Consider the following 115,343-nt stretch of genomic DNA (forward strand, 5'->3'; position numbering starts at 1 on the left):
TGACGAATCGTCAGGCCTTCGAGCCAGCGCCAGTGCCGCCAGCGACGATCGCGTCGCTACAGGCGGCGGCCGAGTCGGAAGGCGCCCAACTCGCCCCGATAGCGAACGACGCAGAGCGCTTGCGACTGGCGGACCTGATCGATCAGGCGGATCGAATCCAACTGGGGGATCCGCGCTTTCGCCGCGAACTGGCGTTGTGGGTCAATGCCGCGCGGCGCGATGACGGCATGGCGAGCTACTCGGCAAGCGCAGCAAGCCTGCTCGACTTCGCTTCGCCGATCCTGACCACTGTTGTGCGCACATTTGACGTCGGCGGCGGATTGGCGGCGAGCCACCGCCGTCTTGTGGAGGGCTCGCCCTTGCTTGTGTGTCTCGCAACGCGCTCGGACAGCCCTGAAAACTGGTTGCTGGCCGGTCAGGCCATGCAGCGGGTGTTACTGACGCTCACGTCCCAGGGGTTTGATGCCTCGTTCCTCAACCAGCCGATCGAAGTCGAGGCATTGCGCTCGGCCATCGGTGCCATGACAGGCAGCGGGGACTATCCGCAGATCCTGCTGCGCGTGGGCCGAGGCCCCTCGCAGGCCCACGCGCCAAGGCGCGCCCTGGAATCGGTGGTTTCGTAAGGGTGACGTTGCCCGAAATCACGAGTACGCGCCAAGGGCGGGCGCGCGAGGCGTCTTGAGTCGCGAGGGCGGGAATGGGGCTGGAAACACAGGGTGCGCGGTCGTCGATTTGGCTTCAGGGGCTGCGCAAACGGCTGAGCGAGCATCCGCTCAGGCGCGTGGGCCCCGGTCTGATCACGGGCGTCGCGGACGACGATCCGAGCGGTGTCGTCACCTACACCCAGGCGGGCGCGCAGTATGGGCTCAACATGCTGTGGACCATGCCGCTCGCGTTCCCCTTGATGGCGGCCATGCAGTTGATCTGCGCGCGCATCGGTCGCGTCACGGGCAAAGGGCTTGCCGCCAATATCGAGACGTCATTTCCGCCGATCGTCCTGCGCGGCGTGATCGTCCTGCTCCTCTTTGCCAATACGCTCAATATTGCGGCCGATCTGGCCGCGATGGGCGAGGTGGCGGAACTGACCAGCGGCATCGATCGACACTGGATGACCATCGGCTTTGCACTCGGCTCGCTGCTCCTGCAGGTCTTCGTGCCTTACCACCGTTACGTTGTCTTCCTGAAATGGCTGACCGTGTCGCTGCTCGCCTACGCGGCCGTCCTGCTGACGGTGCATGTGCCATGGCGACTGGTGGCAATGCGTACGCTGTGGCCCGATCTCACCATCGATTCGGCCAGCGCGGCCGTCGTTGTCGGGGTGTTCGGAACGACCATCAGCCCCTATCTCTTCTTCTGGCAGACGTCGGAGGAGGTGGAGGAGATGGAAAGGAACCCTGCGGCGTTGCCGCTGAAGGACGACAACGTGGCCGCCGTTGCTGCCAGCGGCGAGCTTCGGCGAATCGGATGGGACACCTGGACGGGGATGTTCTACTCGGACATCACCGCCTATTTCGTGATCCTTGCAACGGCCGTCACGCTCCATGCGAGCGGTATCCGGGGCATCGACACCGCGGCGCAGGCGGCCAGTGCGTTGCGGCCGTTGGCCGGCGACCTGGCGTATGCATTGTTCAGCGTCGGGATCGTGAGCGTGGGTCTGATAGGGGTGCCAGTGCTGGCAGGGTCCGGCGCCTATGCGATGGCGGAGGCTATGCACTGGAAGGAGGGGCTCGAGCGCAAGCCCAGCGCCGCGCAGGGCTTCTACGGCATCATCGCGCTCAGCTTGCTCGCCGCCACCGGCATTCAGTATTCGCCGATCAGCCCGATGAAGGCGTTGTTCTGGAGTGCCGTCATCAACGGTGTCGTGGCGGTGCCGCTGATGGTCGTTGTGCTGTTGCTCGCCTCAAAGAAATCGGTGATGGGCAAATACACGGCGAGCTGGCCCATTCTCACCTTGGGATGGATTGCCACCGGGGTGATGGGCGCGGCGGCTCTGGCGATGCTGCTGATGTAGTAGTCGGCGGGAAACCACCGCAGCCGACAGCGCTGGCGCGCCGACGACTGCAGTGCAGGATCACGTCAGTGGGACAGCAGCACCGGCGTGGACATGTGCTTGAGCACCGTGCGTGTTGCGCCACCGAACACGAGTTCACGCGTCGGACCGTGTCCGTAGGCGCCCATGACCAGCAAGTCCGCTTCGTACTCCTCGGTAACGGCCAACAACTGAACACCATCGCTGGCTTCGGTATCCTGTCGGATCGACACCGGCTTCGCCCGCAATCCGTGTTTCTCCAGTAGATGCACGATATCGGTCAGTGACGGATCGTCGCCAGCCGGGGAGCGATTGATCCCGACGACGAAGATGTCCTGGGCGCGCCCGAGCAGTTGCCAGGCGTCGCCGATCGCACGTCTGGCTTCACGCGAGCCGTTCCAGGCAATCACGATGCGCCGAATTTCCTGTGGCAGCGTCACGTTGTGCGGAAGTCCGAGCACCGGTACGCCTGCCGAGACGACGATGTCGCCGATGCCATCGACACCGAGGGCGGCGACCCCACCCGGCGAGTCGGGTTGACCGACGATGCACAGGTCAGTGCTTTTGGCGAAGGTCGACAGGATGGTCGTCGGCGCGCCGAACGGCGCATGCCAGTCTCCGGCGATATCGTGTTCGGCACAAACCTCCTGGAACAAATGCTCGGCCGCGTGCAACGCCGTCTGAGCGCGCCCCTCCGTCCGGTAGTGGTCTCCGGACGATTCGCGTTGTCCTGAATGCACCGCGCCCGGGCGGTGGGGCACGTAGATTCCCGCGAGACTGGCGTCATGGTGACGGGCAAGCAGCCCGCTGAAGCGCAGCCGTGCCGCACTCGTCGCGGTGTCGTCTATGTGGACACAAATTCTACGTAAGCTCATTTCCTTCCTCCTCGCATGGGTCACCCGCGCATTCGCCTGCGTCAAGGCGGATTGCCGCGCAGGCATGCTTTGTTATAACGCGGCCAGCCCGCTCGGCGGCGAGATTCGCGCCATCGGGTTGATGCGAATCAAGCTCGCGCGGCTTGCGCGCGGCGCGTGACGTCCTGCATGAAATTGACGTCGGTCAAGCGCTGCCGAGAGAGGCCGGCAATGCGCCCACTGAGGCGCTAAGGTGAAAGAACCCGGCGCGATACCCGCAACTGTCAGCGACGTTTGCGATGGCGCCATCCCAATTCTGTGGCACGGAGTACCCCATGAAGACTGATGCTCAACTGCAGCGCGACGTGATGGACGAACTCGCGCGCGACACTAACGTTCATGCCAGCGAGATTGGCGTCGAGGTGCGCGACGGCATTGTCACGCTCTCGGGCGAGGTCGCGAGTTTCTTTGAGAAGTGCGAAGCCGAGCGCGTCGCGGCGCGGGTCGCGGGGGCGCGCGCGATTGTGATCGGACTGGAAGTCGTGCCGATGTCGAAGGATCGTCATACCGATGCCGATATCGCAAGAGCCGCGCTTGCCGTGCTGAAGTGGCACGCCGGCCTGCCGGACGATGGCATGCACGTCAAGGTCGAGAACGGCTGGGTCACGCTGGCGGGCGACGTCGAGACCTACACGCAGCGCGTGTTGGCCGAGAGTGCCGTTCGTACGTTGCGAGGCGTCAAGGGCGTCATCAACGACATCAAGGTGCTCAGTGGGCCCCATCGCACGGAGATTGTCGGACATATCGCCGCCGCGCTGGCGCGTCAGGCGCAGCGCGAGGCACGCCACCTCGACATCTCCGTCCTGGGCAATGGCGAGGTGCTGCTGACCGGCACGGTCCATTCGTTGGCGGAAAAGGAAGCCATCCGGGGCGCGGCCATGACCACGCATGGCGTATGCGCCGTCGTGGATCGGCTAACGGTCGAGTAAGCGCGTCAGGTGATGCCCATGGGGCGGCGCACGCAACGCGGACACGATAGACGCAGGAGAAGCCTGATGAACGCAGACCTGGAGGCCGTCATTCTGGACGTGCTGGACTCGTGCCGGGAGTTGTCGCTCGCGACGCTCATGGCGGACGGGAACACGCAGTCCGATGTCGTTTGTTTCGTCCATCACGGACTCGACATCTATTTCACCACCGCGCGCGATAGCCGCAAGATGGCGAATATCGAGCGCGTCGCACAGGTCTCGTTCTGTCTTTACAAGCCCTATGTCGGATGGCCGGACATCAAGGCCCTGTCGGGCCACGCCTTTGCCGAAATCTTGTCGGATGAATCGTCCGAGCGCGTACTGGCGATGCGACTGCTCGATGAGCGTTTTCCAGACGCGTGGACACGCGTTCCCGAACACGGTTCGAGCCGCTCCACCATTGTGAAGCTTGAATGTTGGGCGCTTCAGGTGCTCGACTACAGCCGCGGGTTTGGTCATGCCGATATCGTTACCGTTCCATCGAAACGTCGCTGCGCATAGCGCGAATAGCGCGAATGGCATTGGCGTCGGCGGTTGAGGGAATGCAAAACAAGGGGGAAGAAATCATGTACCGCAACATACTGGTGGCTTTCGATGCCAGTCCGCCCTCGGAAACCGCGTTGACCCACGCCGCAAGGCTCGCCAAGGCGCTCGGGGCGAGCCTTCGCGTCGCTTACGTCGAAGTCGACCCGGCACTTTATTTCCCCTTGATGGCGGCAGCGCTGCCGTCGGTGGCCGAGATGCAGAACGCGCTCAATGCCGAGACGCTGGCCGTTCGGGAAGCGGCGTTGGACATTCTGGCGCGCGAGGGCGTTGCGGCCGATTTCGCGACGTTACCGTTGATGGACAGCCATATGCACATCGCCGATCGGTTGCTGACGGAGGTTCGGCGCGTGGGCGCGGATCTCGTGGTCACGGGCTCGCACGGCCGCCGCGGCCTCGCGCGCGTCACGCTCGGTAGCGAGGCCAACCGCCTGCTGCAGCGTGCCGATCGGCCCGTGCTCATCATCAAGTCGCCCGCGCCATAGCGCGTGCGTGGCGTGCGGCGGTGTGGTCAACCCGGGGACGCGCGGGGGTCTCGCCCCGACGCGTCAGCCCGCCTGATTGACGACCAGCAACGGGCGATCGATCGCGCGGGCAACCCGCTCGTTCTCATGACCGTTGAACCATGAGAACAACCCATGACGATCCTGCGCGCCCACGACGACGAGATCCGCATCCCATTCTTGCGCCTCCCGGAGCAGGGCGGCGGCCACGTCTTCCGCCAGGCGCGTGTGCGACACACGGCGCTCGATGTTCCCCCTGGCGCCAAGTTCGGTCATGATCGCCGAGGCTTGCGCGAGCGCATTTGCAGCATGGGGAACGCTGGGCGCCGGCGTGAGAAGGGATTCCTCCAATTCGGACACGTCGACCCCGCGGTCCTCGACATAAATAGCCAGCAGGCTCGAATGCGGCGGCGCCACCTGCATCCCCACGCGCACCGCGTTCAGCGATGCCTCGCTACCGTCGACCGCAAACAGGATCCGGCGCGCGTGGTGCAGTGACGATTCAGTCGCTCTCTTGGGAATCATGAGGATGGCGCGGTGGGTGTGCTCGGCCAGTGCGGCGGAGACCTTGGTGCCCAACAGGGCGGCAATGCCAGCGGCCGGTTCGGCGCCGACGACCACCAGGTCGGCATTCCATTCTTCGGCCACTCGGGCAATACCCGCCGAGATTTCGCGATTGCCCAGCGCAGGCCCGAGCAGCCGCTTGTGCACCTGTGCGCCAGTACGTTGCAATACCGCCTGCGCGCCCTCCAGCGCCACGAGTTCGTCGCGGCGGAGTTCGTCGAACGCGGCGCTGACATCGGCCGGCGTACGGGAGTGGGGCGTCAGGTAGGCCTCGGGATCCTCGAAGAATCCCAAGACCAGCACCTGCGTGTCCGGCGAACAGAAATGGGCGGCATAGGGAATGGCGTTCAGCGACGCGCCACTGGGATCGACGGCAACGAGGATCCGCCGGAATGGCTTGGGAAAGCCATGGGGCGACAGCAGTTGGGAGACAGGTTCCATGGTCGAAGTCGCCGGGCACGGCGATCCTTATCGATGAATCGTTAATAGCATAGACGGTACACGGGCAGCGCCATTGCGTTCGATCAACATCGCACGCCACGACGCGGCGCCGACGCTCCCCGTCACTTATGCTATACCGTGCACTGAACGAAATAAACGGGCGCGCGATGACCGAAGCCATGCTCGACATTCTGCCGTATGCGACCGCACTGGCGATCGGCTTGCTCATCGGTGCCGAACGTGAACGGCGCAAGGGGGCGAGCCGGGAGCGGGCGGCGGCAGGCATCCGGACGTTTGCGCTGACAGCCGTTCTGGGGGCGGCGGCCTTGGCATTGGGGGGCGTTTGGCTGCTGGCCGCGGTGGTGCTGGCGCTCAGCGCCGTGTTGATCGCCGCCTACCTGCGTCCCCACGACGATCCGGGGATCACGACCGAGCTCTCGCTGATGCTGACGCTGCTGCTCGGTGCGATGGCGCAACGCCACCCCGCCTTGACGATCGCCATCGCCGTGGCCGTCGCGAGCGTGATGCAGGTGCGCTTTCACTTGCATCGGCTCGTGACGCGCGTCGTGACGGAAGCCGAGTTGCAGGATGTGCTTCTGCTCGCGGTGGCTGCCCTCGTGATCCTGCCGATCCTGCCGAATCGGCCTATCGATGCCTTCGACTCGGTCAATCCGTCCACGATATGGCGCTTCACCGTCGTCATGCTCTCCATTGCCGTGATCGGTCATTTTGCCCAACGCGCGCTTGGGCCGAACGCGGGATTGCCGGTCACGGGGTTCGCTTCCGGGTTCGCGTCCAGCATCGCCACCATCAGCGCGATGGGCCTGCAGGCCAGGCAAAACCCGGCCTTGTTGCTGCCCGCCGTCGCGGGAGCCGCGCTCTCCAGCGTCTCGACCATGGTTCAGTTGGCCATTGTGATCGGCACGGTCTTCCCGGCCGCGTTGCTCCATCTTGCGTTGCCGCTCGGCGCTGGCGCCGTTGCCGCGCTATCGTACGGCCTTTGGGCACTTTGGCGCGCGAACCGGTGCGCCACGCCGCAAATGGTCCACATCGGAACCGCCATTGATTTGAAGTCCGCGTTGGTGCTGACCGCGAGCGTGTCCGTCGCCATGTTCGCTTCGGGGGCGCTCTCGCATTGGTTCGGGAGATCGGGCCTGCTGGCGGTCGCCTTGGTGGGCGGCTTGGCGGACGCGCACTCCATCGCGGCCAGTGCCGCCGCGCTGGCCGAACAGGGCCGGCTCAGCGTCACCGACGTTGGCCTTCCGATACTGGCCGGAGCCTCGACAAATGCCATGGTCAAGGGGATTGCCGCGTTCGTATCCGGGGGGCCACGTTTCGCGAAGCTCGTCGTTCCCGGCATCGTGCTGGTGATCGCCGCCCTCTGGCTTGGTTATGCCGTAGTGCCGTCGATTTCATGATCGACGGCGGGGTTTCTCTTGATGTCAGTCAATTCGTCGGCGCGTTCGCGAACTAGATTAGACAACGTGCGACATGGATCGCAGCCCCCTGGGCGCACTGCGCCCCTTATCCCTCGGAGTCAGTCATGGCAAACCTCACCCGATTCGATCCACTGAGTTTCGACGAACCGTTCGAGAACCTCATTCGTAACGCGTTCTGGCGTCCGCTTGCGCTGGAGAGTTCGAAGCGTATGCAAATCAAGCTCGATGTCGAAGAGGACGACAAGCAATTTACCGTACGCGCCGATATCCCCGGTGTGAGCAAGGAAAACATCAAGGTCGCGCTCGACGGCAACCAGGTGTCCATCAGCGCGCACCTCAGCAACACCACGGAAAAGAAGGACAACGGCAACTTCGTGCATCGGGAACGGTATGAAGGCGATATGTACCGCAGCTTCTCGTTGTCACAGGCGGTGGACCGGGACAAGGCCGTTGCGAATTATCGCGACGGGGTATTGGAACTGGTGCTTCCAAAGCAGGCCGATGCCGGTCAGCGGGAGTTGACCATTCAGTAAGCCGTGCAGGTGGCATGCGAGGGTGCCGCTCGGGCACCCTCGCGACGCGGACTAGTGCAGCGTTTGCGGAAGCGGAATGAACGCGACGCCGCGCGGCATATCTTCAAATTCGGACGACCGCAGCCCGTCGATCACCTGACACGCATAATCGATCGCGCATCGGAGCGCGCGATAGGGGTCGGCGTCCAACCGCTCGTTCAATGTGATCTGTATCACAACGCCTTCGGTCGGCGTGTCATCCGACAGAGGGCCGTCGTGCTTTGCCGTTGCGCCGCGCACGATCGCCACAGGCAGATAGCGCCGGTCGTGGCTCGGTACGGCAAATCCGCCGCAACCGACAAGTTGCGCGCGAGCTTCGATAACGAATGCCTTGTAATGTTGTCGCAGCGTAGACATGAGAACCTCATAAGCACTTGGGATCGCTGGCGCGATCCAGAGGGATTGACGAGCGCGTCTGTATTCGCCATTTATAAGCCTGTGCGCTAGAGGCGCCATGACCCAAGTCAATTCGTCACGCTGCAGCGTCTTGGATACTTTGCGCTCGGCTTCGCGGCGATTCTCCCGCGTACCGGGACGAACTGCCTGAAGGGGGCACTTACCCGATGCGATAACAGCGGATCGTGCTTCCCATTTGTTGTTTGGAGGGGTTCCTCTCATCTTTTCGGCTGATACGCCTGGCGATTCTGGACGGTAATATCTCTTGAAAGCTGAGAGAAATGCGCTTTAGTTAACAGAAGAACGACTGCGGGTCCGAAGCGCACTCGCAAACCGTTGAAAAAGGCGAATCCCGAGCGGTGGTTTGCGCTCGGTGATTCCCGCCCTAAATTGGGGGCATGGGTCACTGAATAGCTCAAGATCGGACGGCTGCGGGTCATCCGCAACGTGCCACCGCCTCGCCGGTGTCGCTGGGTACGCGAATCGAAGGCTCTGCCGGGCAGGCCTCAGGGAAGCGGTTGCCACCAAATTCGGAGGCAAGGCATGACGCGTATCATGATCGCGGACGATCACGCCGTAGTGCGAGACGGACTCAAACATATCCTGGAGGGGGCGGGCATGTTTGACGTCGTCGGCGAAGCGGCGGACGGCGCTGCGATCCCGTTGATGGTCAACGATTGCTCTCCCAACGTATTGCTGCTCGATCTGTCGATGCCGGGAAGAAGCGGATTGGAGCTGATTCGGCTGTTGCGGGATGCCCATCCGGCGTTGCGCATACTGGTGCTGACCATGCACTCGGAGGAGCAGTACATCGTGCGTGCTTTTCAGGCGGGGGCAGCAGGATACCTGACAAAGGAAAGCGCGGCGGACGAACTCGTCACGGCCATCAATCATGTGGCCGTGGGCGGCACCTATGTCAGCCAGTCGATCGCGGGCAAGTTGGCGTCGAGCTTCCAGGGAAATGGCGACGACGTACCGCATCGGCGCCTGTCCAACCGCGAACTGGAAGTCTATCGTCGTCTGGTGCGTGGCGAACCACTCACCACCATCGCCAATGCGCTGTGTGTCAGCCCCAAGACCGTCAGCACCTACAAGATGCGTCTCATGGAGAAAATGCAGATGCCCAATGAGGTGCAACTGGTGCGCTACGCGCTTCGCCATCATATCTTCGACGAGGGCGATAACCTCTAACGTCCGCGCGACCTGGCTCGCATGGCGAGGCGTCGGCCGTTCGACGGCCCTCATGTCCGCACCGTCAGCATGCGCCAAGGGCTTCGCGGTCCAGCAGCGTAATCCGCTTTCCCGAAACGAGAATCAAGCCACCTCGCTGAAACCGCGATAACGACCGGCTGACCGTCTCGAGCTTCATGCCGAGATGGCTCCCGATGTCTTCCCGCGTCATGCGCAATGTGAACTCGCGCGGCGAGTATCCCCGCTGCTCGAAGCGGTTCGAAAGATTCAGAAGGAAGGTCGCGACCCGCTGATCGGCACTCATGCTGCCCAATAACACCATTTGCGCCGTCTCTCGGACGATCTCGGCGCTCATGAGCCGGTGAATATGCTGCTGGAGCGCAGTCAATTCGCGGCACAGCACCTCCAGGGGCTGGAATGGGATCACGCAGACGGCACTATCCTCCAGGGCGAAGGCATCGCAGGGGTGTGACTCGGCGACGATGCCGTCCAGGCCGAGCAGTTCGCCGGGAAGATGAAATCCCGACACATACTGGCGCCCCAGCGAATGCTGCGCCACGGTCTTGAACGAACCCGAGCGGACCGCGTAGAGACTCTGGAACGAATCGCCGGTCCGGTAAAGAGCATGTCCCTGCCGGACCATCCGCCAGGTACGCACGACAGATTTCAGGCGGGCCGTATCGTGGTCGTTCAGCTTCGACGCAACACACGGGTGTCGCAACTCGCACGTCCCGCATTCGGCGGGGGGATGCGAGATCAGCTCGCTCGACATGCCGTCACTGACCGTTGAAAACGCATCGACGGCACCGAAGCGACGTTCGGCGTCTGCCAAAAAATGTGATTCGTACATCGCCATCTCCCGGCCAGCCATTGGCCTGCATGCACCGATTGCGCGCGTTCATGCGCCCAATGTTCCGGTTGTCTTCCTGCATGTGCCTACCCGCGCTCGCGCACTGTCTGGCGCGGCCCTCAAGCGGCTTGTTTTGTCTTATCGGTAGGGGCTTGAAACCAAGTATCGCGACGGTGGCGTCGAAGGGGAAGCAGGCGCGGCTGAGATCTCTGTAGGCAGACGCACGCCCCGTGTCAGGCAATCCTTACACAGACCGTCTCGTGCGAACGCCTGACGGGAATGCTTGACCTTGGCTAAACCGGCGCGCCGCCCGACAACTAGGATGATCCTATGGGGGCTCTCGCCCGCAGCCCGAGGAGAACGTCAATGCCATTTATCGACAGGGCCGATGCCGCACGCCAGCTAGCCAAGGCGCTCAACGCATATTCGGGCAAGCATCCGTTGATCCTGGCCGTGCCACGCGGTGGGGTTCCGATTGGCGCGATCGTGGCCGATGCCCTCGGCGGCGAGCTGGACATTGTGCTGGTGAGGAAGTTGGGCGCCCCCGGCAATCCCGAACTGGCGGTCGGCGCCGTGGACGAGAGTGGCTGGACCTACCTGACGCCATACGCGAAGCTGGCGGGCGGCGAGAGTGCCTACGTCGAACACGAGCGAATGGTCCAACTCGACACCCTCCGGCGTCGCCGGGCCCGCTTTACGCCGGGAAGACCGCGAACGAGCGCCGACGGCCGGTTGGCGATTGTCGTGGACGACGGCATCGCCACGGGGGCATCGATCATCGCGGCCTTGCACTCGGTGCGACAGCTTGGGCCAGCACGATTGATATGCGCAGTGCCGGTGGCCCCGCCAGATGCCTTGCGCGACATCGCGCCCTATGCCGACGAAGTGATCTGTCTGGAGACACCGGCCGATTTCAGCGCGGTGGGCGCCTTCTACCGAAAATTTCCCCAAGTCAGCGATGACGAGGTCGTCGCCTGCCTGCGCTCGCGCTAACGGCCCACGCATCACCTGTGCAATAGCCGGTGTCCTGCGTGTCGCGCCCCATGTCTGCTGGAGTCAAGGCGTGAGAGAACCCTCCGAGAAGCCTGAAATTATCGCGAAGGAAGTTGCGGCCGCCGCGGTACCGCGCGCGGGGGTGACCAACGACCGGATCGTTGCGATCTTCAACGAAATCGCCGACCTCCTCGACGTCGAAAACGCGAATCCGTTCAGGGTTCGGGCCTACCGCAACGCGGCCAGGTCGATCGGTGCGCTGACCGAAGACGTGGGTGTCCTGCTGGCGCGCGGCATCGACCTCACTACACTGCCGGGCATCGGCGCCGATCTCGCGGGAAAGATGCGCGAGATCGCCGAAACCGGCGCAAGCGAACTACTGATGCGCCTGCGCCGCGAAACGCCTGGACAGATTCAATCGCTGCTCAGTCTGCCGGGCCTGGGGCCGCGTCGTGTACACAGGCTCGAGCACGACCTGGACGTGCATACGATGGAGGATCTGGCCGCCGCAGCCCGCGAACACCGCATTGGCACGCTGCCCGGATTCGGCCCGCGCACGGAGCAGCGGCTGCTTGACGCCGTGCAGGCGCGGCTCGACCGGCACCGCCGCTTCAGCCTCGATATCGCGATGCGCGCCGTCGACCCCCTCATGGCGTATCTCCGTGCAACCGGCGCGGCGCAGGAGATGGCGGTCGCGGGCAGCTACCGGCGTGGGCGGGATACGGTGGGGGACCTCGATATCGCAGTGGCTTCCGGCCGGCCGCGAGCCGTGATTCACGCGTTCCTCGCCTACGATCAGACGCGGTCGGTGATCTCCGCAGGAAGCACGCGGGCAAGTACGGTGCTGATGAACGACATGCAGGTCGACCTAAGGGTGGTGGCCGCATCGAGCTATGGCGCGGCGCTCGTTTATCTGACAGGTTCGAAGGCGCACAACGTGGCGCTTCGCAAGATGGCGCAGGCACGCGGGCTGAAACTGAACGAGTATGGTGTGTTCCGGCAAGGGCGAAAAGTCGCTGGCCGCGACGAGGCGTCGATCTACGAGGCGCTCGGCTTGCCATGGATTACGCCGGAATTGCGAGAGGACACCGGGGAGTTGGCGGCGGCGCGCGATGGCACACTGCCGCGCCTTGTCGAAGCCCGCGAGATCCGGGGCGATCTTCACGTTCACACGAACGAAAGCGACGGTGTCGACAGCCTCGAAGCCATGGCCATGGCGGCCGGCCGTCAAGGGCTTCAGTACCTGGCCATCACGGATCACTCGCCGCGTCTGGGCATCACGCATGGGCTGAGCGCCAGCCGTCTCGCCGCGCAGTCTGACGCCATTGACGCGCTGAATGCAAAGGGCGGATTGCCGGAGATTCTCAAGGGCGTAGAGGTCGATATCCTGGAAGACGGATCGCTCGATCTTCCCGACGCTGTGCTGGGGCGGCTCGACCTGGTCGTTGGCGCGGTTCACAGCCATTTCGATTTACCCGCCGACAAGCAGACCGCGCGGCTGTTGCGGGCGATCGACCATCCGCACTTCAGTATCCTCGCACATCCCTTTGCTCGTTTGATCGGCGAGCGCGACGCTTGCCGGTTCGACGCCGCACGCGTTTTCCAGGCGCTTGCCGAGCGGGGTGCTTTCGTGGAAGCCAACGCACAGCCGCGCCGACTGGACCTGTGGGACGCCGGCTGCCGACTGGCGAAGTCGAGCGGTGTGCGGGTGAGCATTGCCTCGGACGCGCACCGCACGGTCGACTTCAACCATCTGGCGTTGGGCCTCATGCAGGCCAGACGCGGCTGGCTCGAGGCCGCCGATGTCCTCAACACCCGCCCGCTGTCCCGGCTGCGCGCCATGCTCAAAAAGACGATGTAGCCGCGGCGGGCGGTCGTCTCCCCTGAACCCCATACACGAAGATCACGCCGATTTGCGCCACGTCATGGCACGCCGTGCGCAGATGTCTATAGTGAACCTGGCCCGCGCCGACCACGGCGGCGCATTGTCGAATTCGATGGGAGCGAGAGATGAACGACATTCGGACTGAATTCATGAATCACCGTCAGACCTTGGTCAACGACGCTGAGGCCCTCCTTGCCGATATCAAGGCGTTGCTGCGGGATATCGCCGACGAAGCCAATCCGGCATCCGACGAAGCGCGTCCCGCACTCACTGCCAGGCTCCAGCAACTGACCGCACAGCTCGATACGCTGCGCAAAACGAGCCAGCAGCGCGTGTCTGGATGGGCGCGAACCACTGACCATTACGTGCACGACCATCCCTGGCAGAGCGTAGCGGCCGCGGCATCCATCGCCGCGTTGGCGGCTGTCGCGGGCGCGGTGGTGGCCCCGATGATCGCTCGAGGCCGGCGTACGCCATCCGATGCCGATCTGCGCCTTTGATGGGAGACCAACGATGGAAAGCCTCAAAAACCCGGGACTTGGCGCGTTGGAGACGCAGATGGACACGGAGGAAAAGCGCATTCAAGCGGCGGTAGCCACCACCGAACCGCCACTCGGCGAGCTCGCGGCATCGGAGCCTCACGACGACGCCGACCTCGCGAACGAGGAAACCGCTGAACGCCTGCAAGATGCCATGCTCGACCACTATCGCCAACAACTCGCGGATATTGAGGCGGCGCGCGATCGCATTCGCCGTGGCGAGTACGGCATCTGCATCGATTGCCGCCAGAGTATTCCGTTTGCCCGGCTGAAGGCGTATCCGACGGCGAAGCGATGTGCCGCTTGTCAGCATCGCCACGAGCAACTTTTCGCGATCGATCACGCGAGGTGACAGGCGTGCGCAGGGGCGCTCGCCGACGCGCGCTTGCCCTCCTGGCCGGCGCTCTGATGGGCTTGACGTGTGCTGGCATCACGAATGCCGCCCCCGCGCGACATGACGTCCTGATTCTCGTCTATCACCGCTTCGCGGAGCGCGTCACCGATTCGACCACGGTGCGCACGGAGACCTTCGAGTCGCAACTGCGCTTTTTCGAGGAGAACGGCTATCGGGTGGTGCCGCTGGCCGACGTCATCGCCTGGCATGCCGGCAGGCAGGATAACCTGCCGCCGCGCGCACTCGTCCTGAGTGTGGACGATGGCCACCGGTCCGTCTACGAGGTGCTGTGGCCGATGCTAAAGGGGCGCTCGGTACCCGTCACACTATTCGTTTACCCGTCGGCGATCTCCAATGCGTCATATGCCATGACGTGGGATCAGTTGCGCGCGCTTGCGCAATCGGGGAGTTTCGACATCGAGTCTCACACCGAATGGCATCCCAATTTCAAGACGGAACGCGCGCGGCTGGCGCCTGCGGATTACCGGCGCTTCGTGCACGATCAGCTTCGCCGTTCCCGAGATCGGATCGAGGCCGAACTGCATCGGACTGTTCGTCTACTGGCGTGGCCGTTTGGCATTTACGATACTGAATTAGAGGCCATGGCACGCGACGAGGGCTACACGAATGGGTTCTCTCTCGATGCCAAACCCGTCACGCCGCAGTCGAATGCCATGGCGATGCCGCGATATCTCATGACGCAGCACTGCGACATGACGTGCCTGCGCGGCATGTTGCGCAACGCACAAACGCATCATGATTAGCCGATGGATCGTCTGGAGTCTTTCGCTCCTGTGCCTGCAACCCGTGCCGCCGGCCACGGCAGACACCGTCGCGGCGACCGTCGTCGACGTGGCGACCCGCGAGCCGATTGCGGGCGCGACGCTGGTGAGCGGGGGCCGCGCCTGGACAAGCGACCGCAGCGGCGAGATCGTGCTCCCCGATATTGCGCCGGGCGCGCCGATAGCCGTCTCGGTGCGCGCGCCGGGGTATGCGAGAGTGCAAGCCTCGCTGCGCGGGGGAGGTCGCGCGAGCGTTGCCATGACGCCTATCCACCCCAAAGCCGTCTATCTCTCCGTGTACGGCATCGCGAGCCGTGCATTGCTCAATGCCGTGCTGGCGTTGCCCGAACGTACCGCCATTAACGCGCTTGTCATCGATGTCAAAGGCGATCGCGGCATGACGCCTTATCGCAGTCCTGCGCGGGAAGGCATCGGTGCGCAGGCGCATGTGCCCGCGAACGCACCACGGGTAAAGGATCTGCCGGCACTGGTGAAATCGCTGCATGATCGCGGCCTGTACCTCATTGCCCGCATCGTGGTGTTCAAGGACGATCCTTTGGCGCGGGCCCATCCGGAGTGGGCGGTGCGCGATGCCGAGGGCAACGTGTGGCGTGACCGCGAACAGCTCCGATGGATCGATCCGACGATTTCCGCCGCATGGACGCACAATCTTGACGTCGCCGAGGAGGCGGCGCGCATGGGGTTCGACGAAATCCAATTCGACTACCTGCGATTCCCGGACGCGCCCGGGTTGCAATTTCACGAGACCAACACCGCCGAACACCGGGTCGGCGCCATCACCGGCTTCCTGAGCGCTGCGCGCGAGCGCTTGCTGCGCTACAACGTGTACCTGTCGATCGATATCTTCGGCTACGTGTGCTGGAACCTCAACGACACGGCGATTGGGCAGCAGCTCGAGACCCTCGGCGAACAGGTCGATTACGTGTCCCCCATGCTCTACCCGTCGGGATTCACCTGGGGTCTCCCGGGATCCGATCCGCCGACCGATCATCCGGGCGAGATCGTGTCGCGCTCTCTCGCGCAAGCGATGCGCCGCACCGGACTGCCCGGCGTGCGTTTCAGACCCTGGCTGCAAGCGTTTCGGGACTACGCTTTCGACCGTCGAAATTTCGGCGCCGTCGAGATTCGCGCACAAATCGATGCCGCCGACGCAGCGGGGACCGACGGGTGGATGTTGTGGAATCCGCGCAATCGATACGACCCGATGACCTTGCCGCGCTGAAGGCGCCGCGTGTGCCGCGTGCCGATGGTCCATGAGAGAGGGGCCTCTGCGCTCGCATCACGAAGCGTCGCGAGAGATGTCGCGCCATTTGATCCAGGCCAAGTTCTCGCGCGCGCAACCGCTTACTGTATCTATATCTGGCGGGCAAGCATGGCGAGTCGCGTTGATGTCGACCGCCTGGCATCTCTCGGTGGCGTCAGCGGCGGACGCACATTCGACACGAGCCTGCGCCAGCGTTTCAAGGAGTCACGCCATGAAAGTCAGAGCCAGGTCTGCCATGGTCCGGCCCGCAAGGTGGGATCGTTTTCCGGACGAGCATGTCCCCGACAGTTACAAGCAACCCTCAGCGTCCCCCGCACTTGCGGCCTGCCCGGTGTGTCACGCCGTCTACCTGCGCGGGCATTGGCAATGGCGCGCCGTGCCGCCCGACGCGGTCACCGTCACTTGCTCGGCCTGTCATCGCATCGCCGACGGCGTGCCCGCGGCCCGTCTGGTACTGGATGGCACCTTCGAGGCTGCGCATCGACAGGAAATTCTCGGTCTGGTGAATCATCGCGCGCAGCGGCTGCACCGGGAACATCCGATGGAGCGCGTGATGGCAATCACGTCGGGCGAGGACGGTACGGCGATTACGACCACCGGAATGCACATTGCGCGCGATATCGGCAATGCCATTCACCATGCCTATGGCGGGAAGCTGGATCTCGACTACGGGCACGCGGAATCGGAACTTCACGTGCGCTGGCATCGATCCTGACGCAGGAGCCATCCCCATGCCGGTCATTCACGATTCGGCGTCGACCGTCTGCGATGCGGTGCTGGCGGATCGCTATCTTGCGCCGGGGGAGGCGGCGCGCGACGACGTCTTCCGACGGGTAGCGCGCGCGCTGGCCGAGGCCGAGCCACCGGATCGACGTCGCGATGCGGCGCGACAGTTCTATGGCAACATGCTGCGCGGCGCGATCGGGGCGGGCCGGATCATGGCCAACGCGGGCACCGGCAAACACGCCACGATGGTGAACTGCTTCGTGCACCCGATCGTCGGTCCGGACGTGCAGGTGGCCCGTCAGACCGACATCGCGCGCGCGCTCGCGCAGGCCACGACCACCCTGCGCATGGGCGGTGGTGTCGGGTACGACTTCTCGTCAGTGGCGCCCGTCGACGCACTGGTGTCTGCGTCGGATCATGGCACGGGCGATGTTTGCGACGTTATCGAGCGGTTCGATCTGGCCTGCCAATCGTTGGCCTTGACCGATACGCGCGGCGGTGCGCAGATGGCGGTGTTGCGCTGCGATCACCCCGATCTGGACGAATTCATCAATGCCAAGCGCGGACGCCGGCGCTGGGCGACATTGAATGTGTCGGTGGCGGCGACCGCCGAGTTCATGCACGCCGTTGCTCGCGATACCGAGTGGCCGCTTCAGCATCGCGCGGCCCCCAATCGGCAACGACTGGCGGCGGGCGCGCATTTGCTCGATAACGGCAACTGGTGCTACGCCCGGGTGCCCGCACGGCAATTGTGGGCGCGGATCGTCGAAGCGGCCCACGGAAGCGCCGAGCCGGGCTTGCTGTTCATCGACACGATCCGCGAATCCAATGACCTTGACGGCATCGAATCGATTGCCGCGACGAATCCATGCGGTGAACAACCGCTCCCGGCGTGGGGAAGTTGCGTGCTCGGTCCGATCGATCTGTCGAGGCGAGTCAGGCATCCGTTCGGCGTGGGGGGAATGCCGGCGTTCGATTTTGCGGGTCTGGCGCGGCTCGTCCATGTCCAGGTCAGAATGCTCGATAACGCAATCGACGTCACGCGATGGCCGTTACCGGAGCATGGACACGAAGCGCGAAGCAAGCGAAGGATCGGTGTGGGCGTTACTGGGCTGGCCGATGCGCTGACGATGATGTGTCTGCGCTACGACACGCCGCAGGGCAGGGACCTTGCCAGCGCCATCGGACGATGCCTGCGCGACAACGCTTATGCGGCGTCTGCGGCATTGGCGCGCGAGCGCGGGGCGTATCCGCTGTTCAGCGGCGAGCGCAGCCTGTCGACGGCACGCTTTGCGTCGGCGTTGCCGGATGCCGTGCGCGCCGATATTGCGCGCTATGGGCTGCGCAATAGCCATCTGTTGTCGATAGCCCCCACAGGGAGCGTCAGTCTGGCGTTCGGCGGCAACTGCTCAAGCGGTATCGAGCCGGCCTTCGCCTTGGCGTATCAGCGTCAGTTGCGCTTGCGGCATCAGGCACCGCGCGCCTACCGTATCGAGAATCACGCCTACCGACGCTTCCGCGCGTTGTGTGGCGAGCAGGCGGCATTGCCGGACTACTTCGTCACGGCCAGCCAGGTCAGTGGAGACGACCACTTGCATATGGTGGCGGTGATGCAGCCGTTCATCGACGCAGGCATCTCGAAGACGGTGTTGGTGCCGAGTGGGGTGTCGCGCGAGCGGGTAGGGGAGTTGCTCTTTCGCGCCTGGCAGCTCCGGCTCAAAGGCGTGACGATTTTTCGGCCTGACCGGGCTGCCGACGCGGTGCTGAGCGTCTTGCCGGCGTCGGCCGGGCGCCCGGCATGCTTTTGCTGAGTGAGATGAACGAACCGAGCAAAACGCTGCCTGGAATCCGGCGTGCCTTTGTCCGTCGTTGACCCGTATCAAGGTCGAATGAGATCGGCTGTCTATGCTCCAAACAGCCGGGCAACATCGCCCGCCGTCGGTCTTTGGAGGATTCTTGCGATGAATGAGGCCAAGCTACCTGCGTACGCCATCGTGCACAATGCATCTCCTGTTCCGGTCGCCTGCGAGTCCATGCCGGTCATTGCGCTACCGCCGCCGAATCTGGATGACGGTGCCAACTTGATGATTTCACTGGCCCGTCGCAAGAGTGTGCGTGAATTTGCGCCAACACCGCTTTCCCTTCAGCAGCTCGGTGATCTTCTCTGGGCGGCCGACGGCGTCAATCGCGCCGACACAGGCGGGCGCACCGCGCCCTCTGCGCACGGTGTGAACGAAATCGACGTCTATGTCGCCCTGCCCGAGGGCGTGTACCAGTACGAACCGGCATCGCACAGACTGCGCCTCAAGCATGCCGTCGATGCGAGGAACCTCACCGGATATCAGGACTTCGTCGGTTCGGCGCCGCTCGATCTCGTGTACGTGGTCAATCACGTGCGCGCGGACCAATTTCCGCAGTCCCAGCGAGACTCGTTCGCCGGCATCGCCGTCGGCGCGATTGCACAGAACGTCTCCCTGTACTGTGCGTCGGCCGGGCTGGCGTGTGTCGTTCGTGGCTGGTTGAATCATCGGCTGCTGGCCAATGCGATGTCGCTCAACGAAGACGAAATTCCGGTGCTCGCCCAGACGGTAGGCCATCCGTTGGTGAAGGGGTGAACGGATGAGGCATGGGTGCGCTTTATAGGCGCGGGTTGGCTGACCTGCGACGGGCGTCTTCGTTTGACGTCGGTCAACACGGCAGATGCGCCAACGACCATGCTTGGCTCATGGCAATCGCCAATTTTCCCCGGGAACCTTCCCATGAGTTGCCATGCGCCTTCGCGGGAGCCGTCATGTCAAAGAACGTTGTCAAAGTCATCGAAATTCTCGCCGAGTCCCCCAAGAGTTGGGAGGACGCCGCGGCGAAAGCCGTCGCCGCGGCCCAAAAGTCCCTTCGCGATATCAAATCCATCTACATCGAGGATTTTTCGGCCGAGGTGGTCGACGGGAAGATCATCAACTATCGAATCACTGCCAAGCTGAGCTTCAAGCTTGAATAGCGGCCTGTCTCGGGTCAACCGATGCGGCATCGACGCTCCCGACGTTGTCGAGCCGCTACCGCAAACAGTGCGCGCCAAGACCGTCTGGAGCAAGTCCATGAAAATCATCGAGGTCGTTTTGTGTAGCCCGGTCCGCACGGCGATCGGCACGTATGGCGGGACGCTCAAGGATATGCCGGCGCCCGAGCTCGGCGCCGTGGTGATACGAGAGAGCCTGAAGCGTGCCAACCTGTCCGCGGACAAGGTTCAATCGCTGGTCATGGGGCATGTGATTCAGGCCGGTGCAAAGATGAACCCATCGCGCCAGGCGGGCATTGCTGGCGGCTTGCCGGTCGAGGTGCCTGCGCTCACCGTGAACCGGGTCTGTGGCTCGGGTGCGCAGGCGATCGCCAGCGCCGCGACCGAGGTCTGGTCCGGCATGATCGATTGCGCCGTCGCCGGTGGCATGGAGAACATGGATCGTGCGCCCTACCTGTTGCCGCAGGGACGCTGGGGGGCGCGCATGGGCGATGTGACGTTATTCGACAGCATGCTCATGGATGGACTCAACGATGCCTTCAGCGGCCAGCATTCCGGCTGGCATACCGAGGATCTCGTGACAAAGTGCGGCATCTCCCGGGAAGATCAGGACCGCTGGGCGCTGCGCTCGCAGCAACGCTTTTCTCAGGCACAGGCTGCCGGTCTGTTCGACGCCGAGATCGCACCGGTCGACGTTCCTGCTCGAAAGGGCGTGATCGTGTTTGCCCGGGACGAACACAATCGACCCGACACCACCGCGCAGTCGCTCGCTGCACTGAAACCGGCGTTTCGCAAGGACGGCACGATCACGGCAGGCAACGCGCCCGGCCTGAACAGCGGCGCCGCCACCATGATCGTTGCCGGACGTGACTGGGCCGAGCGCAACGGCCTGAGTCCAATGGCGCGCCTCGTCAGCTATGGAGTTGGCGCCGTGGCACCGGGCTTCTTCGGCCTCGGACCGATTCCTGCGGTGCGGCAGGCGATGGAGCGCGCCGGCTGGTCCACGCGCGACGTGGACCGGGTGGAGATCAACGAGGCGTTTGCGGCGATCGCTCTGGCGTGCCTGCGCGAATTGGGATTTGCGGAGGACGTTGTCAATACGGAAGGCGGTGCGATTGCCCACGGGCATCCGATTGGTGCAAGCGGCGCGGTTCTGACGACGCGTCTTTTGCACCAGATGGCACGCGGTGGAGGCCGGCGCGGGATCGTGACGCTGTGCATCGGAGGGGGGCAGGGCATTGCGCTGGCACTTGAGATGTTGTGATGGGCGGGCGCATGCTACTGGCTATCGGCCGGCGTGATCGAGGACGCGACGCAACTGACGATCCGGCGCCTGCCGGGAGGGCGGCCCCATGAGCACGTGGAACTGGCACACCGGGGCCGGTGGCTTGGTCGCGCCGGCCTTCCTTGTCGTGCTCAGCCTCGCCGGCGTCGCATGGACCTTCCCGACGCATTTGCCGCACTGGCGTGCCGTCTCGATCATGGCTGGCTGGGCCGGAACTGGATTGTTGGTGGGCAGTCTCGCCCTGATGGTGCGCGAGCCGCGTTGGTCCAGGATGCTGGGGGGCCTTGACACCATGTACCGCTGGCATCACCGCAGCGGTGTCATCGGCTATGTGCTCCTGCTCTGCCATCCCTTGGCACTGGGCGTGGCGGGGCTGACGACGTCGTTTCGCTCGGCATGGCGAGCCATCGCGCCCTGGTATGGCAGTTGGCCCGAGTGGCTGGGCTGGGTGGGTCTCCTTCTCCTCATGGCCGGACTCGCCAGTACCTTCAACCAACACCTGGGCTACCGACGCTGGAGGGCGCTTCATTACCTCGCCGCGCTGGGGATTGTCAGCGGGCTCTCGCATATTGTCGCGATGCGGGGCGAAGTGGGGGGCTTTCTCGCGTTCATTGGACTCGCAGCGATAGCGCTCGCGTGGCGCTTGCTGGCAATCGATCGCGGCCTGAGCGCCCATCTGTTTCGCGTCACACGCGTCGCATCGAAGGCGGCGGATACGATCGAGGCCACCTTGGCGCCGTGCGGCGGGGCTTTTCGGGTCGAGCCGGGACAATTCGTGCTGGCGGCCTTTGGCGACGGTCCCACCTATCGCGGCTGTGAGGAATTCCACCCCTTCTCTGTGAGCGGTATCGGTCCGGGCGGCGAGCTCTCGGTGGGCGTCAAGGCGCTCGGGCCGTGCACGAAGCGAATACAGACACTGACACCGGGCGCACTGGTGCGACTGCAAGGTCCCTTTGGACATCTCCTGGCGGATAACGCCGACAAGCCCCAACTCTGGATCGCCGGTGGCGTTGGCATTACGCCCTTCATGGCAGCGATCCGTCGCGGGAAGCTACCCCGGACAACGACACTGATCTACCTGTTCCGTCATGAACGCGATGCGGCGTTCCTCGACGAGTTGAAGGCGCTGGCACACGTTGAATCGGGTTTCGAACTGATCGCGCAAGCCAGCGGCGAATCGCTTCCCGATGTGCCAGCCGTGCTGTCGAAGGTGGCTTGCCTCGCACAAAGGCAGGTGCAAATCTGTGGGCCAGAAGGGCTGGTGCAAGCCGTCACGGTGCGACTCCACGAACTCGGTCTGCCCGCTCGATCCATCCACTACGAGCGCTTCGATTTCCGATGATGCGGCAACTTTTCAATGTCTCGACGATCCTCTTCTTCCTTGCCATCGGCGGATTCTGGATGGCCGGCGTTTTCGTGCCCGAGGCGCCCGATACTCGGGCGGAGGCAGTCCGAGAGGTCAGCTATACGCTGCAGGATGTCGCCCGGCACGCCACCGGGCGAGACTGCTGGATGGCAATCCGTGGACAGGTTTACGATTTCACACCCTATGTGCCCCAGCATCCCGCGGATCCGTCGCTCTTTCTCGCATGGTGCGGAAAAGAAGCCACACAGGCGTATTTGACCAAGACGAAGGGCCGCCCCCATTCACCCTATGCCGACCAGACGATGCTCAAGTACAGAATCGGCACGTTGCGCTCGGCCAACTGAGCGCCCGTGTGCCGGCGGGCGGTGGATCGCCAGACGTCGGTGGCACAAAAAGACGTCAGGGCGGACGCTTCGGACTCAACCGGAACCCACCGCCATTGGGGATGCGCGCGCTCAGGCCGCCAGTTTTTTGCTCCCGACCAGATACGGGCGCTCGGTGACTCGGACGGCTTCGGGCTCGGGCGCGATACGGAACTCCGTGACGGCCCCTTGCAGGCGCATCGCCTGCTCTTCCATTGACGAGGCGGCGGCGGCCGCCTCTTCGACGAGGGCGGCATTCTGTTGTGTGACCTCGTCCATCTGCGTCACGGCACGATTGACCTGCTCGATGCCATGACTTTGCTCGGTCGACGCGGCGGATATCTCGCCCATGATGTCGGTGACGCGTTTCACCGCCTGGACGATGTCTGTCATCGTTTGGCCGGCTTGCTCGACCAGCATCGATCCTTCTCGAACTTGCTGAGCCGAACTCTCGATCAGCGCCTTGATTTCCTTGGCGGCCGCCGCACTGCGCTGTGCCAGGGTTCGGACTTCGCCTGCAACCACGGCGAAGCCTCGGCCTTGCTCGCCGGCTCGCGCCGCTTCGACCGCGGCGTTAAGGGCAAGAATGTTCGTCTGGAAGGCAATGCCGTCGATCACGCTGATGATGTCGACGACCTTGCCGGAACTGTCCGAGATGCCGTGCATCGTGCCCACGACCTGCCCGACGACATTTCCGCCGCGCTCTGCGATTTCCGAGGCATTCACCGCCAGCGCGCTGGCCTGCCGCGCATTGTCGGCATTCTGCTTGACTGTGGCGGTGAGTTGCTCCATGGACGATGCCGTTTCCTCCAACGACGCCGCCTGTTCTTCGGTACGCGCCGACAGATCGGTGTTGCCGGCGGCGATCTGGCGTGCGGCCGAGGTGATCGATTCGGTACCGCCGCGAATACGGTCGACCGTGGACGAGAGGCTTTCCTGCATGGCGCGCATGGCGGCAAGCAGGCTGGTGGTGTCGCCCGGTTGCGTTTCGATCGTCATGGCAAGATCGCCCTGGGCAATGCGCCCGGCAATCTCGACGGCGTAGTGCGGCTCGCCGCCCAGGCTCTTCTTGATGTTGCGAATGATCAACAACATTGCCGCCGAAACAATGGTGCCGAGCACCACCAGCAGTCCGGCCCATTCGGCGAGAGAGCGGTAGAACGCATCGTTGATGTCGTCCGTGTAGACCCCGCCCGTAATGCACCAGTCCCACGGCGCGAAGTATCCGACACGGCTGATCTTGCCAACCGGCTTGTCGTGACCGGGCTTCGGCCATTGGTAGGTGAAGTACCCGCCTCCGGCCCGGCCGACGTTCGAGATTTCCCGAAACACGTATTGGCCCGTCGAATCCTTGAAGTCGGAGAGGTTCTTTCCGTCCAATTCCGGTTTGATGGGATGCATCACGACATTCGCGTGCGTGTCGGAAATGGAGAGATAGCCACTGTCGCCAAAACGCATGGCGCGCACTTCGGCAATCGCGTCGCGTTGCGCATCGGCTTTGGTGAGCGTGCCTTTGTCAGCGGCATCTGCATATCTCTTAATCACGCTGGTCGCGGAATCCACGACGTTCTTGAGGCCGAGCTCGCGCTCTGCAAACATGGTCTGACGCGTGTTGATCGAGCCCCAGGCGCAAATGACCAGGAGACTGATCCACATCAGGCCCAAGGCCAACAACAGTTTGGTGTTCAGGGTAAAACGGTGCACGACTACCTCCAGGACTGGCAGTGGGGGGCAAGAGGTTGACTTTGGGAGCGCGGCATCGCAATGGTGCGCCACGAATGGCGGACGCTTCGCAAGTCAGTTGGCCGACACTTTATCGACAGGTGACCCAAACGTCTGCCGGTGTTTTCGCTCATAGACTGAATTGCCCGGGGCGCGGACGCCCACGTCGATCAGAGCACGTTGCTATTCCGCCACGGCGTGCGTTTGGAGCGGGCGGAAGACGATCCACGCGGATGACGCCGATCTTCATCGCATCACGCGGCGTGCGTTCGTCACTGGCGCCGCATTACTTCGCGATCGCGCCGCTCAGCAGATGCGCCTCGGCATAAGGAAACACGATGTCCGGATTCGGACGAATCAGCTTCGTGTCCTTGCCGGCGTAGTGCAGGCGCGCGAGCAGGTCCTTGATGACATTGAGGCGCGCGACCCGCTTGTCGTCGGCGCTGACCACATTCCACGGCACGCCGTCGTTCGTACGGGAGAACATCTCGTTTCTCGCCTTGCTGTATTGCTTCCACAGCGCCACCGCTTGTTCGTCGATGGGGCTGACCTTCCACTGCTTGAGAGGGTCCCGACGACGCGACGCAATGCGCCGTTGCTGTTCGTCTTTGGTGATGTCGAGGTAATACTTGATAACGCGGATTCCCGAGCGCACCAGCATGCCTTCAAATGCCCCGACGCTCGACATGAATTCTTCATGCTCCGTCTTGGTGCAAAACCCCATGACGTGCTCGACGCCTGCGCGGTTGTACCAACTGCGATTGAACAGCGTGAATTCGCCGGGGGCGGGGAGTTCGGCAACGTACCGCTGGAAGTACCACGAACCACGTTCGCGGTCGGAGGGCTTTCCAAGCGCGACCACGCGCGTCTCCCGAGGGCTGAGATGTTCGACGATCCGCTTGATGGTGCCGTCCTTCCCGGAGGCGTCCCGGCCTTCAAAGATCACGAGGATTCTTTCGTTTGCATGGCTTAGGAAGTGCCGCTGCAGCTTGACCAGTTCAATTTGCAGCAAACGCAGTTCCCGCTCGTAGTCGTCCGCCGTGACGGAACTGACCTCCGCCTCGTCAGGATGATCGTGTGTCTTCGTCTTCATGCGGCTGCCCCGATTCACGCTGCACTGACACCACGGGCACCGACGGCCTCGTGGGCGATAGTTGGGTCACCTTCTCGGACAGCAGGAGTTCAAGCTCACTGCGTCCGACCACCTCCTGGACAAGGAGGCGTTTAGCCAAGGCGTCGAGCTTGGGGCGACAGGCCTGAAGCGTTTGTCGCACCCGCGCACTAGCCTCCGCCAGAATCTTCCGAACCTCCGAGTCGATCAGTCGCGCGGTTTCCTCGCTGCACGCCCTGCGCTCATGCGGCATCACGCCGATGCCGTTGAAGAGCGGATTCGGCATGTCCTCGTAAGTGGCCAGCCCAAGCGGCTCGCTCATACCGAACTGGGTAATCATCTGACGGGCAATATCCGTCGCGCGCTGCAGGTCGTTCTGTGCCCCGGTGGATACATCGCCAAAGACAAGCTGTTCGGCCATGCGCCCGCCGAGCAGCACGTCGAGCCGGTCGAGCAGCTCACTTTGCTTGAGCAGATAGCGATCCTCGGTAGGGGTCTGCTGGGTATAGCCGAGCGCCGACACGCCACGCGGAATGATGGACACCTTCGACACCCGGTCTGCGTGGGGGCGCATTTCCGCCACGATGGCGTGACCGGCTTCGTGGTAGGCGATGGTCTCCTTCTCCTGTGGATTCATCACACGATTCTTCTTTTCCAGGCCACCGACGATGCGGTCCAGCGCCTCGTCGAAGTCGACCATTTCCACGGCATCCTTGCCCTTGCGCGCGGCCAGCAGCGCGGCCTCGTTGACGAGGTTGGCGAGTTCGGCGCCAGCGAAGCCGGGGGTACGCGCCGCGAGCACGGTCAACTCGACGGTGGGCGCCAGGACGACGTGCCTGACGTGAACCTTGAGAATTTGCTCGCGGCCCTTGAGGTCGGGGCGGTCCAGCGCGACATGGCGGTCAAAGCGTCCCGGGCGCAACAACGCCGGGTCCAGAATCTCAGGCCGGTTGGTTGCCGCCATGATGATGACGCCCTTGTTGGTATCGAAGCCATCCATCTCGACCAACAATTGGTTCAGCGTCTGTTCGCGTTCGTCGTTGCCGGTAAAGGTGCCCAGGGCACGCGTCTTGCCGAGCGCGTCGAGTTCGTCGATGAAGATGATGCAGGGGGCCTTGGTCTCGGCCTGGTTGAAGAGGTCACGAACTCGCGCCGCCCCGACGCCGACGAACATCTCCACGAACTCCGAGCCACTGATGCTGAAGAACGGGACAGCCGCCTCGCCCGCGACCGCCTTGGCCAGAAGTGTCTTGCCGGTGCCGGGGGCGCCAAGCAGCAATACCCCCTTGGGAATCTTGCCGCCCAGTCGCCGGTAGCGGTCGGGATCTTTCAGGAAGTTCACGATTTCAGCGAGTTCTTCCTTCGCTTCGTCGATGCCGGCAACATCGGCGAAGGTCACACCGGTCTCCTTCTGCATGTAGACCTTGGCCTTGCTCTTTCCGATCTCCATGACTCCCCCCGCGGCCCCGCCAACGCGCTTGCTGAGGAAGCTCCAGAAGGCAAAGAACAGCGCTGCGGGGACAATCCATGACAGCACTGCGCCGATCCACTTGTTGTCGGCCTGCCCGACGAAGCGCACCTTTGCCGCTTCGAGTTCCTGGACCAAGGCGGGGTCATTGACGCGGATCGTCGAAAAGGCGTGCTCGCCCTTTCCCTGATGCTGCATCGCGTCAGCCTGGGGTTTGGGGAGCAAATTCTCGATGCCGTCGGTATTGAGCGTCCCCGTGATAGCGCCTTCGCCGAGCGTAATGTTCTTGAGCTTGCCCGCCTTCAATAGCACCTTGAAATCACTGTACGGCAGCGTCTCGACGTCCGAAGGGGAAATGAAGCTCTGAAGGATCAGCATCGCCGTGACGGCCGCGAGCAGGTACCAAAGGGAAAACTGTTGACGGGTTTCCATGGGATCCTTCCATCTTGCGGTCAGATTCATCATAGGCAGCGCGCCAAGCGCACCGCTTGACGGAGGTCAAGCCCCGATCTCGCCTGTCGCGGCGCATGTCGCACGCAGTGGCTCACCCGAGGCGCTCGCCGTCTCCGTCATGGCGATGCCGACCTTTGACACGCGTCAATGTGAGAGGGTGGGGAGCGGCGATAGTGAATAGGTTCGCCCCGGGAGGTCAACGTGAAATGGCATCTGGCCGTCAAAGGCTTGTTTCCGGCGCTCCTGCTTTGCCTGTGCCTTGGGGCAAGTGCCGAGGTTGCCATTCCCCCATTGACCGCCCGAGTCACCGACCTGACCGGCACATTGACCCGCGAACAGACGGCCGCCCTGGAGGAAAAGCTGCAAGCCTTCGAGGCCGCAAAGGGCAGTCAGATCGGGGTGTTGATGGTACCGACCACGCAATCCGAAGACATTGCGCAGTACTCCATCCGCGTCGTCGAACAATGGAAGCTCGGGCGCAAGGGTACGGATGACGGTGTACTGCTGATTGTCGCCAAGGATGACCGGCGAGTGCGCATCGAGGTCGGCTACGGTCTCGAGGGCGTGCTCACCGACGCCATCAGCAACCGGATCATCAATGAGGACATCGTTCCACGTTTCGAGCAAGCTGACTTCTATGGCGGCGTGAGTGCTGGCGTCGAACGCATCATGAGTGTTGTCAACGGCGAGCCGCTACCGCCGCCGAAGCGCGCCAGCGATGACGGGAGCGGCTCGGTGCGCGCCTTCCTGCCCGTCCTTCTGGTGCTCACGCTCGTCCTCGGCGGCGTGCTTCGATCGATCCTCGGTCGTGGCCCCGGCGCCGTCGCCACGGGCGGTGTTGTCGGCGTCATAGGCTGGATTCTATCGGGCACCATCGTCCTGGGTGTGCTCGCCGGGGCGATCGCACTTTTCTTTACGATGTTTGGCGGCTCCCATCTCGGTTTCAGGGGGATCGGTGGCATGGGCGGCTTCGGCGGGTCAGGGCGAGGCGGCTTCGGTGGCGGCGGCGGTGGATTCGGCGGCGGCGGCGCCTCGGGGAAATGGTGATGCCAAGCTTGCGGCGCATGGGGCGACACCTGCTGATGACGCACTGGAAAGTGGGGCAAGCCTTCCCGCGCAAAGCGCTGCAGGCGATCGAGCGGGCCATCTCGGCGGGCGAAGCCAGCCATATCGGTCAACTCTGCTTCGTCGTGGAGGGCGCGCTGAGCTGGGCCGGATTGCTCAAGGGGCTCACCGCCCGCGAACGTGCCATCGAAGTGTTCTCCCAGCAGCGCCTATGGGATACCGAACACAACACTGGCGTTCTGATTTACCTGCTACTGGCGGACCGCAGCGTAGAGATCGTGGCGGATCGCGGCATCCATCAAAAAGTCGGGGCGCGAGAATGGAGCGCCGTGTGCCGGCAGATGGAAGCCGCCTTTCAGAAAGGCGAATACGAAGCCGGTGTCATCGCCGGCGTCGAGTCCATTGGCCGGCATCTGCGGCAACACTTTCCGGCACAAGGCGTCGGCAAGAACGAACTGAGCGACAAGCCGGTGGTGTTGTAACGAGGCGCGGGGGGCGCTATTGGCCGACGGGTTGGCTCCGACAAGCCACGCATTGGCGCACGAACCGAACGGCAACGATTGCCCAACGGTTCGCGCCGATCACTTCACCGTGAATGAAAGCTTGCCGGTCACCGGATGCGTGTCGGAAGAAATGGCGCGCCAGTCGACGCGATAGGTGCCAGCCGGCAGGGGCTGCGACGGCGCGATGACCATGACCTTCGGATCGTCACTGCCGGACACCTTCGCGGCAACCCGCATCGGCGCATGGCTGGACATGCCCGGCATGCCTGTCATGACGAGCGCCGCGCCGGAAAACTGGGTCATCAGGTTCTCGGAAAAGTGCAGTTCGATCTTTTCGGGCGCCGCGCCTTCGGCATTTTCCTGCGGCGTTGAGGACAGCAGCTTGGGATGCGCGTAGGCGGCCGAGGCAAGGGTTGCCGTGGCGGCGATCACCGCGAAGCGAGCGGCGACGTGTCGAAGATTCATGGGTAACTCCGTGGGTAATGGGCGAGACAAAAATGGGAAAGCTCGGCGTGCGCCGGACTTTCGAGCGTCGACATCAGAACCAGGCGCGAACGCCCGCGACAAAGGACACTTCGCTGCGTCGCTGGCCCTCTTGTTCTGCGAAACGCGCCGTATTTCCGTAGCTTCGGTCCCAGTTGACGCCGATATATGGGGCGAACTGGCGATCGAGTTCGTATCGCAAGCGCAAGCCGAGCGAGGTCGATGACAAGCCCGCACCGATACCCCGGCTCGCATCGTTCTTGCCGTAGATATTGATTTCCGCCGTCGGTTGAAGCACCAGTCGGTTGGTAATGAGCAACTCGTATTTGCCTTCCAGCCTGGCGGCGGTCTGCCCGGCCTGACCGACATAGGCGGTTGCCTCCACGTCGAAGTTGTACAGCGCGAGCCCCTGCAGGCCTAACGCGGCCCACGTCTGGGACCGTCCCGGCTTGAAGTCGTGGCGAACGCCCCCGACCACGTCCCACCATGGACTGATCGCATGACCCCAAAGCGCCTGGACTTCCGCGTCCTCCAAACCATGTCCCGTCCGCTTGCCTTCCGAACGGATCCACAAGCGGTCGATATCGCCGCCCACCCAGGCTGTGCCTTCCCAGTTCAACGCATTGCCGCCGCCGGCGCGTTGCCATTCCAGTTTGTCGAACAGCACCAGGTAGTTGATCTGCGCGTCGCCCATATCGTGCATATGCCCGCCATGGAATACGGCATTGCGATCCGCGTCGGTGAGCGGCGGGACCGGAGACGCGGTCGGGGTCGATGCGGCGGGTTGCATGGGTTGAATCTCCACGTCCCCCGACGCGGCCTGAACGTGCGCGTGCGCCGGGGAAGCCGCCGACTGCGCAAGGACAGGAACGGCGTGACCGAAGGCGGCCGACACGCCGAAGGCCAGGGCGATTCGGTGGAGGTGTCGCGGGATCGTCGACGACATCGATTTATCCATTCGCATCATTCTTCCACGCGTACTTCGCGAAACATCCCCGTCTCCATATGGAAAAGCAGGTGGCAGTGATAGGCCCATCGCCCAAGGGCGTCGGCCGTGACGCGATAGCTTCGCTTCGACCCCGGGGCGATATCGATCGTATGCTTGCGCACCATGAACTTGCCTTCTTCGTCCTCCAGATCGCTCCACATGCCATGGAGATGAATCGGGTGCGTCATCATCGTGTCGTTGACCAGCACCAGCCTGACCCGCTCGCCGTACTTGAGGCGAATCGGCTTCGCGTCCGCAAACTTCACGCCATCGAACGACCAGGCGAACTTTTCCATGTGGCCGGTCAGGTGCAGTTCGATCGTGCGCGTCGGTTCACGTCCGTCGGGATCGGAAAATGCGCTCTTGAGGTCGGCATAGGTGAGCACGCGACGTCCGTTGTTGCGCAGTCCGATCCCTGGATCGGAGAGACGTGGCGTGGGGCTCATGGCTTGCGCATCGACCAGCGGATTTCCGCTTTCCGTTGCGGGATGCGATTGCATCGCACCCATGGCGCCCATGCCGGACATGGCTCCGTGATCCATGCCAGACATGCCCGCCGCAGCGCCGGTGGCCGATCCCGACATGCCGTCCATACCCGGCATCGCCCCCGGATCCGTGCCCGACGTGCCGTCCATGGTCTGCAGGTTTTCACCGCTCATGCTGGACATATCCATGCCCGGCATGGCGTTGGGATCCTTGGCAGGCGTGCCATCCATGGTCTGTATCGCGTCGTCGCTCGTGCTCGACATATCCATGCCGGGCATTGCGCTGTGATCCATGCCGCCCATGCCCATATCATCCATCGTGAGCAGCGGGCGCGGGTCGAGGGAGGGCACCTCGGCCGCCAAGCCTTCGCGCACGGCCAGCGTGCCGCGGGCAAAGCCGGTTCGATCCATCGACTGAGCAAAGATCGTATAAGCCGATCCATTTGCCGGTTCAACGATCACATCGTACGTTTCGGCGACCGCGATCCGGAACTCATCCACGCTGACCGGATTGACGTATTGCCCATCGGCCGCCACGACCGTCATCTTCAGGCCGGGGATTCGCACGTCGAAATAGGTCATGGCCGACCCATTGATAAAGCGCAGGCGGATGCGCTCGCCCGGGCGAAAGATGCCCGTCCAGTTGCCGTTGGGCGCCTGCCCGTTCATCAAATACGTGTACGTGTAGGCGCTGACGTCCGCCAGATCGGTCGGGCTCATGCGCATCTCTGCCCACATCTTTCGGTCGGCGATCGTCGCGCTCCACCCTTGGGTTCTGACGTCGTGAAAGAAGTCGGCGATCGTGCGCTGGTGAAAGTTGTAGTAATTGGACTGCTTCTTGAGCTTTGCCAGGATTCGCCGCGGGTCTTCATCCGTCCAATCGGAGAGCATGACCACGTAATCCCGGTCATACTTGAACGGCTCCGGATCCTTCGCGTCGATGACCAACGGGCCGTACACGCCCGTCTGCTCCTGCAAGGCCGAATGGCTGTGGTACCAATAGGTGCCGTGTTGCTTCACCCTGAAGCGATAGGTGAACGTTTCGCCGGGGTCGATACCGTTGAAGCTGAGCCCCGGAACCCCATCCATGTTGCTCGGCAGCAGGATGCCGTGCCAGTGAATGGAAGTCTGCGCCTGAAGCTTGTTCGCGACGCGCAGGGTAACGTCATCGCCTTCACGCCAGCGCAGGACCGGGCCGGGCAGGGTGCCGTTGATCAGTGTGGCCGTTCGTGTCTGGCCGGTAATGTTGATGGGGGTCTGACCAATATCGAGATCGAACTGGGTGCCCGTGAGCACATGGGGCTGGCCCGGGCTCGAGATCGCCCAGACTGGGGGACGCCACAGGCCAAGCCCGCCGGCAAGGCCGGCGGCCCCCAATCCCTTCACGAAGGTGCGTCTGCCGAAGTGCGTTTGCATGTATCCGTTTCCGATTGTCTCGACAACGCCGTATGGCTCGATGTCCGTCAGTCGGTACCGCGGTGTTCGCCCGGCCGGTACCTTGCGGCGTGGCACAAGATTATCCGGGCGCTGACATCGATAACATGACGGCAAAATGACGAATTTGTCATGATGAAGGGCTCCACGCGGAGAGGATGCGCGAATTCCGCCGCTCGCACGGGGAGCCTGAGCCCCGTGCGGCCAATGTCAGGGCTCCCGCCGGATCAGCCTTGCCGGGCCACCCAGATCTTTTTGCGGTTCAGCAGCAGCGGAACGATACCGATGAGAATGCCGCCCATGCCGACGACATTGGTGGCCCAGTCGAAGGTCGGGATGCTGTAAACCGCAATGAAGAAGAGGAAAAGCCCGCTTGCCACCGGCCAGATGACATGCGTCACGGCGGCCCACGGGCCCTGCGTCAACACCTTGCGGTAGTACCAACCGCAGGCGAGTCCGGTCAGCCCAAGGTAGAAGCAGATCTGGAAGCCGATCGCGGTAATCGAATCCTGCAGAATGACGTTGATGGTCGGCAGATAAGACGACATGAACAGCAGCGCCAGCCCGATGATCCAGATGAAGAAGATCGCAACGTGGGGCGTTTGCCAACGCGGATGCAGACGCGCATAGCGATGGTGGAGGGCGCCGTCGCGGCTCTTGGCGAAGAGCGTGCGGGTGAACTGCAACATCTGCGTCTCGACCGTTCCCACCGTGCTCAGTAACACCGCGATGATCGCGACGTAGCCCCAGGTCGGTCCGAACAGCTTCTCGGCAATGGCGAAGATGATGTTGGTGTTGAAGTGCTGGATCTCGGCGTCCGACAGCCCCAGCAAGGCGATGACGATGAAGACAAGGAAGAACACCATCAGGAACACCATCGACCAGAACGCCGCCCGGCCGGGAATACGGTTCGAGTCGCGCGTCTCCTCGCTGAGGTTCATGGTCACGTCCCAGCCGTAGAAGAAGAAGATCGCCACCAGGGCACCGCTGGCGAACTGCGCGGGCGTGAACGCGAGGGGTGAAAACCAGTGCCACGAGAACGCGTGCTGCTGTGCGTGAGGGAACACGAAAAAGCTCGCGACGATGATCACCAGCAGGATGATGCCCTCGATGATGGTCATCACGACCTGCACGTAGCTGGTCAGTTTGACGCCCTTGACGACGATTGCACTGACGACCGTGAGCCACGCGGCCGCGATCAGCGTCACGTAGTGCACGTTATTCATCATGGGGCGATCAAAGATGAGCAGTGTGGCATTGGCCGCCGGAATCATGGCCGACACCATGAACACGCAGCACAGCACCAGCAGCGCCCAGCCGGCAAAGAAGCCAAGCGTGCGCCCAAAGACCATGCTTACCCATGAATAGGAGGTGCCGGCACTGGCCAGGGCACGGTTCATGTTGATGAACGCGTACGCGATGCCGAACATGATCAGCCCGCACACCAGGATGCTCGCCGGGGAGAGCGTGCCGGCCGTCCCGATGATGGTCGACGTCGTGATCTCGACGCTGTAGGCCGGTGCGGTGCCGGCGATGCCCATGATCACCGATTCGACGATGCCCAGCGAATCGGCGTTGAGCTTGGCGGGTTGGTCCATAGATGTGCGGTTCTAGGCTAGGTTGACATGGATGGATCGACGTTTTACTCCATGCCGGATGTCCAGGCAAGAGGGGGATGTCATTCTTGCGTTCGCCGTTGATTTTCCAGTCCCGGCGGGTCGCAATTCGCTGTCGTGTCGGACTTGCCTGGCCTTCCTGGGGGCACCCGTGGTCCACTTTGGTGCAAGGTGCGCTGAACCAAGGGATGCATGGTCGCTGTCAGAGCGTCACCGACGCCACGGTGGTGGGTCGAAGGCACGCTTCGCCGTTTCGAGAAACACTCGCTGACGGCTCGAAAGTCCGTGACGCGTGGGTACCAGCGCCATGATGGGGGCGGGCGCCAAGCGCCATTCCGGCAGTAGGCGAACCAGTTTTCCAGCGGCAATCAGTCGCGCGGCATCCCACTCGGACCGCTCCATCATGCCAAGTCCGGCGACCGCCCAATCGCTGATGACCGTGCCGTCGTTTGACGACAATGCGCCGGTCATTCGAATGGTGGCGGCCTTGCTTGCACCCGTTCCGCGATCGTTGTTACGCATGAATCGCAAATGCGTGGCGTCTTCGTCGTTCTCGCGCAAGCATAGACATTCATACCGATCGAGCTCGGACGGATGCACGACGGCCGGCAGGCGGCGCGCAAACGCGGGAGACGCGCAGAGATATCGTTCATTGGGCGCCAGGTAATGCCCCACCCAGGAAGACGCTTTGACGTTGCCAATGGAAATGACGACATCCGCGCCTGACGCTGCGGTGAGCGGACTGTCGGCGAGCACCAGTGAAATCGAAAGGCCTTGGTGTGCCCGATGAAGCTCGCGAACCAAGGGCGCAATGTGCGCGCGACCAAAGCCAAGCGGCGCAACGATGCGCAGATTGCCGGTGAGGCTGCCGGGTTCGCCCGACACTCGGGACGGAATTGCGTCGATACGTTCAAGGAGTTCAGACGCCTCATGCAAAAAACGCTGACCTTCATCGGTCAGCGAGATACCTTTCGCGCCACGTACCGCAAGGCGAACGCCCAGCCGCTCCTCCACGCGCTGCAGACGGACGGTGACCGCGGGGGGCGTCAGGTTCAGCAAACGCGCGGCGGCGGCGAGCGATCGCGAAGCGCCCAAGGCACGGAACAGACGCAGATCGTCCAGATCGATCATTAATTCACCATTAATGTCATGTTCCCTAGATATTACACAGGACAAAATCCTGACGGCGCTTGCGATGCGAATCGGCGGCGGCCGACGGCGCGAGATCCTGGCTGGATGGTGCGTCCATTAATAAAGATTTAATGTCGAATTTACTGCGTGTTACACACCGCACCCGTTTGCTTCTTTATCTTGAGCCCATCTGAATCACTTTCCGCGTTTGAGAGGTCGGAATCATGACTCGCACAGCTACGACGATGGACAACGTTGCAATGGACAGCACGCGCACGCTGTACATCAATGGCGAGTGGTTGGCGCCGGCGAATCCCCGGACGGTGCCCGTCGTCAACCCGGCGACTGGCCACGCGATTCGCCAGCTGGCGGTCGGATCGCGGGAAGATGTCGACACGGCGGTCGCCGCGGCCCGAAGGGCGTTCGTCCCATGGTCCGATACGCCGGTGGCGGATCGCGTCGAGATCCTGAACCGAATGTATCGCCTCGTTCTCGAGCGAAAGGAACTGCTCGCACAGACGATCATGTCGGAAATGGGCGCAGCGATATCGTTCGCTCGTGCCTCGCACGTCCCGTTTGCCGCGGAGCATCTTCGTGTGGCAAGCGAAATCGCGGCTGGCTACGCTTTTCTCAAGGTTGACGGTCACACGGCCATTGCCCGTGAGCCCATCGGCGTCTGTGCGTTGATCACCCCCTGGAACTGGCCGCTGTACCAAATTACGGCAAAGGTGGGGCCCGCGCTTGCCGCAGGATGTACGGTGATCCTCAAGCCCAGCGAGTTATCGCCCCTGAACGCTGAGCTATTCGCGCAGATCGCTCACGATGCCGGGGTGCCGGCGGGGGTATTCAACCTTGTGCAAGGCAGTGGCCCGGAAGTGGGCGAAGCCCTCGCGGCGCATGAGCAAGTCGACATGATCTCGATCACCGGCTCCAACCGGGCCGGCGCGCTCGTGGCGAAGGCGGCGGCAGACTCGGTCAAGCGGGTCACACTGGAGCTGGGAGGAAAGTCACCGAACGTCCTGCTACCGGATGCCGATTTTGGGCGGGTAGTGGCCTTGGGCGTCATGGCCGCGTTTCGCAACGCAGGGCAGTCGTGCAGTGCGCCCACGCGAATGATTGTCCCTCGCGATCGGCTCGCCGACGTCGAACGCATGGCCTGCGCCACGGTGGAGTCGATGGTCGTGGGGGAACCTGGTTCGGCGCAGACAACGCTCGGGCCGATTGCAAACGAAGCACAATTTCACCGCGTACGGGCCATGATCGATGTGGGTATCGCGCAGGGTGCAAGGCTCATCTGCGGTGGTCCCGGATTCCCGCCAGGTTTGAGCCAAGGTTACTTTGTCCGGCCGACGATTTTCTCCGACGTGACGGCCGACATGCGCATCGCACAGGAGGAGATTTTCGGGCCGGTCCTGAGCCTCATGGCGTACGACACCGTCGATGAGGCGATTGCGATCGCGAACGATACGAAGTACGGCCTGGGTGCGCACGTCCAGAGCGAGGACCTGATGCAGGCGCGCGCGGTTGCCTCGCGTATCCGGTCGGGGCAAGTGCATATCAACCATCCGGCGTGGGACGCCCATGCCCCGTTTGGCGGTTACAAGCGCTCGGGAAACGGACGCGAATACGGCATCCATGGATTCGAGGAGTACCTTGAGACGAAAGCGATCCTGGGTTTCGCCTGATGGTGATCGCCGAGCGCATCGCATGCCATTGCGAATCGTGCAACGTAGGGAAGGGGATGCGGCACACGGGTCGCCCTGAGGCAAAGGGCGGCGGACAACGGAACTTCAAACAAGATATCCATGTTGCAAATCGACAGAGTCAGCGATAGTCCCGTGATGCCCACCGATGTGGACGTTGTGATCGTCGGCGGCGGCATCATTGGAACCACTGCCGCGTACGAGTTGGCGCGTCAGGGGGTGTCGGTCGCCCTGGTGGAAAAGGGATTCATCGGCGCCGAGCAGTCTGGACGCAACTGGGGATGGGTGCGTCAGCAAAATCGCAGGCATGACGAATTGGTCATGGCAATGCGCAGCTTGACGCGGTGGTCGGAGATCGGAAACGAGGTCGGTCGCGATCTCGGTTTCCGCCGTCAGGGCAGTCTGTATGGGACGACGGCGGAGGCAGACATTGCGAAATGGGAAAAGTGGGCGGTCGGCGCAAAGGCGATTGGCTATTCGTTCGATCTTCTCTCGGCAGCGGAGCTTAAATCCCGCATTCCGACGGGGACGGCGCGGTGGGTGGGCGGCCTCTGGTCGCCGTCGGACGGGTTGGCCGAACCGAGTAAGGCGGCGCCTGCCATCGCCGAGGGGGCAAAAGGACTGGGCGCCTACGTGTTGCAGACATGTGCCGCGCGAGGATTCGACATCAGCGCGGGTCGTATCGCCGGCGTGTGGACAGAGCGCGGTCTCATTCGCGCGACGACGGTCGTGTGTGCCGGAGGCGCGTGGAGTTCGCGCTTGTTGAAACGCCATGGCGTTGAGTTGCCGGTCGCCAATGTGGTGGGCACCGCGATGCGCACGTCGCAAGTCCCGGCGTTGCCTGGCGGCACATTCAATGGTCCAGGATTTGCGTTGCGTCGTCGTCTCGATGGGGGCTACACGCTTGCCGTACCCGGCTATGGTCGTGTCGAGCTGGCCCCGCAAGGGATTCGGTACGCCTTGAAGTTCTATCAGACCTATCGCTCCGAGTTGACGAAGAAGTTGAAGATTCGCATAGGGAAGAGTTTCTTTAATGGGCCCGAGGCGTCGGCAAGTTGGGCGCTCGACGAAATCTCGCCGTTCGAGCGTATCCGCGTGCTGGAGCCGGCCATTGACGAAGAATGGTTGGCGCAGGCAGTCAACAACCTGACGACCTGCTTTCCTCAAATGAAGGGCGTGCGGATATTGCAGGCGTGGGCGGGCCTCATCGATACGACGCCGGATCTCGTGCCGGTGATCTCGACCGTTGATGAAATCCCGGGCCTGATCGTCGCGTCGGGATTCAGCGGGCACGGGTTTGGTCTAGGTCCGGGGGCCGGGTTGCTCGTGTCTGAAATGGCGCAGAATAAAACGCCCTATGCCGATATCACCCCCTTCAGTCTGAATCGATTCAAGAAAGGAGGGCAGTTGCTTCGCCCGGAGATGATGTAGGACGGCTCGGGACGTCATTCAAGCCATTCTGCGGAACCGAATTCCATGACGCCGAGGTCGTGCCGTCAATTCGCCAACGGGCGGGCGAGGATTGTCACTGCCGACGGCGGCGTTGGGACTTGCCAATATCGTCGCCTTCGACGCATGCTAGCCAAAACTTCTCGGTCGATCGCGAAATGGAATTGAGACAACTCCGGTATTTTGTCAGTGTGGTGGAACACGGAAGCATGGGGCGGGCCGCCTTGGACCTCGGTGTGGTCACCTCCGCATTGAGCCAGCAGATCAGCCGTCTCGAAGGGGAACTCTCGACCCGCCTGTTGCAGCGCACGTCCGCCGGCGTGATGCCGACTGACGCCGGCATCGCCTTTTGGCGTCAGGCACAACTCGCGCTGCGCCATATCGACGATGCCGCGGTTGCCGCGCGCTCCGCCCGTCTGTCGGGACACGTGAGCGTTGGCATGGCACCAAGCACGGCGAGCGTGCTCGGCGTCGCGTTCGCGCAAGCCATGCGTGCGCGATATCCCGATGTTCGGCTGCGCATCGTCGAAAGCCTCTCCGGCTATCTCGCCCCCATGCTTAGCGCGCGTCAGATCGATCTCGCGGTGCTCTTTCGCGAGGAACCCGCGCAGCGGTGGAGCGTGATGCCACTGCTCGACGAGCAGCTGTTCCTGATCGGCGCCGAGGGTCTCGATGGCATGCCGACAGGCACATCCGTGCGACTAAAGCACCTCGGCAGGCTTGCGCTCATCCTTCCCAGCGGCACGCATGGGCTGCGCTCGCTGCTGTCGTCGGCGTTTCGACGCGCCGCTTACGAACCCAACGTGGTCGCCGAAGTGGACGGTCTTGCGCTGCTCATGGATCTGGTCCAAACGGGCATGGGTGCCACGATACAGCCCGGCGCCGCGCTCGCCAGATCCGCGAACGGTCTGCTGGTGAGCGTGCCCGTCGCAGAGCGCTACGCCACGCGGCCCAACATGATCGCCAGTGTCTCCGACGACGAACTGTCGCCCGCGGGTCTTGCCGCGCGCGTCGTCCTCGCCGATGTCGCGCGGCAACTCGTGCACGAAAGCCGCTGGCCCGGCGCACGTCTGCGCGTGCCGCAGTCTTCACAAACAGTGAAGACCCCTTGAGGGGACACGACTGGCAGAACAGACTTGGCATCCCTATGATGCGTCCGAAAGGAGCCAAGTCAAATGGTCGATGTATTGGTAATTGGAGGAGGCAATGCGGCGCTATGCGCTGCGTTGATGGCGCGTGAGGCCGGCGCGTCGGTCCTGCTTCTCGAATCGGCACCGCGCGAATGGCGCGGCGGCAACTCGCAACACACGCGAAATCTGCGTTGCATGCACGATGCGCCGCAAGACGTGCTCGTGGATGCCTATACGGAGGAAGAATTCTGGCAGGACCTGCTCAAGGTCACGGGCGGCATCACCAACGAGGCGCTTGCACGTCTGACGATCCGCGCATCGTCGTCGTGCCGGCCGTGGATGCAGCGACACGGCGTGCGCTTCCAGCCACCGCTCTCCGGCGCGCTACACGTGGCACGCACGAACGCGTTCTTCATGGGGGGCGGCAAAGCGCTTGTCAACGCGTATTACCGAAGCGCGGAAGCGCTCGGCGTGGACATCCGCTACGAAACCCCCGTCGATTCCCTGGAACTCGATGGCGCTCACTTCGTCGCCGCGCGCAGCGGTGACAAGCGGTTCGAGGCACGCGCTTGCGTTCTCGCCGCAGGTGGCTTCGAATCGAATCGCGCTTGGCTGCGCGAAGCGTGGGGACAGAACGAGCGCGGCGAGTGGCCGGCAGACAACTTCCTGATCCGCGGTACGCGCTTTAACACGGGGGTGCTGATCCAGCACATGACAGATGCCGGCGCGGATCTGATCGGCGACCCGTCGCAATCCCACTGCGTTGCCATCGATGCGCGTGCGCCGCTCTATGACGGCGGCATCTGCACCCGCATCGACTGTGTGTCGCTGGGTGTCGTGGTGAATCGCGACGGCGAGCGCTTTTACGACGAGGGCGAAGACTTCTGGCCCAAGCGCTATGCGATTTGGGGACGGCTCGTCGCGCATCAGCCGGGCCAGATCGGCTACTCCATCATCGACGCGAAGGCGATCGGCCGTTTCATGCCGCCGGTGTTCCCGGGTGAACGGGCCGATACGCTGCCGGAACTCGCGCGCAAGTTGGGGCTGCCGGAAGCGCGCTTCATGGAAACGGTCACCCGCTACAACGACGCCTGTCGCATCGGCACCTTCGACCACACCGCGCTCGACGACTGCCACACCGAAGGCCTCACGCCAGCCAAGACGCACTGGGCACGCCGGATCGATACGTCACCGTTCTATGGCTACGCGTTGCGCCCGGGCATCACGTTCACGTACCTCGGTCTGAAAACCAACGACCGGGCGCAGGTTCACTTCGGCGGCAAGGCGAGCGAGAACCTGTTCGTCGCAGGGGAAATGATGGCCGGAAACGTGCTTGGCCAGGGCTATACGGCCGGCGTTGGCATGTCGATCGGCACAGCGTTCGGACGCATTGCTGGCACGCAGGCCGCGCGCGCCGCACACAACACCACGGAGGCTCACAGTGCAACAGTCTGACGTGCTCACGCCCGAACGCACGCGGAGCGCGCCGCAGTTCGATACCAAGGAAACGCAACACAGCGCATCGGGCCGCGCGACGCGCGTGATTCCGATTGTGCCGTTGAGCAACAGCGAAGCCGAAGTGGCGAGGCAGATGCAGATTTGCAACGCGTGCCGCTATTGCGAGGGATTTTGCGCCGTATTTCCGGCAATGACGCGGCGTCTCGACTTCGGCAAGGCGGACGTCAACTATCTGGCGAACCTTTGCCACAACTGTGGCGCGTGCTATCACGCTTGCCAGTACGCGCCGCCGCACGAATTCGCGGTTAACGTGCCCAAATCGATGGCGCAGGTCCGCCTCGAAACGTATACCGAATATGCGTTTCCCAGGGCGTTTGGCGCGCTTTACAAGCGTAACGGCGTGACATTGTCGGTCGCGCTGGCGGCAGGTCTCGCGCTCTTTCTGATGCTCGGGATGGCATTGCGCGGTGGTCTTTCCGCAGGCGCCGCGGCGGCAAACTTCTACGCGATCTTCCCGCACAACCTGCTCGCGACAATGTTCGGCACGGTCTTTCTGTTCGCGATGCTGGCGTTGGGCGTGGGCGTTACGCGCTTCTGGCGCGACGTCTCGGCGGGCACCGCGAGCGCGAGCATGCCTGCCGCCGTCGAAGCCGCAAAGCACGCGCTGACGCTCAAGTATCTCGATGGTGGGCACGGCGACGGCTGCAACGAATCGGACGATGCATTCACGCTCGCGCGACGCCGCTTCCATCACCTCACGTTCTACGGGTTCCTGATGTGTTTCGCGGCAACCGCGGTTGCAACGCTGTATCACTATGCGTTCAGTCTGGAGGCGCCATATCCCTACCTGAGCATCCCGGTGTTGCTGGGCACCGCGGGCGGCATTGGACTGTTCGTCGGGCCGGCGGGGTTGTGGTGGCTGAACCTCAGGCGCAATCCCGAACGCACTGATGCCCGTCAACGTCCGATGGACCGCGGCTTCATCGCGCTTCTGATGTTGACGAGCGTATCCGGGCTCGCGTTGCTCGGGTTTCGTGCAACCCCCGCGATGCCGCCACTGCTCGCCATCCATCTGGGCATTGTCATGGCGCTGTTCGCGACACTGCCTTACGGAAAGTTCGCGCACGGCATTTTTCGCTCGGCGGCGTTACTCAAATCGTCGATTGAGAAGCGCCAAGGTAACGCGTCAAGCCTGGGCACAGATTAAATCCCGCAGGGTCCCGACGGTACCCATTACTTACACATACCCATAATCAGGAGACACCATGACCCCCACAGAATCCATCTCTGCCAGTGGTGGCGGCTCGCGAGCGAACCGGGCCGCCGCCGTGCTACGGGTAACAAGCGGCAACTTTATCGAACAGTTCGATTTCTTTCTGTTCGGTTTCTACGCGACATCGATCTCGAAGATTTTCTTTCCGTCGACGAGCGACTTCGCGTCGTTGATGCTCACCTTCGCGGTATTTGGCGCGGGCTTTCTGATGCGCCCGCTGGGCGCGATTTTTCTCGGCGCATACATCGACAGGGTGGGGCGGCGCACCGGACTGATCGTCACGCTGTCGATCATGGCGAGCGGCACCATCCTGATCGCGTGTGTGCCGGGGTATGCGACCATCGGGCTGCTCGCGCCTGCACTTGTGCTGCTGGGACGCCTGTTACAGGGTTTTTCGGCGGGCGCGGAACTGGGGGGCGTATCCGTCTATTTGGCGGAAATGGCCACGCCCGGCAACAAGGGCTTCTACACGAGTTGGCAGTCGGCCAGTCAGCAAGTCGCGATCGTGATGGCGGCGGCGATCGGCTATGGCCTGAATCATTGGCTTTCCGAGCATCAGATTGTCGCTTGGGGTTGGCGCGTGCCGTTCTTCATCGGCTGCGCAATCGTGCCGTTCCTCTTTGTGCTGCGCCGTTCTCTGCAGGAAACCGCGGCATTCGAAGCGCGGCGGCATCGTCCGCAGGTGCGTGAAATCTTTGCGATGCTGTGTGTCAACTGGCGTATTGTCATTGGCGGGATGCTGCTCACGGCGATGACGACCACCACGTTCTATCTCATCACGGTGTATACGCCCACGTTTGGCAAGTCTGTGCTCAAACTCTCGACGTCAGACAGTCTGATGGTGACATTGCTCGCGGCCACGTCGAATTTCATCTGGCTGCCGATCGGCGGCGCGATCTCGGACCGTGTGGGACGCAAGCCGGTTTTGCTTGCCATCTCCGTGTTGGCGATCTTCACGGCCTATCCTGCGCTCTCCTGGCTCGCCGACGCACCGAGCTTTGCACGCATGCTGACCGTTCTGCTGTGGTTCTCGTTCTTCTTCGGGATGTACAACGGCGCCATGGTCGCCGCACTGACGGAAGTGATGCCCGTGGAAGTGCGGGTGGCGGGCTTCTCGCTGGCGTTCAGTCTCGCGACCGCGGTGTTCGGCGGCTTTACCCCCGCGATCTCGACTTACCTGATCCAGATCACGCACGACAAGGCTTCACCCGGTTACTGGTTGAGTTTCGCCGCGTTGTGCGGGCTCGTTGCCACGCTCGGCCTGTACCGGCGAGGGCGAGGGCACGCGGCGGCGGCCGCTACGTCAGCCTGACCCAGCGCAATGATGTCGGCGACCGGTGCAAGACCGGTCGCCGCTTTGTTTGGGGCGGTTGTCGTCCGAAATATGCTGCCGGAATCTGTATGTCGTTTCTGGGACGCTGGACACAATGGGGCAGGGCGCCCGCCCGTCGGAAGCAGCCATTACGCGATCGGTCGGCGCGTGCACGGCACATGCCTTGATGTGCCAGCGCCAGCGTGCAATGAGCGCCCGGCACAGCCATCTCTGGGCGCATGACCTGGGCGCGCCGATCTTCCTCGTCACGCTGAGCCTCGCCGGCGTAGGGTGGGCCTTGTTCGGGACCAAGAACGCTTGCGAGCGGGTAAGATTGCCAGGGATACCGCCGGAGTGGCTGCACTGATTGCGTTCGCGTCGCTGATGGTTTCGGCAACCGCCTTGCCCAGGGGGTACCTGGATCGGAAGGTCTTTCCCATGAAAATCGTTCGTTCTCGCCGCTTGGCGCCCGCGCTTGCCGTTTGCCTCTTGATGGCACTCAGTGCGCCTGCGGTTTCGGGCAACCGGGAAAATCGCTGTGGTTGGTTGCAGAACCCGACGCCAGGCAACTGGTGGCTCGACGACAAAGACGGCAGTTGGACGCTTTCCGTGATGGGCGAGCCGCCGGCTCCAGGGTTCGACGAGATTCCCGACATGTCGACAAAGGGCTGGGTTGTCACCAACGCGGGAAGTCACGGTTACGGCTGCGCGTGCGTGGATATGGAAGTCGAAAGACGAACCGGCAAGGTCGTGCGGATCTTTGCAGCCAAGCCGCTTTCGCTGAAACGCTGCAAGACCGATCGCGCGCTGCCAGCCCCTTGATGGGTGCAGTTGGCGGACAAAAAGTAGGGCGCTCGCCACCGTCTGGAAAAATTAATAAAATCAATGTCTTAAAAATTTGATGAGGGCATCGACACCCTAATTTTTGTCCATCAATGTGGACACCATTTAAGTGCGTTTCTGTGGCGCGACAGAAAATAGGTGCAAAACGGTCGCGTACTCTGTGGTGGACAGAATTTGTGTTCAATCCTGCGAACCGAATCAGGTAATGATGCCTGGTGTGCATTCATGCCGATCCAGTCTCCTTGTATCAAAACTTTCGTGACTGGCTCCAAGCAGAGATTCCGTGGAGTGAATCGATTGCCATCGATCACGTCATTTGCGCAGATGATGCTGGATCGGACGCGACCGCTAGGTTGGCGACCGAGATCATTGAAAGTTCCAAGGGGGCACGGTCGAAAATCATCGGATATCGCGAGCTAGCCGCGGATTCACTGTCGACTGCGAAGCGGGTGCATGCGGTAACTGCCGTCGCCGGGAGCGGTGGGCTTTTGCGCGAGATCAGTCGGGATCTCCGAGAGTTTGTGTCGCCAACACTTCCCCGTAATTTTCTCCTCGGCATTGGGCTTCCGCAAACCAGGGAAGTATGGGAGAGATTTCTCTGCCATTTTCCCAGGATGGTAACCACCACGGGTGTTTACCATGGAAGGGAGCGCCCGGCGTTTCTCTCTCGAAACAGACTCAATTTCGAGCGCATTACGAGGACAGAGAAACCATGCACATCAAACGCGCCAGGACTATCAAACCCGCCCAAATCCGCCACCTGCTCCGCGTCACTGAGGCGACCAGTTGGCACCCCGAGCGCAACGCACTCATTCTGCTCCTGGGCCTTATCTGCGGTATGCGAATCTCCGAGATTGGCACCGCTTGGCGTTACTCGAATGTTGGTCTCATATTCGTCGCTAGGCTTATTGAGCGGGCTGCAGATATGCCGCTTGAAGCCGCTATCAAGCAGCGTGTTTCGACGCCGCTTGGCATCTCGACGCTTCGCTTCGCAACGGAACGTTCAGAACTCTGTGGCGAGTAGCCTGATATAGGACGAACCGTTCAAAGCGTGAAGCAACATTGGTCAGTTGACCTCCGAAAGTAGTAACTAGCGGTCGGCGACTGGCGCAGGCAGCAACTCTGGGCAGCTATCCGGGGCCCGAGAGGACGTGCTTGCCGGACAGCGGCAACCGTTACAGCGCCGACGAACCAGGACATGCTAGCCATAATATCTTCTCCTGCTCGCGATTCAGGACCGGGGCCTGAATCGGTGACGCCGATGCCTACCACCCCCACCTGAGCGTGCTTGCGGCGCGGCTATAGGATTTGCCGAATTGTGTCGGCTCAAGGTGTTTGCCCACACGTCGAATCAGGTCGCGAGCGAGCAGTGCGTCGGTAAGGGCGTCTGACAGGGGCTCGGGATCGTGTCCTGAAACGCGCTGCAGTGCGGCAAGGATGGCTTGCTTCGAGAGGGAGAGCATGGTGGCCTCCGTTTAAATAACTGTCATCTTCCGGCCGGGTGCCGCGAACAGGCGTGCTTGCGTTCGGTCGACCTGGCCAGGCCGCGCGTCAGGCCGGCTTGATGTTGGACGCCTGTGGCCCTTTCGGACTTTGCACAACATTAAAGGAGACGCGCTGATTTTCCTGCGGCGTTCGAAATTCTTCGCGATTATCTGCGCTAATTTTAAAAAAGTGAGCGAAGAGATCTGCGCCTCCATCATCCGGTGCGATGAAGCCAAAACCCCTGCTGTCATTGAACCATTTGACAATGCCGGAACTCATAATTCACCTCTCTAATACCCAAATCTTATATCCAACGCTTTACCATCTCTAATTACAATGTATGGCGGCGTTGATAAATGGACAACCAAGAGGGTCAGAGATCGGAAGTGTCTCGCAGCGATCGGAATATCGACGCGCCATCGAAAAGCGGCGGACTTGATGGTCGCTAAATATTTTATACGCGCGCATTGATAAACAAACAAGCGATTTATTTTTTATGAAATTTAAATTTCAATTTATTTGTCTCAATGTTTTTTTAAACAATTGCATCAGAATCATCGTCCAATTCAGTGGTGAAGAAAGGCGTCACACTGGCGGAAGAAGACTGACCTGCACTCGGTGAGTACGTCCGTCGTCGACCAGCGGTATGTCTGGATCGCTTCCTTCCAAAAGTTGCCCGTCGACGGTAACGGATGCGGGGCCTTGACTCTGGCCATGCGGATTGGCTATAGAGATGAGATAACGCGATTCGCCAAATTGGTAGATCAAGCGATACCCGCGCCACTCCCGCGGAATGCACGGTGTAATGCGCAGTGCGTTGCCGCGCTTGTCCAGCCCCAGAATGGACTCCACGGTACCGCGATGCATCCACCCCGCAGCGCCGGTGTACCAGGTCCAACCGCCTCTACGCACATGCGTGGGGGAGGCGTAAATGTCCCCAGCCATAACGTAAGGTTCGACCTTGTAGGCATGTACACCGGCGCGCGTGTCGGCATGATTGATGGGGTTGAGCATCTTGAGCATGTCGCCGGCACGGTTGCCGTCGCCCATTTTCGCGTATGCGATCATGCACCAGGTGGCGGCATGCGCGTATTGCCCGCCGTTTTCCCGAATGCCCGGCAGGTATCCCTTGATGTACCCGGGATCTCGCGCCATCTTGTCGAACGGTGGTGTCAACAACAGGATGAGGTCGTCGCCCGGGCGTACCAGATAGTGCTCGACAGATTCCATCGCCCGACGCTGCCGGTCTACATCTCCCGCCCCGGAAATCACACTCCAGCTCTGAGCAATCGAATCGATACGACACTCCGCATCGCCCGCGGTGCCGAGCGGTGTTCCGTCATCGAAGTAGGCTCGCAGGTACCACGCGCCATCCCAGGCGCCATTGTTCAGCGCGGCATGCAAACGCTCAGCGTGCGCCCGCCATCGCGCTGCGGCGTCGACCTCTCCGCGCGTCTGCGCCAAATCGGCGAAGGGCAACGCGGTGGCATGCAGGAACCAGCCAAGCCAGATGCTTTCGCCTTTGCCTTCCATCCCGACGCGATTCAGACCGTCGTTCCAGTCGCCCCCGCCGATGAGCGGCAGGCCATGAGTGCCCGTTGCGAGACTGCAATCGATGGCCCGCTGGCAATGCTCGAACAGGGTTCCGCTCTGCGCTGTGACTGTCGGCACGTAATACGCATTCTCTTCGGTGTCGGGGACAGCGCGTCCCTCCAGATAGGGCACCGGCTCGTCGAGGATCTTCGTGTCACCCGTCACTCTGACGTAATGAATGACCGAGTATGGTAGCCAAAGCCTGTCGTCCGAGATATGGGTGCGCACGCCACGACCTGAGGGCGGATGCCACCAATGCTGCACATCCCCCTCGACAAATTGCCTTGCGGCCGCCTTGAGCAAATGCGCCCGGGCAAGATCGGGGCGCGCATGGCACAGCGCCATGCAATCCTGCAGTTGATCGCGAAATCCGAACCCGCCGCTCGCCTGATAGAACGCGGCGCGCGCCCACATGCGGCAAGACAGCACCTGATAGAGCAGCCAGCCGTTAAGCATAAGATCGGTCGCCCGGTCCGGTGTCTCGACCTGAAGCTGCGTGAGAATCGCGCGCCATTCCGATTTGACTGATGTCAAGACCGTGGCGGACGACGTCCCACGGTAGCGTTGAATGTATCTCCTTGCCGCGTCACGGTCGTTCGCCTGCCCAAGAAGAAGGGTCAGTTCGACGCGTTCGCCGGGTGCCAATGTGATGTGCGTGAGTAGCACGCCGCAAGGGTCCATGCCCGCACCCGTCGCATTACTAAGCGCCGCATCGGATATCAGCCCCGCAGGATGGGCGAGATCGCCGTTGCGGCCGATGAATTCCGTGCGGTTGCCGGTCCAACTGGACTGCTTGCCAAGCCAGTCCAGAAAAGCAACGCGCTCACTGAACTCGGCGTTCCATGCGTTGGTGGCGAACATTGCGCCCGTGACGGAATCGATCTCGGAGACGACAAACGGTGCATTGCGGGCACGTCCGGCACCTAGCGCCCATTCGACGTATGCCGCAGCAGAGAGTCTGCGCGGGCGCTTCGAACGGTTTTCGATAGTGAGTACGGAGAGCTTGACGGGGTCGTGCCAACTCACGAATTGCACGAGTTCGGTCTTGATGCCATACACGGCATGTTCGAAACGACTGTATCCAAAACCGTGAGAGGCAATATAGCGAGTGTTCTCCAGACGGATTGGAGATGCGGTCGGGCTCCAGAGATGTCCGGTTTCGTCGTCGCGCAAAAAGAACGCCTCACTGCACGGATCGACGACCGGATCGTTCGACCATGGCGTCAGTTGATTGGCTTGGCTATTGGCCGACCAAGTGTAGCCGCCCCCTGACTCGGAGACCTGAAAACCAAATTCCGGATTGGCGATGACGTTCAGCCATGGCGCGGGTGTGCGCTGGCCCGGACCGAGTACCGTCACGTACTCGCGCCCCTGCTCGGCAAACCCACCCAGCCCGTTGAAATACTCAAGCGCAGGGGCGGGCAACGGCGTGTCGGCGATGTCGTCGCCACGCGTTGCCCGCGTTCGGCCGATACTCAATGGCATGTGGGTAATGCTACGACCCATGCGCACGACCTGTTCTTCGAGGCTGCCTTGTCTCGCCCCCGCAAGCACGACACGGGCGGCCGTTAGCAACAATGTCATTTCCGCCGCCTCCAGGCCGTCGGCGCGAATGACGGAAATGCTGCCACGGCCGTCGTTAGGCCCGGATGTGACCTGTGTGCCGCTGACCATCGTCTGAAGGGAGACTTGCAGATCCTCGATATAAGACACCTTGCGTTCATTAAGAATCACGAGGTCGACCGGAACGCCTTTGCCTTGCCAGTATTCGTGGGCACGCAGCAACTGTCTGACAATGTCGCGGTCGTCCTGATCGTCCACGCGGACCAGTACGATAGGTAAGTCTCCGGAAATGCCAAATCGCCATAGCGATGGTGCACTGAGCGTGTTGCGTTTGAGCACCTCGGCGGCAGCACGCATCGCGGTGTCAACATAGAGCACCCGGTTGGCGATGAACTGGAAGAGGTGTGCGTCATCGGCGGTGATACCCAAATAGTGCAGATTGACCTGTCCCTGTGTCCACGCCAATGTCGAAATGCGTTGGAAGCTTGCCGGGTCGTGATATTTGTCGGTGAGATCGAGCAATGCCTCACGGCTTGGCGCCACCATCGTAGAAAACACCAGATGCTCGGTCGCACCGGGGGCAACGATAATGCGCGTGCGCAGGCTGAAGATCGGGTCCAGTACCGGGCCTACCGTATTCGACAGCGGACGGCCGTCCATCACCGCCAACGGGTCGCGAATCGTTCGCCCCCGTGTGATGAAACGTGCCCGATCCGTCTCATAGCCCACATTGCCGCCATGCGGCGAGCGCGCCAACACATGCGCCGCCCACAAGGGCGTATCCGTGCCTCCGCGAGGGCGGCGCATGGCGAGCAGACCCTGCACTTCCGGCAGGTATTCGGTCTGGACGAACAGATTGGAAAACGCAGGGTGCGCCGTGTCGCTCGCCATCGGCGCCAGCACGACTTCGGCGTAGGAAGTGACCTCAATTTCGCGCGTCAGCGCGCCCTCGTTGGTGATGGACAGGCGACGGACTTCGGCGTTGTCTTCGGGCGACACCATGATTTCCAGTGTCGAGACAAGCGAGCCTTCCTGCCGGACGATGCTTGCACGATCCTCGGAGAACGCCACGTCGTAGGCGTCTGGCTCGGTGTCCACAGGCTGGAAGGTCGCGGACCAGACAGCGTCATTTGCCGTATCCCGCAGAAACAGATAGCTGCCCCAGCGGTCGCACGTAAGGTCCTCGCGCCAGCGGGTCACGGCAGCGTTGCCGCATAGGCTGTATCCAGACCCGGCGGCAGTGATCATGACGGAATATTCGCCGTTCGATAGCAAGTGCGTGGCGGGAGGGGTCTGTCCTGCGGAATAGAATCGGCGCATGACCGGCACAATCGCCTCGATACCCGTTGGCGTGTCCGCGATGTCGGGCGCGAGATCCACCGCGCTGATTTCGCGTGGGTTCGCCTCATGCAAGAGCAAGTCGGCGGCCCGCGCGACGGGCTGACGATGGAAGCGTTGCCGCATGACGTCGCCGAACAGCACGTTCGTCAGCGCGACCAGCGACATGCCCTGATGATGGGCCATGTAGGTGCGAACCGGAACGGCGTTACAGTTTTTCGGTAGCCGAGAAGGGGTGTAGTCAATGGCGTCGTAATAGCCGAAGACACCGCGAGCGCCAACACCGTCGAGCCGTTTCAGGTTGGTCACGGCGTGCGGCAAATCATACATTGCGGCGAGCACCGTAGCATAGGGCGCGATCACGAGAGACCGCGCAAGCCCACGCTTCAATGCCAACTCGGGCACGCCGAAATCGGCATATTGATAGGTCATCGCACGGTCCCGAATGTTACAGGCCGACTCGGAGATTCCCCACGGCACGCTACGCGTCCTGCCATAGGCAATCTGACTCGCGACGGCAAGCCCGCACGATGAATCCAGCAGGCTCCTGTGGGGATAGTCCATCACCAGTGACGGCATCAGGTATTCGAACATCGAGCCTGACCATGACATCAGCACCGCTGCCTTGCCGTAAGGCGCCATGATGCGCCCGAGCCGGAACCAGTGCGTTGCCGGCACGTCGCCCTTGGCGATGGCAATGAAGCTCGTCAATCGCGACTCGGACGCAAGCAGGTCATAGTACGAGTTGTCCAGCTCGGCGTCCGCCATTCGATAACCAATCGAGAACAAGCGCCGGTCGGAGGCGAACAGGAAGCGAAAATCCATCTCGTCGAATAGCCGGCGAGCCAATGCTGCAACGGCTTCAAATCGTTTGGCGATGTCCGGACCGGGTAAAGGTGACGCCGTGAAGTACCGGGGCGATTGGCCGGCAGGCGACACGTCCGGCGTGAGATCGAGCAGGTGGCTCTTGACATTGTTCCGAATCGCGCCGACCCAGTAGAGCACTTCGCTATGCGCAGCGTCACCACGTTCGTTCACGAATGTCTGGGCGAGATCGAGCAGCGTCGTCGCGAGATGGTCGATCTCGCACCAGCGCCGGCGCCACCCCTCGGATGCATCGGCGATGACGTCAATCGGTTCGGACGGCACCGGCTGGAGGAGCATGTGTTCCAGCGCATTGAGCTCTTCGTATAAGTGGTTCCGGTTCACCGTGAGGGTTCGCCGGTCGTCGCTCTCGTGAGCGATGGCGTCGCGCAAGAGCGCAACCGTGTCGAGAACTCCATCGAGCTGCGCGCGGCCGAACACCGGTTCGAGAGCAATTTCTTCGCACGCGCTCGTCACCACGAGCAGATGGCCTGCCAGATTGCCGCTGTCAACGCTCGACACATACTGCGGTGCCAGAGGGCTCAGATCCTGGGTGTCATACCAGTTGAAGAAATGCCCCTGGTAGCGCGCAAGGGTCGACATCGTGCCAAGCGTTCGCTCCAAACGTTCGAGCGTCTCCGTCACGCCAATCCAACCGAAGTCGCGGGCAGACAGTACCGACAGCAAATAGAGGCCAAAGTTGGTCGGCGAGCTTCGGTGTGCCACCACGGGGCGCGGGTCTTCCTGGAAGTTGTCGGGCGGGAGGTGATGATTGTCGTCGTCGACAAAGGTAGTGAAAAAACGCCAGATTCGCCGGCCGGCCATTCGCAGTGCCTCGTTATCTTCCGTCGAGACGAGGGACGAGCGCGCGGGGCGCGGCTGGCGGCTGATCCGTTGGGCGACGAACGGAGAGAGGCCCCAGACGATCAGAAACGGCGCTGCCCAGAGAAGGCTGGCAGGTCTGAGCCATGTCACGATGGCCGCGCACAATACCGTGAGTGTGATGGCACCGCGAAGCGACCAAATAAAATTGCCGAACGAGCGCCCCGCATGCAGTTTAAGCTGCGCCGCCGTTACCCATTCGAGCAGTCTGCGCCGTGAGACGGTCAGCCGGAATAACGTGCGTGCGATGGCGTCGGCGGCGAGCCACGCCTGGTTCGCCAACATCGACGCTACGATAAACGTACGCTCGACGCCGCTGCCAATGTCGCGGCCAACCGCGCGCAAGTGGCTCGACATCGAAATGCCAGTCTGTGACGGGATCAGGCCTGCCGCAATCATGAATATCGTGGAGGCGGAAATCGCCAGCAATACCAGTGCCGACCAGACCCCGACAGGCGCCTGTGCGACTACCCATGCGCACACCAGCGTAGCCAGCGCCGCTGGCGCAGTGAGCGAGCGACGCAAATTGTCGAGCATCTTCCATCGAGCCGCCGCCGGAATCGCCCCGCCGCGCTTGCCGACAATCCACGGCAGAAGTTGCCAGTCACCGCGGATCCACCGGTGCAGCCGGATGGCGGCGACCTGCGCATGCGAAGGGAAGTCTTCGAACAGTTCGACATCCGTGACCAATCCGCAACGGGCGAAGTTGCCTTCGAAAAGGTCGTGGCTAAGAATCGTGTTCTCCGGAATTCGGTCTGCAAGCGCGGATTCGAACGCATCGACGTCATACAGGCCTTTGCCGATGTAACTGCCCTCGCCAAGCAAATCCTGATACACATCGGACACGGCGCCGGCATAGGGATCGATGCCGTAGCGTCCCGAAAACAGGCGCGAATAGAGGGTTCCCTCGTGCATGGCGGGCAGTGTTGGCGTGATGCGCGGTTGCAGAATGCCGTAACCAGCGACCACGCGCCGCGAGCTCCGATCGAAGTGCGGGCGGTTCAGCGGGTGCGCGGCTGTGCCAACGAGCTGCCGCACGGCGTCGATAGGCAAACGCGTGTCGCTGTCGAGCGTGATGACGTACCGGACACCGGGAGGTGTCCACGGCGCACGTCCTTCGATGTCCATGAACGAGGTGTCGGTGGCACCTCGCAGCAGCCGGTTGAACTCGTGGAGTTTGCCCCGTTTGCGCTCCCATGCCAGCCATTTGCGCTGCGTTTCATTCCAACGGCGCCTGCGATGGAACAGGAAGAATCGTGGGGTATCGGCAGTGCTGTCTGCATAGCGGGAATTAAGCGTCGCAATGCGGGCGCTGGCGGCTGCCAGAAGCGGCATATCGCTGTCGATGTGCTCCGCATCGGCGTCGCGCCAGTCGGAGAGCAGGGCAAACCGGACGTCACCCTTGGCATTCGCAAGATAGTGCACTTCCAACTGTGCGACCTGTGCGGCGATGTCTGCCTCGTTCGTCAGCATCATCGGTACGACGACGAACGTTCTGAGTTCAGGCGAAATGCCGTCGGCCAGCTCAAGGCGCGGCAAGTGGCGGGGGGGGATCAGTCGGGCTAACGCGCGGTCGATGAGCAAAACGGCAAGCTCCGACGCAGGGAACAGACCACATACGGCCAATACAACCAGACCGGCGACGCCCACCCCCGCCGTGGCGCTGAGCAAGACGGGAATGGCCAGGATCAAGCCACTCAGCAGACAAACGCTCACGATGTAGGCCACCGCGCATTGCCGGGCATCATGCAACCGACAGCGACGGGCGATCGGCACACGATACGCGATCTCACGCTCAAAGGCGCGCCGGCCGGCCGACAGAAGATAGTAGCCCGGGTCCGCGCGACGCGCCATGTCTTCGGCGTCAGCCGCATCGCCCGTGCCAGAAGCTGCGGCGGCCGCCCGGGTGTTCAGCGCTTGCGTGACCTCAAGCTCCGACAAGCGCGATCTTGCCGCCAATTTCTCGATCTCGTGCCGGTAGCCATCGCGAGTCGCAAAGTCCATTTCCGCGTAACCTGCGTTGTGGCGCAGATGCGCGTCGACCAGGCTGACGTCCTCGAACAGTGGCTGCCAATCGAACGCCCGCATGTCGCGCAAACTGGTGATGACATTGCGCACGCTCATGTTCGCAGCCGCCTGACTGGCGTGTTCGGCCTGGACGATCTCCTCAGCCGATTGCCCTTGCTGCGCCAGTTGGTCGCTCAGCCATTGCAGGGACCTATCCTGATAGCGCAGGCGCTGAATCAACTGGACCGTGAAAGCCGGTTCGAACGGCTCGACGACGCGCGCGTTTGTCGGTGCGGCATCACCGGCATCAGGGGATGCAGACGCTTTGTGCGCGAGTAGGTCATCCGCATATCGGTCGGCGGCCTGACGGCTCACCTGGGCTCGTGTGACTTGCGCGCAGAGGCGCCGGAGATTCTCGATCATCACGGCGCGCAGTGTGAGTGGCATGGCCCAAAGCTCTGCCATGGTCAGCGGCTCGACCTTCTGATAGGCGAGCAGAAAGCACGTGAGCAGCGCAGGATCGAAACGGCTGTCGGTGTGAGCCACGAAGGCCCACATCACTCCATAGATGCGCGGGAGGCCACGCAACGGGCCGTCAAGCAGCCGCGGCAATGATCGAAAAGACTTCGTGTTCAGACCGTTCCGGACCTCTCTGAACTGGTCCGAGACGGTGCGGAAATTGTCTAGTAGCCATTCCGCAGCCGGGGTGATCGAGCGACGTTGCAACGTGGCGTGCGCAGTTGCGTCATAGCACCCGCGCAATATGCGCTCATTGTCGGCCGCGCGTGAGGTTAGCCCTCGGGTGCGCGGCGGATGAGCGGCGACTTGCTGGGCACGGGCCAGACTGAGTGCATGTTGCTCCAGTCGGTCGCGGCTGAACAATTCCGCGCGAATCGGGGCTTCCACAGGCCCGAAGTCGCTCGTCCCCCGTGGGGTTCCGACAAAGTAATCCATTCCTGGCGGTTTCCACATGCCGATGTCTCCGGCGTTGCACGGCTATCAGGAGAACACGGGATGCTTGTCATCCAGACCGACGACCTCGTCGTAAATGTGGTCTCGCGTGCGGGGGTCGAAGTGCTGCCAGATTCGAGCAAGCCAGTATTTCACCTTGCGCTGGGAAACGTCGCGCCCGCTCACCGGCACGGCCGGGCATTGGACATTCTCACCGACCAGTTTTCCCTGCAGGTACTCGTGGGCGTTGGCTCTGACATATTCTTTGGCTTTCATCAGATCTGTGGCGCTGGAGGAAAACGACAGATCCAGACACGTCAATGTCCAGACTGCGTCCTGACGTTCTCCGTAGACATGAAGCAGTATCCGTTCCTTTCTCATGATCGACTCCTCTTCGCACATGCGCGGCATATGCCTCAAATGATGGTCGCGGCTTTTCCCGAGCGCGTCGGTTCGATACCGAACGGACGCGCTGGAAACTTTGACGTAGGGTGAAGGCGACTTCGGCGTCCGATCGTCTCCATCGCGTGGTGTTTGTGTACATGCAACGGGCGGACGCCGTCATTGACAGGCGATTCACGGGAGGTTTGCCATGTTACGAACCCTGGACGAACTGGAGGCCTGCACCGTCCGCGCGACTGACGGTGATGTCGGTCTCGTGAAAGATCTGTACTTCGACGACAAGGCGTGGGTCGTCAGATACCTCGTCGTGGAAACCGGGACGTGGCTTGCGAACCGGCAGGTATTGATCTCGCCGATCTCGATTGGCCAGAGCGACTGGCTCGACGACATCATCCCGGTCACGATCACCAGGGACCAGGTCAAGCACAGTCCGAACATCGACATGCACAAGCCGGTTTCCCGCGAGCATGAAGCCGACTATCTGGCGTATTACGGGTATCCGGACTACTGGGGCGGCATGGGCGCATGGGGAGAAAGCGCGTTTCCGGGCGGCCTCGCAAGCGGCAGCCGTTCTGAGCTGGATGCATTTCGTGCGGCACGAGAAGCTGCGAATTCCAATGACGAGAGCGTGAATAGGCCGCGACACGATCGGCATCTGCGCAGTGCCGATGCGGTGACCAACTATCACATCCATGCGAGCGACGGGGACATCGGACACGTGGAAGGCTTGCTCGTGGATGTTCACACCTGGGCGCTGCGCTACCTCATCGTGAACACCAGCAACTGGTGGATGGGCCATCTGGTGGCCGTCCCCGTGAAGGTGATCGAGCAAATGAACTGGCTAGACGCGACTGTGTCGCTGGCGCTGACGCGCGAAGCAGTGAAAGCCGCGCCGCCCTACGATGCCAAGGCCCGACTCGATCGACGCCAGGAAATCAGCATCCATAACCACTTCGGCCGCGCGGGCTACTGGGACGATCCGCCGGCTCACAAACGAGACGATAGTTAGGGGCGTGGCGTCAAGGCCCCGCATCTTGGTCATCTCGATACGCCGGTGGACTGAAATCCGCTCGCACAGGAGCGCTCATCATGAATTCCATCACGTCATTCTTGGTACTGGTACTGCTTCTCGGGGGAGCGGTGGCTGGCGTCTACATCAGTCCGTATCTGGCACCATGCTTTCTTGTCGCTGCCGTATTGCTGGGTTCGACGCTGAAGATGGCTAACGCATGGCAGAAGTTCGTGATCCTGCGCGCCGGCAAACTGCAAAGCGTGAAGGGCCCGGGACTGTTCATGATTCTGCCGGTCATCGATAGCATCACGGCAGTGATCGACGAACGCATACAAACCACGGCATTCAACGCCGAGCAAGCGCTGACAAAGGACACCGTGCCAGTCAACGTCGACGCGATCATCTTCTGGCACGTCGACGATGCCCAGAAGGCCGCCTTGGCGATCACCGATTACCGGCAGGCGATCGACCGGGTGTCCCAGACATCCTTGCGCGAGATGATAGGCGCGTCGATGCTATCGACCCTGCTTTCCGATCGGAAGGCTTCGGACGAACAACTGCGCGCGGAAATCGGCGCCAAGACGGCCGCATGGGGCATCGCCGTGATGTCGGTGGAGGTGCGCGACGTCGCCATTCCGGTCGCCCTCCAGGACGCCATGTCGAGGCAGGCTCAGGCCGAGCGCGAAAAGCAGGCGCGCATGATTCTCGGATCCGCGGAAGCCATCGTCGCGGCGAAGTTTGTGGAGGCTGCGGCAATTTACGAAGGACATCCGCAGGCGTTGCAACTGCGCGCCATGAATATCATCTACGAGACGACCAAAGAACGCGGCGCCACCATTCTGATGCCGTCCTCGATGGTCGACAGCATGAATCCGGTAGCGATATCGTTTGCTGTAGCCAGCACCGACCTGGGTAATTCGATGCCGGGACTGAAGACAGCCGCGTAGTCTCCGATCTACCGCATGTGGCGGGGCTGCCGTCGATCTAGTCGCCCAGGAGTTCCGCCACAGGCTGGAAATGCTCCACGTGCTGCGATATGACCTTCACGATGACAATGATCGGGATGCTCAGCAGCATGCCGGCGATTCCCCAGAGCCAGCCCCAGAAAAGCAGCGAGACGAAGATGGCGACCGGATTCATCTTGGCGATCTTCCCGGTAATCCACGTGGAGACGAAGGTGCCGACGAGCGTCGCAATCGCAAGAGACGTCCCCGAGACCAGCAGCGCCATCGAGAACGATTGGAACTGCATGTACGCGGCCATACCAGTCGCCGCAGCGCTCACCCCAGGCCCGAGGTAGGGCACCACATGCAAAAGTCCCGTCGCCAGGGCCCAGGCCCCGGCGTTATCCAGACCCATTGCGCGAAACGCAACCCAACTGAGCCCGCCGACCAGCATATTGGTCACGAGCAGCATCAGCATGTATTGCTGTATGGAGTTGTTGATGTCGTCGAGAATGCGCACGGTAATTTTTTTCGACGATAGCGACGGCCCCGCCAACCGCACGAGCTTGCGCTTGAACGTGTCTCCGCTGACCAAAAGAAAAAATGCCAGCAGGATCACTGTCAGGGCTTGGGCAATGAATCCCAGCGCCCCCATTGAACCCACCCACAGAAAGGTGCTCAGCTTGAAAGCGGGCTGATCCAGCACGACATGCGTCACCGACTGCCTCGGCGGCGAGGACAGGTCGGAGGCCCGATTGGCCGCGTTCTCGATCGCCCCCGCAGCGGCTTTCATCTTTTGAAGATTGCCGAATGTGCCGCTGTGCAGGTTATCCAATAAGGTCGAGAACGTCCGTGTGACCGCAGGTAACTGCTCGACCACTCTGTCGATCTGATCGCGCAAGGGATAGCTGCCGGACACGAATATGCCGACGACGGCGAGCATCACGATAACGGCGCCAGCATAACGTCCGACTCTTAGCTTCCCCAACCCGACGACCAGTGGGTTCAGGGTGTAAGCAAGGAAAACGCCGAGCAGTACCGGGACGACAAATCGTTGCGCCCACTCAAGGGCGAATAGCATGGCGAGCGTCGCCAGAATGCCCAGTGCCAGGCCCCGCGCGTCCACTGGCATGCGCGGTGTCGGCTCGACCAGGGACGCTGCCGTGTCGACGCTTTCCGAGCCGTTCGCGGGTAGGGGCGGGCGGGCGTCGAGTCGTTGCGAGATTGGGCCGCCATAACTTCCTTTAGGTCCGAAAAGACGGGCCGCGCCCCGGTTGATCCATGCGAATGACCACACGGTGGACCTCCTGATTCGTAAGAATATGCGAGCGAGTCCATGGGCTCGATCGATTGACGGGCATGCGGCGTGATGCTCGTTTGCAAGCGGCACTCGCCGCTATGGGCCGCGCAAAATGAAACCCCTCGTGACAAACCGAAGCACCGCATAACGCACGACAATCACCTCGCTTCCTCGGTGAGACTCGCCGATCTCGTCATGCTGTTATCGAACCTGTGCAAACTATCGCGGGCCAACGGTCAATCCCGAGCTATCGACGCGCTTGACGCCCTTGACATGTTCCGCAATGCGCTTCGCACCGCTGACGGCGTCTTGACTGGCAAGCGTCCCAGTCAACACGACTACGCCGTGGGTGGTCTTCACGCTGACGTTCGTGCCGTCGCTGATGCTATTCGCGAGGAGCTCGGATTTCACTTTGGTAGTAATCCAACTGTCGGACATGACACGTTCCGAACGGTGCATGTCGCTCTTGGCCTCCGAGGTCATGCTGCTGTCCTCGGCCTTTGCGGGCACAAGCGCGAGGCCAAGCGCGATTGCCAAGCCGCCAGTGAGCGCCCCGCGCCAAGCGGGCCGATGGACGCGAACCATGCACTTGTTCTCCGTATCGAGTTTCAATGCCTGCCAGGGCACGGCGAACAGCTTTTTCCCCATGCCCAGAAAGCCACCAAATGACAGAACAGCGTAGCTGATCCTGCCGGCCCGAACGTCCAGCATGATTTCCTTGATGTCACCCAGGTCGTCACCATGCGAATCGATCACGCTGTTACCGACGAGCGTGTCTGCGCCCATCAGACTGGGACCGGGTCCCCGCACCGTACCGGGGCCGGGACGCACCGTCTCTCGCACCTTGTACATTCCGTACGTGTCACGATCTTCGTAGTTCATCTTGCTTTCTCCACTCAGAGCACCAGACCTTTTGGTGTGGCGATTTACTCGTCGGAAAGCTGCACCAGCGCTGCTGTCTCGCCCGCTGTAGCCACGTTGACAAGCTTGTTTCTCGCACCGCAGTCGGGGCAATCGAAATAAAAACCGAGGTCGTTGATTTCCGGCGTCACATCCGGAAAGTCGCTCAACTCGCCGCAGGTTCTGCATGTGAACATCTGCCTCTCCCTATCGTCTTGACGAAAGTGCTTTACCAGCCGCTCTGCGCCGACGACCCAGGCTGTTCAAGGGCCGTCAGTGCCGCTCGAACTCATATCGATGGCACGATGCAGAGGCTAAGGGCGGACGTTCCGTACGTCTGTCCGATAGCGAACAAAGCTTGATCCCGGGAGAACAGAGAGGAGGGTCCGCCAGCGAACAGACATAACCTCGGTGCGGAGAGATAAGGGATATGCTCCTCGCCCGCGATGGCAGCCAATCACGGGCTGACCGCACAAATTGTCGCCGACGTACTATTGAGAAATGCCATGAAAAACTCCCGCATTCCAAAGCAACTTCACGTCGCGCGCGTACTTGAAGTCCTGATCGTTGCCGGCCTCGCCGTCATCTGCTCGCCGTCGGGCGCAGCCCCTGCCACGGACCGTCACATGGGGGCCCATTACGCAAATATCGCATCGCGCACGCCCGTCGAAACCCGCATTAGCAATCTGCATACGCGACTGCAAATCACGTCGACGCAAGAGTCGCTGTGGCAACCCGTTGCGCAAATAATGCGAGACAACGCCAACAGGACGCAGTCGCTACTTAAAGCACGCGCCGATGACGCAAGCCATATGAGCGCCGTTGACGATTTGCGGTCCTACGGTCAAATTGCGGAGGCTCATGCCGACGGTATCAAGAAACTGACGCTCGCCTTCGAGACGCTTTACAACAGCATGTCCGACGTGCAGAAGCACAATGCCGACCTGATATTCCGCAACCAAGGACATCGCGTGGGCCACAAGCGCTGAGAAAGCAGGAGTCAATGATGAAATCCTTACTCACACCAAATCATTGCATGAATCCCATCAGGACGATCGGTCTTGCGTTGGTGATCTTCGGCGTGTTTGCGCCGTCGGTGCCTCAAGCGCAGCCAGGCTATCGCGATCAGGGGGCGCATCATGATATGCGACAGGGGGACAGGCGCGAGCGTCAACGGGCACCTTACGACCATCGGCACGACAGGGAACGTCATTACAACCCGTATGGAGACGGCGGGTATGTTTACGGCCCGCCGCCCGTCGTATACGCACCTCCGACATCTCCGGGCATCACGCTATTTTTGCCACTCGAGTTTCGATAGTGTGCGAGTGCCCTGACCAGCCAGGGTCGACTGATCCACGAGGGGCCTGCTTCAGGCAGGCTTTGGGGGGACGCCTGCTATGACGGCGGCGAGGTTACGTCGCCCAGCGCCTCATCGACGATGGCTTGCGCCTCGTTCAGCAGTTGCTGCAGGTGGCGCTCGCCCTGAAAGCTCTCGCCATAGATCTTATAGATCGCTTCCGTGCCAGACGGGCGCGCGGCAAACCAGCCATGATCGCCCATCACTTTCAAGCCACCGATTGGCGCGTCGTTTCCGGGTGCCAGGGTCAGAATTGCATTAATCGGCTCTCCGGCGAGCCGCTTCGATCGCACCTTGTCGGCTGACAAGGCCGCGAGCACAGCCTTCTGTGCGGGTGTCGCACTCGCTTCGCGTCGGGCCTCCACGGGGGAGCCCAATGCGTACGTCAGTGTCTTGTACAGCGCTCCGGGGTCCCGCCCGGTGCGCGCCAGCATCTCGCCTGCCAGCAGTGCAGGGATCAGACCGTCCTTGTCGGTTGTCCAGACGGCACCGTCGCGCCGCAAGAAGCTCGTGCCTGCGCTTTCCTCTCCGGCGACCGCCAGGGATCCATCGAGCAGCCCGGCAGCAAACCATTTGAACCCGACGGGAACCTCGTAAAGACGGCGCCCGAGCTTCGACGCCAGACGGTCGATCAACTGGCTGCCGACAACGGTCTTGCCAATCGCGGCGTCGGCCGGCCACTCAGGGCGGTGCTCAAACAAGTACTCGACGGTCACGGCCAAATAGTGGTTGGGCGCAAGCAAGCCCCCGCCTGGCGTCACGATGCCGTGCCGGTCATGATCGGTGTCGCAGGCGAAGGCGACGTCGAACGCATCTTTCTGGGCGATCAGGCCTTGCATCGCAAAGGCCGACGACGGATCCATTCGGATTCGGCCGTCCCAATCGGCGGTCATGAAGGCGAATGTCGGGTCCACGGTCGTGCGGGTGACCGTCAGATTGAGTCGATACCGATCGGCAATGGCCGGCCAATAGTGAACACCGGCGCCCCCCAGTGGGTCAACGCCCATATGAATGCCTGAAGCACGCAACACGTCCATGTCGATAACGTTGGGCAAGTCGTCAAGATAAGTGTTCAGGAAGTCATAGGGGTGCGTCGTGGATGCACGCATGGCCTGCTCGACGCTGATCCTTGGCATCGCTCGCAGTCCGCCGCGCAACAGCACGTTGGCTTGCGTCTCGATCCAGGTGGTCACCGCGGACTCCGCCGGCCCGCCGTGCGGCGGGTTGTACTTGAAGCCGCCGTTATCGGGAGGGTTGTGCGACGGCGTGATGACGACACCGTCAGCGAGCCCTGCCGTACGCCCGCGGTTGTATGTGACGATGGCATGGGACACCGCAGGCGTTGGCGTGTATTCGCCACCCGCCGAAATCATCACGTCGAGACCGTTGCCTGCGAACACCTGCATGGCAGTTGCAAACGCCGGTTCGGACAAAGCATGCGTGTCGATGCCAACGAATATCGGTCCATCGATGCCATGCCGTTGGCGGTAGCGGCAGATGGCCTGACTGATCACCAGGATATGCGCTTCGTTGAACGTCGTCAGGAACGACGAACCGCGATGGCCGGAGGTTCCAAACGCTACGCGCTGCGCCGGAATGTCCGGGTCGGGCGTGTTGCAATAGTAGGCCGTTACCAGACGCGAGACGTTGACCAGCTTGTCCGGCGAGAGCTGCTGTCCAGCGTATGGGCTGACCGACGCGATCCCCGATGCAAGCGTTCTGGATTCGCTCATGACGGTGTCCCGCGCGGCTTCGTACCGTGACGCATGAGTTGCGCCTTGGCGGCAGTCACGATATGCGCCACGTCGAAGCCAAAATTACGTGCCAGCGCCTCGCGCGGGCCGGACTTGCCGAACGTGTGCAACCCGAAAATGGCGCCTTCATGCCCGGCATAGCGCTCCCATCCAAAGGTGGAAGCCTCCTCCACGGCAACTCGCGCGATGACGGAGGGCGGCAGAATGTGGTCGCGATACGCCAGCGACTGACTCTCGAATATTTCCCACGACGGCATGCTGATCACCCGAGCGAAAATGCCATCCCGCTTCAGTTCGTCGTACGCCGCGGCGCACAACGCAACTTCGCTGCCAGTGGCCAGCAGCAGCACGTCCGGGGTACCGCCTTCAATGCCCATTTCCTTGCAGGCATCAACCAGGATATAAGCGCCTCGGGCAACGCCTGCGGCACTTGCGTAACGTTGCCGATCAAGAATTGGCACGGCCTGACGTGTGAGTACGAGGCAGACCGGCCCGCGCTTGCGTTCCATGATGACGCGCCATGCCTCGGTCACTTCCCCGGCGTCGGCCGGACGCAGTACGGTCATGCCCGGCATGGCCCTCAGCGAGGCAAGTTGTTCGACCGGCTGGTGCGTCGGCCCGTCTTCCCCCAGGCTGATGGAGTCATGCGTCCAAACCGTGATGAGCGGCAGTTCCATCATCGCACCCAGCCGGAGTGCCGCCCGGCAGTAATCGCTGAAGATGAGGAAGCTGGCGACAAACGGTCGTAGCGACGACAGACTCATGCCGTTGGCTATCGCACACATGGCATGCTCGCGCGCACCGAAGTGAAAGTTCCGGCCCCGATAGTTGCCGCCAGCCTGTGCACCGGGGTTCTGGAAATCGCCCACGACATCGAAGGTCTGGCGAGTGAGCGTCGATGGCGAGAGATCGGCAGCGCCCCCTAGTAACCAGGGTACACGCTCGGCAATGGCATTGAGCACTTGCCCCGATGCAGCGCGGGTCGAAAGACTGGCCGTCGTCGCGGTAAAAGCGGGCAGGGGGGCGTCCCACCCAGGGGGTAGCTCCCGCGCCTGCATTCGCTCCAGTGCATCGGTCAAGTCGGGGTACTGGGCCCGATAGTCCGCAAAAAGCTCGAGCCAACGCGTATGGGCGTCGCGGCCGCGGCGGCCGAGGCCTCCGTGCAAATGCGACGTTACGCCATCGGGCACATCGAACTGCTTGTCGGGATCGGTGCCGAAAAATTCCTTGGCTAGACGCACCTCCGCCGCGCCGAGCGGCGCTCCATGAGCTTCACGCGTGTCCTGGCGGTGTGGCGCGCCATAGCCGATATGGCTTTGCACGATGATGAGGGTTGGCGCGTCGCCGGTGTCGAGAAAGCCTTGGTAAGCGCGCGACAACTGCGTCAGGTCATTGGCGTCGCTTACGCACTCGACATGCCAGCCATACGATGCAAAGCGCGCACCGACGTCTTCGGTGAACGCCAGGCGGGTGGATCCTTCGACCGTGATGTGGTTGTCGTCGTATATCCAGCACAGATTGGCCAGCTTCAGATGACCGGCGAGCGAGGCGGCTTCCGCACCGAGCCCCTCCATCATGTCGCCGTCACCGCAAAGCGCGTAGATGTTGTAGCGGAATAGCGGAAACCCCGGACGGTCGTAGGTTGCACTTAGCCATTTCTGTGCGATCGCCATACCCACGCTCGTGGCAATGCCTTGCGCAAGCGGACCGGTCGTGGTCTCGACACCCGTCGTCCAACCGTACTCGGGGTGTCCGGTGCATCGGCTTCCCGGTTGTCGGAAGGACTTAAGGTCGTCGATCGTCACGGCCAATTCGTCGGCTGCATCATCGCTCTTGACACCACAAACGTGCAGCAAGCTGTACAGCAGCGCACAGGCATGCCCGTTCGACAAGACAAAGCGATCCCGGGCAGGCCAGAGCGGATGGTCCGGGTCGTAACGCAGGAAACGTTGCCACAAACAATAAACCGTCGGAGCAGCGTCCATCGGCGTGCCCGGGTGCCCGGACTGCGCCTTTTGCACCGCGTCGATCGACAAGGTGCGCAGGGTGTCGACGCACAACTGATCAAGATCATCGTGCTGCATCGCTGACATCTCCATCGAATGGTGAAACGGTTGACTGCTACGCCCTTTGACTCACGAAGGTAGTGCGATCTGGCAACATCGCTCACTCGAAACTAGGAGCGTTTGTTCCGTAGGTCTGTCCACTACCGAACAGAAATCTATTGCCGCCACACCTGATCGCGGCGCTGATCAGAGGCTTCCAATACCGAACGAGCCTCGTCCGCCGTCTTAGTACGGCACCGAACCGACGTGCCGTCGTTGTGCGACTACCCTTATTGTGAGGGCTTGGAAATCTCCCTCTAACCAAAGCGGGGAGTAAATCATGTCTTTAGGAATTGTGGCGCTGATTGTTCTGGCACTTCTGTTGGTAGGAGCATTCCCAGCCTGGTCGTACAACTCGGGTTGGGGATTTGCGCCGAGCGGCGCAGTGGGATTGCTGCTGGCCGTCGTGATTGTTCTGCTCTTGATGGGTCGACTATGAGGCGCGCAATCCAGATCTTGCTCGACACCGTCAATCGGCGTGTGATGCATGTCGCCACGAAAGCGCGCGACACCCGAGCCCCGGTCAAGGGGCTCAAGTTCTTATCCACCGAGAACGTAAATCATCATGAACAAAGACCAAGTGAAAGGCCGGGTCAAGGAAGCCGTCGGCAAAATCAAAGAGGTCACCGGTAAGGTGGTCGGCAACACGAAATTGGAGGTCGACGGCAAGATCGAGAAGCATGTCGGCAAAGTTCAGTCAGTCGTCGGCGACGCACGCCACGATCTGAAGAAGCACACGTAAAGGAATCGCCCGACCCCGTCACACGCGGCGCTTCGGCCATCAGTGCGCTCGGGGCGTACGCTGTGCCGCCGGGCTCGGGTGTCAGTCGAGTGTGCGTTTGTCGGCAATGACCTGCATGAGTTCAGTCCATGCCTGCCGAAACGACGCAACGCCTTCGCGCTGAAGGCGTGCGGCGAGTGCAGCAACGTCGATGCCGGCGTGCGCGAAGTCTGCGAGCACCGGATCGGCGTTACCACCATCCTCGCGCATGACACTGATCAATTCGCCGTGCGTCGCAAATGCCAGAAGGGTTGCCTCCGGCACCGTGTTTATCGTATCCGGTGCGGCAAGTGCTTCAACGTAGTAGCCCGGCGAGAGTTCCCGGCTCTTGACTCCCGTACTGGCCCACAACAGGCGCTGGGAGCTTGCACCAGCTTCGGACAACTCGTGCCACATCGGGTGCGACATGCGCTCACGGTAGGCGCCGTACGTTTGTTTGGCCACAGCCACGCCGAGACGGTTGCGCAATCCGAACGGCACCTCCCCTGTGATGGCGGTGTCCCAGCGGCTGACGAAAAGCGATGCCACGGATGCCACGTGCAGATCAAGCCCGGCATCACGCCTGCGCGCCAGGCCTCTCCAATAGGCGTTTGCCGCCTCTACGTATTGCTCTCGAGAGAAGAGGAGCGTGACATTGATCGGCACGCCGGCAAAGATTGCCTCCTCGATCGCGACGAGGCCGATCGGCGTGCCGGGGATCTTGATGAACAGATTGGGACAATCGGCGCTTGCATGCAGGCGCTTGGCGGCTGCTACTGTTCCGACGGCGTCTTCGGCGAGCCACGGCGACACTTCCAGCGAGACCCATCCATCGACACCGTCGGTCTTTTGGTGCACCGGAAGGAACAGCCCGGCCGCCTGGGTCAGGTCCTTGATCGCAAGGGAGAAGAACAACGCTTCGTCGGTGAGCGTCGGATCGGCCGGCTTCGCGATGTCCATGTCGTACGCTGCGGTATCGCGAATCGCCTTGAGGAATATGCTGGGATTCGACGTCAAACCTGTGACGTCGTATTCATCTCGGTACCAGGCCAGCGTCCCGTCAACCAGCAAGCATCGCGTGATGTTGTCGAGCCACAGACTCTGCCCGAGCGCCTGCAATTTCCGAGTGGCTTTCATGGAACCTCGCCGAAGGCGTTTCGCAAGACGTTATCGAGCTGCAGCTATTCCGGTATTGACCTCACGTTACACGGCAGACCGACACCGATACGGTACGTCAGCGTACCAATCCACCGACACGATCGGGGCAGGGGTGACGCATCGCGGCGCGAGATCGGCCGGTTCAGTGTTTGTCATATTCCGCAGCATTTCTTCATCGCCATGTGCGATACCGGACGGACACCCCATATCCCCCACGAGCAAAGTGGTTACGAGCCATGGGCATAGGCACGCACTTGAGTCTACGGAGAGGGTTATGACACCGAGTCAGGTCAGAGAGCGAATCAGAGCGTTGGAAGCGAAATTCTCACGCATCAAGGAAGATTTCTTCCAAGTCGTGCATAGTCAGGAAGACGTGCCTCGCAGAAATGACGAGGCGACGCCGTCAGGCGAGGCGGGTGAAATCAGGGAGGATCTCACCAGGGACCGTTAGGACTATCAGGCGGCCGACCATTTGTGTTGAGAGACGTACGGAGGGCATAGGTGCCGGTTACCCCGGTGAAAATGCCTTTCCCGGAGGAGGGTGCCATGAAAGCGGTTCGAAGTTTGCTATTGATGCTTGTCGTCGTCACGTTGGGCGGCTGCTGGTGGGGACCCGGCCCCGGTTACGATCACGGGGGCTATGGGCAAGGCGGTTACGACCACGGGGCAGATGGCCACGGCGGTTACGACCGCGGGGGCGGCCCGGGACGAGACAGATAAGTGGGGCCCCGTTCAGAGCCCGCGCAAGTGTCGCGCGGACAACGCGGGCAACCTGCACCGGAGCAAACGGGACAAGCGCCTCGTGAAAGGCGGCAAGGCGGTGGGGACTAGGGGCGAGACGCTGGACACTGTGAATCGCAGCGTTGACTCGGCCAACGGCAGACATTCCCGACTACAGCGGGTTGGGGCTAACGAAATGCCAGTGCGGCAAGACTCGATGGAACGCTCGTTGACACTCCCGCTGGCGGGGGGCGACGTCAAATGGCCTGGATCTCGGGAAGCAATCGATCGAACTCCCGTTTCACCACACCATAGCACTCGCAGACACGCTTTTCGAGTCCGGCCCGGTCCAGCACTTCGATATGCCCGTGGCTGTAACGGATAAGCCCGGCAGTCTGAAGCTTGAGCGCGGCTTCCGTGACACCGGATCTGCGAACGCCCAGCATGTTGGCGATCAACTCCTGTGTCATCCGCAACTCATTGGACGGCAGGCGATCGATGCTCAGTAACAGCCACCGGCACAGCTGCTGGTCGATCGAGTGGTGACGGTTACAGACGGCCGTTTGCGCCATTTGCGTAATCAATGCCTGGGTATAGCGCAATAGCAATCGCTGCATGGGCCCAGCGCGCCTGAACTCTTCCTTGAGCAACCGAGCGCTCAGCCGATAGGCGTACCCGGCGCTTTGCACGATCGCACGGCTCGGCGTAGTTTCGCCGCCCATGAACAGGGCAATGCCGACGACCCCCTCCTTGCCCACAATGGCAATCTCGGCGGACGAGCCGTCTTCCATCACATAAAGCAATGAGACGATTGCTGTGGTAGGGAAATACACATGATCCAGACGGTCTCCGGACTCGTAAATGACCCTTCCAAGCGGCATTTCGATCAACGTCAATTCTGGGGCGATTCGCGCCCACTCGTCGTCCGGCAAGACGGACAGCAGATCGTTGGCGCCTTTGTTCGGTTGCGCAAGCATGCCTTTCCTCCCCTCCATGCCCCGAGATTGGACACGTGCGCGTCTGAATCGCTGCGTAATGTGTGCGTCCGAGTGAATCGATGGCGCCACCATGATTGACCGAGGCTCCGCGTGGCCGGGCTCCCCGGCGGTTGCTTCGAGCTGTTGCCGCTCAACATCCCACTTCTGGATTTTTTTCCGCCGTAATGGAAATGTCAATCACTCATTGTCAGAGCGCCTTAAGCATTCCTTTCACGCATGGACGGAAAAATCCTGGGCGGGTAGCCATCGGGACGATCGTCCGCCTTCCTCTTCCCAAACAAGAACTGCCGCCTGATACAGGTTACGCTCCTGCTTGTTGAGAGAAAGCCGCGTCTCGCGGATCGCCAGTTGCAAGGCGATCATTCGCTTGCTTAATTGCTTATGGCCTCTCATGGTCGTTGTCCTCGCCCGCAACTTCCAGGCATTAGTTCGCGTGAACTCGCGTCTAGAGCATTCGTCGTGTTATTCACGATAGGCCCAACTGCAATGATGGTCCGTATGTAAGCGCACGAACCATATAGCGTGCTGGACGCTCCCTGCGTCTGATATCGAAAACGCGGGCGCCGTTGCCCAGCAATACACTTGTTGGAAAGGGCATAGCAATCGCGTCACGTGCTTCGGCATGCAAACAGCTCATTGCCCCCAAGTGGCGAACATGGTGAGAACTGCGCAAGCCATGGTGCCGGTGGCTAGCCAGCCCAGCGCTTTTAGCCGCAGACTGATCGCAAATTTACCCATCACGTCGCGCCTGCCCGCCATCAGCATCAAGATTGTCATGATCGGGACAGCAATTACGCCATTGATCACGGCGCTCCAGAAGAGCGCCTTGATGGGATCAATGGCGGTGAAATTCAACGCCAGACCTAGCACGGTGGCGAGCGTCAATATCATGTAGAACCCACGTGCCTGTAGGACTTCGCGCCCCAGACCAATGCGCCATTCGAAAGCCTCGGCGACTGCATAGGCCGACGAACCCGCCAGCACCGGCACCGCCAACAGCCCGCATCCGATAATGCCGGCAGAGAACAGCAGGAACGAGACTTCGCCGGCAAGCGGCCGTAGGGCTGCGGCTGCCTGCGCCGACGTCTGGATGTCTCTCACTCCGTGCTGATATAGCGTGACAGCGGAAGTCAGTATGATGAAGAAGGCGATCACGTTCGAGAACGCCATTCCGATATAGGTGTCGATTCTGATGCGGCGCAAGTTTCGCCGCGCCTGCGATGGGGCCTCGGTCAGCGGCTCCTGCCCCTTTGTTGCGCGCTGGACCTCCACCTCCTGAGACGCTTGCCAGAAGAACATGTAGGGACTGATGGTTGTGCCGAACACCGCGACAACCGCCACGATGTAGCCGCCGTTGAACGACAGATCGGGAAGTACGGTCCGATACAGCACGTCCCCCCAAGAAATCTTGACACTGAAGACCGTGGCCACATACGCGAGCAGCGCAAGCGTAAGCACCTTAAGAATGGGGGCATAACGCGGAAACGGGATGAAAACCTGCAACGTCAGCGACCCCATGCCGAAGGCGACCGCGTACCAGACAGCCGGACCACCGATCAGGAGCTTCAATGCCGCCCCCATCGCACCCACATCCGCCGCGATATTGATCGTGTTGGCCACAAGCAAAAGTCCAACCAGGACATACAGTATCCAGCCGGGGTAGTGCTTTCGAATATTCGCCGCGATGCCGTCCCCGGTGACGCGACCGATTTGCGCGCTCACAACCTGAATTCCGATCATGAGCGGATACGTCGCCAAAGCCGTCCACAGCAAGCCGTAGCCGAATGCGGCGCCCACCTGGGAATAGGTGGCGACGCCGCTCGGGTCATCGTCTGCCGCGCCGGCAATCAGGCCTGGTCCCAGCTTCTCCCAGAGCGATTGATTCTTATGGAGTGCAGTGCGGTCGAGCGACACGATATCCACCCCGTAAGAGGAGACTGACCGAATATCTCGGTCACTTCAGGCGAATTTGTCTGTCTGGTCGGTACGCTCGTCGACAGAGGAACCGACTGCCAGTGTTCCGCGGCGGTATTCTCAAGATTTCGAAAAGGACTCGACAAGGGAAGACGGCGAATGCTATTTGCCGATCACATTCCCAACGACGCCACCGACAACAGCGCCCCCGACGGTGCCCACCGCACTCCCGCCGGTCAGTACTGCGCCGGCCACCCCACCCACGCCTGCTCCTACCGCAGTATCTGTGCCGCGCCGCGACATCCCCGCGCAGCCGCTCAAACTGGCCACGATGACAAGAACGGAAATTCCCCAAGACAACGTACATTTGGCATTGTTCATTAAACTAGCCTCCCGGCACTATCGCCTAGATGACGAGTACGGCCGATCTCAATCGTTGCCCCCTCAGGGAGTTCTGACTGGAAATTTGTGAACTGTCGTAGTGTCGACGACGGCCTGAGGCGCGTCATCAGCACAGTGCGGTCGAGATGTGTGAAACAGATATGCCATCCCGCTGCCTGCGTGCGCTTCTGCGAAGGTTTGTGTGCCATGGCTATCGGCGCGCGGACGCGCGGCGGTTTCATGGCTTGCACACTCAAACGGCATCGTTGAGAGTTCCACAATGCGTCATTTGGCCGGGGCAATCGGTTCGGTAGCCGACGCTGGAGGACGGGAATATCGCGTTGTGGTGTCAGCGCATTCTGACGTTCGTTGTGACATGCCCGAGTCGCTGTTAGCGCCGACGTGCAAATGACCCGCCGGGGAGGGGATGGCGGCGTTTGCCGCCGATGCTGACGCCGCAGCAAGCCATGGATGGGTTTGAGGTGGACAGAGACAATGCGCGGGAAACTCCGCATGGCGGTTTATCCGGGAAATGTGCTCGACTAACATTGGCATGGCTCGTGCTGCCCGGAAGACCCCATCATGGATCGGCATCTGATTCAAGTACACTCGGTGCCCAGGCGGTTGTGTTCAAACTGGCCCGAATTAGCCGAGCGGATCACGTTAACCTAAACTGTGTCCGCTGACTCTACCGGACGGTCGCGTACCTGTTATTCCTATACCGATAGATTATTTAACATAATGTACATTATGCGACTTAATCGCGGCATGCCGATACCGCGCGCTCGCCAGTGTTTTCGGTAAACTGGCGGAATTTACGGGACGGACCACCGCCCGCTGCTTACTTAGCCTGCTCATGTCAAATACCCACGAAGTCCGTCCCGGCCAGTCTATCGAGCTGCTCAAGGAACTCCACATCCTCACGCGCGACGGCAAGATGAACCAGGACAGCCGGCGCAAGCTCAAGCAGGTCTATCACCTGTTCCAGTTCATCGAGCCGCTGCTCCAGGAAGTCAAGACCGAGCGCGGGCGCGTCACGCTCGTCGATCACGGTGCCGGCAAGTCGTACCTGGGTTTCATCCTTTACGACCTGTTCTTCAAGGCGCTCGCGGACGACTCACATATCTACGGCATCGAAACCCGCGAGGAACTGGTCAAAACCTCGCAAGCGCTCGCCGAGCGGTTGGGCTTTACCGGGATGTCGTTCCTGAACCTGTCCGTAGCAGAGTCGATCACCTCGCCGGCACTGCCGCCGACGGTCGACGTCGTCACCGCGCTGCACGCGTGTAATACCGCCACCGACGATGCGATCCGTTTCGCGCTGGCCAAGCAAGCGCGTCATATCGTGCTCGTGCCCTGTTGCCAGGCCGAGATCGCGGGCGTGCTGCGCAAAAACAAAGGCAAACAACTAGCGGGCAATCCACTCACGGAAATCTGGCGCCACCCGCTGCATACGCGTGAATTCGGCAGCCAGATCACCAACGTGCTGCGCTGCCTGCAACTGGAGGCCCACGGCTATCACGTCAGCGTGACCGAACTGGTGGGCTGGGAACACTCGATGAAAAACGAGCTGATCATCGCGCAATACAAGAACCTTCCGCGCCGCCGCCCCGCCGAACGCCTGGACGAGGTGCTCGCATCGCTCGGGCTGGAAGAAATGCGCGAACGTTTCTTTACCTCGCCAGCACCAGTGTCAGCGGAGTAAGCCCCACGATCTGAGGTGCGCGAAGCGCAAACAACAACGCGCCACGCGCCCTCCTCTCAACGCGCCGGCCGAACGAACCCGGAGTGCCGGTTGACTTCGTAGCGCTGTACGACGACATCTTTCTCCGCCGTCACCACATCGGCGGTGATGGTGTCGGCATCTCGCTCGACCACCTTGCCGAGTTTGAGGCGCGCGTTGCCCATGCGCTTGAGCCACCCGTCCATGTTGTTTCGGACCTGATCAACGCTCAACTTGAGATCTTCACGCTGGGCACCCGGCCCGCCCCCGCCCGCGGCGCCAGGCCCCCAGCACGGCCCGCAGCCGCCAGGGCCCTCCATCATGCCGCCCCGCCCCATCATGCCCGGCCCGTAGCCATAACCGCCGCCCATCATGCCCGGCCCATATCCCCGCCCGCACCCCCAGTCGTCATCCTTCGGTTGGGCAAGCGCCGGGATTGCAGTGATTATCAAAACCGCTGACGACGCGATCGATAACGCGCGCTTCATGGTTCTCTTTTCCATCTCATCAATCTCCTGAACCTAAATCCTGACAGCACCAACGCGCGTTCAAACCGCGCGAATGCCGGGCCAATCGTGCATGTTCAGGGTAGGCGACGCCCCAAGGCGTGCATTGAGGCAGGTCAAACCTTCGATCGCGTCGGCCGTGCGGCGCCAACGACGTCGGTGCGCATCAAGCGCTGCCGCCAACCGGCAGCGCGGCACGCCCGCGTGTCGATAGGCGCACGGCAAACGCCGCGCCAAATGCGATGACGTCGAGCGCGATGACATCGCAAGCGGCTCCTTGACATCGATCAACACGCAAACGACCGCCACCGGCCATTCTGGAAACGAGACCGATATGGGGAGAATTGTGATGTCGAGAAGCGCCCGCGTTTCGCTGTTTGTGCCACTTTTCGCGTGGCTATGCATGATTGGCGTCGCGCTGGCAGCATCGACACCACAACCCGAATCGGAAAGCGGCGTCTCGTACATCACGGGCGGTATTGGCGAGGACGAAGTCCAGGTGTTTCGCGCCGCTGCGCCGCAGTACAACCTGCGGATGACGTTCACATCGACGTCGGGAAGCTATCTCTCCGACGTCGATGTCACTATCACCGCAGGGGCCGGGCGACACGTCCTGGCGGTGCGAACGGAGGGACCGTTCCTCTTTGTCCGGTTGCCCGCAGGCGACTATCGGGTCTCGGTGCACACCCCCGCCAGATCGGAATCCAGGAATGTCCGTGTGCCCAAACGCGGCGCCGTTGACCTCCATTTCTCCTGGGACGATCCGGACGCGCCAGCCGTGCTGCATCTCTGCAAGCGTTGCCCAAGGCCAAACCGCCGGTGAGCGGCACTTCCACGCCGCGAGACGTCCCGGCGCCGACACGCATGCGGGCAACGCCGGCCATATCCGCTTCCAGTGGATCCGGTGACATCGCCAGCGCACCCGAGACCGACCCGATCCGGCCGCCCGACGCCGAACACGGCCTTTCGAGCGCCGAGGTGCTGGCCCAGCGCGCTCGGTTCGGCTGGAACGTCGTGGACTACGCGACGCGCCGCACCTGGTGGATCACGTTATGGGAAGTGCTGCGCGAGCCGATGTTCCTGCTCTTGCTTGCGGCAAGCGCCGTCTATCTCATTCTCGGCGATCGCGCCGAAGCGCTGACGCTGCTTGCCTTCGTCACGGCGATCGTCCTTCTCACCGTCTATCAGAGCCATCGCACCGCCCGGGTGCTCGACTCGCTTCGCGAACTGTCGGCACCGCGCGCCAAGGTGCTTCGCGACGGCAGCCGTCAACTGGTCTCGGCCTCGGAACTGGTCCCCGGCGACATCGTTTTCGTCGATGAAGGCAACCGCGTGCCCGCAGACGGCCTTGCCGTTGAAGTCCACGAACTCAGTGTGGACGAATCATTGCTGACGGGGGAATCCGTTGCCGTCAGCAAGGCCGTCCCCCCCCTCGACGCCCGCTCCCGCGAACTCGGCGAACAGGCCGAGCCCGTCGACAGCCAGCTATTTTTCGGGTCCATGGTGGTGCAAGGTCAGGCCCGCATGGTCGTGACCGCCACCGGACCGAATACGACGCTCGGTCGCATCGGCAAGTCACTGAGCGGCATCTCGGAAGCGCTCTCCCCGCTGCAAATCGAAACGAGAACCTTCGTCAACCGCTTTGCCGCCGTCGCCATCGCCATGGTCTTTCTGCTCACGCTCACTTACCGTTGGCGCGTTGGCGAATGGCTTCCCGGCATACTCGCCGGGATCACGCTGGCGATGGGCCTCCTGCCCGAAGAGATCCCGGTCATCCTCACGGTGTTCTTCGCCTTGGGCGCGCGCCGCATCGCCAAAGAGGGGGTGCTCACGCGCAGGATGAGCGCGATCGAGACACTCGGTCAAACGTCGGTGCTGTGCGTCGACAAGACGGGCACGCTGACCCAGAATCGCATGTCGGTGAGCGCGCTCGTCGCCCATGGCAGACGATTTGACGTGGATCCCTCGACCCCACGGATCGACGACGCCTTTCACGAGTTGATCGAGTATCTCGTGCTCGCCAGCGAAATCGAACCCATCGACCCGATGGAGCGGGCGTTCCACGAGACCGGACGCGTGGGCCTTGCAGGCACCGGACGTTTGCACACGGATTGGTCGTTGGTGCACGAGTACGCGCTGACGCCCGAGGTGCCCGCAATGTCCCACGCGTGGCGCACCCGAGAACCCACCCATCATTCGGTGGCCTGCAAGGGGGCACCGGAAGCCGTCTGTGCGCTCTGCCATCTGGACGAGACGGCAACCCAGGCGGTCCTGGATCAGGCGGCGGCCATGGCGTCGGGCGGATTGCGGGTGCTCGGGGTGGCGAAGGCCTCGCATTCGCACCCCGAGTGGCCGAAGGATCAGCACGACTTCGCGTTCGAGTTCCTGGGGCTGGTCGGTCTGTCCGACCCGGTCCGGCCGGAAGTCGCACAGGCGATCGCGCAATGTCATGCCGCAGGCATTCGCGTGGTGATGGTGACCGGCGACTATCCGTCGACGGCGCAAGCGATCGCGACCGAGGTCGGCATCGACTGCCGACGGATCGTGACCGGGCAGGCCCTGGCGGCCATGAACGACGCGCAGGTGCACGACGCGGTCAAGGACGTCGAGACCTTCGCCCGCATCCGCCCCGAGCAAAAGCTGCGCCTGGTGAATGCGCTGCGAGACAACGGCGAAGTCGTGGCGATGACGGGCGACGGGGTGAACGACGCACCGGCCCTGAAGGCGGCCCACATTGGCATTGCGATGGGATTGCGCGGCGCGGAAGTGGCTCGCGAAGTCTCCGCGCTGGTCCTGCTGCGCGACAACTTCGCCCCGATCGTGTCGGCCATCCGACTCGGGCGACGCATCTACGCCAATCTCGTTCTCGCAATCAGCTATACCATCGCGGTGCATGTTCCCATGGTCGCGGCAGCCGTGGTGCCCATTCTGGTCGGCTTGCCGCCCATGCTCGCGCCGGTCCACATCGTCTTCCTGCAACTCGTGATCGATCCAGTCTGCTCGATCGTATTCGAGAACGAACCGGAAGCTGCTCACCTGATGACGACCCCTCCCCGGCACGCCGGGGCACGACTCCTATCGTCCCGCGCCTTCCTGCAAGTCGCCTGCGTGGGTGCGCTGGCTGGCGTGCTGGTCCTCGGCGTCTATGCGGGACTGCTGCGCCATGTCAGCGCCGACGCCGACCCTCTCCCCTTGGCCCGCACATTGGCATTCGAACTGTTGGTCGTGGTCAATGTCGCGCTGATCTTCGTGGTCCAGCGGGTGCTGCGCACGAAACGTCCCGATCGCGGACAGCCCCGAAACCCCTATCTCTGGCGGGTGCTGGGCCTGACCGGGGGCGCGCTGATACTGCTGATGTCCGTACCGCCCCTGGCACGACTGTTTGGACTTGTCGCACTGCTCACTCCCTGAACGAGAGCCAAAGGCGAACCGAGAATACGCCGATGCCACGCATCCGGACGCGTGCCTGATCCGTATGACTCAACACGCTCATCGTCGGTCAGCACGCCATGCCGAATCCTCGCCTTCTCATGCCGGACACAACGCGCCATTTCGCGCCGAAGGTGCTATATTGCGCGGAACGTCAATGCTATGGCCCACACGAAGGCCACGTCCGCATGAACGACATGCCCAGCAGTGCCAATCGAGCACGTCCATCCCCCTCGCAGCGCCAGAACGACCCCAGTGCCGACATGGCACGGCGCGACGCATTGAACCGAGCACTATCGGCCGTGGGGCAGGAAGATCGCGAAGCTTTTGCCGCCGTCTATCAGATGACATCGGCACGTTTGTTCGGCGTGATCCTGCGAATGGTGCGCGACAAGGCGGAAGCCGAGGACCTGCTTCAGGAGGTGTTCGTCAGCGTCTGGCGACGCGCCGGCGGCTTCGATCCCGAGCGCGGCAACGCCATGACATGGCTGATCACGTTGGCCCGCAACCGAACCATCGACCGACTGCGCGAGCACCGTGAGGCCGCCCTCGACGACGCCGACGCCCTCGCCATCCCATCGGATGACCCGTCACCCGCCACGCTTGCCGAGGCGTCCCAGGAACGGCAACGCCTGGAGCAATGCCTTCAACGCCTCGAGCCGCAACAACGTGGCGTGGTGCGCGAGGCGTTCTTTACCGGCGCATCGTACAGCGAACTCGCGGCTCGCCTTAGCGTGCCGCTTGGCACGATGAAAAGCTGGATTCGCCGCAGCCTAATGCAACTGAAAGTGTGCCTCGAGCAATGAATACGCCCGCCAACCAAGACGACGAGCTGCGCTGCGCCGAATATGCCCTCGGCGTGCTGAGTGCCGCCGAACGGCGCGAACTCGAGCAGGCCGCCGACGCGAATCCGCTGATCCAGGCAACCCTGTACCAGTGGCAATCGCGCATCGCGCGACTGGCCGAAGACGTCGAGCCCATCGCCCCCCCGCCGCGCGTGTGGCAACGCATCCAGCGCGATCTTGGCGCCGTGCCGGATGCCCTGCGCACCACCCGCCCGCGACCGGCCGCCACCTGGTGGGACAACTTGCGCCTCTGGCGATGGGTGGGGCTCGGCGCAAGCCTCGCGGCGCTGGCGCTGCTTGCCGTGAACGTCGTCACGCTGATGCCCTCGCGCAGTCCGTCCGCCCTGACGGCCGATGCCTATATGGTGTCGACCATCGCACGCCAGGATGGCGTCGCTCACTGGACCGCAACGGTCGACAGGCGTCGCTCGAGCATGGTCGTGGTGCCGGTTCTCAAGCCCGTCATTGCCGCCGGCCGCGCCACCGAGCTGTGGTTGATCCCGCACAACGCCAAACCCATCCCGCTAGGCGTATTTGCGTCGGATCAACCCGCGTCGATGACCTTGTCGCCGCAAATCCTCGCGCAGATGGACAGCAACGCGGTACTCGCGGTGTCCGTCGAACCGCCGGGCGGCTCCCCCACTGGCCAACCGACCGGCCCCGTCGTCGCAACCGGCACCATCCGACCCGCCTGAGCGCCCTTCCGCGCCACCGCCATCATGTCGTTTGAAGGGGTTGTCCGTACGTTGGACAACCCCTTCCTCGCTTTCCGGCACGCCCTCTGCCCGCTTTGATTCCACAATGTCTCCGGCGCGTGCATCCGACAATGCGTGACGTTCGTATACAGCAGCATCGAGCCCCGAATCCCTATCTGGAGCCTGCATGCTGTTTGCTGTCGTCGTTTCGTTCGCTGGAATGTGTGCTGCGTTGACGCTCGCCTGGTGTTACCAATGGCGTTCGCACAACGCCGGCATGGTCGACCCGGTCTGGGCGGCCGCGCTCGGGTGCGTGGCGATCGTGGCGGCAGGGCTCGGCACCGGCCACGCGATCAACCGCGCCTTCGTCGGGGTGGCCGGCGCCGTATGGGGCCTGCGCCTCGCAATGCATCTCTGGCGTCGCAACTTCGGGCATCCGGAAGATGCGCGTTACCGGCAATTTCGCGAACAGTGGGGCGAGCATGCCGGACGCAACATGTTCTGGTTCTTCCAGTTGCAGGGCGTGATCGCCATGCTGCTCGCGGCGGCGTTCTTCGTGCCGGCATTCAATGCCCACGCGCCGGCGCCGTGGGCGCTGGCCGTCGCCGCACTCATCTGGCTGGCCGCCGTCGCGGGCGAGGCGTCGGCCGACCGTCAACTGCGACGCTTCACCGCCGTCACTAGCCATCGTGGCCAAGTCTGCCAGGTCGGCTGGTGGCGATACTCGCGGCATCCCAATTACTTCTTCGAGTGCCTGCACTGGTGTGCCTACCCGGTTCTCGCGTTCGGCGCGCCCTGGGCGTGGACGACGCTGCTCGCGCCGCTGCTCATGGCGTGGCTACTGCTCAAAGTGTCGGGCATTCCGCTGCTTGAAGCGCATCTGGTGCGCTCTCGCCCCGCCTACAAGACGTACATGCAAACCACCAGCGTGCTCATTCCCTGGCCACCCAGGAAGTCCGCGGAAACGCCGCTGCCATGAATCCGTGCATTGAAGTCAGGAGCCCATCGCCATGACCGCCTCCCTTACGCAACCGCCCGCCGCGCGAGCCGAAGCGCCCGACGAAACCGGATTGATCCGGCTCTGCGAGCGGGGCCTTGTGCCCGATATGGTGTTGCGCGCGGCCATGCGCATGCTGATGCGCCAGCGCCTGCGCGAGGCGCATGCGCACGATCCCGAGAAAAGCGTCGAATCGCTTGCCGCGTTCGTCAGCGAACTGCGCGCGAGTCCGATTGCCGTGGATACGCAGGCCGCCAACACGCAGCACTACGAGGTGCCAAGCGACTTCTTTGCCGAGCACCTGGGTCCCGCCGTCAAGTATTCGTGCTGCTATTACCCGAATGGCGACGAGACGCTGGCCCAGGCCGAGCAGGCGATGCTGGCCCTTTACGCGCAGCGCGCCGACATCGCCGACGGTCAACGGATTCTGGATCTTGGCTGCGGCTGGGGGTCGCTCTCGCTCTGGCTTGCCGCGCAATATCCCGGTGCGCAGGTCGTCGGGCTGTCGAATTCTCACGGTCAACGCCGGTTCATCGAGTCGGCGGCGGCGCGCCGCGGGCTTCGGAATCTGCAGATCGTGACCGGCAATGTGGCGGAATTTGAGTTCGATGACGGCGTTCGCGGAGGATTCGACCGCATCCTGTCCATCGAAATGTTCGAGCACATGAAGAACTACGGCGCATTGCTCGGCAAGATCGCCCGCTGGCTGAACAACGACGGCACGCTGTTCGTTCATCTCTTCGCGCATCGTCATGTTGCCTACCCCTTCCAGAACAAGGATGGCAGCGACTGGATGTCGCGACACTTCTTCACCGGCGGCACCATGCCCAGCGCGGATCTGTTGCTGCACTTCCAGGACGACCTGCGCATCGTGAACCGCTGGTGGGTCGATGGTCGACATTACGAGCGCACAGCCAACGACTGGCTGGCGGCCCTGGACGCGTCGCGTGCGACAACCCTGCCGATGCTCGAGGCCGGCTACGGCCCGCAGGCCGGCGTTCAGTTCCAGCGCTGGCGCATGTTCTACATGGCAGTCGCGGAACTGTTCGGCTACGGCCATGGCCGCGAGTGGGGCGTGGGCCACTATCTGTTCGAAAAGCGGCACCAACGGGGATGAGCCGCCGCCCCGCCGCCGCCATGACGTGGCGCGCCCTGCGTATCCGGCCGCGGCGTGCGCATTCGTGGGTGACTCACCGCTTTTTCAAACGCGCGTGCATCCGCGCGCGCTTGCGTTTCGTATAAGCAAAAAACTTCGACGAGACAAGCCAATGAATGCATCGACCGCCACCCTGCCGCCCGGACAACGTGTCGCCGTGGTGGGCGCGGGCATCGCCGGACTGGCCAGCGCCTATTTCCTCGCGCGCAAGCATCGCGTGACAGTGTTCGAGGCGGGCGACTATGCCGGAGGACATACGAACACGGTCGATGTCACGCTCGACGGGCATTGTGCCCCTGTCGACACGGGCTTCCTGGTCTTCAACGATCGCACCTATCCCAACCTGATCGCGTTGTTCGATGAACTAGGCGTGAGCGCCATCGCGAGCGATATGTCGTTCTCGGTGTCGGTCGACGGCGGTGCGCTCGAATGGGCGGGGACGAACCTGAACACCGTATTTGCCCAACGTCGCAACCTCTATTCCCCGCGCTTTCTGGGGATGCTCCGCGACGTGCTGCGCTTCAACGCGACGGCGGAGCAACACCTGCAAAGCGCCGTGCGCGAGCGCCAGTCCGTCGGCGACCTGCTGGTGGCGAACGGTTATGGACAACCGTTCCAGCACCACTATCTCTTGCCCATGGCCGCCGCGATCTGGTCAAGCCGGGCGGCCGACATTCTGCACTTTCCGGCTGCGACCTTCCTGCGCTTCTGCCTGAATCACGCGCTGCTGCAGATTCGGCATCGTCCGCAATGGAAAACCGTCGCCGGCGGCGGACGCGCCTACGTGCGCCGCATGTTGGCAACGCTTGACGATGTCCGGTTGCGAACGCCCGTACGGCGGGTGACGCGCGAGCGCGATGGCGTGACAATCGCCTTCGGCAACGGCGAATCGCAGCGTTTCGACGCGGTCGTGCTCGCCGGGCACGCCCCGGACAGCCTGCAGTTGCTGGGCGACGCCAACGCGTCCGAGCATCAGATACTCGGCGCGGTGCGTTATCAACCGAACGCCGCCGTCCTGCACACGGATCCGAAGCTGCTGCCGCGCCGCCGTCGCGTCTGGTCCGCGTGGAATTACGTCAGTCAGGCGAACGCGGCCGCCGACGCGCACCGTCCCGTGTGCGTGAGCTATCTGATCAACCAGCTCCAGGCCCTGCCCTTCACGTCCCCCGTGATCGTCACGCTCAACCCGAGCCACGAGCCAGCGCCGGACAAGGTGTTGGGACGCTATGCCTATGAACACCCCCTGCTCGATCTGGCGGCCGTGGACGCGCAATCGCGCTTGCCCGATATTCAAGGCCGCCAACGGACATGGTTCGCAGGCGCATGGACCGGCTATGGCTTTCACGAGGACGGCCTGAAATCCGCGCTGCGGGTGGCCGACGACTTCGGCGTGATGCCGACGTGGGCGCAACCATGAGCACGAAGGAGGCCACGGGCGACCCCTCGACACCACCTGCCTGGCTGCTGCGCGGCCGCGTGACCCATGAACGGCTGCATCCGGTCCGGCATGCGTTCACTTATTCGATGTTTCAGATCGCCTGCGACGTCGGGCGTCTCGACGCCCTGCGCAGCCGATGGTTCGCGCTGGACCGGCGACGCCCACTCGCCTTGAAATCGGGCGACTACGGTCCCCGCGACGGCAGTGCGCTCCTGCCCTGGATGCGCGCACGTCTGGCGGAGGCGGGAATTCCCGCCGACGGCGCCGTCTGGCTGCAAACGATTCCACGCATGGCCGGCTATGCATTCAATCCGGTGAGCTTCTGGTACTGCCACGATCGTCAGGGGAATTTGCGCGCCTTGTATGCGGATGTGCGCAACACCTTCGGTCAACACCACGGGTATCTGCTCAGTGCGGACGATCATGCGCCCATTCGTGGCGATATGCGGCTCGTCTGCCGCAAAGTCTTTCATGTCTCCCCGTTTTGCGACGTGCAGGGGCAATACGAGTTTCGCGTGCGCCGCAAGGGCGCGATATGGTCAGTCGCCATCGACTACCGCGTCGGCGATGCGCTGCTGCTGCGAACGGCGATCGCCATGCGGGCCGAACCGTTCACGGGGCGGCGCGTTCTGTCCGCCGTGCTTTCGCAGCCCCTCAATGCGCTGAACGTGGTCATCAGAATTCACTGGCAAGCGCTGAGGCTCTGGCTCAAGCGCGTGCCGTTCTTCGGCAAGACGCCGCCAACGCTACGTGCAACGGCGCCGGAGCGCGCCGCTTGCGCCGACCGGGAGATCCGTCCATGATTCCGCTCCGCCTGCTTTCCGTGCGTCCGATCGCACCGATTTCCGCGCGCCTGTTTATCGCATTGCTGCGCCGGATTCACGCCGGACACCTGACGCTGATCTGTCCCGACGGCACCCTGCATGTGTTCGGAGATCCCCACAGTTCGCCGGGCGCAACGCTTCACCTGCACGACTGGCGTGCCTGCCGCCGCATCATGCACGCCGGGGACATTGGCTTCGCAGACGCCTATCGGGCCGGCTGGGTCGACTCGCCCGATATGGTGGCGCTGCTCCGGCTCGCGATACGCAACCTCGCGTCGATCTCCAGCAGCGTCACGGGCTCGCGGATTGCACGGATCTGGTATCACCTTCGCCATCGCCTGCGCGGCAACACCCGCTCGGGCAGCCGTCGCAACATTCACGCGCATTACGATCTCGGCAATCGCTTCTACGAACTGTGGCTCGACGCCACATGGACCTATTCCAGCGCCTGGTTCGAGGGCGATCCCCGCCGTTCGCTTGCCGACGCCCAGCACGCCAAGTATCAGCGGATCATCGATACGCTGGCCCTGCGTCCGGGCGACCGGGTGCTGGAAGTGGGATGCGGATGGGGCGGATTTGCGCTGCACGCGGCCCGGCAAGGTATCGCAGTGCATGGCATCACACTCTCGCCAGCGCAACTGACGCTCGCCAAAGCCCGCATCGACGCCGAGGGACTGAGCCACCTGGTGGACGTCTCGCTCACGGATTACCGTGATGTGCAAGGCCAGTTCGCCGCCATCGTCTCGATCGAGATGTTCGAAGCCGTGGGCGAAGCGTTTTGGCCGGCGTACTTCACCATGCTCAAGTCGCGCCTGCTCCCCGGAGGCCGTGCGCTCATTCAATCGATCACCATCGACGACAGCGCCTTTGACGCCTATCGCTCGTCGAGCGACTTCATCCGCGAATTCATCTTTCCGGGCGGCATGCTGCCAAGCGCGGAGCGATTTGTCGGCGCCTCGGAGGCCTGCGGGATGACCGCCGTCGAGACACTGCGCTTCGGTCTCGATTACGCCAAAACGTTGCAGCACTGGCGTACCGCCTTCGAAGCGCAGATCGACGCGGTGCGTGCGCAAGGCTTCGACGACACGTTCATTCGGTCGTGGCGGCTGTATCTCCAATATTGCGAGGCGGCGTTCGCTGAACAACGCATCGATGTGCGGCACTTCGTTGTGGCGCACGGGCGTTGATGGGCCGTGCGCGTTCGGCGCGGTGGCCTGCGGACCCTGGCTTGACGCGATGCGACGCGCCCTACTCGATGGCCCGCCGACGGGCGCGGCGCGCGGCGTCGAGCTGGCGCTCTGCCTGACTCAAGAGTGCCGAGACATTGGCCGGCCCGCCGCTGGACACCGGCGGCGGCCCCGACGTCGCCGGATCTGCGATGGCGATGCCGACGCTCGCTGTCAGCGGCACGACTTCGCCGTTCGGTAACGTCAACGCGGTGGCTTCGATACGCCCGCGCATCAGCTCCGCGAATTGCTGCGCGCGAGATGGGGCGAGCACACGGGCCACGATCGCGAACGCGTCCGCGCCCAGCCGCGCCACCACATCCCCCGGCTGACACGTGTTGAGACACACCGCGCCGACACGGCGCAGCACATCGTCGCCGACCCCGTGTCCCCAGGTCGCGTTGATCTGCGTGAAGTTGTCGATATCCAGCTTGATCAACGCCACCCACCCCGGCGACGGCATCGCACACAGCGCCTGCGCCTGCCGCTCGAACGCTCGCCAGTTCATCAGTTGCGTGAGCGGGTCCGTGTCCCCGCTCATTTCCAGTTCCCCCAGCAACCGAGTGCGATCGCGCCGCAATTGCCCTAACTCAAGGCCGTTGAGCCTGAGTACGCGCAGCGCATCGAACACGGCCCGCACCTGCGGACGTTGCGTCGGCATGTCGTCGCCCGGCACCGCCTGGTCGAGATTGCCCTGCGCCAGCGTCTCGACGAAACGCGTTGCCGCCTCTAACGGTTGCACCACACTGAGGCGGAAGCGCCGCAACACAACGATCATCCCGAGCACCAGCATGAGGGCAGCGATCGCCGTGACAATCAGCCACTTGAGCGCGAGCGCGGCGCGGGCGTCGACCTTGCGCTGGGCCAGCGTCAGCATGTTGTCGCGGAAGTCGGTAATCGCACGCATCGTCGGCACGTATTCGCGCGCAAACTCGGCCGTCGTTGGCGCGACCGGTTGGGGCTGACTGGCCAGCGTGCGCACCGTCGCCACATAATGCAGCCCCGCGCCAAAGTACTGGGTGTTCAGGGTGTCAAGCGTCTCGGGGCTGAGTTCAGGAGGATCGATCATGCGCGCGGCGATCATGTCGTGCAATTGCTCGACGCGCCCGAGCGTGCGTTCAATCGCGCGCTGATCGACCTCGGCGAGCGGCTTCCCGGTGGTGAGTGCCGCGGTGAAGCGCGAGCCGAGTTGTCCGGCAAACTCGCGCAGATCCGCTGCCAGACGCGCGAGGACGACGTAGTGAAGCGCGTCGGGCGCGCCTCGCGAAATCACGTCGATGCGCGACGATGCCACAGAGGTGAACTCGGGGATGACACGGATCATGCGATCGACGGCATCGCGCACGGCCGCGTCGCCGCGCATGTCGCGTGGACGTTGCACCAACAGGTCGACGTTCGCGCTGGCCGCCGCAAGATCCAGGCGCGCGCGTTCGACTATCCGCAAGCTGCTGCCGCATGCGTCGCACCGATCGGCCGAGAGCGCAGACAGCAGTTCCTGAAGGCGCGCGTTGGTCGCCTCGCGCGCATTGCGCAGCGCAATGACCGATGCGTCGGGAAGCGGGAGATCAGCGCCCAGCACGGCATTGGCCGGCCCGCGCTCCGCCGACGCCTTCTCCATCGCGAGCAGCGTGGCACGCAAGGCCTCAAGCGCAAGGGACGCGTCGCTCGCGCGCTGGTACGTTCCCCAAGTCCAGGCGAGCAAACTACTGCAAAGCACGACGACAACGCAGACGACAGCGAGATTCAGCCACCGCAGGCGGCCGGTGAGCGAAACGGTAGAGAGAAACGTGCGCTTCATGGACGATGACACCGTCGGCCACACGGTTCAGGCTCCCACGCGGGCCGCGTCGGACACCGCCGTGACGGCGACAATCGACAGCGTGCCTCGGACACGTGACGCCCGGCACTTGGCGCCCACGCTTTGGCATTGCGACAACGCCGGCGGACGATCAACGAGCGGCCGAAATCGACGAGGCGACATTGTCGCACAACGATTCGGCGCCGCTCGCGCCCGCCCGGCACCGTCACAGGTCGATCGCCACCTCGGTGCCCTGCTGGATCGCGCGTTTGGCGTCGAGTTCGGCCGCCACATCGGCCCCACCAATGACATGCACGCGCGCACCCGCCGCCCGAAGGCCCTCGGCGAGCTCGCGCAAAGGCTCCTGTCCAGTGCACAGCACTACGTTATCGACGGGCAGAACGTGCGGCGTGTCGTCAATGGTGACGTGCAAGCCTTCGTCGTCGATCCGGCGATAGGTCACCCCGGGGATCATTTCCACGCCGCGATGCTTGAGCGCGGTGCGGTGAATCCAGCCCGTGGTTTTGCCCAGTCCGTCGCCCACCTTCGAAGTCTTGCGCTGCATCAGGTAGACCTTGCGAGGCGACGTCTGCGGCACGGGCGAGCGCAGGCCGCCGGCATGCGCGTAGGTCGGGTCGATGCCCCACTCCGCGTAGAACTTCGCCGGCACGAGCGTGGCACTCTCGCCGGCTTGCGTGAGGAACTCGGCCACGTCGAAGCCGATGCCACCTGCCCCGATCACGGCGACGGTCTTGCCGACCGACGCCCCGCCACGCAGCACATCGATATAACTGAGCACCTTGGGGTGATCCAGTCCCTCGATTGCAGGCCGACGTGGCACGACCCCGGTGGCCAGCACGATGTCGTCGTACCCGCCGTCGACCAGCGACGCCACCGTCGCACGCGTGCCCAGTTGCACCTTGACGCCCGTGGCATCGAGCTCGTGACGGAAGTAGCGCAGCGTCTCGAAAAACTCCTCCTTGCCGGGAATCCGCTTGGCCATGTTGAACTGCCCGCCGATCTCGGCATCGGCTTCGATGAGCGTGACGTCGTGTCCCCGCCGGGCCGCGACCGTGGCTGCCGCCAGACCTGCCGGGCCCGCACCGACGACGGCCACACGACGCGTGCGTCCGGCCGTCTCGATGCGCAGTTCCGTCTCATGGCACGCGCGCGGATTGACCAGGCACGAGGTGATCTTGCCGCTGAACGTGTGATCGAGACACGCCTGATTGCAGCCAATGCACGTGTTGATGGTCTCGGCGCGGCCGGCCGCCGCCTTGTTCACGAACTCGGGATCGGCCAGCAGCGGGCGCGCCATCGACACCATGTCCGCCTCCCCGTCGGCGAGAATGCGTTCGGCCACGTCCGGCATGTTGATGCGGTTGGTCGTGACGAGCGGAATGCCGACGTGCCCCTTGAGCTTGCCGGTGACCCATGCGAATGCGGCGCGCGGCACGCTCGTGGCGATCGTCGGGATACGGGCTTCGTGCCAGCCGATCCCCGTATTGATCAGCGTCGCCCCGGCCGCCTCGACCGCGCGGGCCAGTTGCGCCACTTCCTCGAAGGTGGACCCGCCTTCGACCAGGTCGAGCATCGAGAGGCGGTAGATGATGATGAACTCGCGCCCCACGCGCTCGCGCACGCGGCGCACGATCTCGACGGGGAAGCGGATCCGGTTCTCATAACTGCCGCCCCAGGTGTCGGTGCGATGGTTGGTGCGCGCCGCAATGAATTCGTTGATCAGGTACCCCTCGGACCCCATGATTTCGACCCCGTCGTATCCGGCCTGCTGCGCGAGCGCGGCGCAGTTGACGAAGTCGTCGATGGTCGCCTCGACCTCGTCGCTCGTCAGTTCGCGCGGCTTGGCGGGCGTGATGGGCGCCTGCAATGCGCTGGGCGCGACCAGATCGGGATGGTAGGCGTAGCGCCCGAAATGAAGGATCTGCAAGGCGATCTTGCCCCCGGCCGCATGCACGGCCTGCGTCACGACACGGTGCTTCTCGGCCTCCTCCTCGGTGCTGAGCTTGGCGCCGCCCGCATAGGGCCGACCGGCGTCGTTCGGCGCGATGCCACCCGTCACCATCAACGCCACGCCGCCACGCGCGCGTTCCGCGTAAAACTCGGCCATGCGGGCAAAGCCATTGCGCGCCTCTTCGAGCCCGACGTGCATCGAGCCCATCAGCACACGGTTGCGCAACGTCGTAAAGCCCAGATCCAGGGGCTGCATCAGGTGGGGATAGCCGCTCATCGTTGTCTCACTTGTCATTCGGCGCAGGCCGCAGGTTTTGGCAGGGACTACCCGGCAAGCACAGGACGCGTCGTTCGCGCGTCTTTGGTTTATGCAACCGGTTGCATAGTTCGAGGGCGATTTTAAGGGGCCGTCGCCCACTATGCAACTGGTTGCATAGTCTAAAGAGAGTCCCTACACTGCCGGACATGCCGCTTGCCCACGCCCTGATGACCTCGTTGATGGAGAAATCGTCCTCCGGATACGACCTTGCTCGCCGATTCGACAAGTCGATCGGCTTTTTCTGGCATGCCAGCCATCAACAAATCTACCGCGAACTGGCGCGTATGGAAGCGTCAGGCTGGATCGATTCGATGGCCGCGCCGGATGGCGGGCGCACGCGCAAGCGCGTCTACCGCGTGCTCGACGCCGGGCGCGACGAATTGCTCAACTGGGCGGCCACCCCCACGGCCCCCGCCGATCTGCGCGACGATCTGATGGTGCGACTGCGTGCCGATGCCGCCATCGGGCCGCTCGGCCTGCAGCCGGAATTGCAGCGACGCGCGGCACTCCACGCCCAAAAGCTCGCTGCCTACCGGGCCATCGAGGCACGCGACTTTCCCGCAGACGAGGCGCTAACGCGCGCCGCCACACTGCAACGGCACATTCTGTTACTTGGCGTGCGGTACGAGCAAGGCTGGCTGGACTGGACGCGCGAGGCACTTGCCCTGCTGGAAACATGGGATGGCGTGGCGCTGCCCGATACGCCTTGCGCGTGACAAGACGCGACTTGAGCCTGTGAGCCTGGGGATCGGATGCGTTTTGTCGGACTGCGGCATCCCGCCGCTTCGCGCCACGTTTCGCCCAGTGTCTCCCCCACGTCTTCCCCAAGTCTCCCCCAAGTCTCCCCCAAGTCTCCCCCAAGTCTCCCCACGTCGTCCGGCGTTATGCCGTTTTGCCGTGTTTCGTCCCGTCTCGTCCCATTTTTCTGTCAACGCGCCGGGCACGTGGCGCGTTTAACGAAGGAATCGACGCATGGCTTACCGGCCCTGCGTTACTGTCCTACGCCCCACCTCAGGCTCTCATGGCGTTCTCTTTCAAGTTTTCCCGGCTGACCGGCCGTGTCCACACCCTGGCGACGCTTTCGGCCGTGGTCGCCGCGATGCTCCCGCTCTCGCCCGCGCATGCCGGCACCGTCATCGTGCTCGATTCCGGCGCAGCCCAGCTTTCCCTCATCGATCAGGCGTCGCACAAAGTCGTCGGCACCATGCCGACGGGCAAGGAGCCGCATCACCTGATGATCACCCCGGACAAACGGTCGTTGATCGTCGCGAATTCGGTCTCGAACAGCCTGATGTTCCTCGATCCGAACACCGGCAAGCTGCAACGTCAGGTCGCGGACATCGAAGACCCCTATCAGCTCGGCTTCTCGCCCGACCGCAAATGGTTCGTCACGACGGCACTGCGCCTTGACCGTCTCGACATCTACCACTATGACGGCCAGAACTTCTCGATCGCCAAGCGCATTCCGCTGGCCAAGACACCCAGCCATATCACCTTCACATCGGACAGCAAGACCGTGTTCGTGACGGTGCAGGACACGGGCGAGCTGGCCGCCATCGACCTTGCGACGCAAACGGTGAAGTGGCGCATGCCGCTTGGCAAGACGCCTGCGGGGCTGTGGATGACGCCGGGCGACAAGTATCTGCTCGTCGGCATGACGGGGGAAGACGACGTGGCCGTGGTCGACTGGCGCACGCAGAAGATCGTCAAACGTATTCCGACGGGACGCGGCGCCCACAACTTCCGCTCGCTCGCCGATGGCCGTCACATTGCCGTGAGTAACCGTGTCGAGAGCACGATCAGCATTCTCGATTACGAGTCACTGACCAAGGTGGGCGATATTACCGGCCTGATGCCGGGGCCGGACGATATGGAATTGTCCGCCGACAAGCGTTATCTTTGGGTGACATTCCGGTTTGCGCGTCATGTGGGGGTGATCGACCTGACGACGCGCAAGCTCATCGACCGAATTGCCGTCAATCGGTCGCCGCATGGTATTTTCTTTGCTGATCGCGCGCCCGTACTTTCGCCGAATCCGGACTGACGAGACCTCAGATGATTCAGGAAGCCATCAACTTCGGAGACAGCGGCATCGCCGCTGTGCAGACGCTCGTCTACGTCGATGGGGTGCAGCCGCTGCTGTTCCACTTCAACTTGATGGGCTACGCCGACGACATCTATGACGCCTTGTACTGGGTGCTCGTCGGTGTCTTTCAGATCGGCGTGACGTACGCCCTGCTGCGTCCGCTCGAGGCGTTGCGTCCAGTCGAACAGTGGCAGGATCGCCGCCAGGTGCGCGCCGACGTGATCTACACGTGGATCGCCAAGCTCGGCATTCTCAATCTGCTTTTCTTCCTGGTGCTGCAACCCGTTTTCAGCGCATTGCAAAGCCAGATGGTGATCCACGGCCTGCCGAACGCCCAGTTGGACGGCCTGTACCCGGGCGTGACGGATCAACCGCTCGTGTCGTTCCTGCTGTACCTGATCGTGCTCGACTTTGCGGGTTACTGGTATCACCGCTGGCAGCATCGCTTCGGAGTCTGGTGGGAGTTGCACGCGGTGCACCACAGCCAGCAGCAGATGTCGATGTGGACAGACGACCGCAACCACTTCCTCGACAACATGCTGCAAGCCGCCTTCTTTGCGTCGATTGCGCTGTTCATCGGCGTGCAACCCGCGCAATACGTCGTGCTCGTGGCAGTGGGGAATTTCTTGCAGAGCGTGCAGCACGTGAATGCACGGCTACCATACGGCCCTGTCCTCGAACGTCTGATCGTAAGCCCGACGTTTCACCGTCGTCATCACGCCATCGGTTACGGGCACGAAGGCACGCGGTACGGCTGCAACTTCGGCGTGCTGGTCCCGTGGTGGGACGTGGTATTTCGTACGGCCTCCTGGGAGCGCGCCGTGGAGCCGACCGGCATTCGCGACCAACTCCCCGCCCCCGAAGGCCGTTCGCGCCGGTATGGAATGGGCGTGATCGCGCAACAACTGCGCGCCTTCGGACGTATCGCGGGACGCCTTACCTTGCGTCGCCCCGCCTTGCGCGCCGACGCTTCCTGACCGGACACGCCCGCCCCAACGCGGGCACGGTTCAGGGCACAGCGTTGATCTGGATGTGATAAATGCCCCACGGGCAAAGCGCGAACTGCTCCCTGAGGGGTTTGCCCGCCAGTATGGGGATCGCGGCCGGGTCGTAGACCGCCCACAGCGGCCCCAAGCCACCCAGCGCAAGCGGCTTGTCGTCCAGATGTGTGGCGAGCAGGAAGCGATACTCGCGCAATTGCGCCAGCGTGGTCGCGACAATGTACCCGTCGATAGCGCGCAACAAGACCTGCGTCGCCGGATTGGCGGGTACGCCCGCCTGCGCCAGGACGTCGGTCAGACGTGGGCCTCGCAGGGTGTGCGGCCGGGCATCGTATTCCAGCGTCGGACGAATGGTCTGCGCGGGCAGGCGCGTCAGCGTGCCGAAGTCGAACGCGTACGCGGCGTCGAATTTCACCAGTTGCTTGTGAAAGAGTTGATCCAGCGCCGGGTCGACAGCGCCACGGTTGTGATGCCGGATCGCGCCGCTGAGGGTGACGAGTGGCGTTGTGACCGGCGATCCCGGCGTTGCCGCTGTTTTGGCGAACACAGGCACCGACATACCGAGTGCGCCGGCACCGACCAGAAATTCTCTTTTCTTCATGGAAATTGACGAAAGTGATTTCGCACGGCGGCAGGTTAGCCGCAGCGTCGCGTGAGCGTATCACGCGCCAACCACGAAGTGCCGCCGCGTCCATTTCTTAATCGCCCGACCGCATAGCGGAAATACGGCCCGGGTCCGCCGCCCGGCCAGTTTTTCTTGGCCGTAGTCGCCGGTGGATCGGGCCTATTGATCGCACTCAATCACGGTGCGCGCGGCGATGTCCCGGTGCCTGGCACGAGAAACGTCGGCTCCTGGTCGGTCGGCATTTGCGCCAACTCCTCCGCGGTGAGTCGGGCATAGACTTCGATCAAATAGCCGCTGGGATCGCGCAGCCAGAGTTCGTGCAGCGGAGTGCCGCGCCAAGTCGTGCGCGGTGGCTTGACGATCGGCGCCCCAGCGTCCAGCGCCGCATGATAGGCCGTAATCACCTGCGACCTGTCCGCAACACCCAGCCCCAGGTGATAAAGGCTGTAGGTATCCAGCGGCTCCTGGCTGTCATTGACCAGCAGCACCAGATTCAGGCGTAGATGCGGCAGGATGAACGTGCTGTATCGCGCCGTGGTGTCCTTGGGCGCAACGGTGAAAAGTGCGGCGTAAAAGGCGGTGCTAGCGGCCAGATTGGCTACGCGCAGACTGAGATGGAACTCCTGCGCAAGCGGGAAATGCGTGGAATCGACCATCGGCTTATCTCCTTACTGAGTGATCCGCTCTGGCGGACCCAGGCCGGTGCCGCGCTCAAAGCACTTGAAAAGGGTATGCCGACCGTCAGAGGCGCACGTTGACGCGAGTCAATCGTGTTTGATGCAATGCGCAATGCCCTGGGCGATGCCCGCGACGGAAAACGCGGCCTGCAAACGGTGGAATGCCTGACACGTGTCACCTTCCCTCGAAAATTCTCACCCATCCTGACGGTCATATTTATGAATTAAATTAACGTCAATCAAAAATTTGACCATTTTCATTCATAGATCAAAGTCTCTATGATCATCGTCACGATTTCATTCATCTGGCGACAGGCGTCATTAGAGACCATGGCAAAGACACACAATCTGGGATTTCCGCGCATTGGCGCGAAGCGCGAACTGAAGTTCGGTCAGGAAACGTATTGGAAAGCGCAATCGTCACGCGACGACCTGACAGCGCTCGGCGCGTCGTTGCGCCTGCGCCACTGGCAGGATCAGGCCGCCCTGGATCTGTCGCCCGTCGGCGATTTCTCGTTCTACGACCACGTCCTCGACATGAGTTTCACGCTGGGCAATCTGCCTGAACGCGTGCAAGGCTTCCACGGCGATGCGCTGGACAACTACTTCCGCGTCGCCCGCGGCCGGTCGGCCCATGGCGCCGAAGCGCACGATGCCTGCTGCGGCGGGGTCGCCGCGGGGGAAATGACCAAGTGGTTCGACACGAACTATCACTACATCGTCCCCGAATTCTCCGCCGCCACGACATTCGCGCTCGACGCGTCACGCCTGGTCGAACAGCTCGCGCAAGCCCGTGCTGCCGGCGTGAAGGTCAAGCCCGTCATCATCGGCCCGGTCACCTACCTGTGGCTCGGCAAGGCCAAGGACGACAGCGACAAGCTCGCCCTGCTGCCGCGCCTGCTTCCGGTTTACCTGGAACTGCTCGAGACGCTCGGCGCGCTGGGCGTCGAATGGGTGCAGATCGACGAGCCGATCCTCGTGACCGAACTCGGCGCCGAATGGCAACGCGCCTTCGAGACAGCGTACGCGGCGCTCGCCGCCGCCCCGGTCAAGCGCCTGCTCGCCACGTACTTCGGCGAGCTGCAGGAGAACCTGCCGCTGGCCTGCGGATTGCCCGTCGACGGCCTGCATCTGGATGCCGTGAATGCCCGAAGCGAAGTCGCCAAGGTCATCGACGCCCTGCCCCCGGATGCAGTCGTGTCGCTTGGTGTGGTCAACGGCCGCAACATCTGGAAGTCCGACCTGGCCGCCGTGCTGGACTGGCTGGAGCCGGTCGCCCGGGCATTAGGCGATCGCCTTTGGGTCGCACCGTCGTGCTCGCTACTGCATGTGCCGGTGGATTTGGACAGCGAGCAGAACCTCGATGCCGAAATCCGATCATGGCTGGCCTTCGCCAAGCAGAAGCTCGCCGAAATCGCAATCGTGGCGCGCGCCATCAACGATGGCCGCGACGCCGTGCGCGCCGAGCTGGCCGCCAATGCCGCCGCCATCGCCCGCCGTCGCGCCTCGCCGCGCGTCCACAATCCGGCCGTCAAGGCCGCGGTGGCGAAGATCGACGCGTCGCTGGGCCGTCGTCAGCACCCGTACACCGTGCGCGCCGAGAAGCAAGCCGCCGCGCTGAACCTGCCGAGTTATCCGACCACGACGATCGGCTCGTTCCCGCAAACGGCCGAAATCCGTACGGCACGCCGCCAGTTCAAGGCCGGCGAACTCGATCAGTCCGGTTATGTCGCCGCGATGCAGGCCGAAATCGCGCGCAGCGTACGCGAGCAGGAGGCCCTCGGTCTCGACGTGCTCGTGCATGGGGAAGCGGAGCGCAACGACATGGTCGAGTATTTCGGCGAGCAGCTTGACGGCTACGCCTTCAGCCAGTTCGGCTGGGTGCAGTCGTACGGGTCGCGCTGCGTGAAGCCGCCCATCATGTTCGGGGATATCCGCCGCCCGAAGGCCATGACCGTCGAGTGGATCCGGTACGCGCAATCGCTGACCCGCAAACCAATGAAGGGCATGCTGACCGGTCCGGTCACGATCCTGAACTGGTCGTTCGTGCGCGACGATCAGCCCCGCTCGGTGTCGTGCCACCAACTGGCGCTGGCGATTCGTGAGGAAGTGCTGGATCTGGAGCGAGCAGGCGTGCGCGTGATCCAGATCGACGAGGCAGCCCTGCGCGAAGGCCTGCCGCTGCGCCGTGCGCAATGGCAAACGTATCTGGACTGGGCCGTCGAGTCGTTCCGCATCACCGCGAACGGCGTGCAGGACGGCACCCAGATCCACACGCATATGTGCTATTCGGAGTTCAACGACATCATCGCCGCCATCGCCGACATGGACGCCGATGTCATCACCATCGAGACATCGCGCTCCGACATGGAACTGCTGGATGCCTTCGATTCGTTCCAATACCCGAACGAAATCGGACCGGGCGTCTACGACATCCACTCGCCGAATATCCCGACGCAGTCGCACATCGTGTCGCTCATGCGCAAGGCGGCCGAGCGCATTCCGGCTTCGCGTCTGTGGGTCAACCCGGACTGCGGCCTGAAGACGCGCCAGTGGGCGGAAGTGATTCCGGCACTGCAAAACATGGTGGCGGCCGCAAAGACACTGCGCGCTCAGTAAGCGGCCGCCCGGCGAAAGGGTTCGAGAGGGTTCGAGAGGGTTCGAGAGGGTTCGAGAGGGTTCGAGAGGGTCCGATCTGCCGCCAGACAATCATTTCAAACGCATGGGCCGGCACTCGCCGGCCCGCTGGCGTTGGGTCGCCGAATGTGTCTCCCGATCCGCTGTGAAACGACGCCAACCGGCTTCAGCGATGCCTCACAACAAAGCCGATGCGGTCCCGCCATGGCGAGGTTACGTGAAAAAACCTTGCTAAGTCATTGATTGGCTATTGGTTTGCATGGCATAGTCGCGCGGACGTATGGCGTCGCGGACTAAGTTTCTCCTAATTCTCGCGCGCTATCGTGCGCCCGTGCCGTCCTGCGTGACGAGCGGGGTATCAGGCGTTCGTCTGCGTGGCGGCGTCGGGAAGCGTTCGGAAAACCATGCGGATATTGCTCGTAGAAGACGACACCATGATCGGTGAGGCCATGATGCAGGCGCTCAAGGACGCCTCTTATGCGGCCGACTGGTGTCGTGACGGCGACGCCGCCCTGGCGGCGCTGGCCGCGCACAGCTACGACCTCATGCTGCTCGACCTCGGCCTGCCCGGGCGAGACGGCTGGGAGGTGCTGCGGGCGCACCGCACGGCGGGCGGGCGCACGCCCATCATCGTGGTGACGGCCCGCGACGGTGCCGACGACATTATCCACGGGCTTGACCTGGGCGCCGACGACTTCGTTGTGAAGCCGTTCGAAGTGGGCGAGTTGCTTGCGCGCATGCGCGCCGTGATCCGCCGGCAGGCGGGCGTTGCCGCACCGGTGCTCACGAACGGCGCGCTGGTCCTCGATCCCGCCACCCACCAGGCCAGTTACGGCGAGAACCAGTGTGTGCTCTCTGCACGCGAATACGCCCTGCTGCACGCATTGATGCTGCGCCCGGGCACGATCCTCTCGCGCGACGCACTGGAGCACCGCCTCTACGGGTGGGGCGAAGAGATCGAAAGCAACATGATCGACTTCCTGATCCATTCCATTCGCAAGAAGCTCGGGGCGGACGTCATCCGCAACATCCGTGGTGCGGGCTGGCTGGTGCCCAAGCCATGATCATGATGCGTTCGCTGCAGTCGCGACTGGTGGTCACGCTCTCGGCCTGTGCGCTGGGACTGGCCATCGTCGCGGGCTTCGTCTCCTACGCGGCGGCCTTTCGCGAGGCCTACCGTTTCCAGGACGATCAACTGCTGCAACTCGCCGCGCTCGTCGACACCCGCAATCTCGCCGAGGCCGATAGCGCCATGCATGGCCTGCCGGTCGAGGATCACGACTACCGTCTCACGGTACAGCGGCTCGGCGGCAGCTTCCCGGTCACGCTGGCCGACGGCTTTCACACGGTCAATACGGGCGACCACACCTGGCGCGCCTTCGTGCGTACTATCGAGCCGGAGCTGCGTATCGTCGTCGCCCAGCCAACGGAAGGACGCAACGAGATTGCCCGCAACAGCGGCCTGCGCACCGCGCTGCCCTTCGTGGGGTTCGTGCCGCTGCTCATCGGCGCCATCGTCGTGACGGTGCGCCGCGCATGGCGGCCAGTGCAGCGGCTGGCCGACGATGTCGACATTCGGCGCGATACCGATTTGCGCGGCCTCGACGCGCAGGATGCGCCCACGGAGATCGAGCCGTTCATCGTGTCGATCAATCGTCTGCTGGCGCGACTCGCCAAGGCGCTCGACGAGCAGCGCCGGTTTGTGGCCGACGCCGCGCACGAATTGCGCTCGCCGGTGACCGCCCTGGTGATTCAGTCCGAGAACCTTGACCGGGCACTCGACCCGGTGCCCCTCGATACCGAGACGCGCCATCGCCTGACCAAGCTCAAGAGCGGGCTGCGCCGCACACGCGCGCTGCTCGAACAATTGCTGACCCTCGCTCGGGCGCAAAGCGCCCCGACGGTTGCCGCCACGCCGCTCACGCTGCTGCCCGCCGTGCACGAAGCGCTCGAAGACGTATTCGTGCTGGCGGACCGCAAGCAGATCGTGCTCGACCTGGTCGATACGTCTCAGGCGGCGCCCGGACGCCCCAATCTGCGCGTGACGGGAGCGAAACGCGATATTGTCACGCTGCTGAGCAATCTTGTCGGCAATGCCGTGCGCTATACGCCGGCGGGCGGCAGCGTCGGCGTGCGCCTGTCGGCCACGGCGGCCGAGGTGGTCATCGACGTGATCGACTCGGGGCCGGGGATCGACGCCGACAAGCGCGAGCGCGTGTTCGATGCGTTCTACCGCGCGAGCGACCAACGCGAAGCCCGCGATCACGGCGGCGAAGGCACGGGCCTGGGCCTCGCCATCGTGCGCGCGATCGTCGACCGCCTCGGCGGTCGGGTGACGCTGGCGGATGCCAGCCCGACACCGCCGCGCGGCTTGCATGTGCGCGTGACGCTGCCTAACCCCGATGCCGCCGGCAACACCGGCGCCTGAACGTCATGCGCCTTATTCACGACACTTACCTCATTCAACAAGACCGGAAACCTCCCATTCATGTCCATACGCCCTCAACGTGACGCCGGGCTGGAACCCTGGCCGATCTCTCCCGCCGCCCTGCTCTGGCTGCTGGCCACATTTGCGCTGGTCTGGTTCGGCGTATTGAACCTGCGCCATCTGGTGCCTAGCGACGAAGGCCGCTACGCCGAGATGGCGCGCGAAATGCTGGCGACCGGCGATTGGGTCACCCCGCGCTACAACGGCTACCTATACTTCGAGAAACCGCCGCTCCAGACCTGGATGAACGCGCTGACGTTCATGATTTTCGGCCTCGGCGACTGGCAGGCCCGTCTTTGGACGGCGTTGACCGGATTCGGCGGCGTGCTGCTCGTCGGCTACACCGGTCGTCGCGTATTCGGCGCGCGCGCGGGCTTCTTCGCCGCACTGGTGCTGGCGAGTGCCCCCCTGTGGAGCCTGCTCGGCCACTTCAACGTGCTCGATATGGGCGTGTCGTTCATGATGGCGCTGGCGCTGTGCGCACTGCTGCTGGCGCAACGCCCGGGGCTTACCGACACGCAGGTCCGCAACTGGATGTGGCTGTGCTGGGCGGCGATGGGGCTGTCGATCCTGAGCAAGGGGCTGATCGGCGTGGTGCTGCCGGGCGCGGTCCTCGTGATCTACACGTTGATTTCGCGCGACTGGGCGCTGTGGAAGCGCCTGCACCTCGCAAGCGGCCTGATCGTGATGCTCGCCGTCACCGTGCCGTGGTTCGCCGCGGTCATGGCGCGCAACCCGTCGTTCTTCGAATTCTTCTTCATCAACGAGCACTTCAACCGCTTCCTGAAGCCGGATCACCATCGTCCGGGCGCGCTGTGGTACTTCGTGCCGGTGCTGATCATCGGCTTCCTGCCATGGCTGTCGATGATTCCGCGCGTCGTCTCGGCGTCGCGCGCTGCACCGCGTCAGGCCAATGGGTTCCGCCCGGTACTGATGCTCACGGTCTGGGCCGTGTTCATCTTCTGCTTCTTCTCGATATCGCACTCGAAACTGCTGTCGTACGTGCTGCCGGTTGCGCCGGCCCTGGCACTGCTGATCGGGCTGGGGCTCGCGGGCATCTCGCGCGAGTCGCTGCGCAAGCACCTCGTCGTGTCCGCCGTGCTGTTCGTGGCGACGATCGTGACGTGCCTGGTCTTTCTCTCCCATCACTCGGATAGTCGCAACCCGGTCGAGGCCTACCGCACGTTCTCGTACTACCTTTACGCCGCCAGCGTTGCCGGACTGATCGGCCTCGCTATCGCGCGCTGGCTGAGCACGCGCAGCACGAAGCAGGCGCTCGTCGCCTTTGCAGGCGCGTGGCTGGCGTTTGCGATGATCGGCGGTTCCGGACATGAAGCCTTCGGGCGCAGCAGCTCCGGGATCGATTTGGTGCCGGCCGTGCGTGCGGAAATGGATCGCCTGGGACCGGACACGCCCTTCTACTCCGTCGGCACGCTCGACCACACGATGCCGTTCTACCTGCGTCACACCATGATCATGGTGGCGGTGCAGGACGAACTCGAATTCGGCATCTCGCAAGCGCCGGATAGCTGGATCCCGACGCTCAACAAGTTTGCCGAGGTCTGGATGGCGGCACCCAAGGCGCTTGCGCTGGTCGATCCGCAAAAGTTCACCGTTCTCGAGACGCTCGGTCTGCCGATGAAGGTTATCGCGCGCGACAACCGTCGCGTCATCATCGAGAAGCCGACGACCGACACACCGCCCGCCGCCAACTGAGCGCGGCCGCGCCGAGGCAGGAATGGCTGGGGGACGCATGAACTGCCCCCAGCCATTTTTTTTGGCGCGTCTCGTTGAAAGCGCAACACACCGTAATATCCCACGCCCATCGTCGTGACCGCGCACAGCGCCTTGTTGGACAAGGCTGTGCGGCCGGCGCCGAGATTTCTGTCAATTTCGCCACTTTCGCGCCATTTTGGCGTTGGGGGTGCGCCCCTACCATGGCGACATTCCTTCCGGGACCGGTGCCGCGCCATGGCGCACGCGCGCCGGACGGCCCTTGCCCCGTACGCCTGCGACTGCGCCCGAGCGCGTCTGAATCATGTGGATTGTCAACGTTGCGCTCAAGCGGCCCTACACGTTCATCGTGATGGCCATCCTGATCCTGCTCGCTACGCCGCTCGCGCTCATGCGCACACCGGTCGACGTGCTGCCGGAGATCAACATCCCCGTCATCAGCGTCATCTGGACCTATAACGGCCTGGCAGCACAGGATGTCGCCAACCGGATCATCTCCGGCAACGAACGCGGACTGACGACCACCGTCAACAATATCGAGCACATCGAGTCGCAATCGCTGCCCGGCATCGGCATCATCAAGATCTTCCTCCAGCCGAGCGCGAACCTCCAGACGGCCATCGCTCAGGTCGTGGCGATCGAGCAGGCGCAGGTCAAGCAGATGCCGCCGGGCGCCACGCCGCCGCTCATCATCAGCTACTCGGCCTCGTCGATCCCGGTAATGCAGCTCGGCTTGTCGAGCCCCAGCCTGTCGGAGCCCGCACTCAACGACACGGCGCTCAATTTCCTGCGGCCGCAGTTGGTGACGATCCCGGGGGCCGCCGTGCCCTATCCGTACGGGGGCAAGACGCGGCTGATCTCCGTGGACATCGACTCGCGCGCCTTGCTCGCGAAGGGATTGACGGCGCAGGACGTGGTGGCCGCCGTCAACGCCCAGAACCTGATCCTGCCGACCGGCACAACGAAGATCGGCCCGCGTGAGTACAGCGTCGACATGAACGGTTCGCCGGCCACCGTCGAGGGCCTGAACAACATCCCCGTGCGTACGGTAAATGGCGCCACGACCTATCTGCGCGAAGTCGCGCACGTGCGCACCGGCTTCTCGCCTCAGACGAACATCGTGCGCCAGAACGGCCAGCGCGGCGTGCTGATGTCGGTCATGAAGACGGGCGATGCTTCCACGCTGTCGGTGGTCGACTCGCTCAAGGCCCTGCTGCCCGAAGCCCGCGCCGCGCTGCCGCCGGACCTGCACATCTCCGCGCTGTTCGATCAGTCGGTGTTCGTGAAGGCGGCGGTGCAAGGGGTGATTCGCGAAGCGCTCATCGCCGCCGCGCTCACGGCCGCGATGATCCTGCTGTTCCTCGGCAACTGGCGCAGCACCTGCATCATTGCCATCTCGATCCCGCTCTCGATTCTGTCGTCGCTGCTCGCGCTGCATGCGCTCGGTCAAACGATCAACATCATGACGCTGGGCGGGTTGGCGCTGGCCGTGGGTATCCTGGTCGACGACGCGACGGTGACCATCGAGAACATCGAGCGCCATCTGCATATGGGCACGCCGCTGCACCAGGCCATTCTCGACGGTGCGGGCGAAATTGCCGTGCCTGCGCTGGTCTCGACGCTATGCATCTGTATCGTGTTCGTGCCGATGTTCTTCCTGACGGGGGTGGCGCGCTACCTGTTCGTGCCGCTCGCCGAGGCCGTCGTGTTTGCGATGCTGGCCTCATACCTGTTGTCGCGCACGCTGGTGCCCACGCTCGCGATGCTGCTCATGGGACACGCCCGCGCGGCCGATCCGACCGCGGCGCCCGGGGCGTTCCGGCGCGTCTATCTGCGCTTCGACGCCGCCTTCGAGCGCATGCGCGCCGCCTACATCGCCGTGCTCTCGACGCTGCTGGTACGCCGGCGCGTATTCGCCACGGGTTTCCTGGCGTTCTGCGTGTTGTCGATGGGGCTGGTATTTGCGTTGGGCGCGGATTTCTTCCCGAGCGTGGACGCCGGCAATATCCGATTGCACATGCGCGCGCCCACCGGCACGCGCATCGAGGAAACGGCGCGTCTGGCCGATGAAGTCGAGAAGGTCGTGCGCGAGATCGTGCCCGCCCGCGAACTCGAAACCATTCTCGACAACCTTGGCTTGCCCTACAGCGGCATCAACCTGTCGTACAGCAACGCGGGCACCATCGGCACGCTCGACGGCGAAATCCAGATCGCCCTCGCACCCGACCATCACCCGAGCACGGGCTATATCGACAAGCTTCGTGCGGTACTGCCGCAGCGCTTCCCCGGCGTCGAGTTCTTCTTCCAACCGGCCGACATCGTCACGCAGATTCTCAACTTCGGACTGCCGGCGGCCATCGACATCCAGATCAGCGGCGCTCGACAACTGGCGAATTTCGACGCCGCGACGAAGCTCCTCAAGCAGGTGCGACAGGTGCCCGGCACCGTCGACACGCATATCCAGCAACGGATCAACGCGCCGACGATCCATCTGGACATGGACCGCACGCGCTTGCAGCAACTCAATCTCAACGCCAACGCCGTCGCCCAGAACGTGCTGATTTCGCTCTCCGGCAGCTCGCAGACGTCGCCGGGCTTCTGGTTCAACCCGCAGAACGGCGTGGAGTACAGCCTGTCGGTGCAATCGCCGCAGTACCGTATCAATTCCATCGACGACTTGCTGCGTCTGCCGGTGGCCGGCACGACCAACAACGGCCAGCCGCAACTGCTCGCCAACTTCGTGAAGGTCGAGCCGACGCAGCGCTTCGCCGTGGTCAGCCACTACAACATCCGGCCGGTGATCGACATCTTCGTCAGTGTGGAAGGCCGGGACCTGGGGAGCGTCGCGCGCGATATCGACCGGCTCGTGGCGCAGGCACGCAAGGACTTGCCGCGCGGCAGCCAGATCACGGTGCGTGGCCAGGTCAGCACGATGCAAAGCTCCTACCTCGGGCTGGGGCTGGGCGTGGCAATGGCCATCGTGCTCGTCTATTTGCTGATCGTGGTGAATTTCCAGTCGTGGGTCGATCCGCTCATCATCGTGAGCGCCCTGCCCGCCGCCCTCGCGGGCATCGTCTGGATGCTGTTCCTGACCGGCACACGGCTCTCGGTTCCTGCGCTCACAGGGGCCATCATGACCATGGGCGTGGCCACGGCCAACAGCATTCTCGTGGTGGCGTTCGCGCGCCAGCGCATGGAAGCCGGCATGGCGCCCCTTAAGGCGGCGCTCGAAGCCGGCGCCAGCCGGATCCGGCCGGTGCTGATGACGGCGCTCGCCATGATGATCGGCATGGTGCCGATGGCCCTCGGTCTCGGCGAAGGTGCCGAGCAGAACGCGCCGTTGGGCCGCGCGGTGATCGGCGGCCTGCTGTTTGCCACGGTCTCGACGCTCTTCTTTGTGCCGCTGGTCTTCGCCGGCGTGCATACGCGACTCGCGCGACGCAAGGCGCGCCGTGCCGAACCCGATACCCCATCCTGACGGGGCGCCCCCATGACCGAAAAACATCACGCCGAACTGGCCATTCCCGAACACCATCCCGCCGACGGCCGGCAGTTGCCCCCGCGACAGGGCGAATTCCGGCGCGCGAGGCGCGTGTTGATCGTCGTGGCCGTGCTGCTCGCGGCCGGCGCGGCACGTACGACGATCTCCAATGCGCTGCAACGTCGCAACGTCGCCAAAGCCACCGCCGAGAACGCCATCCAGTATGTCAGCGTCGTCACGCCGCAAGCCACGCCGGCGAGCGAGACACTGTTGCCCGCCACGTTGCGTGGCGCGGTCGAGTCCCCGATCTACGCCCGAGCGACCGGCTATCTGCGGCGTCGCTACGTGGACATCGGCGCGCGCGTCAGGCAGGGCCAGTTGCTGGCCGAACTCGACACCCCTGAAATCGATCAGGAACTCGCCCAGGCCATCGCCCAGCGCAACCAGATCGATGCCAGCCTTGGACTTGCGAAATCGTCGCTCGCGCGCTGGCAGCAACTTCGTCAGCGCGACGCCGTCTCGCAGCAGGAACTCGACGAGCGCCAGAGCACGTACACGCAGGGTATCGCCAACCTGGCCGCGGCCGATGCCAATGTCAAACGGCTCCAGCAACTCGAGTCTTTCAAGCGAATCGTCGCGCCCTTTGACGGCGTGATCACCCAGCGCAACGTTGACATCGGCGACCTCATCGACGCGGGCAGCGGCAACAGCCGCGCACTGTTTTCGCTGGCGCAGACGGATCCGCTGCGCGTCACCGTGCTAGTGCCGCAGGCCTATGCGCAGGGCGTGAGCGTCGGTCAGCCCGTAGTCGTGACGCAAGCCGAACTGCCCGGCATGCACTTTCAAGGCAAGGTCACGCATGTGTCCGGCGCCATCGACGTGGCGACCCGTTCGCTGCAAATCGACGCCGCCCTCCCCAATCCCGACGGAAGGCTGCGCCCAGGCGCCTATGTGCAGCTTGCGCTGCCAAGCGCCGTGCAAGCCCATCTGAGCGTGCCGGCCAACGCCCTGCTGTTCCGCGCCGAGGGCCCGCGCGTGGCGGTCGTGGACGACCAGGGTGTCGTGCATCTACACAAGATTGCGATCGCGCGCGATCTGGGACAGTCGCTGGAATTGTCGGCCGGGGTCTCCCCGACCGACCGTGTCATCGTCAATCCGAGCGATTCGATCGACGACGGCGATCAGGTGCAGGCCAAAGCGCTGGCGGTCAAGACCGCCCCGGCGGCCAAACCCGACGGCAAGGCGCCAGGGGGTCAGTCGTGAACGCCCCAATGCGCGGCGCGCGCTCTGGCATCGCGCTGCTCGGCGTCGCCGCATTGCTCGGTGCGTGTGCGGTCGGCCCCGATTACCGTCGGCCTGACGTCGCGGTGCCGCCCGACTGGACCACGGACACCGGGTGGCAGCTCGCGCAGCCGTCGCACGCGGCGCTGCAGCCGGATTGGTGGAAGGCTTTCCGCGACCCGGTGCTGGAGGCGCTCGAAACGCAGGCGCTCGCGCAGAACCAGACCCTCGCCGCCGCCGTGGCGCATTACGACCAGGCCCAGGCGACGCTCTCCGGCACCTCGGCACAACGACTGCCGGAAATCGACGCGTCGGTCGGTCTGGCGCGCCAGCGCGTCTCGGCAAACCGGCCGGTCACGAGCTATACGTCCACCAGCATGTCGACCGTTCAGAACAATGTGCAGGCGGGTCTGGGTGTGAGCTACGACACCGATCTGTTCGGCCGCCTCCGTCGTCAGGTCGAAGGGGCGCGCGCCTCCGCCGAACAGGCGGGGGACGATCTGGCCAACGCGCGTCTGGTGCTCACGACACAGTTGGCCACCGCCTACGTCCAGCTGCGCGCCGCCGACGACGAAATCAAGGTGCTCGACGAATCCGTCGCGTTGCAACTCAAGGCGCTCGACTATGTGAGCGCGCAGCACGATCTTGGCGCCGTGTCGGGTCTGGATGTCCTTCAACAACAATCGGAACTCGACACGACGCGGGTACAAGCGCGTCTGCTGCACCAGCAACGCGACCAATACGAGCATGCGATTGCCGCGCTCGTCGGCGTGCCCGCCCCGGCCTTTTCCGTGCCTGCGGGAACACTGCCTGCCACGCTGCCGTCGATCCCGGTCGGCGTGCCGAGCGACATTCTGCAGCGTCGCCCGGACGTGGCATCGGCCGAGCGCGCCATGGCGGCGGCGAACGCCCAGATCGGCGTGGCAAAGGCGGCATTCTTTCCCAGCCTCACACTCAATCCCGGCATTGGCTGGCAGAGCACGGAATTCGCGAATCTGCTCTCGGCGCCCAGTCTGCTCTGGACACTGGGCACGCTCGCCACGCAGGCGGTCTTCGACGGCGGACGGCGTCAGGCGAATGTGGACTTTGCGAGTGCGGGATATCGCGCCGTCGAGGCGAATTACCGACAGACCGTGCTCACCGCGTTCCAGCAAGTGCAGGACGGCGTGACCGGCCTGTCGGTGCTCGACGCCGCCGCGCGCGAATCGCATGCGGCCGTCGTCGACGCGCAACGACTCCTGAGCCTGGCCACCGACCGCTACTCTGGTGGGCTCACGGCCTATCTGAGTGTGATCACGGCGCAGCAGGGGCGCCTGGCGAGCGAGCGCCAGGATGTTCAGATTCGCGCTCAGCAATGGGTCTTGTCGGTGGCGCTGGTCAAGGCGCTGGGCGGCGGCTGGCAACCCTCCGAGGTCAGCGCCGACTCGTATAATGCGCAAAGATGAGGTGGCGAGATGAAAGTATTGATCGTTGAAGACGAACACAAGGTTGTGGACTACCTGCGCGCCGGGCTGACCGAGCAAGGCTGGGTGGTCGATGTCGCGCTCGATGGCGAGGAAGGCATGCATCTGGCGCTGGAATTCGACTACGACGTGATCGTGCTCGACGTCATGCTGCCCAAGCGCGACGGCTTTGCCGTGCTCGGCGCGCTGCGCGAGCGCAAGTCCACGCCCGTCATCATGCTCACGGCCCGCGATCACGTGAACGACCGCGTGCGCGGCCTGCGCGAAGGTGCCGACGACTATCTGACCAAGCCCTTCTCGTTCATCGAGCTGGTGGAGCGCCTGCACGCCCTCGCCCGTCGCACGCGAGTGCAAGAATCGACGCTGATCTCGGTCGGCGAACTCTATGTCGACCTGATCGGTCGCCGGGCCACACGCGATGGCCAACGGCTTGATCTCACGGCCAAGGAATTCCAGTTGCTGTCGGTGCTCGCGCGCCGGCAAGGCGACATCCTGTCCAAGACGGCGATCACCGAACTCGTCTGGGACGTCAATTTCGACAGCCACACGAACGTGGTCGAGACAGCGATCAAGCGATTGCGCGCCAAGCTCGACGGGCCGTTCCAGTCCAAGCTGCTGCACACCGTGCGTGGCATGGGCTACGTGCTGGAGGTCCGCGAGGCCTGAGTGCCGCGCGTCGCTGCCATGTCCTTGTCATCGTGAGCCATTCGATCTCCCGCCGCCTGGCCGCCATGTTCGCGATCGTGGCGCTCTCAGTGTTCGCCATGGTGGGGGCCGGTCTCTTTCTGATGCTGCGCATCCAGTTGGAGCGGCATCTGCGGGAATCGCTCGACGACCGCGCCCAGATCGCCCACATCATCGTCTATCACGGCGCCACGCCGCAGAAGTGGCAGATCGTGCGCGAAAAGCTCACCGACATGACGCCCCGCGACGGCACCACGACCTACGCCGTGACAAGCGACGACCCGAATTACACGTTCGGCAAGCCCGTGAGCGGCATGTTCGTCAAACGCCTGGCCAACGGCTACGTTCGGCTGAGCCCCGATGGCGGGGGCCACGACATACTGAGCACGCGTGAAATTCTGCCGCCTTATGGCACGCGTCCGGCCGTTGCCCTGCAGGTGACCGCCAGCTACTCGCGCAACGAACGCACGCTACGCGCCTTCGGCCTGGGACTCGCGGTGCTCTCGGCGCTCGGCAGCCTGGGCGTGTTGGTGCTCAGCTATTCCGCGACACGACTGGGCTTGGCGCCGCTGACTCGACTGACGCGCGAAGCGTCCGAGATCCGTCCGGACAACCGTTCGCAACGGCTCGACACGCGTTCACTGCCCGTCGAACTCGACGATCTGGCTCATTCGTTCAACGGCGCACTCGCCCGGCTCGATAGCGCCTACGAACGCCTGGAGTCGTTCAATGCCGACGTCGCGCACGAGCTACGCACCCCGGTGACGATTCTGATCGGCCAGACGGAAGTGGCGCTCACGCGTGAGCGGCCGGTCGAGGATTTGCGGGCGCTGCTGCAATCGAATCTGGAAGAGTTGGGACGCATGCGCACGATCATCAACGACATGCTGTTTCTCTCGCGCGCCGATCAGGGCGAACGGGCCACGGGGCTGAGCGCGGTGTCGCTCGCGAGCGAGGCTGCGCACACCCTGGAGTTTCTGGAGATTCTGCTGGAAGAGGCGCAGGTCACCGCCCGCTTGCATGGGAGCGCCGTCGCTCATGTCAACAAGGCGCTGTTCGGTCGCGCATTGGCTAACTTGGTAACGAACGCCATCGAACATTGCGCGCCGGGGGCAAATATCGATGTCCACCTGCGTATTGACGCCGATGACGCCGATGACGCCCGCACCGTGTGCATCGATGTCGTGAATCCCGGCCCGTCGATTTCGCCCGATGTGCTGCGGCACCTGTTCGACCGCTTCTACCGGGCGGAGGCGTCGCGCACCAACAGCCGCGAGAATCATGGCCTGGGGCTGGCCATCGTCAAGGCGATTGCCGACATGCATGGCGGCACGGTCTGGGCCCATAGCGCCAACGGTCTCAATACGTTCGGCTTCTCGGTGCGCGCCGACGCAGCGGCCGGCGTGCACACAGCCGCGGAGGCATCGAACCGCGGCCTCTGCGGTCACCCCCCGCCCGTCGGTCAAGGCGCCGTTTGATCGACGCCCGCGAGGCGCCGTCCCACCCACGCCCGCCACGGCACGGCGCCATCGTTCGGCGCGCTTGTGAGCGAGACGGTGAGAACGTTATCCTTGCCTCATGAACCGTCGCATTCTCATTACTCCCGAAGACGTCGAACTCACTGCCATGCGCGCTCAGGGCGCCGGCGGCCAAAACGTCAATAAAGTCTCCAGCGCCATCCATCTGCGCTTTGATGTGATGCGCTCGTCCTTGCCTGACGATGTCAAATCGCGTTTGCTCTCCCGGCTGGACCAGCGCATTACTCAGGACGGCGTGATCGTCATCAAGGCACAGCAGCATCGCTCGCAGGAACTCAACCGGGCCGATGCCCTTGCGCGTCTGCAGGCGCTGGTCGATGCGGCCGCCGTGGCGCCGCGTCGGCGGGTTCCGACCCGGCCCACGCTCGGCAGTCAAGTCCGCCGACGAGACGCCAAACAAGGTCGCGCCCGCGTCAAGGCAACGCGTGGCAAGGTGCATGCGGGTCGCGAGGATTAATGATAGCAATCATGATCTTTTAACAACAAAAGATCATCATAATTAGCTTTAATGGAAATTCTCTCGAGAAAATGCTAAGATAAAGCATCTTTTCCATGCAAAAGCACATCATGATGAGCTTCGTTGCACCGCTGATCGCGGCACGCAAGGCCGCCGGCCTGACGCAGGCGGAACTCGCCGATCAGGCGGGGTTGTCACGCATGACCGTACAAAAAGTGGAGTCTGGCGCGTTCGATCCGCGCCTGTCGACCGTGCTCGAGGCCGCGCGCGCCCTCGGCCTCGAACCGATGCTGGTACCGGCGGGTCTGCGACAGGAGGTCGAGGCCTTTCTTCGCTCCGGGGGCAAATACCTCGCGCAACCCAGCGGCATCGCCGCCCCGCCCTCCATCGTCGAGACGCTTGCCGGCTAACCAGCCACGGGATCACGCCACTGCTCATGAACATCAAATACCTGCGCGCCTACCTGCACATGCCTGATGGAACGCGCCGCCCCATCGGCTATCTGTCGCAGTACGGTGACATCCTGCGCATGTCGTTCGATGAAGACTACATCGCCGACGCCCAGCGGCCGGCGCTCTCCCTGGCCTACCGCGGCGCCAACGAGACGGCCACGCGAGCGATTCTCGCGTCGCCCCACGATGCGCGTCTCGTGCGCACCGACGGTCGTTGGCCGATGTATTTCGAGAACCTGCTGCCCGAGGGCCATAACCGCGAACGGCTCGCCGCCGAGCGCCGCTGCAGCCCCGACGACGAGTTCGAACTGCTCGCAGCCGCCGGACACGACCTCATGGGCGCACTCGAGGTCGAGCCTGTGCCCTTGCGCGAGGGCGTGCCCGACATCGTGCATCGCTGGCACACGGCGCTTGGTCTGGAAATGGTGGAACCCGGATTCGTCGATACGCCGGTGGAAGACGCCGCATCGCTACCCGGCGTGGTGACCAAGTTCTCGGCCGTTCGCGATGGACGGCGCTACGTCGTCAAGCGTCAGGGGCGCGCGGGCTCGGTCATTCTGAAGTTGCCGACGACGCGCCACCCGGATCTCGTGGAGAACGAATTCTCCGGCTACCGACTGTGCGAGGCCCTGGGCCTCGATTGCGCGAAAGCCGAAATCATCTCGCGACGCGATGCCGACTTGCCCGAGCAGGTACCGTTCGAACATATCCTCGCCGTGCCGCGCTTCGACCGGCTACCCGACGGACGGCGCGTGCATATGGAGGAATTCGCGCAGGTACTGCAATATCCACCGCGCAGCAAGTACGGGCGCGGGCTCGATATCGACTACACGACGATGCTGCGGGTGCTGGATCAGTTATCCGCTCAACCGGTGCGCGACGTACGCGAGTTCTTGCGTCGTCTGATCGCCTTCATCCTGCTAGGCAATACCGATGCCCACCTGAAAAACTGGGCCGTCATCTATCCCGACGCCCACACGCCCCAGTTAGCGCCGGTGTACGACCCGGTGTGTGTCGCCGCCTTCTTCCGCGACGTGCCGGCCTCGCATTACGGCGTGAACCGCGCCATCGACAAGACCTTGTGCACGTTCGACTGGCCGGCGCTCGATGCGTTGCTCAAGGGGGCCGGGCTGCTGCGCGTGAGCCGCTTGAGCGCCATTGCGCGCGAGACCGTCCGCGACGCTCAGGCCCATTGGCCAGCGTTGCTCGCAGACGCCCCGGGCGCCGTGCGCGCCACCGTGCTCGAACGTCTGAACGGCGGCGTGGCCCTCACGGCCTGAACAGCGCCGCCGCGCGCATCCGCCGGCTCAGCTGGCTTGTCGCGTCTGTCGACGGGCGTCGTGGCGCGCCCAGAGGAACATCAGCATGCCGGCGCAGGACAGCAAGACACCGACCCAGCCGGTCGACGTCCAGCCATAACCCGCGGAAATCGCGACGCCGCCGAGCCACGCGCCGGCGGCGTTGGCCATGTTGAACGCCGAATGGTTGAGCGCCGCCGCAAGTGTCTGCGCCTCACCGGCCACATCCATCAGGCGAATTTGCAACGCCGGACCAATAATGATGATCGTGCCGATGGCAAGCACGTTGACACCGGCCATCCAAGGACTCGACGCCGTGAACGTGAAGGCCCCGAGCAGCAGCGCCGACCAGATCAGCGTGCCGCCGATGGCGCGCATGAGCGACGCGGCCGCGACCAGACGCGGCCCGACCACCGTACCCGCGACCATGCCGACACCGAACAGCGCAAGATAGAACGGCACCCACGCTTCGGGAACGCCCGCGACTTGCATGAGCGTCGGCTTGATGTAGCTGAACACCGCGAACATGCCCCCGAAGCCGATCGCGCCGATGCCCAACGTGAGCCATACCTGGGCGTTACGCAGCGCGCTCAGCTCGCGCATCGGACTCGCACCATGAGGGGCCGGCACGTTCGGTACCCAGCGCCAGACCATCACCGCTGTCAACGCGCCGATGAGGCCGACAAGGACGAACGCCGCGCGCCAGCCGAGCCACTGCCCGAGACCGGCGGCCAGGGGCACACCAAAGAGCGTGGCGAGCGTCAGCCCCAGCATGATCTGCCCCACCGCGTGCACACGACGATGTGGCGCAACGAGCGAGGCCCCTACCAACGCGGCGACACCGAAGTAAGTGCCGTGCGGCAGGCCGCTGAGAAAACGCAACACGATCAGCGCGAGGTAACTCGGCGCGAGAGCGCTGGCCAGATTGCCGATGGCGAACATCGCCATGAGCGCGATCAGGAACGCACGGCGCGGCAGGCGCACCCCCAGCACGGCGAGCAGCGGTGCGCCGATCACGACGCCCAATGCATACGTGCTGATCGCATGGCCGGCTTGTGGAATGGTGATGTTCAGGCCTTGGGCGACGTCGGGCAACAACCCCATGATGACGAATTCGCCGGTGCCGATGCCGAAGCCGCCCATGGCAAGCGCCACGAACGAGAGCCAGACGGGAATGGACGACGGAGGCAACGCTTCGGCCGCCTGGGCGGGCAGGATTTGGGGGGCACTCATTGGGAATCGGTCATGACAGCCAGTCCGGGACTGGCGAGATTGTCGGCAACGACAAGCGAACGATATCGGGCGCGGCAGGCGGTGGATGTCCAACCTGGCGCACGTCGCCGCCGACCCATAACGGAGGCCGATTCTACGCCAACGCGACAAATCCTGCAGACAGCACGCCGCGACGCCGCTGCCCTGAACGGGCGGTCACTGGTGACGCGCTTTCGCGCGCCACTGACCGGATCCTTCGTCCTTTTCGTAGGTCTTCTTCACTGCGGCCCAAGCCACTTTGTGTGCCGTTGCTTCACGCGATTCATGGCCGCGCCGCCCGCCGGGATCCCGGTATTCGTCCCAGGCGGCATTGAACGCCTTGAGGTAAATCTCCTTCGCATGCGCGGGCAAGTGATCCTTGACGCTTGCCGGCAGCTCCTCGGTCTGACGATAAGGCATGACTTTGCTCCGTTGGCGATCCGGCCCTGACGGACAGGAGTCGCTCCGTGTGCCGCCGCGGCCCGTCAAGTGGATTGCCCAAAGCGGACATATTTGCCCGGCGGCCGCAGCGGCGGCTCCTCAACCGGGGGCTCCAGCGGTCTGTCGGGTGGAGGCGTCGGCGACGGCGCGTCCTCGTCGGGCGGCGTTTTCGGCGGCGGTGTCCCGGGCGGCTTGCCTGGGTCGTACGGCTCTGGCAGATGTGCGTACCGACGTGGCGCTTTCGTCATCCAGCAAAGCTCGGATTGACTCGACATGAGCAAGCCCTCACCGAGCTTAATGCCAATAGGGGTCGACGGTGTAATACGTATGCACCTGTTCGGCCCACTGCATGTCAGCCATGCTTGGCCAACGATCCTTGTCGAAGCCTGGCGCCTTCTTGAGCGCGTCCTTGTCGATATCCAGAATGAAACGCTTGTTTCCGACGTCGAGCTGCAACGCATGCCAAGGAATGGCAAACAGCTTGTCGCCCATGCCGAGAAACCCGCCGAACGACAGCACCGCGTAGGCGACTGTGCCGCGTTGCACATCGAGCATGATGTGCTTGACCTTCCCGAGGCTTTCGCCCGCGCGGTTCACAACGTCTTCAGCATCGAGCGTATCGGCGGCCATCACCGACGGGCCTGGCCCTTCGGGCAACTTGTGCGAATCTCCTACAATGCGGGCGCCTGACTGGGGCGTTTCGCCCCGACCGGTTTGCATGGTCATGATTTTCTCCTTCTTCCAGTAATGTCGAGGCGCGCGGCACGCGCCGCCGACAGAGAGAGAATGTGCGGTTACGGTTGCGATTGCCGTTGCGGTTACTTGCCCATTACCTTGATGTCGTCCTTCACATCGACGACACCTTCAACGCCCTTGACCGTGTCGACGATGAGGGTCTTCTGAGCGGATTGCGGCACCGAACCGGTCAGATGCACCACGCCATGACGCGTCGTGACATGCACCTTGGTGGACGGCACGTCTTTCTTGGCAAGCAATTCGGCCTTGACCTTGGCGGTGAGTGCCGAATCGTCGATCTTGCGGCCGGTATCGCTCATCACACCGCTGGCGCCCGACTGATCGGCAATCTTGATGATGCCGCCCTGATCGAGGGCATGCGCGGCGATGCCGGTCGTAGCAAGTGCACCGGCCATGACGAGTTTGAGCAGATTGGCTTGTTTCATGGTTAACCTCCCGAAATTGAGTCGTCGCACCCATGGCATCGCTGCCTCGGGCGTCACCTCCGGCACGTTTGACGTGCCGCACCCCTGCGGCGACCGAGTCTTAGGTGAGACCTTCCCGGGCATTGAAATGCGGGGAGTCTTTCCCTGCCTTCTGCACCCGGCAATCTTTTGCGTGAAGGGTTTGCCCGAATGTCCGGTTGTTCTGTATAGCGATGCCGCCCGAGTCAGATCTTGTGACCCTCCTGACTTTCTCCGGGACGGCTCATCGGCTGCGTGCGCCGCTCGTGCAATCGGTTGTCGACGCCGCTCACGCCGGGCACTTTCGAGACGATCGCCTGTACCTCATGCTGCATCCAGCGCTCCGGTACATCGCCGGTAAGCAACGCCAGCCCCGAGGACACCGTGACCTCGATATGCGAAATATCGAGGTCGGTCACGACGGCTAGCCGCTGACGAATGTCGTCTCGTATTGCCGCATCGCCCGACTGCTGCGCCGCGGCCGACTGGCGTGGCTTCGGTGCTGCTTCCGCCCCTACCGTGCCGTCCGGCCAGTTGACCGCGTGAGATACCTGTGGCCGGGATTCGGGCGGCTGAGCGCCGCCCGTATTTCTACCGGTACCGGCGTAATCGTCATGCGGACCGTATGCACTTTGACGGCCGAACCGAGGATGTACGCCCGGCGCAGTCTCAGCCGGCCCATAGCCGCTCTCATCTCCATGGGCAATGTCCGGGGCATACCCGTGCCCTTCCGCCGCGGCCCCGCCGTCCTTGTCCACCGTTCCCTGCTTCTCGGCAGACGCCCCAAGCCAAACAGGATCGGACTGCTTGTGCGCATGGGCTGCCTGCGCATCACGAGCGACCGACTGCCTCGCCTCATGCGGTTGCGCGGGTGTCGGACGCTCGCCTGCGGGCGCCGAAGCGCCGGTTGTCTCCGCGTCACCGTCCTCGTGCATCAACGCGTGCTCCTCGTCCGCCGTCCTTGGGCGGGATGTCCCTCGCGGTACGGACGCGATCGGTGATCGGGGAATTCGCTTCGCCATGACAACCTCCTATACGGCCGTCCGTGCTTTGGTAAATGGCACCTGACCTGTTGAAACCGATTGTAGAGAGCCCGTCTCGTTTGGCGAATCGGCGAAGTCCGAAAGATGTGTAGGCGGACACCGTCAAACGATCCAGCGCCGAGGTCGCATTGAAATTAATTTTATTAATTTTAATTAAAATCAATCACTTGAAATGCAAATCTCATGTAATTTGGAGAAAAAAGTAGCAACATTCGGACAATGTCGCGTCCCAATTGCCTCACTCCATCGGACGATTCCTGCGAAGCAGTCCTCAACCGGACCCTACGTCGACCGGCGGCGTGCCGCGTTGCACGGCGCACCGATATCGAATGCGTGTCAACGCGAATTGGCATTGACCGGTATCAACGAGCGTTTCATTGGTCGACTTATGCTTCTTACGTGATTTTCCTGATCCGCAGCACGATGCCATGCACAAACACATCTTCATTACGCCCGGCGTTGTGGCTCTTGGCATGAATGGTCACGCACCCCATGGCTTCCCACTGGACAACGCCTCCCATACGAGGCGAAATCGACCTGATAGCGGGCCCCGTCACCACGTGACCATCGCGATGATGCTCCACATGGTCAACGAACCACAGCCGTACATCGGTTAAGGGGATGGATCATGAGAACCGTAAGCAGCCGTCGCTCAGTAACCAAGGCGCTTACGTATCGGATTCTGGTCATGTGTCTCGACTTCGGGACGCTCTACCTGCTTACCGGCACCATTCACACCGCGGTCGGTTTCATGATCATCAGCAACATCTACACGTCCGTCGGTTACCTGGCTCACGAGCGTCTTTGGGCGCGTATCAAGTGGGGCATTGTTGAAACGTAGCGATGCGTTCGTTCGTCATGGCAGCGGTTGAGAGACGATTGTCTTGCCGACGAGCGGCGCGAGTGTCGGTCCGAGGGACTTCAGGAGCTGGACGGCCATCGCGCTGGTGTAGGTGTAGCGTGTCGCGTAGGGTTCGTGCACGTAGGCGCTCAACACACCGTAGAAGCGGTTTCCGATCATGAACACGAATGTCGCCGTGCGGTTGACCTTGCGCGATTCGATGAGCCTGGCACCGCGTGCATAGACGTTGAAACGCTGATCGCCGGTGCCGGTCTTGCCGGAGACCTCGAGGGTGCGGCCCCGGCCTAGCGGCAGTCCGTCGGCGAGGCGCTTTCCCGTGCCGCCCGTCACGACGTCACGCAACAGGCCCCGCACGACGTCGATGATTGCGGGCCCAATCACGACCTGCCCCGCATCGAACGCACGAGCAAAATGCGTCTCGTATGGCGTAGCGGCCGCGAACGTGAGCGAACTCAGGCTTTCCTCCTGCACCTTTCGGCCGTCGTTGGCGATGATGCCCATGAGTGTCGCAAGCGCGGCTGGCCGGTCGCCCGCGGCGCCGATGGCGCAACCATAGGACGGCGTGATGGTCTTGAATGGATAGCCGAGCGAGCGCCACGCGCGCACGATCGGGACGTAGGCCTGACGCTCGATCGTCTCCCGGATCCGGCGGTCCTG

At 63.0% G+C, this 115,343-nt stretch carries 98 protein-coding genes and 1 pseudogene (2 of these 99 cut by a window edge); 62 read left to right on the forward strand and 37 right to left on the reverse strand.

Translation table 11 applies throughout. The features are described 5' to 3' along the window. A protein-coding gene (locus PCE31107_RS10355) for an Acg family FMN-binding oxidoreductase (RefSeq protein ID WP_150608209.1) crosses the window boundary here: on the forward strand, window positions 1-623 show its 3' portion. It extends 415 nt beyond the left edge of the window; only the last 623 of its 1,038 coding nucleotides appear in the window; its start codon lies off the left edge, out of view; it ends in the stop codon at window positions 621-623. Window positions 624-697: 74 nt separating this feature from the next. Beyond that, window positions 698-2,011, forward strand: a complete 1,314-nt coding sequence (locus PCE31107_RS10360) for an NRAMP family divalent metal transporter (protein WP_174966616.1) — start codon at window positions 698-700, stop codon at window positions 2,009-2,011. Between the two features lie 65 nt (window positions 2,012-2,076). Here the strand turns inward: PCE31107_RS10360 and PCE31107_RS10365 are convergent, their stop codons facing one another. Then, window positions 2,077-2,904, reverse strand: coding sequence for a universal stress protein (locus tag PCE31107_RS10365; RefSeq protein WP_174966617.1), 828 nt, complete (start codon window positions 2,902-2,904; stop codon window positions 2,077-2,079). Window positions 2,905-3,218: 314 nt separating this feature from the next. Here PCE31107_RS10365 and PCE31107_RS10370 point away from each other — a divergent pair, with 314 nt between their 5' ends. The 3 genes from PCE31107_RS10370 to PCE31107_RS10380 all read left to right on the forward strand — a co-directional run bounded on the left by PCE31107_RS10370 (window position 3,219) and on the right by PCE31107_RS10380 (window position 4,939). After that, window positions 3,219-3,872, forward strand: a complete 654-nt coding sequence (locus PCE31107_RS10370; RefSeq protein WP_130026010.1) for a BON domain-containing protein — start codon at window positions 3,219-3,221, stop codon at window positions 3,870-3,872. 66 nt (window positions 3,873-3,938) lie between these two features. Next, complete coding sequence (locus PCE31107_RS10375; RefSeq protein ID WP_174966618.1) at window positions 3,939-4,412, forward strand: pyridoxamine 5'-phosphate oxidase family protein; 474 nt, start codon at window positions 3,939-3,941, stop codon at window positions 4,410-4,412. A 65-nt stretch (window positions 4,413-4,477) separates the two neighbouring features. Continuing rightward, window positions 4,478-4,939, forward strand: coding sequence for a universal stress protein (locus PCE31107_RS10380; RefSeq protein WP_165385288.1), 462 nt, complete (start codon window positions 4,478-4,480; stop codon window positions 4,937-4,939). A gap of 63 nt (window positions 4,940-5,002) precedes the next feature. On the opposite strand, the gene PCE31107_RS10385 is transcribed toward PCE31107_RS10380, so the two are convergent. Then, a complete protein-coding gene (locus PCE31107_RS10385) occupies window positions 5,003-5,962 on the reverse strand; it encodes a universal stress protein (RefSeq protein ID WP_150608216.1) in 960 nt (319 codons plus the stop codon). A 167-nt stretch (window positions 5,963-6,129) separates the two neighbouring features. On the opposite strand from PCE31107_RS10385, the gene PCE31107_RS10390 reads away from it, so the two are divergent. Further along, the gene (locus PCE31107_RS10390; protein ID WP_174966619.1) at window positions 6,130-7,380 is read left to right on the forward strand and encodes an MgtC/SapB family protein; all 1,251 of its coding nucleotides are present in this window, start codon (window positions 6,130-6,132) and stop codon (window positions 7,378-7,380) included. A gap of 125 nt (window positions 7,381-7,505) precedes the next feature. Next, window positions 7,506-7,934 carry an Hsp20/alpha crystallin family protein gene (locus PCE31107_RS10395; protein WP_150608220.1) on the forward strand — a complete coding sequence of 143 codons (429 nt, stop codon included), beginning with the start codon at window positions 7,506-7,508 and terminating at the stop codon, window positions 7,932-7,934. Between the two features lie 51 nt (window positions 7,935-7,985). Here PCE31107_RS10395 and PCE31107_RS10400 read toward each other — a convergent pair whose 3' ends face one another. Continuing rightward, complete coding sequence (locus PCE31107_RS10400; RefSeq protein ID WP_150608222.1) at window positions 7,986-8,591, reverse strand: hypothetical protein; 606 nt, start codon at window positions 8,589-8,591, stop codon at window positions 7,986-7,988. Between the two features lie 321 nt (window positions 8,592-8,912). On the opposite strand from PCE31107_RS10400, the gene PCE31107_RS10405 reads away from it, so the two are divergent. Continuing rightward, window positions 8,913-9,560 (forward strand): response regulator, encoded by a 648-nt coding sequence (locus tag PCE31107_RS10405; protein WP_150608224.1) that lies wholly within the window; start codon window positions 8,913-8,915, stop codon window positions 9,558-9,560. A 64-nt stretch (window positions 9,561-9,624) separates the two neighbouring features. Here PCE31107_RS10405 and PCE31107_RS10410 read toward each other — a convergent pair whose 3' ends face one another. Continuing rightward, entirely contained in the window at window positions 9,625-10,410 is a 786-nt protein-coding gene (locus PCE31107_RS10410; protein WP_150608226.1) for a helix-turn-helix domain-containing protein, read from the reverse strand. A gap of 366 nt (window positions 10,411-10,776) precedes the next feature. Here PCE31107_RS10410 and PCE31107_RS10415 point away from each other — a divergent pair, with 366 nt between their 5' ends. The 13 genes from PCE31107_RS10415 to PCE31107_RS10475 all read left to right on the forward strand — a co-directional run bounded on the left by PCE31107_RS10415 (window position 10,777) and on the right by PCE31107_RS10475 (window position 23,025). After that, complete coding sequence (locus PCE31107_RS10415) at window positions 10,777-11,403, forward strand: phosphoribosyltransferase (RefSeq protein ID WP_150608228.1); 627 nt, start codon at window positions 10,777-10,779, stop codon at window positions 11,401-11,403. Between the two features lie 70 nt (window positions 11,404-11,473). Continuing rightward, the gene (gene polX / locus PCE31107_RS10420; protein ID WP_246181784.1) at window positions 11,474-13,264 is read left to right on the forward strand and encodes a DNA polymerase/3'-5' exonuclease PolX; all 1,791 of its coding nucleotides are present in this window, start codon (window positions 11,474-11,476) and stop codon (window positions 13,262-13,264) included. A gap of 149 nt (window positions 13,265-13,413) precedes the next feature. Next, on the forward strand, window positions 13,414-13,788 hold the full coding sequence (locus PCE31107_RS10425; protein WP_130026001.1) for an ElaB/YgaM/YqjD family protein: 375 nt from the start codon (window positions 13,414-13,416) through the stop codon (window positions 13,786-13,788). Window positions 13,789-13,801: 13 nt separating this feature from the next. Continuing rightward, entirely contained in the window at window positions 13,802-14,179 is a 378-nt protein-coding gene (locus PCE31107_RS10430; RefSeq protein ID WP_150608230.1) for a TraR/DksA family transcriptional regulator, read from the forward strand. A 56-nt stretch (window positions 14,180-14,235) separates the two neighbouring features. Continuing rightward, window positions 14,236-14,985 carry a polysaccharide deacetylase family protein gene (locus PCE31107_RS10435; protein WP_246181785.1) on the forward strand — a complete coding sequence of 250 codons (750 nt, stop codon included), beginning with the start codon at window positions 14,236-14,238 and terminating at the stop codon, window positions 14,983-14,985. Next, a complete protein-coding gene (locus PCE31107_RS10440; RefSeq protein ID WP_150608234.1) occupies window positions 14,978-16,246 on the forward strand; it encodes a putative glycoside hydrolase in 1,269 nt (422 codons plus the stop codon). The genes PCE31107_RS10435 and PCE31107_RS10440 overlap by 8 nt, the downstream gene beginning before the upstream one ends. Before the next feature lie 253 nt (window positions 16,247-16,499). After that, on the forward strand, window positions 16,500-17,003 hold the full coding sequence (locus tag PCE31107_RS10445) for a BCAM0308 family protein (RefSeq protein WP_174966620.1): 504 nt from the start codon (window positions 16,500-16,502) through the stop codon (window positions 17,001-17,003). 16 nt (window positions 17,004-17,019) lie between these two features. After that, window positions 17,020-18,825: an adenosylcobalamin-dependent ribonucleoside-diphosphate reductase gene (locus PCE31107_RS10450; protein ID WP_150608236.1), complete on the forward strand. Its 1,806-nt coding sequence runs from the start codon at window positions 17,020-17,022 to the stop codon at window positions 18,823-18,825. 150 nt (window positions 18,826-18,975) lie between these two features. Next, the gene (locus PCE31107_RS10455; protein ID WP_130025996.1) at window positions 18,976-19,629 is read left to right on the forward strand and encodes a nitroreductase family protein; all 654 of its coding nucleotides are present in this window, start codon (window positions 18,976-18,978) and stop codon (window positions 19,627-19,629) included. A 110-nt stretch (window positions 19,630-19,739) separates the two neighbouring features. Then, entirely contained in the window at window positions 19,740-20,012 is a 273-nt protein-coding gene (locus PCE31107_RS10460) for a dodecin family protein (protein ID WP_246181786.1), read from the forward strand. Between the two features lie 97 nt (window positions 20,013-20,109). Then, window positions 20,110-21,294, forward strand: a complete 1,185-nt coding sequence (locus tag PCE31107_RS10465) for a thiolase family protein (protein ID WP_150608238.1) — start codon at window positions 20,110-20,112, stop codon at window positions 21,292-21,294. 88 nt (window positions 21,295-21,382) lie between these two features. Then, a complete protein-coding gene (locus PCE31107_RS10470; protein WP_150608239.1) occupies window positions 21,383-22,657 on the forward strand; it encodes a ferredoxin reductase family protein in 1,275 nt (424 codons plus the stop codon). Then, window positions 22,654-23,025, forward strand: a complete 372-nt coding sequence (locus PCE31107_RS10475) for a cytochrome b5 domain-containing protein (protein ID WP_150608241.1) — start codon at window positions 22,654-22,656, stop codon at window positions 23,023-23,025. The genes PCE31107_RS10470 and PCE31107_RS10475 overlap by 4 nt, the downstream gene beginning before the upstream one ends. A 111-nt stretch (window positions 23,026-23,136) precedes the next feature. Here PCE31107_RS10475 and PCE31107_RS10480 read toward each other — a convergent pair whose 3' ends face one another. The 3 genes from PCE31107_RS10480 to ftsH form a co-directional block, all read right to left on the reverse strand. Further along, window positions 23,137-24,747, reverse strand: a complete 1,611-nt coding sequence (locus tag PCE31107_RS10480; protein ID WP_150608243.1) for a methyl-accepting chemotaxis protein — start codon at window positions 24,745-24,747, stop codon at window positions 23,137-23,139. Window positions 24,748-25,051: 304 nt separating this feature from the next. Continuing rightward, window positions 25,052-25,858, reverse strand: a complete 807-nt coding sequence (gene ppk2, locus PCE31107_RS10485; RefSeq protein ID WP_150608245.1) for a polyphosphate kinase 2 — start codon at window positions 25,856-25,858, stop codon at window positions 25,052-25,054. Next, window positions 25,830-27,776, reverse strand: coding sequence for an ATP-dependent zinc metalloprotease FtsH (gene ftsH / locus PCE31107_RS10490; RefSeq protein WP_150608247.1), 1,947 nt, complete (start codon window positions 27,774-27,776; stop codon window positions 25,830-25,832). Before ftsH ends, ppk2 begins: the two co-directional genes overlap by 29 nt. 222 nt (window positions 27,777-27,998) lie before the next feature. Between ftsH and PCE31107_RS10495 the strand changes: the two genes are divergently transcribed. Continuing rightward, complete coding sequence (locus tag PCE31107_RS10495; protein ID WP_246181787.1) at window positions 27,999-28,844, forward strand: TPM domain-containing protein; 846 nt, start codon at window positions 27,999-28,001, stop codon at window positions 28,842-28,844. After that, window positions 28,838-29,344 carry a TPM domain-containing protein gene (locus PCE31107_RS10500; RefSeq protein WP_217425196.1) on the forward strand — a complete coding sequence of 169 codons (507 nt, stop codon included), beginning with the start codon at window positions 28,838-28,840 and terminating at the stop codon, window positions 29,342-29,344. The genes PCE31107_RS10495 and PCE31107_RS10500 overlap by 7 nt, the downstream gene beginning before the upstream one ends. Before the next feature lie 99 nt (window positions 29,345-29,443). Here the strand turns inward: PCE31107_RS10500 and copC are convergent, their stop codons facing one another. The 5 genes from copC to PCE31107_RS10525 form a co-directional block, all read right to left on the reverse strand. After that, on the reverse strand, window positions 29,444-29,830 hold the full coding sequence (copC, locus tag PCE31107_RS10505) for a copper homeostasis periplasmic binding protein CopC (protein ID WP_130025989.1): 387 nt from the start codon (window positions 29,828-29,830) through the stop codon (window positions 29,444-29,446). Window positions 29,831-29,903: 73 nt separating this feature from the next. Continuing rightward, a complete protein-coding gene (locus tag PCE31107_RS10510; RefSeq protein ID WP_246181788.1) occupies window positions 29,904-30,794 on the reverse strand; it encodes a copper resistance protein B in 891 nt (296 codons plus the stop codon). 17 nt (window positions 30,795-30,811) lie between these two features. Continuing rightward, on the reverse strand, window positions 30,812-32,737 hold the full coding sequence (locus PCE31107_RS10515; protein ID WP_150608253.1) for a copper resistance system multicopper oxidase: 1,926 nt from the start codon (window positions 32,735-32,737) through the stop codon (window positions 30,812-30,814). A gap of 245 nt (window positions 32,738-32,982) precedes the next feature. After that, complete coding sequence (locus tag PCE31107_RS10520) at window positions 32,983-34,353, reverse strand: APC family permease (protein ID WP_130025986.1); 1,371 nt, start codon at window positions 34,351-34,353, stop codon at window positions 32,983-32,985. Between the two features lie 228 nt (window positions 34,354-34,581). Beyond that, window positions 34,582-35,502, reverse strand: a complete 921-nt coding sequence (locus tag PCE31107_RS10525) for a LysR family transcriptional regulator (RefSeq protein ID WP_150608255.1) — start codon at window positions 35,500-35,502, stop codon at window positions 34,582-34,584. 224 nt (window positions 35,503-35,726) lie between these two features. Between PCE31107_RS10525 and PCE31107_RS10530 the strand changes: the two genes are divergently transcribed. From PCE31107_RS10530 to PCE31107_RS10565, 8 genes are all read left to right on the forward strand, one after another. Continuing rightward, window positions 35,727-37,187 (forward strand): aldehyde dehydrogenase family protein, encoded by a 1,461-nt coding sequence (locus PCE31107_RS10530; RefSeq protein WP_174966621.1) that lies wholly within the window; start codon window positions 35,727-35,729, stop codon window positions 37,185-37,187. Between the two features lie 120 nt (window positions 37,188-37,307). Next, window positions 37,308-38,636 carry an NAD(P)/FAD-dependent oxidoreductase gene (locus tag PCE31107_RS10535; RefSeq protein ID WP_150608257.1) on the forward strand — a complete coding sequence of 443 codons (1,329 nt, stop codon included), beginning with the start codon at window positions 37,308-37,310 and terminating at the stop codon, window positions 38,634-38,636. 176 nt (window positions 38,637-38,812) lie between these two features. After that, a complete protein-coding gene (locus PCE31107_RS10540; protein ID WP_130025983.1) occupies window positions 38,813-39,766 on the forward strand; it encodes a LysR family transcriptional regulator in 954 nt (317 codons plus the stop codon). Between the two features lie 63 nt (window positions 39,767-39,829). Next, window positions 39,830-41,239, forward strand: a complete 1,410-nt coding sequence (tcuA, locus tag PCE31107_RS10545; RefSeq protein ID WP_150608259.1) for an FAD-dependent tricarballylate dehydrogenase TcuA — start codon at window positions 39,830-39,832, stop codon at window positions 41,237-41,239. After that, entirely contained in the window at window positions 41,226-42,449 is a 1,224-nt protein-coding gene (gene tcuB, locus PCE31107_RS10550) for a tricarballylate utilization 4Fe-4S protein TcuB (RefSeq protein ID WP_150608261.1), read from the forward strand. The genes tcuA and tcuB overlap by 14 nt, the downstream gene beginning before the upstream one ends. 58 nt (window positions 42,450-42,507) lie before the next feature. Continuing rightward, window positions 42,508-43,827, forward strand: a complete 1,320-nt coding sequence (tcuC, locus tag PCE31107_RS10555) for an MFS transporter (RefSeq protein WP_150608264.1) — start codon at window positions 42,508-42,510, stop codon at window positions 43,825-43,827. Window positions 43,828-44,181: 354 nt separating this feature from the next. Further along, window positions 44,182-44,649 (forward strand): DUF4087 domain-containing protein, encoded by a 468-nt coding sequence (locus PCE31107_RS10560; RefSeq protein WP_130025980.1) that lies wholly within the window; start codon window positions 44,182-44,184, stop codon window positions 44,647-44,649. Window positions 44,650-45,382: 733 nt separating this feature from the next. Next, complete coding sequence (locus PCE31107_RS10565) at window positions 45,383-45,694, forward strand: serine hydrolase (RefSeq protein WP_150608266.1); 312 nt, start codon at window positions 45,383-45,385, stop codon at window positions 45,692-45,694. 527 nt (window positions 45,695-46,221) lie between these two features. Here PCE31107_RS10565 and PCE31107_RS10570 read toward each other — a convergent pair. The 3 genes from PCE31107_RS10570 to PCE31107_RS10580 all read right to left on the reverse strand — a co-directional run bounded on the left by PCE31107_RS10570 (window position 46,222) and on the right by PCE31107_RS10580 (window position 55,734). Continuing rightward, complete coding sequence (locus tag PCE31107_RS10570) at window positions 46,222-46,434, reverse strand: cold-shock protein (RefSeq protein ID WP_150608268.1); 213 nt, start codon at window positions 46,432-46,434, stop codon at window positions 46,222-46,224. A 306-nt stretch (window positions 46,435-46,740) separates the two neighbouring features. Then, complete coding sequence (locus tag PCE31107_RS10575) at window positions 46,741-54,948, reverse strand: glycoside hydrolase family 94 protein (RefSeq protein WP_343032342.1); 8,208 nt, start codon at window positions 54,946-54,948, stop codon at window positions 46,741-46,743. Window positions 54,949-55,401: 453 nt separating this feature from the next. Next, window positions 55,402-55,734: a hypothetical protein gene (locus PCE31107_RS10580; protein ID WP_150608272.1), complete on the reverse strand. Its 333-nt coding sequence runs from the start codon at window positions 55,732-55,734 to the stop codon at window positions 55,402-55,404. Window positions 55,735-55,945: 211 nt separating this feature from the next. Between PCE31107_RS10580 and PCE31107_RS10585 the strand changes: the two genes are divergently transcribed. Together PCE31107_RS10585 and PCE31107_RS10590 are read left to right on the forward strand one after the other, a co-directional pair. Beyond that, complete coding sequence (locus PCE31107_RS10585) at window positions 55,946-56,764, forward strand: PRC-barrel domain-containing protein (RefSeq protein WP_150608274.1); 819 nt, start codon at window positions 55,946-55,948, stop codon at window positions 56,762-56,764. Between the two features lie 80 nt (window positions 56,765-56,844). Beyond that, on the forward strand, window positions 56,845-57,714 hold the full coding sequence (locus PCE31107_RS10590; protein ID WP_150608276.1) for a slipin family protein: 870 nt from the start codon (window positions 56,845-56,847) through the stop codon (window positions 57,712-57,714). 37 nt (window positions 57,715-57,751) lie between these two features. Here the strand turns inward: PCE31107_RS10590 and PCE31107_RS10595 are convergent, their stop codons facing one another. The 4 genes and pseudogenes from PCE31107_RS10595 to PCE31107_RS23340 all read right to left on the reverse strand — a co-directional run bounded on the left by PCE31107_RS10595 (window position 57,752) and on the right by PCE31107_RS23340 (window position 60,108). Then, window positions 57,752-59,008, reverse strand: coding sequence for an AI-2E family transporter (locus PCE31107_RS10595; RefSeq protein WP_246181789.1), 1,257 nt, complete (start codon window positions 59,006-59,008; stop codon window positions 57,752-57,754). A 222-nt stretch (window positions 59,009-59,230) separates the two neighbouring features. Next, a complete protein-coding gene (locus PCE31107_RS23845) occupies window positions 59,231-59,596 on the reverse strand; it encodes a BON domain-containing protein (RefSeq protein ID WP_343032344.1) in 366 nt (121 codons plus the stop codon). Then, window positions 59,591-59,893 (reverse strand): annotated as a pseudogene (locus PCE31107_RS23645) (PRC-barrel domain-containing protein); the annotation flags it as partial. The gene PCE31107_RS23845 and the pseudogene PCE31107_RS23645, both read right to left, overlap by 6 nt. A 44-nt stretch (window positions 59,894-59,937) precedes the next feature. Further along, window positions 59,938-60,108, reverse strand: coding sequence for a hypothetical protein (locus tag PCE31107_RS23340; RefSeq protein ID WP_165385284.1), 171 nt, complete (start codon window positions 60,106-60,108; stop codon window positions 59,938-59,940). Between the two features lie 249 nt (window positions 60,109-60,357). Here PCE31107_RS23340 and PCE31107_RS10605 point away from each other — a divergent pair, with 249 nt between their 5' ends. Beyond that, entirely contained in the window at window positions 60,358-60,900 is a 543-nt protein-coding gene (locus PCE31107_RS10605; RefSeq protein WP_246181790.1) for a Spy/CpxP family protein refolding chaperone, read from the forward strand. Between the two features lie 409 nt (window positions 60,901-61,309). Here PCE31107_RS10605 and pgm read toward each other — a convergent pair whose 3' ends face one another. Together pgm and tkt are read right to left on the reverse strand one after the other, a co-directional pair. Next, window positions 61,310-63,004: a phosphoglucomutase (alpha-D-glucose-1,6-bisphosphate-dependent) gene (gene pgm / locus PCE31107_RS10615; protein WP_150608280.1), complete on the reverse strand. Its 1,695-nt coding sequence runs from the start codon at window positions 63,002-63,004 to the stop codon at window positions 61,310-61,312. After that, window positions 63,001-65,109 (reverse strand): transketolase, encoded by a 2,109-nt coding sequence (gene tkt, locus PCE31107_RS10620; RefSeq protein ID WP_150608282.1) that lies wholly within the window; start codon window positions 65,107-65,109, stop codon window positions 63,001-63,003. The genes pgm and tkt overlap by 4 nt, the downstream gene beginning before the upstream one ends. Window positions 65,110-65,410: 301 nt before the next feature. Between tkt and PCE31107_RS10625 the strand changes: the two genes are divergently transcribed. Both PCE31107_RS10625 and PCE31107_RS10630 read left to right on the forward strand, forming a co-directional pair. Beyond that, complete coding sequence (locus tag PCE31107_RS10625; RefSeq protein WP_150608284.1) at window positions 65,411-65,569, forward strand: DUF3309 family protein; 159 nt, start codon at window positions 65,411-65,413, stop codon at window positions 65,567-65,569. A 126-nt stretch (window positions 65,570-65,695) separates the two neighbouring features. Continuing rightward, on the forward strand, window positions 65,696-65,872 hold the full coding sequence (locus tag PCE31107_RS10630) for a CsbD family protein (protein ID WP_150549833.1): 177 nt from the start codon (window positions 65,696-65,698) through the stop codon (window positions 65,870-65,872). Window positions 65,873-65,953: 81 nt separating this feature from the next. Here PCE31107_RS10630 and tal read toward each other — a convergent pair whose 3' ends face one another. The 5 genes from tal to PCE31107_RS23850 form a co-directional block, all read right to left on the reverse strand. After that, a complete protein-coding gene (gene tal, locus PCE31107_RS10635) occupies window positions 65,954-67,027 on the reverse strand; it encodes a transaldolase (protein WP_150608286.1) in 1,074 nt (357 codons plus the stop codon). 998 nt (window positions 67,028-68,025) lie between these two features. Continuing rightward, window positions 68,026-68,745, reverse strand: a complete 720-nt coding sequence (locus PCE31107_RS10640) for a Crp/Fnr family transcriptional regulator (protein ID WP_150608288.1) — start codon at window positions 68,743-68,745, stop codon at window positions 68,026-68,028. A 231-nt stretch (window positions 68,746-68,976) separates the two neighbouring features. Beyond that, window positions 68,977-69,159, reverse strand: coding sequence for a hypothetical protein (locus PCE31107_RS10645; RefSeq protein WP_130025965.1), 183 nt, complete (start codon window positions 69,157-69,159; stop codon window positions 68,977-68,979). A 240-nt stretch (window positions 69,160-69,399) separates the two neighbouring features. Continuing rightward, window positions 69,400-70,680 (reverse strand): NRAMP family divalent metal transporter, encoded by a 1,281-nt coding sequence (locus PCE31107_RS10650; protein WP_246181791.1) that lies wholly within the window; start codon window positions 70,678-70,680, stop codon window positions 69,400-69,402. Between the two features lie 162 nt (window positions 70,681-70,842). Further along, window positions 70,843-71,061 carry a glycine zipper 2TM domain-containing protein gene (locus PCE31107_RS23850; RefSeq protein ID WP_130025964.1) on the reverse strand — a complete coding sequence of 73 codons (219 nt, stop codon included), beginning with the start codon at window positions 71,059-71,061 and terminating at the stop codon, window positions 70,843-70,845. A gap of 856 nt (window positions 71,062-71,917) precedes the next feature. On the opposite strand from PCE31107_RS23850, the gene PCE31107_RS10660 reads away from it, so the two are divergent. Then, window positions 71,918-72,766, forward strand: coding sequence for a class I SAM-dependent methyltransferase (locus PCE31107_RS10660; protein ID WP_150608290.1), 849 nt, complete (start codon window positions 71,918-71,920; stop codon window positions 72,764-72,766). A 56-nt stretch (window positions 72,767-72,822) separates the two neighbouring features. On the opposite strand, the gene PCE31107_RS10665 is transcribed toward PCE31107_RS10660, so the two are convergent. Beyond that, window positions 72,823-73,287 carry a hypothetical protein gene (locus tag PCE31107_RS10665; protein WP_150563902.1) on the reverse strand — a complete coding sequence of 155 codons (465 nt, stop codon included), beginning with the start codon at window positions 73,285-73,287 and terminating at the stop codon, window positions 72,823-72,825. A 280-nt stretch (window positions 73,288-73,567) separates the two neighbouring features. Between PCE31107_RS10665 and PCE31107_RS10670 the strand changes: the two genes are divergently transcribed. The 9 genes from PCE31107_RS10670 (at window position 73,568) to PCE31107_RS10710 (ending at window position 83,861) form a co-directional block, all read left to right on the forward strand. After that, window positions 73,568-74,113 (forward strand): carboxypeptidase-like regulatory domain-containing protein, encoded by a 546-nt coding sequence (locus PCE31107_RS10670; protein WP_343032343.1) that lies wholly within the window; start codon window positions 73,568-73,570, stop codon window positions 74,111-74,113. A gap of 41 nt (window positions 74,114-74,154) precedes the next feature. Beyond that, window positions 74,155-76,701, forward strand: coding sequence for a cation-translocating P-type ATPase (locus PCE31107_RS10675; protein ID WP_246181801.1), 2,547 nt, complete (start codon window positions 74,155-74,157; stop codon window positions 76,699-76,701). 206 nt (window positions 76,702-76,907) lie between these two features. Continuing rightward, on the forward strand, window positions 76,908-77,525 hold the full coding sequence (locus PCE31107_RS10680; RefSeq protein ID WP_130025910.1) for a sigma-70 family RNA polymerase sigma factor: 618 nt from the start codon (window positions 76,908-76,910) through the stop codon (window positions 77,523-77,525). Then, complete coding sequence (locus tag PCE31107_RS10685; protein WP_150608292.1) at window positions 77,522-78,259, forward strand: anti-sigma factor; 738 nt, start codon at window positions 77,522-77,524, stop codon at window positions 78,257-78,259. Before PCE31107_RS10680 ends, PCE31107_RS10685 begins: the two co-directional genes overlap by 4 nt. Window positions 78,260-78,446: 187 nt before the next feature. Further along, the gene (locus tag PCE31107_RS10690) at window positions 78,447-79,238 is read left to right on the forward strand and encodes a DUF1295 domain-containing protein (RefSeq protein WP_150608294.1); all 792 of its coding nucleotides are present in this window, start codon (window positions 78,447-78,449) and stop codon (window positions 79,236-79,238) included. Between the two features lie 31 nt (window positions 79,239-79,269). Next, entirely contained in the window at window positions 79,270-80,373 is a 1,104-nt protein-coding gene (locus tag PCE31107_RS10695) for an SAM-dependent methyltransferase (RefSeq protein WP_130025907.1), read from the forward strand. Between the two features lie 151 nt (window positions 80,374-80,524). Further along, complete coding sequence (locus PCE31107_RS10700; RefSeq protein ID WP_150608296.1) at window positions 80,525-81,829, forward strand: NAD(P)/FAD-dependent oxidoreductase; 1,305 nt, start codon at window positions 80,525-80,527, stop codon at window positions 81,827-81,829. Beyond that, complete coding sequence (locus tag PCE31107_RS10705; RefSeq protein WP_150608297.1) at window positions 81,826-82,653, forward strand: DUF1365 domain-containing protein; 828 nt, start codon at window positions 81,826-81,828, stop codon at window positions 82,651-82,653. Before PCE31107_RS10700 ends, PCE31107_RS10705 begins: the two co-directional genes overlap by 4 nt. Beyond that, the gene (locus tag PCE31107_RS10710) at window positions 82,650-83,861 is read left to right on the forward strand and encodes an SAM-dependent methyltransferase (protein ID WP_150608299.1); all 1,212 of its coding nucleotides are present in this window, start codon (window positions 82,650-82,652) and stop codon (window positions 83,859-83,861) included. Before PCE31107_RS10705 ends, PCE31107_RS10710 begins: the two co-directional genes overlap by 4 nt. A gap of 61 nt (window positions 83,862-83,922) precedes the next feature. Here the strand turns inward: PCE31107_RS10710 and PCE31107_RS10715 are convergent, their stop codons facing one another. Both PCE31107_RS10715 and PCE31107_RS10720 read right to left on the reverse strand, forming a co-directional pair. Beyond that, complete coding sequence (locus PCE31107_RS10715) at window positions 83,923-85,698, reverse strand: GGDEF domain-containing protein (RefSeq protein ID WP_150608301.1); 1,776 nt, start codon at window positions 85,696-85,698, stop codon at window positions 83,923-83,925. Window positions 85,699-85,924: 226 nt separating this feature from the next. Then, window positions 85,925-87,946: an NADPH-dependent 2,4-dienoyl-CoA reductase gene (locus PCE31107_RS10720; protein WP_150608303.1), complete on the reverse strand. Its 2,022-nt coding sequence runs from the start codon at window positions 87,944-87,946 to the stop codon at window positions 85,925-85,927. 188 nt (window positions 87,947-88,134) lie between these two features. On the opposite strand from PCE31107_RS10720, the gene PCE31107_RS10725 reads away from it, so the two are divergent. The 3 genes from PCE31107_RS10725 to PCE31107_RS10735 all read left to right on the forward strand — a co-directional run bounded on the left by PCE31107_RS10725 (window position 88,135) and on the right by PCE31107_RS10735 (window position 91,051). After that, window positions 88,135-88,704, forward strand: coding sequence for a PadR family transcriptional regulator (locus PCE31107_RS10725; RefSeq protein ID WP_150608305.1), 570 nt, complete (start codon window positions 88,135-88,137; stop codon window positions 88,702-88,704). 305 nt (window positions 88,705-89,009) lie between these two features. After that, window positions 89,010-90,032 (forward strand): YVTN family beta-propeller repeat protein, encoded by a 1,023-nt coding sequence (locus tag PCE31107_RS10730; RefSeq protein WP_150608307.1) that lies wholly within the window; start codon window positions 89,010-89,012, stop codon window positions 90,030-90,032. An 11-nt stretch (window positions 90,033-90,043) separates the two neighbouring features. Next, complete coding sequence (locus PCE31107_RS10735; protein ID WP_150608308.1) at window positions 90,044-91,051, forward strand: sterol desaturase family protein; 1,008 nt, start codon at window positions 90,044-90,046, stop codon at window positions 91,049-91,051. Between the two features lie 31 nt (window positions 91,052-91,082). Here the strand turns inward: PCE31107_RS10735 and PCE31107_RS10740 are convergent, their stop codons facing one another. Then, a complete protein-coding gene (locus tag PCE31107_RS10740; RefSeq protein ID WP_130025901.1) occupies window positions 91,083-91,676 on the reverse strand; it encodes a putative pterin-binding protein in 594 nt (197 codons plus the stop codon). A 200-nt stretch (window positions 91,677-91,876) separates the two neighbouring features. After that, complete coding sequence (locus tag PCE31107_RS10745; RefSeq protein ID WP_150608310.1) at window positions 91,877-92,356, reverse strand: VOC family protein; 480 nt, start codon at window positions 92,354-92,356, stop codon at window positions 91,877-91,879. Between the two features lie 351 nt (window positions 92,357-92,707). Between PCE31107_RS10745 and metE the strand changes: the two genes are divergently transcribed. From metE to PCE31107_RS10805, 12 genes are all read left to right on the forward strand, one after another. Next, the gene (metE, locus tag PCE31107_RS10750) at window positions 92,708-94,996 is read left to right on the forward strand and encodes a 5-methyltetrahydropteroyltriglutamate--homocysteine S-methyltransferase (RefSeq protein WP_150608312.1); all 2,289 of its coding nucleotides are present in this window, start codon (window positions 92,708-92,710) and stop codon (window positions 94,994-94,996) included. A gap of 422 nt (window positions 94,997-95,418) precedes the next feature. Next, the gene (locus PCE31107_RS10755) at window positions 95,419-96,078 is read left to right on the forward strand and encodes a response regulator transcription factor (RefSeq protein WP_150608314.1); all 660 of its coding nucleotides are present in this window, start codon (window positions 95,419-95,421) and stop codon (window positions 96,076-96,078) included. Continuing rightward, on the forward strand, window positions 96,075-97,442 hold the full coding sequence (locus PCE31107_RS10760; protein WP_150608316.1) for a sensor histidine kinase: 1,368 nt from the start codon (window positions 96,075-96,077) through the stop codon (window positions 97,440-97,442). Before PCE31107_RS10755 ends, PCE31107_RS10760 begins: the two co-directional genes overlap by 4 nt. Window positions 97,443-97,502: 60 nt before the next feature. Further along, complete coding sequence (locus PCE31107_RS10765) at window positions 97,503-99,218, forward strand: glycosyltransferase family 39 protein (RefSeq protein WP_150608318.1); 1,716 nt, start codon at window positions 97,503-97,505, stop codon at window positions 99,216-99,218. Window positions 99,219-99,540: 322 nt separating this feature from the next. Further along, the gene (locus PCE31107_RS10770) at window positions 99,541-102,714 is read left to right on the forward strand and encodes an efflux RND transporter permease subunit (protein ID WP_150608320.1); all 3,174 of its coding nucleotides are present in this window, start codon (window positions 99,541-99,543) and stop codon (window positions 102,712-102,714) included. Window positions 102,715-102,726: 12 nt separating this feature from the next. Continuing rightward, window positions 102,727-103,980 (forward strand): efflux RND transporter periplasmic adaptor subunit, encoded by a 1,254-nt coding sequence (locus PCE31107_RS10775; protein WP_150608322.1) that lies wholly within the window; start codon window positions 102,727-102,729, stop codon window positions 103,978-103,980. Between the two features lie 8 nt (window positions 103,981-103,988). Next, on the forward strand, window positions 103,989-105,443 hold the full coding sequence (locus PCE31107_RS10780; RefSeq protein ID WP_150608495.1) for an efflux transporter outer membrane subunit: 1,455 nt from the start codon (window positions 103,989-103,991) through the stop codon (window positions 105,441-105,443). Between the two features lie 9 nt (window positions 105,444-105,452). Next, window positions 105,453-106,127 (forward strand): heavy metal response regulator transcription factor, encoded by a 675-nt coding sequence (locus tag PCE31107_RS10785; protein WP_150608324.1) that lies wholly within the window; start codon window positions 105,453-105,455, stop codon window positions 106,125-106,127. Between the two features lie 32 nt (window positions 106,128-106,159). Then, window positions 106,160-107,623 (forward strand): heavy metal sensor histidine kinase, encoded by a 1,464-nt coding sequence (locus PCE31107_RS10790; protein ID WP_150608326.1) that lies wholly within the window; start codon window positions 106,160-106,162, stop codon window positions 107,621-107,623. Window positions 107,624-107,723: 100 nt separating this feature from the next. Continuing rightward, entirely contained in the window at window positions 107,724-108,140 is a 417-nt protein-coding gene (arfB, locus tag PCE31107_RS10795) for an alternative ribosome rescue aminoacyl-tRNA hydrolase ArfB (RefSeq protein WP_150608328.1), read from the forward strand. Window positions 108,141-108,235: 95 nt separating this feature from the next. Beyond that, a complete protein-coding gene (locus PCE31107_RS10800) occupies window positions 108,236-108,550 on the forward strand; it encodes a helix-turn-helix transcriptional regulator (RefSeq protein ID WP_130025895.1) in 315 nt (104 codons plus the stop codon). Between the two features lie 26 nt (window positions 108,551-108,576). Further along, on the forward strand, window positions 108,577-109,872 hold the full coding sequence (locus PCE31107_RS10805; protein WP_425494719.1) for a type II toxin-antitoxin system HipA family toxin: 1,296 nt from the start codon (window positions 108,577-108,579) through the stop codon (window positions 109,870-109,872). Window positions 109,873-109,899: 27 nt separating this feature from the next. On the opposite strand, the gene PCE31107_RS10810 is transcribed toward PCE31107_RS10805, so the two are convergent. From PCE31107_RS10810 to PCE31107_RS10830, 5 genes are all read right to left on the reverse strand, one after another. Then, window positions 109,900-111,123, reverse strand: coding sequence for an MFS transporter (locus PCE31107_RS10810; protein ID WP_150608332.1), 1,224 nt, complete (start codon window positions 111,121-111,123; stop codon window positions 109,900-109,902). A 195-nt stretch (window positions 111,124-111,318) separates the two neighbouring features. Beyond that, on the reverse strand, window positions 111,319-111,561 hold the full coding sequence (locus tag PCE31107_RS10815) for a ChaB family protein (protein WP_150608334.1): 243 nt from the start codon (window positions 111,559-111,561) through the stop codon (window positions 111,319-111,321). A gap of 315 nt (window positions 111,562-111,876) precedes the next feature. Continuing rightward, the gene (locus tag PCE31107_RS10820) at window positions 111,877-112,308 is read right to left on the reverse strand and encodes a PRC-barrel domain-containing protein (protein ID WP_150608336.1); all 432 of its coding nucleotides are present in this window, start codon (window positions 112,306-112,308) and stop codon (window positions 111,877-111,879) included. Window positions 112,309-112,400: 92 nt separating this feature from the next. After that, window positions 112,401-112,763: a BON domain-containing protein gene (locus tag PCE31107_RS10825; RefSeq protein ID WP_165385280.1), complete on the reverse strand. Its 363-nt coding sequence runs from the start codon at window positions 112,761-112,763 to the stop codon at window positions 112,401-112,403. Between the two features lie 224 nt (window positions 112,764-112,987). Next, a complete protein-coding gene (locus PCE31107_RS10830) occupies window positions 112,988-113,716 on the reverse strand; it encodes a BON domain-containing protein (RefSeq protein ID WP_174966622.1) in 729 nt (242 codons plus the stop codon). Window positions 113,717-114,452: 736 nt separating this feature from the next. Here PCE31107_RS10830 and PCE31107_RS10835 point away from each other — a divergent pair. Then, window positions 114,453-114,665: a DUF2061 domain-containing protein gene (locus PCE31107_RS10835; protein ID WP_150608342.1), complete on the forward strand. Its 213-nt coding sequence runs from the start codon at window positions 114,453-114,455 to the stop codon at window positions 114,663-114,665. A gap of 15 nt (window positions 114,666-114,680) precedes the next feature. Here PCE31107_RS10835 and PCE31107_RS10840 read toward each other — a convergent pair whose 3' ends face one another. After that, window positions 114,681-115,343: the 3' end of a transglycosylase domain-containing protein gene (locus tag PCE31107_RS10840; protein WP_150608344.1), read on the reverse strand. It continues 2,421 nt past the right edge of the window; 663 of the gene's 3,084 nt are visible here — the last part of the coding sequence; its start codon lies off the right edge, out of view; the stop codon is at window positions 114,681-114,683.

It is taken from the genome of Pandoraea cepalis (assembly GCF_902459625.1).
GTDB lineage: Bacteria > Pseudomonadota > Gammaproteobacteria > Burkholderiales > Burkholderiaceae > Pandoraea > Pandoraea cepalis.

What these genes read in the sequence shown, in the direction of transcription:
- PCE31107_RS10375 (WP_174966618.1), top strand. Translation starts at nt 3,939, where the DNA reads ATGAACGCAGACCTGGAGGCCGTCATTCTGGACGTGCTGGACTCGTGC.
- PCE31107_RS10370 (WP_130026010.1), top strand. Translation starts at nt 3,219, where the DNA reads ATGAAGACTGATGCTCAACTGCAGCGCGACGTGATGGACGAACTCGCG.
- PCE31107_RS10685 (WP_150608292.1), top strand. Translation starts at nt 77,522, where the DNA reads ATGAATACGCCCGCCAACCAAGACGACGAGCTGCGCTGCGCCGAATAT.
- PCE31107_RS23850 (WP_130025964.1), bottom strand. Translation starts at nt 71,061, where the DNA reads ATGAACAATGCCAAATGTACGTTGTCTTGGGGAATTTCCGTTCTTGTC.
- PCE31107_RS10445 (WP_174966620.1), top strand. Translation starts at nt 16,500, where the DNA reads ATGAAAGTCAGAGCCAGGTCTGCCATGGTCCGGCCCGCAAGGTGGGAT.
- PCE31107_RS10785 (WP_150608324.1), top strand. Translation starts at nt 105,453, where the DNA reads ATGAAAGTATTGATCGTTGAAGACGAACACAAGGTTGTGGACTACCTG.
- PCE31107_RS10680 (WP_130025910.1), top strand. Translation starts at nt 76,908, where the DNA reads ATGAACGACATGCCCAGCAGTGCCAATCGAGCACGTCCATCCCCCTCG.
- PCE31107_RS10625 (WP_150608284.1), top strand. Translation starts at nt 65,411, where the DNA reads ATGTCTTTAGGAATTGTGGCGCTGATTGTTCTGGCACTTCTGTTGGTA.
- PCE31107_RS10605 (WP_246181790.1), top strand. Translation starts at nt 60,358, where the DNA reads ATGGCAGCCAATCACGGGCTGACCGCACAAATTGTCGCCGACGTACTA.
- PCE31107_RS10700 (WP_150608296.1), top strand. Translation starts at nt 80,525, where the DNA reads ATGAATGCATCGACCGCCACCCTGCCGCCCGGACAACGTGTCGCCGTG.
- PCE31107_RS10720 (WP_150608303.1), bottom strand. Translation starts at nt 87,946, where the DNA reads ATGAGCGGCTATCCCCACCTGATGCAGCCCCTGGATCTGGGCTTTACG.
- PCE31107_RS10645 (WP_130025965.1), bottom strand. Translation starts at nt 69,159, where the DNA reads ATGAGAGGCCATAAGCAATTAAGCAAGCGAATGATCGCCTTGCAACTG.
- PCE31107_RS10475 (WP_150608241.1), top strand. Translation starts at nt 22,654, where the DNA reads ATGATGCGGCAACTTTTCAATGTCTCGACGATCCTCTTCTTCCTTGCC.
- PCE31107_RS10740 (WP_130025901.1), bottom strand. Translation starts at nt 91,676, where the DNA reads ATGAAGAAAAGAGAATTTCTGGTCGGTGCCGGCGCACTCGGTATGTCG.
- PCE31107_RS10745 (WP_150608310.1), bottom strand. Translation starts at nt 92,356, where the DNA reads ATGGTCGATTCCACGCATTTCCCGCTTGCGCAGGAGTTCCATCTCAGT.
- PCE31107_RS10570 (WP_150608268.1), bottom strand. Translation starts at nt 46,434, where the DNA reads ATGAGTTCCGGCATTGTCAAATGGTTCAATGACAGCAGGGGTTTTGGC.
- PCE31107_RS10695 (WP_130025907.1), top strand. Translation starts at nt 79,270, where the DNA reads ATGACCGCCTCCCTTACGCAACCGCCCGCCGCGCGAGCCGAAGCGCCC.
- PCE31107_RS10385 (WP_150608216.1), bottom strand. Translation starts at nt 5,962, where the DNA reads ATGGAACCTGTCTCCCAACTGCTGTCGCCCCATGGCTTTCCCAAGCCA.
- PCE31107_RS10415 (WP_150608228.1), top strand. Translation starts at nt 10,777, where the DNA reads ATGCCATTTATCGACAGGGCCGATGCCGCACGCCAGCTAGCCAAGGCG.
- PCE31107_RS10835 (WP_150608342.1), top strand. Translation starts at nt 114,453, where the DNA reads ATGAGAACCGTAAGCAGCCGTCGCTCAGTAACCAAGGCGCTTACGTAT.
- PCE31107_RS10520 (WP_130025986.1), bottom strand. Translation starts at nt 34,353, where the DNA reads ATGGACCAACCCGCCAAGCTCAACGCCGATTCGCTGGGCATCGTCGAA.
- PCE31107_RS10410 (WP_150608226.1), bottom strand. Translation starts at nt 10,410, where the DNA reads ATGTACGAATCACATTTTTTGGCAGACGCCGAACGTCGCTTCGGTGCC.
- PCE31107_RS10590 (WP_150608276.1), top strand. Translation starts at nt 56,845, where the DNA reads ATGAATTCCATCACGTCATTCTTGGTACTGGTACTGCTTCTCGGGGGA.
- PCE31107_RS23340 (WP_165385284.1), bottom strand. Translation starts at nt 60,108, where the DNA reads ATGTTCACATGCAGAACCTGCGGCGAGTTGAGCGACTTTCCGGATGTG.
- PCE31107_RS10710 (WP_150608299.1), top strand. Translation starts at nt 82,650, where the DNA reads ATGATTCCGCTCCGCCTGCTTTCCGTGCGTCCGATCGCACCGATTTCC.
- metE (WP_150608312.1), top strand. Translation starts at nt 92,708, where the DNA reads ATGGCAAAGACACACAATCTGGGATTTCCGCGCATTGGCGCGAAGCGC.
- PCE31107_RS10770 (WP_150608320.1), top strand. Translation starts at nt 99,541, where the DNA reads ATGTGGATTGTCAACGTTGCGCTCAAGCGGCCCTACACGTTCATCGTG.
- ppk2 (WP_150608245.1), bottom strand. Translation starts at nt 25,858, where the DNA reads ATGAAGACGAAGACACACGATCATCCTGACGAGGCGGAGGTCAGTTCC.
- PCE31107_RS10535 (WP_150608257.1), top strand. Translation starts at nt 37,308, where the DNA reads ATGTTGCAAATCGACAGAGTCAGCGATAGTCCCGTGATGCCCACCGAT.
- PCE31107_RS10830 (WP_174966622.1), bottom strand. Translation starts at nt 113,716, where the DNA reads ATGCACGAGGACGGTGACGCGGAGACAACCGGCGCTTCGGCGCCCGCA.
- PCE31107_RS10800 (WP_130025895.1), top strand. Translation starts at nt 108,236, where the DNA reads ATGCAAAAGCACATCATGATGAGCTTCGTTGCACCGCTGATCGCGGCA.
- PCE31107_RS10460 (WP_246181786.1), top strand. Translation starts at nt 19,740, where the DNA reads ATGGCAATCGCCAATTTTCCCCGGGAACCTTCCCATGAGTTGCCATGC.
- PCE31107_RS10580 (WP_150608272.1), bottom strand. Translation starts at nt 55,734, where the DNA reads ATGAGAAAGGAACGGATACTGCTTCATGTCTACGGAGAACGTCAGGAC.
- PCE31107_RS10665 (WP_150563902.1), bottom strand. Translation starts at nt 73,287, where the DNA reads ATGGAAAAGAGAACCATGAAGCGCGCGTTATCGATCGCGTCGTCAGCG.
- PCE31107_RS10810 (WP_150608332.1), bottom strand. Translation starts at nt 111,123, where the DNA reads ATGAGTGCCCCCCAAATCCTGCCCGCCCAGGCGGCCGAAGCGTTGCCT.
- PCE31107_RS10430 (WP_150608230.1), top strand. Translation starts at nt 13,802, where the DNA reads ATGGAAAGCCTCAAAAACCCGGGACTTGGCGCGTTGGAGACGCAGATG.
- PCE31107_RS10510 (WP_246181788.1), bottom strand. Translation starts at nt 30,794, where the DNA reads ATGTCGTCGACGATCCCGCGACACCTCCACCGAATCGCCCTGGCCTTC.
- PCE31107_RS10715 (WP_150608301.1), bottom strand. Translation starts at nt 85,698, where the DNA reads ATGAAGCGCACGTTTCTCTCTACCGTTTCGCTCACCGGCCGCCTGCGG.
- PCE31107_RS10470 (WP_150608239.1), top strand. Translation starts at nt 21,383, where the DNA reads ATGAGCACGTGGAACTGGCACACCGGGGCCGGTGGCTTGGTCGCGCCG.
- PCE31107_RS10630 (WP_150549833.1), top strand. Translation starts at nt 65,696, where the DNA reads ATGAACAAAGACCAAGTGAAAGGCCGGGTCAAGGAAGCCGTCGGCAAA.
- PCE31107_RS10565 (WP_150608266.1), top strand. Translation starts at nt 45,383, where the DNA reads ATGCACATCAAACGCGCCAGGACTATCAAACCCGCCCAAATCCGCCAC.
- PCE31107_RS10760 (WP_150608316.1), top strand. Translation starts at nt 96,075, where the DNA reads ATGATCATGATGCGTTCGCTGCAGTCGCGACTGGTGGTCACGCTCTCG.
- PCE31107_RS10735 (WP_150608308.1), top strand. Translation starts at nt 90,044, where the DNA reads ATGATTCAGGAAGCCATCAACTTCGGAGACAGCGGCATCGCCGCTGTG.
- PCE31107_RS10730 (WP_150608307.1), top strand. Translation starts at nt 89,010, where the DNA reads ATGGCGTTCTCTTTCAAGTTTTCCCGGCTGACCGGCCGTGTCCACACC.
- PCE31107_RS10465 (WP_150608238.1), top strand. Translation starts at nt 20,110, where the DNA reads ATGAAAATCATCGAGGTCGTTTTGTGTAGCCCGGTCCGCACGGCGATC.
- PCE31107_RS10640 (WP_150608288.1), bottom strand. Translation starts at nt 68,745, where the DNA reads ATGCTTGCGCAACCGAACAAAGGCGCCAACGATCTGCTGTCCGTCTTG.
- PCE31107_RS10525 (WP_150608255.1), bottom strand. Translation starts at nt 35,502, where the DNA reads ATGATCGATCTGGACGATCTGCGTCTGTTCCGTGCCTTGGGCGCTTCG.
- pgm (WP_150608280.1), bottom strand. Translation starts at nt 63,004, where the DNA reads ATGAGCGAATCCAGAACGCTTGCATCGGGGATCGCGTCGGTCAGCCCA.
- PCE31107_RS10360 (WP_174966616.1), top strand. Translation starts at nt 698, where the DNA reads ATGGGGCTGGAAACACAGGGTGCGCGGTCGTCGATTTGGCTTCAGGGG.
- PCE31107_RS10390 (WP_174966619.1), top strand. Translation starts at nt 6,130, where the DNA reads ATGACCGAAGCCATGCTCGACATTCTGCCGTATGCGACCGCACTGGCG.
- PCE31107_RS10675 (WP_246181801.1), top strand. Translation starts at nt 74,155, where the DNA reads ATGCGGGCAACGCCGGCCATATCCGCTTCCAGTGGATCCGGTGACATC.
- copC (WP_130025989.1), bottom strand. Translation starts at nt 29,830, where the DNA reads ATGAATCTTCGACACGTCGCCGCTCGCTTCGCGGTGATCGCCGCCACG.
- PCE31107_RS10780 (WP_150608495.1), top strand. Translation starts at nt 103,989, where the DNA reads ATGCGCGGCGCGCGCTCTGGCATCGCGCTGCTCGGCGTCGCCGCATTG.
- PCE31107_RS10500 (WP_217425196.1), top strand. Translation starts at nt 28,838, where the DNA reads ATGGTGATGCCAAGCTTGCGGCGCATGGGGCGACACCTGCTGATGACG.
- PCE31107_RS10450 (WP_150608236.1), top strand. Translation starts at nt 17,020, where the DNA reads ATGCCGGTCATTCACGATTCGGCGTCGACCGTCTGCGATGCGGTGCTG.
- PCE31107_RS10405 (WP_150608224.1), top strand. Translation starts at nt 8,913, where the DNA reads ATGACGCGTATCATGATCGCGGACGATCACGCCGTAGTGCGAGACGGA.
- PCE31107_RS10440 (WP_150608234.1), top strand. Translation starts at nt 14,978, where the DNA reads ATGATTAGCCGATGGATCGTCTGGAGTCTTTCGCTCCTGTGCCTGCAA.
- PCE31107_RS10775 (WP_150608322.1), top strand. Translation starts at nt 102,727, where the DNA reads ATGACCGAAAAACATCACGCCGAACTGGCCATTCCCGAACACCATCCC.
- ftsH (WP_150608247.1), bottom strand. Translation starts at nt 27,776, where the DNA reads ATGGAAACCCGTCAACAGTTTTCCCTTTGGTACCTGCTCGCGGCCGTC.
- PCE31107_RS10815 (WP_150608334.1), bottom strand. Translation starts at nt 111,561, where the DNA reads ATGCCTTATCGTCAGACCGAGGAGCTGCCGGCAAGCGTCAAGGATCAC.
- PCE31107_RS10455 (WP_130025996.1), top strand. Translation starts at nt 18,976, where the DNA reads ATGAATGAGGCCAAGCTACCTGCGTACGCCATCGTGCACAATGCATCT.
- PCE31107_RS10825 (WP_165385280.1), bottom strand. Translation starts at nt 112,763, where the DNA reads ATGAAACAAGCCAATCTGCTCAAACTCGTCATGGCCGGTGCACTTGCT.
- PCE31107_RS10395 (WP_150608220.1), top strand. Translation starts at nt 7,506, where the DNA reads ATGGCAAACCTCACCCGATTCGATCCACTGAGTTTCGACGAACCGTTC.
- PCE31107_RS10705 (WP_150608297.1), top strand. Translation starts at nt 81,826, where the DNA reads ATGAGCACGAAGGAGGCCACGGGCGACCCCTCGACACCACCTGCCTGG.
- PCE31107_RS10380 (WP_165385288.1), top strand. Translation starts at nt 4,478, where the DNA reads ATGTACCGCAACATACTGGTGGCTTTCGATGCCAGTCCGCCCTCGGAA.
- PCE31107_RS10585 (WP_150608274.1), top strand. Translation starts at nt 55,946, where the DNA reads ATGTTACGAACCCTGGACGAACTGGAGGCCTGCACCGTCCGCGCGACT.
- tcuC (WP_150608264.1), top strand. Translation starts at nt 42,508, where the DNA reads ATGACCCCCACAGAATCCATCTCTGCCAGTGGTGGCGGCTCGCGAGCG.
- PCE31107_RS10725 (WP_150608305.1), top strand. Translation starts at nt 88,135, where the DNA reads ATGCCGCTTGCCCACGCCCTGATGACCTCGTTGATGGAGAAATCGTCC.
- PCE31107_RS10660 (WP_150608290.1), top strand. Translation starts at nt 71,918, where the DNA reads ATGTCAAATACCCACGAAGTCCGTCCCGGCCAGTCTATCGAGCTGCTC.
- PCE31107_RS10425 (WP_130026001.1), top strand. Translation starts at nt 13,414, where the DNA reads ATGAACGACATTCGGACTGAATTCATGAATCACCGTCAGACCTTGGTC.
- PCE31107_RS10515 (WP_150608253.1), bottom strand. Translation starts at nt 32,737, where the DNA reads ATGCAAACGCACTTCGGCAGACGCACCTTCGTGAAGGGATTGGGGGCC.
- PCE31107_RS23845 (WP_343032344.1), bottom strand. Translation starts at nt 59,596, where the DNA reads ATGGTTCGCGTCCATCGGCCCGCTTGGCGCGGGGCGCTCACTGGCGGC.
- PCE31107_RS10540 (WP_130025983.1), top strand. Translation starts at nt 38,813, where the DNA reads ATGGAATTGAGACAACTCCGGTATTTTGTCAGTGTGGTGGAACACGGA.
- PCE31107_RS10690 (WP_150608294.1), top strand. Translation starts at nt 78,447, where the DNA reads ATGCTGTTTGCTGTCGTCGTTTCGTTCGCTGGAATGTGTGCTGCGTTG.
- PCE31107_RS10755 (WP_150608314.1), top strand. Translation starts at nt 95,419, where the DNA reads ATGCGGATATTGCTCGTAGAAGACGACACCATGATCGGTGAGGCCATG.
- PCE31107_RS10820 (WP_150608336.1), bottom strand. Translation starts at nt 112,308, where the DNA reads ATGACCATGCAAACCGGTCGGGGCGAAACGCCCCAGTCAGGCGCCCGC.
- PCE31107_RS10365 (WP_174966617.1), bottom strand. Translation starts at nt 2,904, where the DNA reads ATGAGCTTACGTAGAATTTGTGTCCACATAGACGACACCGCGACGAGT.
- arfB (WP_150608328.1), top strand. Translation starts at nt 107,724, where the DNA reads ATGAACCGTCGCATTCTCATTACTCCCGAAGACGTCGAACTCACTGCC.
- PCE31107_RS10530 (WP_174966621.1), top strand. Translation starts at nt 35,727, where the DNA reads ATGACTCGCACAGCTACGACGATGGACAACGTTGCAATGGACAGCACG.
- PCE31107_RS10435 (WP_246181785.1), top strand. Translation starts at nt 14,236, where the DNA reads ATGGGCTTGACGTGTGCTGGCATCACGAATGCCGCCCCCGCGCGACAT.
- tkt (WP_150608282.1), bottom strand. Translation starts at nt 65,109, where the DNA reads ATGCAGCACGATGATCTTGATCAGTTGTGCGTCGACACCCTGCGCACC.
- tal (WP_150608286.1), bottom strand. Translation starts at nt 67,027, where the DNA reads ATGAAAGCCACTCGGAAATTGCAGGCGCTCGGGCAGAGTCTGTGGCTC.
- PCE31107_RS10765 (WP_150608318.1), top strand. Translation starts at nt 97,503, where the DNA reads ATGTCCATACGCCCTCAACGTGACGCCGGGCTGGAACCCTGGCCGATC.
- PCE31107_RS10400 (WP_150608222.1), bottom strand. Translation starts at nt 8,591, where the DNA reads ATGAGAGGAACCCCTCCAAACAACAAATGGGAAGCACGATCCGCTGTT.
- tcuA (WP_150608259.1), top strand. Translation starts at nt 39,830, where the DNA reads ATGGTCGATGTATTGGTAATTGGAGGAGGCAATGCGGCGCTATGCGCT.
- PCE31107_RS10805 (WP_425494719.1), top strand. Translation starts at nt 108,577, where the DNA reads ATGAACATCAAATACCTGCGCGCCTACCTGCACATGCCTGATGGAACG.